This is a genomic window from Pseudomonas sp. TE12234 (assembly GCF_054061835.1).
Genome location: NZ_JBSSEP010000016.1, coordinates 56,537 through 168,708 on the forward strand (window position 1 = coordinate 56,537; position 112,172 = coordinate 168,708).

The 112,172-nt window shown below is 60.8% G+C and carries 107 protein-coding genes and 8 pseudogenes (1 of these 115 cut by a window edge); 58 read left to right on the forward strand and 57 right to left on the reverse strand.

Going from position 1 to position 112,172, the window contains the following annotated elements; all coding sequences use genetic code 11:
* Positions 1–563, forward strand: partial view of a LysR family transcriptional regulator gene (locus ACVWYU_RS22295; RefSeq protein ID WP_248916770.1) — the 3' portion only. It extends 292 nt beyond the left edge of the window; 563 of the gene's 855 nt are visible here — the last part of the coding sequence; its start codon lies beyond the left edge, outside the window; the stop codon is at positions 561–563.
* Positions 564–646: 83 nt separating this feature from the next.
* Here the strand turns inward: ACVWYU_RS22295 and ACVWYU_RS22300 are convergent, their stop codons facing one another.
* Positions 647–1,489, reverse strand: a complete 843-nt coding sequence (locus tag ACVWYU_RS22300) for a LysR family transcriptional regulator (RefSeq protein ID WP_090324659.1) — start codon at positions 1,487–1,489, stop codon at positions 647–649.
* Between the two features lie 111 nt (positions 1,490–1,600).
* Here ACVWYU_RS22300 and ACVWYU_RS22305 point away from each other — a divergent pair, with 111 nt between their 5' ends.
* Positions 1,601–2,326 carry an SDR family oxidoreductase gene (locus ACVWYU_RS22305; RefSeq protein WP_457373680.1) on the forward strand — a complete coding sequence of 242 codons (726 nt, stop codon included), beginning with the start codon at positions 1,601–1,603 and terminating at the stop codon, positions 2,324–2,326.
* An 880-nt stretch (positions 2,327–3,206) separates the two neighbouring features.
* Here ACVWYU_RS22305 and ACVWYU_RS22310 read toward each other — a convergent pair.
* The 3 genes from ACVWYU_RS22310 to ACVWYU_RS22320 form a co-directional block, all read right to left on the reverse strand.
* Entirely contained in the window at positions 3,207–4,439 is a 1,233-nt protein-coding gene (locus ACVWYU_RS22310) for an RNA polymerase sigma factor (protein WP_457373681.1), read from the reverse strand.
* 1 nt (position 4,440) lies between these two features.
* Positions 4,441–4,785: a YciI family protein gene (locus ACVWYU_RS22315; protein WP_247257772.1), complete on the reverse strand. Its 345-nt coding sequence runs from the start codon at positions 4,783–4,785 to the stop codon at positions 4,441–4,443.
* 78 nt (positions 4,786–4,863) lie between these two features.
* Positions 4,864–5,289: a YybH family protein gene (locus ACVWYU_RS22320; RefSeq protein WP_090324666.1), complete on the reverse strand. Its 426-nt coding sequence runs from the start codon at positions 5,287–5,289 to the stop codon at positions 4,864–4,866.
* A gap of 141 nt (positions 5,290–5,430) precedes the next feature.
* Between ACVWYU_RS22320 and ACVWYU_RS22325 the strand changes: the two genes are divergently transcribed.
* Positions 5,431–5,916 carry a GNAT family N-acetyltransferase gene (locus tag ACVWYU_RS22325; protein WP_090324668.1) on the forward strand — a complete coding sequence of 162 codons (486 nt, stop codon included), beginning with the start codon at positions 5,431–5,433 and terminating at the stop codon, positions 5,914–5,916.
* Positions 5,917–5,947: 31 nt separating this feature from the next.
* Here the strand turns inward: ACVWYU_RS22325 and ACVWYU_RS22330 are convergent, their stop codons facing one another.
* From ACVWYU_RS22330 to ACVWYU_RS22340, 3 genes are all read right to left on the reverse strand, one after another.
* On the reverse strand, positions 5,948–6,436 hold the full coding sequence (locus ACVWYU_RS22330; RefSeq protein ID WP_457373682.1) for a GNAT family N-acetyltransferase: 489 nt from the start codon (positions 6,434–6,436) through the stop codon (positions 5,948–5,950).
* A 98-nt stretch (positions 6,437–6,534) separates the two neighbouring features.
* The gene (locus ACVWYU_RS22335; RefSeq protein WP_247257775.1) at positions 6,535–7,020 is read right to left on the reverse strand and encodes a GyrI-like domain-containing protein; all 486 of its coding nucleotides are present in this window, start codon (positions 7,018–7,020) and stop codon (positions 6,535–6,537) included.
* A 66-nt stretch (positions 7,021–7,086) separates the two neighbouring features.
* Positions 7,087–7,749, reverse strand: a complete 663-nt coding sequence (locus ACVWYU_RS22340) for a LysE family translocator (protein ID WP_128605608.1) — start codon at positions 7,747–7,749, stop codon at positions 7,087–7,089.
* Positions 7,750–7,887: 138 nt separating this feature from the next.
* On the opposite strand from ACVWYU_RS22340, the gene alaC reads away from it, so the two are divergent.
* On the forward strand, positions 7,888–9,105 hold the full coding sequence (gene alaC / locus ACVWYU_RS22345; protein WP_047532424.1) for an alanine transaminase: 1,218 nt from the start codon (positions 7,888–7,890) through the stop codon (positions 9,103–9,105).
* A gap of 148 nt (positions 9,106–9,253) precedes the next feature.
* Here alaC and ACVWYU_RS22350 read toward each other — a convergent pair whose 3' ends face one another.
* Together ACVWYU_RS22350 and ACVWYU_RS22355 are read right to left on the reverse strand one after the other, a co-directional pair.
* Positions 9,254–10,606, reverse strand: coding sequence for a GntP family permease (locus ACVWYU_RS22350; protein WP_457373683.1), 1,353 nt, complete (start codon positions 10,604–10,606; stop codon positions 9,254–9,256).
* An 81-nt stretch (positions 10,607–10,687) separates the two neighbouring features.
* Positions 10,688–11,221, reverse strand: coding sequence for a gluconokinase (locus ACVWYU_RS22355; protein WP_090324675.1), 534 nt, complete (start codon positions 11,219–11,221; stop codon positions 10,688–10,690).
* 215 nt (positions 11,222–11,436) lie between these two features.
* Here ACVWYU_RS22355 and gntR point away from each other — a divergent pair, with 215 nt between their 5' ends.
* The 3 genes from gntR to ACVWYU_RS22370 all read left to right on the forward strand — a co-directional run bounded on the left by gntR (position 11,437) and on the right by ACVWYU_RS22370 (position 13,966).
* Positions 11,437–12,468: an HTH-type transcriptional regulator GntR gene (gntR, locus tag ACVWYU_RS22360; RefSeq protein ID WP_457373684.1), complete on the forward strand. Its 1,032-nt coding sequence runs from the start codon at positions 11,437–11,439 to the stop codon at positions 12,466–12,468.
* Between the two features lie 109 nt (positions 12,469–12,577).
* Positions 12,578–13,216 (forward strand): glutathione S-transferase family protein, encoded by a 639-nt coding sequence (locus ACVWYU_RS22365; RefSeq protein WP_090324678.1) that lies wholly within the window; start codon positions 12,578–12,580, stop codon positions 13,214–13,216.
* 177 nt (positions 13,217–13,393) lie between these two features.
* Positions 13,394–13,966, forward strand: a complete 573-nt coding sequence (locus tag ACVWYU_RS22370; protein WP_457373685.1) for a hypothetical protein — start codon at positions 13,394–13,396, stop codon at positions 13,964–13,966.
* A gap of 53 nt (positions 13,967–14,019) precedes the next feature.
* Here ACVWYU_RS22370 and ACVWYU_RS22375 read toward each other — a convergent pair whose 3' ends face one another.
* The 6 genes and pseudogenes from ACVWYU_RS22375 to ACVWYU_RS22400 form a co-directional block, all read right to left on the reverse strand.
* The gene (locus ACVWYU_RS22375) at positions 14,020–14,589 is read right to left on the reverse strand and encodes a methyl-accepting chemotaxis protein (RefSeq protein WP_425415229.1); all 570 of its coding nucleotides are present in this window, start codon (positions 14,587–14,589) and stop codon (positions 14,020–14,022) included.
* Positions 14,563–15,339, reverse strand: a pseudogene (locus ACVWYU_RS22380) (PAS domain-containing protein); the annotation flags it as partial. The gene ACVWYU_RS22375 and the pseudogene ACVWYU_RS22380, both read right to left, overlap by 27 nt.
* A 521-nt stretch (positions 15,340–15,860) precedes the next feature.
* Entirely contained in the window at positions 15,861–16,874 is a 1,014-nt protein-coding gene (locus ACVWYU_RS22385; protein WP_457373686.1) for an ABC transporter substrate-binding protein, read from the reverse strand.
* Complete coding sequence (locus ACVWYU_RS22390; RefSeq protein WP_248916779.1) at positions 16,871–17,419, reverse strand: sigma-70 family RNA polymerase sigma factor; 549 nt, start codon at positions 17,417–17,419, stop codon at positions 16,871–16,873. Before ACVWYU_RS22390 ends, ACVWYU_RS22385 begins: the two co-directional genes overlap by 4 nt.
* Before the next feature lie 218 nt (positions 17,420–17,637).
* A complete protein-coding gene (locus ACVWYU_RS22395) occupies positions 17,638–18,429 on the reverse strand; it encodes a phosphate/phosphite/phosphonate ABC transporter substrate-binding protein (RefSeq protein WP_457373687.1) in 792 nt (263 codons plus the stop codon).
* 44 nt (positions 18,430–18,473) lie between these two features.
* The gene (locus tag ACVWYU_RS22400) at positions 18,474–19,415 is read right to left on the reverse strand and encodes a fatty acid desaturase (RefSeq protein ID WP_247257784.1); all 942 of its coding nucleotides are present in this window, start codon (positions 19,413–19,415) and stop codon (positions 18,474–18,476) included.
* 331 nt (positions 19,416–19,746) lie between these two features.
* Here ACVWYU_RS22400 and ACVWYU_RS22405 point away from each other — a divergent pair, with 331 nt between their 5' ends.
* On the forward strand, positions 19,747–20,175 hold the full coding sequence (locus ACVWYU_RS22405) for a GNAT family N-acetyltransferase (protein ID WP_457373688.1): 429 nt from the start codon (positions 19,747–19,749) through the stop codon (positions 20,173–20,175).
* A 138-nt stretch (positions 20,176–20,313) separates the two neighbouring features.
* On the opposite strand, the gene def is transcribed toward ACVWYU_RS22405, so the two are convergent.
* The 3 genes from def to ACVWYU_RS22420 form a co-directional block, all read right to left on the reverse strand.
* Positions 20,314–20,853: a peptide deformylase gene (gene def / locus ACVWYU_RS22410; protein WP_390957114.1), complete on the reverse strand. Its 540-nt coding sequence runs from the start codon at positions 20,851–20,853 to the stop codon at positions 20,314–20,316.
* Between the two features lie 2 nt (positions 20,854–20,855).
* Complete coding sequence (locus tag ACVWYU_RS22415) at positions 20,856–21,812, reverse strand: YihY/virulence factor BrkB family protein (protein ID WP_247257787.1); 957 nt, start codon at positions 21,810–21,812, stop codon at positions 20,856–20,858.
* Positions 21,813–21,989: 177 nt separating this feature from the next.
* Positions 21,990–22,181 (reverse strand): CsbD family protein, encoded by a 192-nt coding sequence (locus ACVWYU_RS22420; RefSeq protein ID WP_090324694.1) that lies wholly within the window; start codon positions 22,179–22,181, stop codon positions 21,990–21,992.
* A 199-nt stretch (positions 22,182–22,380) separates the two neighbouring features.
* Between ACVWYU_RS22420 and ACVWYU_RS22425 the strand changes: the two genes are divergently transcribed.
* Entirely contained in the window at positions 22,381–22,758 is a 378-nt protein-coding gene (locus ACVWYU_RS22425; RefSeq protein ID WP_090324700.1) for a hypothetical protein, read from the forward strand.
* A gap of 266 nt (positions 22,759–23,024) precedes the next feature.
* Here the strand turns inward: ACVWYU_RS22425 and ACVWYU_RS22430 are convergent, their stop codons facing one another.
* Positions 23,025–23,216: a DUF2188 domain-containing protein gene (locus tag ACVWYU_RS22430; protein ID WP_457373689.1), complete on the reverse strand. Its 192-nt coding sequence runs from the start codon at positions 23,214–23,216 to the stop codon at positions 23,025–23,027.
* 218 nt (positions 23,217–23,434) lie between these two features.
* Here ACVWYU_RS22430 and ACVWYU_RS22435 point away from each other — a divergent pair, with 218 nt between their 5' ends.
* Positions 23,435–23,797, forward strand: a complete 363-nt coding sequence (locus tag ACVWYU_RS22435; protein WP_247254990.1) for an NUDIX hydrolase — start codon at positions 23,435–23,437, stop codon at positions 23,795–23,797.
* Positions 23,798–23,808: 11 nt separating this feature from the next.
* Here ACVWYU_RS22435 and ACVWYU_RS22440 read toward each other — a convergent pair whose 3' ends face one another.
* From ACVWYU_RS22440 to ACVWYU_RS22460, 5 genes are all read right to left on the reverse strand, one after another.
* Positions 23,809–24,582 carry a 1,6-dihydroxycyclohexa-2,4-diene-1-carboxylate dehydrogenase gene (locus ACVWYU_RS22440; protein WP_457373690.1) on the reverse strand — a complete coding sequence of 258 codons (774 nt, stop codon included), beginning with the start codon at positions 24,580–24,582 and terminating at the stop codon, positions 23,809–23,811.
* 184 nt (positions 24,583–24,766) lie between these two features.
* Positions 24,767–25,780, reverse strand: coding sequence for a benzoate 1,2-dioxygenase electron transfer component BenC (benC, locus tag ACVWYU_RS22445; RefSeq protein WP_457373691.1), 1,014 nt, complete (start codon positions 25,778–25,780; stop codon positions 24,767–24,769).
* A 10-nt stretch (positions 25,781–25,790) separates the two neighbouring features.
* Complete coding sequence (benB, locus tag ACVWYU_RS22450) at positions 25,791–26,279, reverse strand: benzoate 1,2-dioxygenase small subunit (protein WP_090323279.1); 489 nt, start codon at positions 26,277–26,279, stop codon at positions 25,791–25,793.
* Positions 26,276–27,640 carry a benzoate 1,2-dioxygenase large subunit gene (gene benA / locus ACVWYU_RS22455; protein ID WP_090323281.1) on the reverse strand — a complete coding sequence of 455 codons (1,365 nt, stop codon included), beginning with the start codon at positions 27,638–27,640 and terminating at the stop codon, positions 26,276–26,278. Before benA ends, benB begins: the two co-directional genes overlap by 4 nt.
* A gap of 201 nt (positions 27,641–27,841) precedes the next feature.
* The gene (locus ACVWYU_RS22460) at positions 27,842–29,248 is read right to left on the reverse strand and encodes a purine-cytosine permease family protein (protein ID WP_390955559.1); all 1,407 of its coding nucleotides are present in this window, start codon (positions 29,246–29,248) and stop codon (positions 27,842–27,844) included.
* Between the two features lie 323 nt (positions 29,249–29,571).
* On the opposite strand from ACVWYU_RS22460, the gene ACVWYU_RS22465 reads away from it, so the two are divergent.
* On the forward strand, positions 29,572–30,057 hold the full coding sequence (locus tag ACVWYU_RS22465; RefSeq protein ID WP_247254994.1) for a flavin reductase family protein: 486 nt from the start codon (positions 29,572–29,574) through the stop codon (positions 30,055–30,057).
* Positions 30,058–30,703: 646 nt separating this feature from the next.
* On the opposite strand, the gene ACVWYU_RS22470 is transcribed toward ACVWYU_RS22465, so the two are convergent.
* Positions 30,704–31,471 (reverse strand): methyl-accepting chemotaxis protein, encoded by a 768-nt coding sequence (locus ACVWYU_RS22470; protein ID WP_425415227.1) that lies wholly within the window; start codon positions 31,469–31,471, stop codon positions 30,704–30,706.
* Between the two features lie 138 nt (positions 31,472–31,609).
* Positions 31,610–32,806: pseudogene (locus ACVWYU_RS22475) on the reverse strand (cache domain-containing protein); the annotation flags it as partial.
* A gap of 57 nt (positions 32,807–32,863) precedes the next feature.
* Between ACVWYU_RS22475 and ACVWYU_RS22480 the strand changes: the two are divergent.
* From ACVWYU_RS22480 to ACVWYU_RS22515, 8 genes are all read left to right on the forward strand, one after another.
* On the forward strand, positions 32,864–33,907 hold the full coding sequence (locus ACVWYU_RS22480) for an LLM class flavin-dependent oxidoreductase (protein WP_457373692.1): 1,044 nt from the start codon (positions 32,864–32,866) through the stop codon (positions 33,905–33,907).
* Positions 33,908–34,037: 130 nt separating this feature from the next.
* Positions 34,038–34,190 (forward strand): hypothetical protein, encoded by a 153-nt coding sequence (locus ACVWYU_RS22485; protein WP_167361809.1) that lies wholly within the window; start codon positions 34,038–34,040, stop codon positions 34,188–34,190.
* A gap of 133 nt (positions 34,191–34,323) precedes the next feature.
* On the forward strand, positions 34,324–35,001 hold the full coding sequence (locus ACVWYU_RS22490; protein WP_248916413.1) for an isochorismatase family cysteine hydrolase: 678 nt from the start codon (positions 34,324–34,326) through the stop codon (positions 34,999–35,001).
* Between the two features lie 5 nt (positions 35,002–35,006).
* Positions 35,007–36,368, forward strand: a complete 1,362-nt coding sequence (locus ACVWYU_RS22495) for a purine-cytosine permease family protein (RefSeq protein ID WP_247254998.1) — start codon at positions 35,007–35,009, stop codon at positions 36,366–36,368.
* 145 nt (positions 36,369–36,513) lie between these two features.
* Complete coding sequence (locus tag ACVWYU_RS22500; RefSeq protein ID WP_457373693.1) at positions 36,514–36,966, forward strand: hypothetical protein; 453 nt, start codon at positions 36,514–36,516, stop codon at positions 36,964–36,966.
* A 172-nt stretch (positions 36,967–37,138) separates the two neighbouring features.
* Entirely contained in the window at positions 37,139–37,987 is an 849-nt protein-coding gene (locus ACVWYU_RS22505) for an AraC family transcriptional regulator (RefSeq protein ID WP_457373694.1), read from the forward strand.
* Between the two features lie 47 nt (positions 37,988–38,034).
* Positions 38,035–38,421 (forward strand): cupin domain-containing protein, encoded by a 387-nt coding sequence (locus ACVWYU_RS22510; RefSeq protein WP_457373695.1) that lies wholly within the window; start codon positions 38,035–38,037, stop codon positions 38,419–38,421.
* 150 nt (positions 38,422–38,571) lie between these two features.
* Positions 38,572–40,056 carry a CoA-acylating methylmalonate-semialdehyde dehydrogenase gene (locus ACVWYU_RS22515; protein WP_457373696.1) on the forward strand — a complete coding sequence of 495 codons (1,485 nt, stop codon included), beginning with the start codon at positions 38,572–38,574 and terminating at the stop codon, positions 40,054–40,056.
* A 119-nt stretch (positions 40,057–40,175) separates the two neighbouring features.
* Here the strand turns inward: ACVWYU_RS22515 and ACVWYU_RS22520 are convergent, their stop codons facing one another.
* A complete protein-coding gene (locus ACVWYU_RS22520) occupies positions 40,176–41,015 on the reverse strand; it encodes an enoyl-CoA hydratase/isomerase family protein (protein WP_457373697.1) in 840 nt (279 codons plus the stop codon).
* Positions 41,016–41,523: 508 nt separating this feature from the next.
* Between ACVWYU_RS22520 and ACVWYU_RS22525 the strand changes: the two genes are divergently transcribed.
* From ACVWYU_RS22525 to ACVWYU_RS22535, 3 genes are all read left to right on the forward strand, one after another.
* Positions 41,524–42,432: a LysR substrate-binding domain-containing protein gene (locus ACVWYU_RS22525; protein WP_457373698.1), complete on the forward strand. Its 909-nt coding sequence runs from the start codon at positions 41,524–41,526 to the stop codon at positions 42,430–42,432.
* Between the two features lie 106 nt (positions 42,433–42,538).
* Complete coding sequence (locus ACVWYU_RS22530; RefSeq protein ID WP_457373699.1) at positions 42,539–43,561, forward strand: LLM class oxidoreductase; 1,023 nt, start codon at positions 42,539–42,541, stop codon at positions 43,559–43,561.
* 29 nt (positions 43,562–43,590) lie between these two features.
* Positions 43,591–44,703 carry an alkene reductase gene (locus tag ACVWYU_RS22535; RefSeq protein ID WP_457373700.1) on the forward strand — a complete coding sequence of 371 codons (1,113 nt, stop codon included), beginning with the start codon at positions 43,591–43,593 and terminating at the stop codon, positions 44,701–44,703.
* Between the two features lie 329 nt (positions 44,704–45,032).
* On the opposite strand, the gene ACVWYU_RS22540 is transcribed toward ACVWYU_RS22535, so the two are convergent.
* Complete coding sequence (locus ACVWYU_RS22540) at positions 45,033–45,998, reverse strand: LysR family transcriptional regulator (protein WP_090327414.1); 966 nt, start codon at positions 45,996–45,998, stop codon at positions 45,033–45,035.
* A gap of 1 nt (position 45,999) precedes the next feature.
* Here ACVWYU_RS22540 and ACVWYU_RS22545 point away from each other — a divergent pair, with 1 nt between their 5' ends.
* Both ACVWYU_RS22545 and argH read left to right on the forward strand, forming a co-directional pair.
* On the forward strand, positions 46,000–46,215 hold the full coding sequence (locus ACVWYU_RS22545; protein ID WP_390955549.1) for a hypothetical protein: 216 nt from the start codon (positions 46,000–46,002) through the stop codon (positions 46,213–46,215).
* A gap of 91 nt (positions 46,216–46,306) precedes the next feature.
* On the forward strand, positions 46,307–47,734 hold the full coding sequence (gene argH / locus ACVWYU_RS22550) for an argininosuccinate lyase (RefSeq protein WP_457373701.1): 1,428 nt from the start codon (positions 46,307–46,309) through the stop codon (positions 47,732–47,734).
* Here the strand turns inward: argH and ACVWYU_RS22555 are convergent.
* Positions 47,733–47,828, reverse strand: a pseudogene (locus ACVWYU_RS22555) (outer membrane lipoprotein carrier protein LolA); the annotation flags it as partial. The gene argH and the pseudogene ACVWYU_RS22555 overlap by 2 nt on opposite strands.
* Positions 47,829–47,894: 66 nt before the next feature.
* Here ACVWYU_RS22555 and ACVWYU_RS22560 point away from each other — a divergent pair.
* The 17 genes from ACVWYU_RS22560 to ACVWYU_RS22640 all read left to right on the forward strand — a co-directional run bounded on the left by ACVWYU_RS22560 (position 47,895) and on the right by ACVWYU_RS22640 (position 68,962).
* Positions 47,895–48,773 carry an amino acid ABC transporter permease gene (locus ACVWYU_RS22560; RefSeq protein ID WP_090323305.1) on the forward strand — a complete coding sequence of 293 codons (879 nt, stop codon included), beginning with the start codon at positions 47,895–47,897 and terminating at the stop codon, positions 48,771–48,773.
* A gap of 10 nt (positions 48,774–48,783) precedes the next feature.
* Positions 48,784–49,548, forward strand: coding sequence for an amino acid ABC transporter ATP-binding protein (locus tag ACVWYU_RS22565; protein ID WP_090323307.1), 765 nt, complete (start codon positions 48,784–48,786; stop codon positions 49,546–49,548).
* A 39-nt stretch (positions 49,549–49,587) separates the two neighbouring features.
* Positions 49,588–50,412 (forward strand): ABC transporter substrate-binding protein, encoded by an 825-nt coding sequence (locus tag ACVWYU_RS22570; protein WP_457373702.1) that lies wholly within the window; start codon positions 49,588–49,590, stop codon positions 50,410–50,412.
* Between the two features lie 207 nt (positions 50,413–50,619).
* A complete protein-coding gene (locus tag ACVWYU_RS22575) occupies positions 50,620–51,468 on the forward strand; it encodes a polysaccharide deacetylase family protein (RefSeq protein WP_457373703.1) in 849 nt (282 codons plus the stop codon).
* On the forward strand, positions 51,461–52,348 hold the full coding sequence (locus ACVWYU_RS22580) for a polysaccharide deacetylase family protein (RefSeq protein ID WP_457373704.1): 888 nt from the start codon (positions 51,461–51,463) through the stop codon (positions 52,346–52,348). The genes ACVWYU_RS22575 and ACVWYU_RS22580 overlap by 8 nt, the downstream gene beginning before the upstream one ends.
* Positions 52,345–53,694 (forward strand): MmgE/PrpD family protein, encoded by a 1,350-nt coding sequence (locus ACVWYU_RS22585; protein ID WP_457373705.1) that lies wholly within the window; start codon positions 52,345–52,347, stop codon positions 53,692–53,694. Before ACVWYU_RS22580 ends, ACVWYU_RS22585 begins: the two co-directional genes overlap by 4 nt.
* 99 nt (positions 53,695–53,793) lie before the next feature.
* Positions 53,794–54,972 carry an MFS transporter gene (locus tag ACVWYU_RS22590; RefSeq protein ID WP_457373706.1) on the forward strand — a complete coding sequence of 393 codons (1,179 nt, stop codon included), beginning with the start codon at positions 53,794–53,796 and terminating at the stop codon, positions 54,970–54,972.
* Positions 54,973–55,609: 637 nt separating this feature from the next.
* A complete protein-coding gene (locus tag ACVWYU_RS22595) occupies positions 55,610–57,352 on the forward strand; it encodes an ABC transporter permease (protein WP_457373707.1) in 1,743 nt (580 codons plus the stop codon).
* A gap of 14 nt (positions 57,353–57,366) precedes the next feature.
* Positions 57,367–58,689, forward strand: a complete 1,323-nt coding sequence (locus ACVWYU_RS22600; protein WP_090323316.1) for an ABC transporter ATP-binding protein — start codon at positions 57,367–57,369, stop codon at positions 58,687–58,689.
* Between the two features lie 270 nt (positions 58,690–58,959).
* Positions 58,960–59,685, forward strand: coding sequence for an AraC family transcriptional regulator (locus ACVWYU_RS22605; protein ID WP_457373708.1), 726 nt, complete (start codon positions 58,960–58,962; stop codon positions 59,683–59,685).
* 79 nt (positions 59,686–59,764) lie between these two features.
* Positions 59,765–60,709, forward strand: coding sequence for a DMT family transporter (locus ACVWYU_RS22610; RefSeq protein ID WP_457373709.1), 945 nt, complete (start codon positions 59,765–59,767; stop codon positions 60,707–60,709).
* Positions 60,710–61,017: 308 nt separating this feature from the next.
* Positions 61,018–61,110, forward strand: a complete 93-nt coding sequence (gene kdpF / locus ACVWYU_RS22615) for a K(+)-transporting ATPase subunit F (RefSeq protein ID WP_090320031.1) — start codon at positions 61,018–61,020, stop codon at positions 61,108–61,110.
* Positions 61,107–62,879 carry a potassium-transporting ATPase subunit KdpA gene (gene kdpA, locus ACVWYU_RS22620; RefSeq protein WP_457373710.1) on the forward strand — a complete coding sequence of 591 codons (1,773 nt, stop codon included), beginning with the start codon at positions 61,107–61,109 and terminating at the stop codon, positions 62,877–62,879. Before kdpF ends, kdpA begins: the two co-directional genes overlap by 4 nt.
* 10 nt (positions 62,880–62,889) lie before the next feature.
* Positions 62,890–64,968 carry a potassium-transporting ATPase subunit KdpB gene (gene kdpB / locus ACVWYU_RS22625; protein ID WP_390955535.1) on the forward strand — a complete coding sequence of 693 codons (2,079 nt, stop codon included), beginning with the start codon at positions 62,890–62,892 and terminating at the stop codon, positions 64,966–64,968.
* A gap of 12 nt (positions 64,969–64,980) precedes the next feature.
* Positions 64,981–65,553 (forward strand): potassium-transporting ATPase subunit KdpC, encoded by a 573-nt coding sequence (kdpC, locus tag ACVWYU_RS22630; protein ID WP_457373711.1) that lies wholly within the window; start codon positions 64,981–64,983, stop codon positions 65,551–65,553.
* Between the two features lie 26 nt (positions 65,554–65,579).
* Positions 65,580–68,276 (forward strand): two-component system sensor histidine kinase KdpD, encoded by a 2,697-nt coding sequence (gene kdpD / locus ACVWYU_RS22635; RefSeq protein WP_457373712.1) that lies wholly within the window; start codon positions 65,580–65,582, stop codon positions 68,274–68,276.
* Positions 68,273–68,962, forward strand: coding sequence for a response regulator (locus tag ACVWYU_RS22640; protein WP_247255010.1), 690 nt, complete (start codon positions 68,273–68,275; stop codon positions 68,960–68,962). Before kdpD ends, ACVWYU_RS22640 begins: the two co-directional genes overlap by 4 nt.
* 87 nt (positions 68,963–69,049) lie before the next feature.
* On the opposite strand, the gene ACVWYU_RS22645 is transcribed toward ACVWYU_RS22640, so the two are convergent.
* Together ACVWYU_RS22645 and ACVWYU_RS22650 are read right to left on the reverse strand one after the other, a co-directional pair.
* A complete protein-coding gene (locus ACVWYU_RS22645) occupies positions 69,050–69,991 on the reverse strand; it encodes an AEC family transporter (protein ID WP_457373713.1) in 942 nt (313 codons plus the stop codon).
* Positions 69,992–70,101: 110 nt separating this feature from the next.
* Complete coding sequence (locus ACVWYU_RS22650; RefSeq protein WP_247255012.1) at positions 70,102–71,208, reverse strand: mandelate racemase/muconate lactonizing enzyme family protein; 1,107 nt, start codon at positions 71,206–71,208, stop codon at positions 70,102–70,104.
* Between the two features lie 263 nt (positions 71,209–71,471).
* Here ACVWYU_RS22650 and ACVWYU_RS22655 point away from each other — a divergent pair, with 263 nt between their 5' ends.
* Positions 71,472–72,206: a FadR/GntR family transcriptional regulator gene (locus tag ACVWYU_RS22655; RefSeq protein WP_090320005.1), complete on the forward strand. Its 735-nt coding sequence runs from the start codon at positions 71,472–71,474 to the stop codon at positions 72,204–72,206.
* Between the two features lie 154 nt (positions 72,207–72,360).
* Here ACVWYU_RS22655 and ACVWYU_RS22660 read toward each other — a convergent pair whose 3' ends face one another.
* A complete protein-coding gene (locus ACVWYU_RS22660; protein WP_457373714.1) occupies positions 72,361–73,119 on the reverse strand; it encodes a creatininase family protein in 759 nt (252 codons plus the stop codon).
* A 67-nt stretch (positions 73,120–73,186) separates the two neighbouring features.
* Complete coding sequence (locus ACVWYU_RS22665; protein ID WP_457373715.1) at positions 73,187–74,500, reverse strand: MFS transporter; 1,314 nt, start codon at positions 74,498–74,500, stop codon at positions 73,187–73,189.
* A 135-nt stretch (positions 74,501–74,635) separates the two neighbouring features.
* On the opposite strand from ACVWYU_RS22665, the gene ACVWYU_RS22670 reads away from it, so the two are divergent.
* From ACVWYU_RS22670 to pcaG, 4 genes are all read left to right on the forward strand, one after another.
* Complete coding sequence (locus tag ACVWYU_RS22670; protein WP_390955527.1) at positions 74,636–75,559, forward strand: LysR family transcriptional regulator; 924 nt, start codon at positions 74,636–74,638, stop codon at positions 75,557–75,559.
* A 188-nt stretch (positions 75,560–75,747) separates the two neighbouring features.
* Entirely contained in the window at positions 75,748–76,677 is a 930-nt protein-coding gene (gene pcaQ, locus ACVWYU_RS22675) for a pca operon transcription factor PcaQ (protein ID WP_248916400.1), read from the forward strand.
* A gap of 127 nt (positions 76,678–76,804) precedes the next feature.
* Positions 76,805–77,524, forward strand: coding sequence for a protocatechuate 3,4-dioxygenase subunit beta (gene pcaH / locus ACVWYU_RS22680; protein ID WP_247255023.1), 720 nt, complete (start codon positions 76,805–76,807; stop codon positions 77,522–77,524).
* A gap of 12 nt (positions 77,525–77,536) precedes the next feature.
* Positions 77,537–78,139 (forward strand): protocatechuate 3,4-dioxygenase subunit alpha, encoded by a 603-nt coding sequence (gene pcaG / locus ACVWYU_RS22685; RefSeq protein WP_090319973.1) that lies wholly within the window; start codon positions 77,537–77,539, stop codon positions 78,137–78,139.
* Between the two features lie 313 nt (positions 78,140–78,452).
* On the opposite strand, the pseudogene ACVWYU_RS22690 reads toward pcaG, so the two are convergent.
* Positions 78,453–78,962, reverse strand: a pseudogene (locus tag ACVWYU_RS22690) (MFS transporter); the annotation flags it as partial.
* 28 nt (positions 78,963–78,990) lie between these two features.
* Entirely contained in the window at positions 78,991–79,737 is a 747-nt protein-coding gene (locus ACVWYU_RS22695; protein ID WP_457373716.1) for a tetratricopeptide repeat protein, read from the reverse strand.
* A 909-nt stretch (positions 79,738–80,646) separates the two neighbouring features.
* On the opposite strand from ACVWYU_RS22695, the gene ACVWYU_RS22700 reads away from it, so the two are divergent.
* A complete protein-coding gene (locus tag ACVWYU_RS22700; RefSeq protein ID WP_247255025.1) occupies positions 80,647–80,937 on the forward strand; it encodes a hypothetical protein in 291 nt (96 codons plus the stop codon).
* 15 nt (positions 80,938–80,952) lie between these two features.
* On the opposite strand, the gene ACVWYU_RS22705 is transcribed toward ACVWYU_RS22700, so the two are convergent.
* The 18 genes and pseudogenes from ACVWYU_RS22705 to ACVWYU_RS22790 all read right to left on the reverse strand — a co-directional run bounded on the left by ACVWYU_RS22705 (position 80,953) and on the right by ACVWYU_RS22790 (position 95,904).
* The gene (locus ACVWYU_RS22705; protein WP_090319966.1) at positions 80,953–81,663 is read right to left on the reverse strand and encodes a GntR family transcriptional regulator; all 711 of its coding nucleotides are present in this window, start codon (positions 81,661–81,663) and stop codon (positions 80,953–80,955) included.
* Between the two features lie 71 nt (positions 81,664–81,734).
* Positions 81,735–82,757, reverse strand: a complete 1,023-nt coding sequence (locus ACVWYU_RS22710) for a proline racemase family protein (RefSeq protein ID WP_247255026.1) — start codon at positions 82,755–82,757, stop codon at positions 81,735–81,737.
* 11 nt (positions 82,758–82,768) lie between these two features.
* Positions 82,769–84,250 (reverse strand): aldehyde dehydrogenase family protein, encoded by a 1,482-nt coding sequence (locus ACVWYU_RS22715; RefSeq protein ID WP_457373717.1) that lies wholly within the window; start codon positions 84,248–84,250, stop codon positions 82,769–82,771.
* Positions 84,247–85,545 carry an NAD(P)/FAD-dependent oxidoreductase gene (locus ACVWYU_RS22720; RefSeq protein ID WP_457373718.1) on the reverse strand — a complete coding sequence of 433 codons (1,299 nt, stop codon included), beginning with the start codon at positions 85,543–85,545 and terminating at the stop codon, positions 84,247–84,249. The genes ACVWYU_RS22715 and ACVWYU_RS22720 overlap by 4 nt, the downstream gene beginning before the upstream one ends.
* Positions 85,542–86,585, reverse strand: coding sequence for a 4-hydroxyproline epimerase (locus ACVWYU_RS22725; protein ID WP_457373719.1), 1,044 nt, complete (start codon positions 86,583–86,585; stop codon positions 85,542–85,544). The genes ACVWYU_RS22720 and ACVWYU_RS22725 overlap by 4 nt, the downstream gene beginning before the upstream one ends.
* 58 nt (positions 86,586–86,643) lie before the next feature.
* Positions 86,644–87,525, reverse strand: coding sequence for a dihydrodipicolinate synthase family protein (locus ACVWYU_RS22730; RefSeq protein WP_248916384.1), 882 nt, complete (start codon positions 87,523–87,525; stop codon positions 86,644–86,646).
* A gap of 37 nt (positions 87,526–87,562) precedes the next feature.
* Positions 87,563–88,228 carry an amino acid ABC transporter permease gene (locus ACVWYU_RS22735; RefSeq protein ID WP_090319948.1) on the reverse strand — a complete coding sequence of 222 codons (666 nt, stop codon included), beginning with the start codon at positions 88,226–88,228 and terminating at the stop codon, positions 87,563–87,565.
* A gap of 10 nt (positions 88,229–88,238) precedes the next feature.
* Positions 88,239–88,910 carry an amino acid ABC transporter permease gene (locus tag ACVWYU_RS22740; protein ID WP_090319946.1) on the reverse strand — a complete coding sequence of 224 codons (672 nt, stop codon included), beginning with the start codon at positions 88,908–88,910 and terminating at the stop codon, positions 88,239–88,241.
* Between the two features lie 11 nt (positions 88,911–88,921).
* A complete protein-coding gene (locus tag ACVWYU_RS22745) occupies positions 88,922–89,743 on the reverse strand; it encodes an amino acid ABC transporter ATP-binding protein (RefSeq protein WP_047530349.1) in 822 nt (273 codons plus the stop codon).
* Between the two features lie 52 nt (positions 89,744–89,795).
* On the reverse strand, positions 89,796–90,638 hold the full coding sequence (locus ACVWYU_RS22750; protein WP_457373720.1) for a transporter substrate-binding domain-containing protein: 843 nt from the start codon (positions 90,636–90,638) through the stop codon (positions 89,796–89,798).
* 439 nt (positions 90,639–91,077) lie between these two features.
* Entirely contained in the window at positions 91,078–91,239 is a 162-nt protein-coding gene (locus ACVWYU_RS22755; protein ID WP_248916377.1) for a DUF2986 domain-containing protein, read from the reverse strand.
* Positions 91,240–91,348: 109 nt separating this feature from the next.
* Positions 91,349–91,771 carry an SgcJ/EcaC family oxidoreductase gene (locus tag ACVWYU_RS22760; protein ID WP_247255045.1) on the reverse strand — a complete coding sequence of 141 codons (423 nt, stop codon included), beginning with the start codon at positions 91,769–91,771 and terminating at the stop codon, positions 91,349–91,351.
* A gap of 196 nt (positions 91,772–91,967) precedes the next feature.
* Positions 91,968–92,732, reverse strand: a complete 765-nt coding sequence (locus tag ACVWYU_RS22765; protein ID WP_007936956.1) for an ABC transporter ATP-binding protein — start codon at positions 92,730–92,732, stop codon at positions 91,968–91,970.
* A gap of 16 nt (positions 92,733–92,748) precedes the next feature.
* Positions 92,749–93,459, reverse strand: coding sequence for an ABC transporter permease (locus ACVWYU_RS22770; protein ID WP_247255046.1), 711 nt, complete (start codon positions 93,457–93,459; stop codon positions 92,749–92,751).
* Positions 93,456–94,184, reverse strand: a complete 729-nt coding sequence (locus ACVWYU_RS22775) for an ABC transporter permease (protein ID WP_090319933.1) — start codon at positions 94,182–94,184, stop codon at positions 93,456–93,458. Before ACVWYU_RS22775 ends, ACVWYU_RS22770 begins: the two co-directional genes overlap by 4 nt.
* 82 nt (positions 94,185–94,266) lie before the next feature.
* Positions 94,267–94,359, reverse strand: a pseudogene (locus tag ACVWYU_RS22780) (ABC transporter substrate-binding protein); the annotation flags it as partial.
* Between the two features lie 322 nt (positions 94,360–94,681).
* Positions 94,682–95,086 (reverse strand): DUF488 domain-containing protein, encoded by a 405-nt coding sequence (locus ACVWYU_RS22785; RefSeq protein WP_457373721.1) that lies wholly within the window; start codon positions 95,084–95,086, stop codon positions 94,682–94,684.
* Between the two features lie 5 nt (positions 95,087–95,091).
* Positions 95,092–95,904 (reverse strand): AraC family transcriptional regulator, encoded by an 813-nt coding sequence (locus ACVWYU_RS22790; RefSeq protein WP_090319927.1) that lies wholly within the window; start codon positions 95,902–95,904, stop codon positions 95,092–95,094.
* Between the two features lie 134 nt (positions 95,905–96,038).
* Here ACVWYU_RS22790 and ACVWYU_RS22795 point away from each other — a divergent pair, with 134 nt between their 5' ends.
* The 3 genes from ACVWYU_RS22795 (at position 96,039) to ACVWYU_RS22805 (ending at position 99,446) form a co-directional block, all read left to right on the forward strand.
* Positions 96,039–96,557 (forward strand): carboxymuconolactone decarboxylase family protein, encoded by a 519-nt coding sequence (locus ACVWYU_RS22795; RefSeq protein WP_090319924.1) that lies wholly within the window; start codon positions 96,039–96,041, stop codon positions 96,555–96,557.
* A 26-nt stretch (positions 96,558–96,583) separates the two neighbouring features.
* Positions 96,584–96,835: a glutaredoxin 3 gene (gene grxC / locus ACVWYU_RS22800; protein ID WP_457373722.1), complete on the forward strand. Its 252-nt coding sequence runs from the start codon at positions 96,584–96,586 to the stop codon at positions 96,833–96,835.
* Between the two features lie 226 nt (positions 96,836–97,061).
* Positions 97,062–99,446 carry a DUF3772 domain-containing protein gene (locus ACVWYU_RS22805; RefSeq protein WP_457373723.1) on the forward strand — a complete coding sequence of 795 codons (2,385 nt, stop codon included), beginning with the start codon at positions 97,062–97,064 and terminating at the stop codon, positions 99,444–99,446.
* A gap of 30 nt (positions 99,447–99,476) precedes the next feature.
* Here the strand turns inward: ACVWYU_RS22805 and ACVWYU_RS22810 are convergent, their stop codons facing one another.
* Together ACVWYU_RS22810 and ACVWYU_RS22815 are read right to left on the reverse strand one after the other, a co-directional pair.
* Positions 99,477–100,967, reverse strand: coding sequence for an aldehyde dehydrogenase family protein (locus ACVWYU_RS22810; RefSeq protein WP_090319914.1), 1,491 nt, complete (start codon positions 100,965–100,967; stop codon positions 99,477–99,479).
* A 60-nt stretch (positions 100,968–101,027) separates the two neighbouring features.
* Positions 101,028–101,417: a c-type cytochrome gene (locus ACVWYU_RS22815; protein ID WP_248914253.1), complete on the reverse strand. Its 390-nt coding sequence runs from the start codon at positions 101,415–101,417 to the stop codon at positions 101,028–101,030.
* A gap of 359 nt (positions 101,418–101,776) precedes the next feature.
* Here ACVWYU_RS22815 and ACVWYU_RS22820 point away from each other — a divergent pair, with 359 nt between their 5' ends.
* The 6 genes and pseudogenes from ACVWYU_RS22820 (at position 101,777) to ACVWYU_RS22845 (ending at position 109,372) form a co-directional block, all read left to right on the forward strand.
* Complete coding sequence (locus tag ACVWYU_RS22820) at positions 101,777–103,099, forward strand: hypothetical protein (RefSeq protein ID WP_457373724.1); 1,323 nt, start codon at positions 101,777–101,779, stop codon at positions 103,097–103,099.
* Between the two features lie 390 nt (positions 103,100–103,489).
* Positions 103,490–104,539 (forward strand): annotated as a pseudogene (locus tag ACVWYU_RS22825) (HAMP domain-containing protein); the annotation flags it as partial.
* 261 nt (positions 104,540–104,800) lie between these two features.
* Positions 104,801–105,397: pseudogene (locus ACVWYU_RS22830) on the forward strand (methyl-accepting chemotaxis protein); the annotation flags it as partial.
* Positions 105,398–105,762: 365 nt separating this feature from the next.
* Positions 105,763–107,076 (forward strand): amino acid permease, encoded by a 1,314-nt coding sequence (locus tag ACVWYU_RS22835; RefSeq protein ID WP_247255054.1) that lies wholly within the window; start codon positions 105,763–105,765, stop codon positions 107,074–107,076.
* Positions 107,069–108,349 (forward strand): aspartate aminotransferase family protein, encoded by a 1,281-nt coding sequence (locus tag ACVWYU_RS22840; protein WP_390955503.1) that lies wholly within the window; start codon positions 107,069–107,071, stop codon positions 108,347–108,349. The genes ACVWYU_RS22835 and ACVWYU_RS22840 overlap by 8 nt, the downstream gene beginning before the upstream one ends.
* A gap of 9 nt (positions 108,350–108,358) precedes the next feature.
* Complete coding sequence (locus ACVWYU_RS22845) at positions 108,359–109,372, forward strand: phosphotransferase enzyme family protein (RefSeq protein WP_457373725.1); 1,014 nt, start codon at positions 108,359–108,361, stop codon at positions 109,370–109,372.
* A 173-nt stretch (positions 109,373–109,545) separates the two neighbouring features.
* Here the strand turns inward: ACVWYU_RS22845 and ACVWYU_RS22850 are convergent, their stop codons facing one another.
* Together ACVWYU_RS22850 and hpaC are read right to left on the reverse strand one after the other, a co-directional pair.
* Positions 109,546–109,887: a DUF6124 family protein gene (locus ACVWYU_RS22850; RefSeq protein ID WP_457373726.1), complete on the reverse strand. Its 342-nt coding sequence runs from the start codon at positions 109,885–109,887 to the stop codon at positions 109,546–109,548.
* Between the two features lie 431 nt (positions 109,888–110,318).
* The gene (hpaC, locus tag ACVWYU_RS22855; RefSeq protein ID WP_247255058.1) at positions 110,319–110,831 is read right to left on the reverse strand and encodes a 4-hydroxyphenylacetate 3-monooxygenase, reductase component; all 513 of its coding nucleotides are present in this window, start codon (positions 110,829–110,831) and stop codon (positions 110,319–110,321) included.
* Between the two features lie 262 nt (positions 110,832–111,093).
* Here hpaC and ACVWYU_RS22860 point away from each other — a divergent pair, with 262 nt between their 5' ends.
* Together ACVWYU_RS22860 and ACVWYU_RS22865 are read left to right on the forward strand one after the other, a co-directional pair.
* Positions 111,094–111,723: a response regulator transcription factor gene (locus ACVWYU_RS22860; RefSeq protein WP_090319885.1), complete on the forward strand. Its 630-nt coding sequence runs from the start codon at positions 111,094–111,096 to the stop codon at positions 111,721–111,723.
* Between the two features lie 239 nt (positions 111,724–111,962).
* Positions 111,963–112,172 (forward strand): annotated as a pseudogene (locus ACVWYU_RS22865) (hypothetical protein); the annotation flags it as partial.

Sequence of the window (112,172 nt, forward strand, 5' to 3'; positions counted from 1 at the left end):
TGTCCGACACCTACCAGTCCGATCGCTTCGAAGCGTCACTCAGTGCCTTCGAGCAGCGTTATCCCGACCTGGAACTCGAATGCCTGATCGCCGAATGCGATGACCTCATCGCCCTGGTACAGAGCGGTCGGGCGCAGGTGGCCTTCGCCGAAATGCAGGACAGTTACCCACCGGATCTGGTCAGCTCGACAGTGGATGAACGCACGGACATCGCGCTGTTCGCCTCCCCCGAACATCCGCTGGCAGCGCTGCCATACATTGATCAGGACGTGCTGCAGCAACACCGTGAATTGCGCCTGGCAACCATCGTCAATCCCTACGAAAGCCGGGCAAAGGGCCGCGTCTGGTCGGCGCCGAGTTATCTGATGCTGCTGGAAATGGCCCAGGGCGGATTCGGCTGGGCACCTTTGCCACGCTGGCTGGTGGCGCGCTTCGGTCCGGGTACCTTGCAGGAACTGCCGGTGCGCGGCTGGCCGAAAACCGTGTCGGTGGATGCCCTGTGGTCGCGACTGCACCCGCCAGGGCCGGCGGGCAGTTGGCTGCTGGCCAAGATGCTGGAATGAGGATCACAGGCCCAGGGCCGAACTGTGGGCGCGTGGCTTGCCTGCAATGGCGTCAATTAAGACACCCCATCACTTGAACCCGATCACGCCGCCCCAACCCGCATCGGCTGATTCATTTGAAAAAACTCATGCAACCCACGCAACGCCGGCAACTCCAGCGCCTGGGCGGCGTAGCACAAACCCACCCGGCGCGTCGGGGTCGGCAAGTGCATCGCACGGGTAGTCACACGCGCCTGCCCGCTCACCAATGACTGCGGCAACATCGCCACGCCAATGCCCGCGGCCACCATGTGCAGCGCCTGTTTCAACGAGCCAGCATGCCCCGCCACCGCGTCTGGCGAGCGTCCGTACAGCGCCATCAAGCGTTGATGGGACGGGTGCTGTGGACAGGTGATCCAGTCACTGATCGGCGTCCAGGCTTGTGCGCTTTGCGCCACGGCCATCGGATGTCCCACCGGCAGCGCCATCACATAGGATTCCTCCCACAGCGGCAGGAACAGTTCATCCTCGCAACACATCTCCTCCACCGCCAGGCGTCCGTCACCACGGCAACCTTCCTCCAGCGTCAGCAGCAGGCTGGGCAGTGCCTGTCGGGCCATGCGCACGAATGCTTCGATGTGACTGTCGGCGATATCGCCTTCGATGCCCAGGGTCAGCGGCGTGCGGTTTTCCTGGCCGAGGAACAACCGGCTCAAGGCTTGCGCATCCGCCACCATCCGCAGGGCCTGGGGATACAGGACCCGCGCCTCATCGCTGACATCAACACCACGGGGCTGACGTATGAACAGCCTGGCGCCCAACTCTTCCTCAAGCTGTTTGATGGTCACCGACAGGGTCGGCTGGCTGACGAACAGCCGCTGGGCCGCGAGGGTGATGTTGCGCTCCTCGAACACCGCGAGAAAGGCTTTGAGGTGGCGGATATCCATAGACAGTTCCGATGACAGACAGAGAAATAAGGCATTTTTCAGCCACTTCGGCGGTAAATATACTGCGCTCCACGTTTAGTTATTTGTTTTTCTGATTTCAGGAGCCCAGTCATGCACAAGCCATTGATCATCATCACCGGAGCCAGCTCAGGCATTGGCGAAGCCGCGGCGCGCTTGCTGAGCGCTGCCGGCCATCCGCTATTGCTACTGGCGCGGCGGGTCGAACGCCTGCAAGCACTCGATCTGCCCAATACCCTCAGCCGCCGCGTCGACATCACCGATCGCACGACCCTGCTCGCCGCCGTGGCCGAAGCCGAAGCACAGTTCGGCCCGGCCGATGCGCTGATCAACAATGCCGGGGTGATGCTGCTGGGCGAGATGAGCAAACAGGACCCGGCAGAGTGGGACCAGATGCTCGACGTCAACGTGAAAGGCCTGCTCAATGGCGTGCACGCGGTAGTGGCCGGGATGGTCGAACGCAAACATGGCACGATCATCAACGTCAGCTCGGTGGCCGGGCGCAAGACATTCCCCAACCACGTGGCCTACGTCGGGACCAAATTCGCGGTGCATGGCCTGTCGGAAAACCTGCGTGAAGAACTGTCACCGCATAACGTGCGGGTCATCACCATCGCACCAGGCGCGGTAGAAACCGAACTGCTCGGCCACACCACCGATGAAGCGATCAAGACGGGTTACCAAGCCTGGAAACAGGACATGGGCGGGACAGTATTGAGCGCCGAGGATGTGGCATCGGCCATCGCATTTGCGTACCAACAACCGCAGAGTGTCTGTATTCGCGAGATCGTGATGGCGGCGACACGGCAGCAAAGTTGAGGGTTCCGGGGCGGTCGCGAGTGAGTGCCCACCGTCGAAAGGGTACATCTGCCGGTGATTGGTCGGCTATGAGACCGCCTTCGCGCTAGATCGAAGCGCGGCAGGCCGGGCGGCAACGACGATACCGGCACCAGAGCCCCAAGGAACCTGCTCCGGGCGGCGTTCCGACGATGGGCGTCAACGATGACGCGGGCTGTCTGAATACCCGTGTTGCCCGGACGTTCATCGCGAGCAGGCTCGCTCCTACAGTAGATTGGGTGCACCTGCGGGTGATTGGTCGGCTATCAGGCCGCCTTCGTGCTATATCGAAACGCGGCAGGCCGGGCGGCAACGACGATACCGGCACCAGAGCCCCAAGGGGCCTGCTCCGGGCGGCGTTCCGACGATGGACGTCAACGATGACGCGGGCTGTCTGAATGCCCGTGTTGCCCGGTCATTCATCGCGAGCAGGCTCGCTCCCACAGAAAAGCAACGCGCGCCACCCCGCTCCTCACCACTCATCAGGCCGAGCGTTAGCTCGCCAGCAGCTCTTGATCTTGATCCACCCGCCCCTTCGGGAGGCTGAGTGGAGGTGTTCATCCGGGGAGTGGCGCGCAGCGCCGTTCGACGCAGTCGAACACGCTGCATGCAGGTTGAAGCGAAGCCAACCGGAGGGCAGTGTCCCCGGATGGATACCGCAACGAAGGGACGCCGAGTCTAAGCGAGGGGCCGGACGCCGGGGCGAGCCTTTTTGGGTACTTTTTGCTGGGCCGGCACTCCGGCGTTTGAAAAAAGTGCCTCGCCGTAAGGGCGAAACCGCCAGCCGCCATTACCGCAGCAATGGATATGTACGCAACCAACCCAAAACCCGGTCGGCCCAGAGGCCGCCGATACACCCGCATCAACTCAACCCCCTGAGCCGCCCCCGGATAAACCGCCGCTCCGGCTCCTGCCGAGTCAACTCCAGCGCCCGCTCATACGCCTGCCGAGCCTGCTCCACCCGCCCCAACTGCCGGCAAAACTCTGCCCGCGCCGAATGGGCCAAGTGGTAATCCAGCAGCTCACCGCGCTCCAGAATCGCCTCGACCAGCGCCAACCCCGCCAACGGCCCATCCCGCTTCGACAAGGCCGCGGCACGGTTCAACTCGATCACCGGCGAAGGTACTGCGCGCAGCAACACGTCATAGAGACCGACAATCTGCGTCCAGTCGGTTTGCTCCACCGACGGCGCTTCGGCATGCACCGCTGCAATCGCCGCTTGCAGGCAATAAGGACCGAATCGCCGCGTGCCCAGCGCCCGCTCCACCAACGCACTGCCTTCGGCGATCATCTGACTGTCCCACAACCTTCGATCCTGATCATCCAGCAGGATCAACTCGCCACTCGAGGAGGTGCGCGCCGGGCGCCGCGACTCATGCAACAGCATCAGCGCCAGCAGCCCCATCACCTCCGGCTCCGGCAACAACTCCATGAGCAAACGACCGAGCCGAATGGCCTCACGGGTCAAGTCTTCGCGGGTCACCTGCGCGCCGATGGACGCCGAATAACCTTCGTTGAACACCAGGTAAATCACCCGCAACACACTGTCGAGGCGTTCGGGCAGTTCTGCCAGGGTCGGCACCTGATAAGGGATTTTCGCGTCACGGATTTTCGCTTTGGCCCGCACGATGCGCTGGGCGATGGTGGCCGGTGCCGAGAGGAAGGCCCGGGCAATTTCTTCCGTGGTCAGGTCGCAAACTTCCCGCAGGGTCAGCGGCACCTGCGCGTCCGCCGCCAGTGCCGGGTGACAGCAGGTGAAAATCAGCCGCAGGCGGTCGTCTTCCACGTCCTCGTCACTCCAGTCGGCCTGCTCCAGCGCTTCCAACTGAGCGATCAACAGCGGACGAGACGCAGCGAAGCGCGCTCGCCGGCGCAACACATCGATGGCCTTGAAGCGCCCGGTGGACACCAGCCACGCCCGCGGATTGTCCGGCACACCGTCCCGTTGCCAGCGCTCGACCGCAATGAAAAACGCCTCATGCAAGGCTTCTTCGGCGAGGTCGAAATCGCCGAGCAAGCGGATCAGTGTCGCCAGAATCCGTCGCGACTCCTCACGATAAACCTGCTCGACTCGCTCCTTGACCGACACCGTCATCTCAAGGATTCAACTGGCGAACGGGGCGCACTTCGACACAACCGACCCGAGCCGCCGGGATGTCACCGGCGACCTGAATCGCTTCGTTGAGGTCCTTGGCATCGATGAGGTAGAAGCCGGCCAATTGCTCCTTGGTTTCGGCGAACGGGCCGTCGGTGATCGACAACTTGCCGTTGCGCATGCGCACGGTGGTGGCGGTCTGCACCGACTCCAGCGCCTCGGCGGCGACCATCCGGCCACTGCCCTGGACCGACTCGGCGTACGCCATACACTCCGCGTCCTTCGGGCTGTCCGGCAACGAATGCAGCAGGTGCTCGTCGCTGTAGACCAGGCATAAATATTTCATGAGCTTCTCCAGGATCGAAGATCAACTATGGCCTTGAACTGGCCGATTGGCGCGGATTGCCGATCAACAGCCCGACGTTCAGGGCTCCAGGTTGAACAGGGCCGTGCCACTCATCATGTCGAAGGGGGCCGACCAGTGTTCGTGGACAATGCGCCATTGTCCGGCCTCACGCCGGTAGCAGGCCGTCACGCGCATCCAGCACGCCTGGGTTTCACCCTTGTCATTGGTGCCGCCGCAGTGCGCCAGCCAATGGGCAAAGGCGATGTGCTCATCGGCCACGATGTTGGTGTGGTCGAAGTCGAAGGTATGCGGGCCCTGGCACATTTCCATGCATTCCAGCCAGTGTGCGCGGTAGGCGGCCTTGCCGCGAAACTGCAACGCCTTGACCGCGTCGTAGGAGACGATGTCGTCGGCGTACAGGGCCATGATTTTCTCGACGTCCTTGGCGATGACCGCCTGACGGTAAGTGTCGATCAGGGTCTGGATTTCGTGTGTGGCGTTCATGGTGGTTCTCCGTGGTTTTTGTTGTGAAGACACCCTTAGTCGTCTGGCGATCCATCCGATCGACAGCCGAAATAAAAATAATCCATGAACGCAAACTCGCTAGAATCCGAGGCTCATTTCCGTTGGAAAAAGGACACTCCAGTGACAGCCCGACTCGTGCCTTACGAAAGCCTGAATGCGCTGCAGCGCCAGCAAGTCGAGGCCATCGAAGTGCATCCGGAACAAATCAGGTTTTCTGGTGACATCCACGGTGCATTGCACACCCTGCTGTCCAGGCCCGGCCCCGGCGTCAAAGGATTTGCCCTGTTGGCCGACGCGATTCCCGTGGCCTTCCTGCTGCTCAAGCGCCCGCCGGTATTACCCGCCTGGGCCGACGAACACAGCGCCACCCTGCATGCCTTGCAGGTCGATCAGCGCGCCCAGGGCAAGGGCTATGGCAAGGCTTGCCTGCAGGACTTGCCCGGAGCGGCCCGCCAGGCCTGGCCGGAAATTCGCGGGCTGGAGCTGTCGGTGGATGCGGACAACGCAGCGGCCATTGCCCTGTATGTCAAATATGGTTTTGTCGACAGCGGCGAGGCGTACAAGGGACGGATCGGTTATGAGCGGCGGATGGGGTTGATGTTCTAGGCCCGCCACCCATCTGGGGGTCTGGTCGGGTTTAGAGAACGAGCACCATCTCATGCCACGCCATGCCGCCATGGTCCGACGCCGATGGCTTGACGTAGGCAAAGCCGAACCCGGCGTAAAGCGGGATATGCCGTTCCTTGCACATCAGGTTGATGCTGGTCTTGCCCATTGCGCGCATGCGCTCGATGAACTCGCCCATCAAACGCTTGGCCAGGCCCTGCCCCTGATAATCCGGATGCACCACCACCGACATGATCACCACGTGGGGCCCGGCCGGGTCGTGGCCGATCAGTTCCTTGAACGCTTCGTCCGACATCTCCACCTGAAACGCCGCACCGGAATTGATGAAACCGGCCACCACGCCGTCCACTTCGGCAACGATGAAACCTTCGGGCCACGTGGCGATGCGGGTGGCGATTTTTTCCCGCGTCGCGGCTTCGTCGCCTTCGTAGGCAAGGGTTTCGATGGCGTAGCAACGTTCCAGATCGGCGGGCAGGACGTTTCGGATGACGGTGTTCATGGCAACTCGGAATCAGCGATGGGAAAGCCCGGGATCATAAATCAGCCTCCCCGTGACATCGAGAGACGAATCGTCGATACATCTCTCGATGCGGCTGATCAGGCCTTGATCGGCAGCCAGATTTCCAGCTTTCCGGTGTTGAGCCTGGGGTTGAAGTCTTCGCTGTAGCGTTCGAATTCCGGGGCGTCCGCCGCTTGGTGCCCGGACTGAGGCAGCCAGGTATCGCAGATGTAGCGAAAGGTCTGCGGCAAGGCGTCCAGCGGCCCCTTGTGCTCGAACACGGCGTAATACTGCGGCTGAATTTCTACCCAACGGTATTGCTCGGGCAAATCATCGAGCTTGCTGATCTCAACCCCGGCGATGTAATCAAATCCACCCTTGCCATCGAAATTGCAGCAGACGCCGTAGGTGACTTCCCCCTTTTGACCCGGCACGTTGCCGATGTGGGGACCGAATTTTTCCCAGAGCGCGGGAATGCCTGCGGTGGTCTGCGGGGTGAAGGGGCCGCCAAGCCCTGCAATCAGCAGGAAGTGTCCGTGTTCGAAGCGGGGTTCCAGCAATTCGACGCTTTTTTGCTCATCCATGACTCGACTCCAGGAAGGAAAAAGGGGTTCGGCTGGGAGTATAGAAGCCAAACCCGTTTCGCCCACCTACAGCGCGTGCAACTGTTCGACGGCGGCCGCACCGACGAACTCGTTGTAGCCAGAAAGAATCACGTACACCGCGAAATAGCAGAAGATCGCCGCCGATGCCATGTAGGAGTAACGCAGCAGCTTGTCGCCGAGCAACTTGCCGCCATGGCTCGCGGCAAAGCACAGGCCGGCGGACCACAGCAAACCGGCGCAAAGAAAACCGCCGAGGAACAGCGCCGAACTGAGCGGGCCACCGCCGCCTGATCGCGCGATCAACGTGCCACCCACCGCGGCAAACCAGAGAATCGCGCTGGGCGAAGACATGGCCAGGAAGATCCCGCGGAAAAACTCCTTGCGGTGCGAGTTGTGACCTACCTCGGCGGTTTCGGCCAACAGCGCTTCATGATGGATCGCCGAATAAATCATCTTCGCCGCGAAATACACCAGCAACGCCGAACCGCCGATCCACAGTACCCAGCGCACGGTTTCGTATTGCAGCAAAACCGTCATGCCGGCCAGCGCCAGCACCGCGTAGATCAGGTCGCCGACGCAGGTGCCCAGGCCCAGTGCAAAGCCTTGAAAATAGCCGCGCTGCATGGCCAGGGTGATCATGGCGATATTGGCCACGCCAATGTCCAGGCACAGCGAAAGGCTCAGCAAGAAGCCACTGGTGAATTCCATCGTCCCAATTCCTTCGGAAAAATTTGTTTACATGGAGGCTGGACAGTCTGCCACAGCTGACCGTACATTCCGCACAGGTCACCGCAGTGACCAGCGTCGCTCGGACGGTTCCGGGCGCTTACGTTATCCGAGGCAACAATGGCCGAACAAGGTTCGCCGCGCCGCTTTGCGCGCATAGATCGACTCCCCCCTTACGTTTTCAACATCACCGCCGAGCTGAAGATGGCTGCCCGTCGTCGTGGCGAAGACATCATCGACTTGAGCATGGGCAATCCCGATGGCGCCACGCCGCCGCACATCGTCGAGAAACTGGTGACCGTCGCCCAGCGCGAAGACACCCATGGCTACTCGACGTCCAAGGGCATTCCGCGCCTGCGCCGGGCGATTTCCAACTGGTACAAGGATCGCTACGAGGTCGACATCGACCCGGAAACCGAAGCCATTGTCACCATCGGTTCCAAGGAAGGCCTGGCGCATCTGATGCTGGCGACCCTCGACCAGGGCGACACCGTGCTGGTGCCGAACCCGAGCTACCCGATTCACATCTACGGTGCCGTGATTGCCGGCGCCCAGGTGCGTTCGGTGCCGCTGGTGCCGGGCGTGGATTTCTTCGCCGAACTGGAGCGCGCGATTCGCGGCTCGATTCCGAAGCCGAAAATGATGATCCTCGGCTTCCCGTCCAACCCCACCGCGCAGTGCGTGGAGCTGGACTTCTTCGAGCGGGTGATTGCCCTCGCCAAGCAGTACGACGTGCTGGTGGTGCATGACCTGGCCTATGCCGACATCGTCTACGACGGCTGGAAAGCCCCGTCGATCATGCAGGTACCGGGCGCCAAGGACATTGCGGTGGAGTTTTTCACCCTGTCCAAGAGCTACAACATGGCGGGCTGGCGCATCGGTTTCATGGTCGGCAACCCGGAACTGGTCAACGCCCTGGCGCGGATCAAGAGTTACCACGACTACGGCACCTTCACCCCGCTGCAAGTCGCGGCGATTGCAGCGCTCGAAGGCGACCAGCAATGCGTGCTCGACATCGCCGAGCAATACCGCCAGCGCCGTAACGTGCTGGTCAAAGGCCTGCATGAGCTGGGCTGGATGGTCGAGAATCCAAAAGCGTCGATGTACGTCTGGGCCAAGATTCCCGAGGCGTATGCCCATCTGGGTTCGCTGGAGTTCGCCAAGAAACTGCTGGCCGAAGCCAAAGTCTGTGTCTCGCCAGGCGTGGGTTTTGGTGAGTACGGGGATGATCATGTGCGCTTCGCGCTGATCGAAAACCAGGACCGGATTCGTCAGGCCGTTCGCGGCATTCGCGGGATGTTCCGGGCCGATGGGTTGATCGCCAAATCCAGCGCCTGACAGAAAACCCTGTAGGAGCGAGCCTGCTCGCGATGGTGGGTCAGTTAACGTGTATGCAGCTGACACCCCTTCGCGAGCTCGCTCCTACAAATAAATCACCCACAAAAAAACCGCATCGCTGCGGTTTTTTTGTGTCTGGCGTTTAGCTTTAAACGAACAACGACAACAGCAGAATGAAGCCCAGGCCCACCACCGACAGGATGGTTTCCATCGCGGTCCAGGTCTTGAAGGTTTCCGCCACAGTCATGTTGAAGTACTGCTTCACCAGCCAGAAACCGGCGTCGTTGACGTGGGACAGGATCAACGAACCGGCACCGGTGGCCAGCACCAGCAGCTCACGGTTCACGCCCGGAATCATCCCCACCACCGGCACCACGATGCCTGCGCCAGTGATGGTCGCCACGGTTGCCGAACCGGTCGCGATGCGGATCACCGCCGCCACCAGCCACGCCAGCAGGATCGGCGAGATTTGCGCGTTCACCGCCATGTGGCCGATCACGTCACCCACACCACTGGTCACCAGCATCTGCTTGAAGCCACCACCGGCACCGATGATCAGGATGATCGCGGCGGTCGGCGCCAGGCTCGCGTCCAGCCATTTCATCATCTGGCTGGAACCGATGCCCTGCTTGTAGCCGAAGGTATACAGCGACAGCAGCAAGGCCAGCAGCAAGGCCGAGATCGGGTGACCGATCAGGTCCATGAAGGTGCGGAAGAAGTTGCCATCGGGCAGCACCACGTCGGCAAAGGTCTTGAGCAGCATCAGGAACACCGGCAGCAGCACGGTGACGAGGGTGATGCCGAAGCTCGGCAGATCGCCGGCTTCCGGCTCGCGAGCCAGTTGATCCACCAGTTCCTGATTAGGCGTGCCCGGGATGTATTTGGAAATGAAGGTGCCGTAGATCGGGCCGGCGATGATGGCCGTCGGCAGCGCAACGATCAGACCGTACAGAATGGTTTTGCCGATGTCGGCACCGAAAACGCCGATCGCCAGCAGCGGACCCGGGTGCGGCGGCACAAGGCCATGGACGGCGGACAGACCGGCCAGCAACGGGATGCCGATCTTGATGATCGACACACCGGTACGACGGGCGACGATGAACACCAGCGGAATCAGCAGCACGAAACCGATTTCGAAGAACAGCGGGATGCCCACCAGGAACGCGGCGAACATCATGGCCCACTGCACTTTATCTTTGCCGAAGGCGCGGATCAGGGTCTGGGCGATCTGGTCCGCCCCGCCCGACTCGGCCATCATTTTGCCGAGCATGGTGCCCAGCGCGAGGATGATCCCGACGAAACCGAGCACGCCACCGAAGCCGTCCTGGAACGCCTTGATCACGGTGCCGATCGGCATGCCGGAAGTCAGCCCGAGGAAGGCTGCGGCGATGATCAGGGCAAGAAAGGGGTGCAACTTGAACTTGGTGATCAGAACGATAAGCCCGATCACCGTGACCACTGCATCGAGCAGCAGGAACGTCTCGTGGGACATGCCAAACATTAGGGGTGTCTCCTGGTTGTTGTTGTTATTAAAGCGGGTAATTCGAAAGTCATAAGGACAGCGCTATCTCTGCGAGCAAAATCAACCGGCACGTTTCAAGCCATGGGCCAGCCACCAGTGGTGCGCCTGCACGGCCAGCTCATCGACGCTGTGGGTCGATGCATCGAGGGCCAGGGTCAGGGGCTCGCCGACGGGGGATTCGAGGGTGGCGAACTGGCTGTCGATCAGGGTCGACGGCATGAAGTGATCCGGCCGGTGGGAAACACGGTCGGCGGCGACTTCAGGGGTCAGTTCAAGAAACACGAAGCCCAGGCCCGGCAAGGCACTGCGCAGGCGTTCGCGGTAAATGTGTTTGAGCGCCGAGCACGTCAGCACCGGGCGCTGACCGAGGGCGTCCACGCGACGCAACTCATCGCACAGGCTGTCGAGCCAGCCGGCACGGTCTTCATCGTTCAGGGGGATGCCCGCGCTCATCTTTTCGATATTGGCGGCAGGGTGAAAAGTGTCGCCTTCAATGGCAGTGGCGCCGCTGAGCTGGCACAGGGCCTCGCTGACGCACGTCTTGCCGCAACCGGCAACGCCCATGATGACCAGGGCGGTGATGGGATGATTCATGTAACACCTCAGCGCGCAGACAGCGCTACCTTTGCCAGTTATGACACTAGACCAAAAGTAGAAGTTGCCGACGCCTTCTTGTCATTTTTGTGGGTTGCAGCATGTTCGTTCCCAACGCCAAAAAGCGAGGATCAGGCAAACCCTCGCTCACGCATTTGCAGCTGCATCGAGACAGCGCTACCTTAGTGCCTTGAATTTTGTTTGGCAAGCCGTCGATGATCTCAACCAAAAACGATAAAAACACACGAACCACTGGCCGCCCTACCCTGAACGAAGTAGCCCGACTGGCCGGCGTCAGCCCGATTACCGCTTCGCGCGCCCTGCGCGGCGTCAGCACCGTGGCCGCTGAACTGGTGGAAAAAGTCCAGAAAGCGGCGCTTGAACTCAACTACGTGGTCAACCCGGCTGCCCGCGCCCTGGCCTCGGCCCAGAGCCATTCGGTGGTGGTGTTGGTGCCGTCGCTGTCCAACCTGTTATTCATCGACACCCTGGAAGCCATTCATCAGGTGCTGCGCCCCAAGGGCTTCGAAGTGCTGATCGGCAACTTCCACTATTCCCGCGACGAAGAAGAAAACTTGCTGCGCAACTACATGGCCTATCAGCCGCGCGGCTTGCTGCTGACCGGTTTCGACCGCACGGAAAGTTCGCGGCGGATGATCGAAGCGAGCAACATTCCCTGCGTCTACATGATGGAGCTCGACAGCGCCGCCGGACTCAATTGCGTGGGTTTTTCGCAACTGGCTGCCGGCGAAACGGCGGCCGAACACCTGCTGTCCCGCGGGCGCAAGCGCCTGGCCTACATCGGCGCGCAACTCGACCAGCGCACGCTGCTGCGCGGCGAAGGTTTCCGCAAGGCCCTGCAAAAGGCCGGTTTGTATGCCCCGGACCTGGAAGTCCTGACCCCGCGCGCCTCCTCGGTCGGCCTGGGCGGCGAACTGTTCCTGCAACTGCTCGCCAGTCATCCCGATGTCGATGCGATTTTCTTCGGCAACGACGACCTGGCCCAGGGAGCATTGCTCGAAGCCATGCGCTGCGGAATCAAGATTCCCGGGCAGGTGGCGATTCTCGGCTTCAACGACCTGCCCATGTCGGAACACATGGTCCCGCGCCTGAGCAGCATCAACACCCCGCGCGAGGCGATTGGTCGTCGTGCGGCGGAGCAAATGTTGACGCTGATGGCCGGCAACACCGTGGCCAAACCGGTGCAGGACATGGGGTTCGAGTTGAAGGTGCGCGAGAGCACGTAAGGACGGACCATAGGATTTCAACTAACCTTTTCAGAACAACGAATGTCGCCAACCGGTCCGCACCCTGCCAGTCTCCCGTAGCGCGTCAATTCGCTAACGGAGTCGCAAAATGGAACATGCACTGAAAATTCTCGGTAAAGCCTCCTCGATCAACGTCCGCAAGGTCTTGTGGACGTGCGAGGAGCTGGACCTGTCCTACACGCGTGAGGATTGGGGCAGCGGTTTTGCCTCGACCCACAGCCCCGAGTTTCTGCGACTCAATCCCAATGCGCAGGTACCGGTGATCATCGATGAGAACGGGGTGCTGTGGGAGTCCAACACCATCTGCCGCTACCTGGCCGGCAAACACCACCATCACCATGCTGAACTGCTGCCCACCGATCCAGCCGCGCGCGCCCGGGTGGAACAGTGGATGGATTGGCAGGCCATCGAACTCAATGCGTCCTGGAGCTATGCGTTCATGGCGCTGGTGCGCAAGGATCCGGAGTTCCAGGACCCGCATCGTGTGGAGGTCAGCGTGCGTGGCTGGAATCAGAAAATGGGCATCCTCGAGCATCAGCTGGCAAGCACCAAGGCTTATGTTGCCGGGCCAAAATTCACTTTGGCCGATATCGTCGTCGGGCTGTCGGTCAATCGCTGGTTGATGACGCCGATCGAACGCCCCGATTTCCCGGCCATCGACGAGTATTTCAGGCGTTTGGCGCAGCACCCTGGATTTCTCAAGCATTGCTGCAATGGCCTGCCTTGAGGGTGCCAGTGAGCCCTTGCGGTCGAACTCTGCCGTTTGGCGGCAAGGCATGACCGAAAACGCTCGTTGCCCGCCTGGAAAAAATCACTCAAGATGCTGATATATAAGATATTTTTCTTATAGGCATGCTAATTGCTCAACGCACAGCACCGCCATTACCCACAAGGTCTACATATCATGTTGGTCAGTGCAAAATCGAACATGGTCATGCCACTCGCCAAACGGCTCGGTGAAGATCCGAACGCCGAAGCCGCTGCCGGACTTCAGGGCGGCCTTCAAGGCGCCATGATGCAAGCGCTGCAAAACAATGTGCAGTCGCAAACCGCGCAGGCCAGCGAGCAGGTGCAGGCATCCGCCACCCAAATCGCCACTCAGCAGGTCAGCCAGGCCAGCACGATCAGCGACAACCTGGATGAAGCCTTCGCCAAGACCCGCGTGAACCTGCAAGCGACGACTGCAAGCTCACCGGCCGACACCCAGGACAAGGTCGGCAGTGGCTCGGCCACCGACGAATTCAAGGACTACATGAGCAAATCGCCCGAACAGCGTTTGCGCGACGATATTCTGCAAGGGATGGGACTCACGGAAGACGATGTGAAAGCCATGCCTCCTGCGCAACAATTGGCGATCGGCAAAGAGATCGCCGAGCGCATGCAAGACAAGGTGAAACTGGCGCAGACCGAGAAAGACACCGGCAGCAGCGATAAAGGCAGCAGCCAGGTGGTCGACAAGTTCCTCGCTTCGCTTTGATGGCGCCGGAACCAAAAGGGGCCTCTTCCGGGGCCCCTTTCATCGGATCACAATTAATTCAACTGCAAGGTCGAATTGAACTGGCTGATGGCATCCACCACATGCCGCGACCCTTGTTGAATCTCCAGAATCACCTCCCCCGCCTCATTCGCCAGCTCTACCCCGAGCCCGGTTCGACTCAAGCTCGACTGCATGCTCGACACCGCGCTCAATGACAAATCGTGGTTCTTGCGCACCACTTCGACAATTTCCACCGTCGCCTGGCTGGTGCGTGCGGCCAGGCTGCGCACTTCGTCGGCCACCACCGCGAACCCGCGCCCATGCTCGCCGGCACGGGCTGCCTCGATCGCGGCGTTGAGGGCCAGCAGGTTGGTCTGATCGGCAATGCCGCGAATGGTCTGAACAATGGTGCCGATGATGTCGGACTGTTTGCTGACGGCATCGATGCTCACCGCCGCTTCGTTCAAGTCGCGGGAAATGTCCTGGATGATCTGCACCGTTTGCTGCACCACCTCCGACCCTTTGCGCGCGCAGGCGTCGTTTTGAACCGAGGTGCTGTGGGCCGATTCCGCGGCCGTTTGCAGGGTGGTGACCTGCTCGGTGATGTTGCTGGCGAACTTCACCACTTTGTACAGCCGGCCTTTGGTGTCGAACAACGGGTTGTAGGACGCCTCCAGATAAACCATGTGGCCGAACTTGTCCTTGCGTTCGAATCGGTGCGAGTGGTATTCGCCGCGATTGAGTGAGGCCCAGAACGCTCTGTAGTTGGGCGATTCACTTTCGCTGCGGTGGCAAAACATACTGTGATGCTGGCCGACGATTTCATTGAGCGAGTAGTGCATGGTTTTCAGGAAGTTTTCGTTGGCCGTGATCACCTTGCCGTCGGGGGTGAACTCGATCACCGCCATGGAACGCCCGATCGCCGCGAGCATGCTTTCGTTTTGATGTTCTTCGTAGACTCTGGCGGAGATGTCGGTGGCGATTTTAATCACACTGCGTACTTGCCGGTCTGGCCCGTACACCGGCATGTAGCTGGCCTCGAGCCAGATCTCCTTGCCGCCCTTGTTCAAGCGCAAAAAGGTGCCGCTGACGGGTTCGCCACGGGCCAGGTCGCGCCACAACTTGGCGTACTCTTCGCTGCGGTAAAACGCCTCTTCACAAAATATCCGGTGGTGCTTGCCGCGGACTTCTTCAACGCTGTAACCCATGGCGCTGCAAAAGTTTTCATTGGCATCGAGCACAATGCCGTCCGGGGTAAATTCAATCATCGCCATCGAACGGCTGATGGCGGCCAACTTGGCGTTGGCCTCGCCCAGCGCACAGCTGAAACGTTCGATTTCCTGCAGGTCAGCCTTGTGATGTAGGTTGAACATGTTCGTACCACCTTGAGCGCGGTCTTTTGATTAATGAAAGTTGCTGATCTTTCACATCCACCACTACGTTCCACAGAACAGGTACACGCGCCCCTCCACGGGAAGGACTTGTCAGGTGATAAATGATGTTTAATCGGAGGGTCCTTTTAACGACACTCTTATCAAGACATCCTTCTCTTGATAGCCCGGAATCGGGCCAGCCCTAACGTACTCAAAAGCAAACTCCCTTTACCCGATCGCTCCATTTTGCCCCGCCTCGGTGCCTTGGAATGCGCACTCTCAGGGTTAAACGCCGGTCACCCGAAGGCCACCGACATAGTTAGTTACAGATGAGCATAGACAGCCGTCATGGCTAAGCAAGGCCACTAGTCGGCCAGTATTGAGGACAAAATCGGTTCAGCGGAAAGGGCTGACAATGCGTGTCGTCGATGGACTGACACGACCGGCGCTGACCGCGCCATGGGAGGGATAAGGCTGCTGATCGCTTCGCGGGCAGGCCCGCGAAGTCTTCAGACCAATAACTACAAACTCGCGCTCACCTTGCTGGCCACTTCACCCGGCACCCAGCCCTTCCAGACCTGCGGTTGATCACGCAAAAAACCTTCGGCGACTTCTCGCGGCTTTTGTCGTTTTTCACTCATCTGGCCCAGGGTCTGGTTCAGCAGATCAATCGGCAGGTCGACTTTCTCGAAGAACGCCACCAGGTCCGGGTACTGCGCCTTGAACGGTGCCGACACGCCAATGGCGAGGCTGGCCGGCATCGAGCGGGTGCCTTTGGGGTGCAGGTTGCTGGCATCGGCCAGGGTTTTCCAGGCGTCGGCATCGAAGGCCGGCTCGTCGAGTTTGACCAGTTTGAAACGCCCCAGTAGCGGCGTCGGTGACCAGTAATAGAACAGCACCGGTTTACCCCGACGAATCGTCGAAGCCACTTCGGCATCCAGCGCCGCGCCAGAGCCGGTACGGAAGTTGACGTAGCTGGCCGTCAGGTCATAGGCCTTGAGTTTCTGACTGTTGACGATCTCCGAGGTCCAGCCGGTGGGGCTGTTGAGGAAGCGCCCACGGCTCGGGTCTTCGGGATCGCGGAACACGTCCTTGTAACGCGCCAGGTCGGCCACGGATTTCAGATCCGGTGCCAGGGGTTTGATGCCGCGCTGTGGATCGCCCTTGATCACATATTCCGGCACCCACCAGCCTTCGGTGGCCCCCTTGACCGTGTCGCCCAGGCCAAACACTTTGCCCTCCGCCGCGGCTTTGACCCACGCCGGACTGCGCCCGGCCCATTCTTCGCCGATCACTTGAATGTCATTTTTGGCCAGCGCCGCCTCAAGGCTGACGGTGCTGCCCGGCAAGGTGTCAGTCGGATAGCCGTAACCCTTTTCGACGATCAGGCGCAGGATTTCGGTAATCAGACTGCCGCTTTCCCATGTGATGTCGCCGAAGTGGATGGGCGCGGGGTTTTGCGCCGCCGGTGCCTGGCTGGCCATCAGGCTCAGGGCCAGCAGGGAACTGCCGAGCAGGGTTTTGATCGATTTCATGCGGACCTCTGGGTCAGGAGTAACGGGTTCAGGGATTGGTTAGCGATGAGCTTGGCGCACAGGGCTTGGGAGCGGGTCATATAGGTGCTGACCGAACGCTGGGAAATGCCCAGTTCGGCGGCAATTTGCGGGTAGGTCAAACCGTCGATCCGCGACAGCAGAAAGGTTGCCCGGACCTTGCCTGGAAGACGCGCCAAGGAGCGCTCGAGGCCATGCAAGGCCTGGGTCAGTTGCGCCAGTTCTTCAGGCGAAGGCGCCGATAGCCGTTCAACCTGTTGCAACTGATCGAGGTGGCGACGTTCCAGGTCGCGACGGCGCCAGCGCTGATAGATCAGGCGCCGCGCAATGGTGGTCAACAGCGCGCGAGGCTCACGGATGGAGAGGGCTGCGGGCGACTCGAGCAACTGCACAAAGGTGTCGGAGGCAATGTCTTCGACACTGGAAGCAGACCCCAGATACTGGCGCAATCGAGTGCAAAGCCAGGGGTAATGGGCGCGGAACAATCCGCCCACGTCGTTGCGATGGGAAAAGTCGGCGCCGGACATAGAGGCTCCAAAGGTCAGGGGTCGCTGAATGTCCGGTGGTCCGGTGCCGCGATCCTAGCAAGGAGCCTTATTCATTAATAATACTTAAATGTCATTTTTATATTCCATTATGGAATTTAACTGATCGCCGCCTGATCAATCCCATCGCGAGCAAGCCACGTTCCCACAGACGTGGCTCGCCCGCGAAAATATGGATCTGTCGACGCCCATCCAAAAGCTCAGCGCAGCCGCCCATACCCTAACGCCTCGGCTTCCATCTGATAGTCGAGAACCACCTGATAGTCGCTTTCACTGGCAGGCAACACCTCTCGCAAACCCAGTAACTCCGCTACATCCGGCAATTTCTGCAACGTCTGATTCATCACCCGTCGAAATTCTTCGACCTGCTCATCGTTAAGCGTGGCAGCGGTGATGTACGGCAAGGTCGGGCTGAAGGCGCTGCGAGCGACGACACGCAAACCCGCCACTTCTTCCTCGGCGTGGCGCGCCAGATAGGCGAAGGTCACGCTGTCGATGGCGGCCAGGTCGGCCAGGTCTTCGCGCAACCAGCGCAGGCTTTCGCGGTGGCTGCCGCTGATGCCGACCTGGGCAAAAAACCGCCCGTCGCGCTGCAAGGGCGCCAGCCGGTGACGCAGCAGATTCATGCCGCTGTTGGAGTCTTCGCCATTGATCACGCCACGGCTGTCGCGAAAATCCGCCAGGGCTCGCCGTGTATCGATGGCCCGGCTCACCAGCAGGCTGCAATGATGGCCGTCGGTGCTATCCGCCAGCTCATAGCGTGGCCGCCCCACCACCCGCACCTGGCCGCGCAATGCTGTCATCAGCGGGTAGCCGCAGGTTTGGGTCAACAGCAGTTGCGGGGATCGCCAGAGTTCCAGCAATGGCAGATCCTCGACATGACGACGCGTGACGCCCAGCCGCCCAACGATCTGCGCCAGCCAGCGTTCGTTAGCCTGGCGGATGGGCTCGGGAGCGACGTACATCAGTAATTCAGCAATGTCTTGAGTCATCAAAATCTTCCCTGCAACAAACGCCCCCTTAAAAGTGGGCAGTCTCAGTGAAACGGATGCCGTGGACTGTCGATGGCCTTCGCCCAGTGCTCGCGCCACAACTGACCATACCCCTGCACCAGAAACCCGCCACTGCGCGCCAGCCATTGCTCGCGTCGGGCGCGATAGGCCCGTGGCAGGTCGTACCAGGGCAAACCCGGCAAATCATGGTGCACCAGGTGCAGGTTGAGGTTGAGAAACAGCCAGCGCCAGGGCCACGCCGCTTCGTTGAGTACCGTGCGTTGCTGCGGTGCCGCGTGCGGGCGATGTTCATAGTAGGAGCGGATCATCGCAATCGACAGCGCCGGCACACTGATCAGCAACAGGTAATGCCACACCGGTATCAGGCTATAGCGCGCGATGAACAGCAACATGAGCAATGTCAGCGCAGTATGGCTGAGCCACATCAGCCAGACCTGGCGCTCGCCGCTTTTGAGCCGTTGCAGCGTCTCCCGGACCAACGCCAGCAAGGCCAGTGGCGCACCGATGACGAAGCGGCCGAGCACGGTTTTGTTCAGCCGATGCAGGCCCTGCTCGAACAACGAACTGCCCTGCCATTGCTCGGCACTCAGGTAGCGGCTTTCAGGATCGCGACCGGGGATGGTCAGGTCTTCATCACGGTGATGCTGCAAATGGCTGTCGCGATACAGGGTGTAGGGATACCAGACGGCGAATGGCGCGTAGCCGAGGACTTTGTTCAGCGCTGGCCAGCGCGTGGGATGACCGTGGAGCAATTCATGCTGCACCGACAGCCACAGCACCACCAGGGGAATCAGCAACAACGTGCTCCACCACAGGCCCAACTGCGGGCTGGCCAGGACAATGCCGAACCAGGCGCCATAAACGCCGATCAGCAACAGCCAGGTCGGCCACTCGGTGCGAGCCGTCAGGCGTTGGCGCAGGGTCTCGATTTCTTCTTGGTGGGCAGCATCGAAGTAATGGGGCATGGCGTTGCTCGGATCGGGATCAATTCCCTTCTGTGCAACGACGCCGGGTTTTCTTGCAGATTTTTTTACACTGGACGAACGGCGGGAGCCCGAGGACCGGGCTCCCTGATCACGGGATCAATGACCGAAAATATCGACCTTCTTGGCCTTCTTCTCCGCACGCTTCTCAATGGCGGTTTTTGCCGGTTTTTTCTTCGCTGCTTTCTTTGAATCCATACCTTTGGACATGATGCGTACTCCACTCACACGGGATGTGAGATCAGGTATACACCTATCCTTGGGGTCCCGTTCTTTTATAATCGCCCGCTTTGCACACCGACAGTCCGGTCCTATGCCCAACACTCAATACACCCGGCTCGATGAGCTGTTATGGCCGTTGATGAACAAGTTTTATCGCGCCCACCAATCCTCGATGAAAGCGGTCCGCGACGCGCAATTGTGGGTCGCCCGGCGCGACGAAATCGTCGGGGCGTTGTGCTTGCGTCCGGTGTCCGGCGGGCATTGGCTGACGGGGTTGTTTGTCGATCCGGCCTGTCGCGGGCAAGGCATCGCCGCTGCGTTGATCGCCGCCGCGGTGAAGGACGCCGAAAACCCCGTCTGGCTGTTCTGCCACCCGGACTTGCGCGGTTTTTATGAGCGTCGCGGCTTTGTCTTCGATCCACAGATGCCCTATGCCATGGCCGAGCGCCTGAGCCGTTATGCCCGCAGCAAACCGATGATCGCCATGGGCCTGGAACCATTGGTCAGGACCACAGGGTGATCGATAAGTCGAAGCGCATGACGCTACGGTTTGTAAAACCTGCAAAGTGACACCCGCCTGATGCCCGATTGTCGGCGCCAGGCGGTGATGGCTCCGTCGCTTTTGCTGACAGGCCAGCGCCTGCAGGGTTTTGCGTCGTTAATCGTCGGCGTTCGGATCAAGGTCCGGAAACATCACCTCGGTAAACCCGAACTTGCTGAAATCGTGGATGCGCGACGGGTACAACCGGCCGATCAGGTGGTCGCACTCATGCTGCACCACTCGCGCATGGAACCCGGTGGCGATGCGCACGATGGGCTCGCCCTTGGGATCGAAGCCCTCGTAGCGAATGTGTTGATAACGATCCACGGCGCCGCGCAAACCGGGCACCGACAGGCAACCTTCGAAGCCCTCTTCCAGGGTCGGACTCAGCGGGGTGATCAACGGATTGATCAGGATCGTCTGCGGCACCGCTTCGGCATCCGGATACCGCTCGCTGTGCTCGAAGCCGAAGATTACCAGTTGCAGATCGACACCGATCTGCGGCGCAGCCAGGCCGACACCGCCCACGCTTTCCATGGTCTGGAACATGTCGTCGATCAATTGCCACAGTTCCGGGCTGTCGAACATCTCGGCCGGCACCGGCGGGGCAATGCGCAGCAGGCGCTCATCGCCCATTTTCAGAATTTCACGGATCATGGTCAGGCTTCGTCAGTGGTCGGTTTGAGCGAGTGATCCCGGCCCAGTCCCGACACATGGTGTTTGGGTTCGATGCTCGGGCCGTGCTCGCCGGGGACTTTTTCACCCGGGTCCTTGCCTTCCTTGGACATGTGCTCGATCACCGCATTCATCTCGGCACCGAGCAGCAGCACCGCGGAAGAAATATAGAAGTACAGCAACAGCACGATGATCGCGCCGATACTGCCATACATGGCGTTGTAGTTGGCGAACTCCTTGACGTAGAAACCGAAGCCCAGGGACGCGATGATCCACACCACCACCGCCAATACCGAGCCCGGTGTAATGAAGCGGAACTCCTGTTTGACGTCGGGCATCACGTAGTAGATCAGTGCCACGGCCACCATCAAAAGAATCACGATCACCGGCCAGCGCGCGATGGTCCACAGCGTGACGATGAAGTATTCGAGGCCGACTTGCGACGCGATCCAGCTCATCACTTGTGGCCCCAGCACCATCAATGCGGCGGCAATCAACAGCATGCCGGCGACGCCGACGGTGTAGATGATCGACAGCGGAAAACGCTTCCACGCCGGCCGGCCTTCGACCACATCGTAGGCGGCGTTCATCGCGCTCATCATCAGCCGCACGCCAGCCGAGGCCGTCCACAGGGCGATCACGATACCCACTGAAAGCAGCCCACCCTTGGACTGCTGGAGCTGGTCGATCACCGGATTCACCTGCTCCAGGGCCTGGGGCGGCAGTACCAGTTCAGATTGAAGGCGCAGCCAGGAGAAGAAGTCCGGCAAGTGCAGGAAACCGATCAGGGCGATCAGGAACAGAATGAACGGAAACAGCGAAAACAGCATTTGATAGGCCAGCGCCGAGGCATAGGTCGACATCTCGTCGTCGATGAACTCGGTGACCGTGCGCACCATCACACGATGCAAGGGCAGACCTTTCATGTCCGGGAAAATCATTAGCGTCTCCATTCGCCGCAAACAAAATGGTGGGTCAAGTCGTGGCGACTCAAGGGCCGTTTTCTACATCAAAATACTCTAGCTGGCGACTTTGAAACAATTTCAGGGTTCAAGTTCAGGCTGACACAAAAACGGCCATCCGCGGATGGCCGTTTCTTGCCTTTATTAAAGGCTGAGTTACGCCTTATCGATGCCTTTCTTCAGGGCATCCTTGGCTTTACCAACGGCTTGTTGGGCTTCGCCTTTCTTTTCCTGCATCACGCCTTCGGCGCGCATTTTGTCGTTACCGGTGACTTTGCCCACGCCTTGCTTGACGTTACCGGCTGCTTCGTTGGCCATGCCTTTAACTTTATCGCCAGTGCTGCTCATGGTGTTTCTCCTGTGAACATCTCGATGAAAAAGGTCGTTACACAAGGTTGACCGGAGGCGTTTGCACGGAGTTTCATTTATTTTCACCTCGCCATTTCATCGTTCAACGCAGGTTGGGCTTTATGTTTGCCCGGCAACCCCCGAGAATGCGCAACGTATTCAGGCCATGGCGCTGAAGATCCAATCCCGTAGGAATGTTATGAAACTCGATAAAAAGCAGGCCATTGCCCGCAGAAACCAGGAACTCGGCGGTGCTGTGCTTGGCGTCAACAACTGCCATTTCACTGAATTGAACCGCAACCGCAACATTTGGTGGTTCGATATTCCGGTCGCGCGTCTGGCCATTGGTCAGTACGAGTGGATTCACCTGCTGATGCACACCCCGGAAACCGACGAGCTGTTGCACCTGAAAGTGCCAACGGTATTCCTGCGCGAGAAACTCGAAGGCCTGGTGGTGCGCAACCAGGGCAAGCGCAAAGCCGCATTGAGCCTGGAACTGAGCGCCGACAAGGACTCGTACCTGCAGGACATGCGCCCGGCGGGCACCAACGTCAATTTCGCGCCGTTCCGCCAATAACTCGATCTCTTGTGAGCTCCCTCGCCACAAAAGCCGTTCAGTCAAAGCATTGCGCAACAAAAAGCCCCGCTTCGGCGTAATGCTGTTCATTTAAGAGATAGAGCGAGCAATCAGTAACCTGTGGCGAGGGAGCTCGCTCCCGCTGGGGCGCGCAGCGGCCCAAAAAATGGGACTGCTGCGCAGTCCAGCGGGAGCAAGCTCCCTCGCCACAGGTACAGTGTTCGTCCTTAACTGAACAGTATTGCCGGCATGCCGGGGCTTTAACGTTACTGACTACGCGCCTGCCTGTTCGACCGCGCCTTGTAACCTGGAAGCGACGCTGCAAAGGCCAGTGCTTCTTCACGGCTGCCAAAGGAGGCCAGTCGATCGCCTTTGGTGCATACCCGCCAGGGGCCGTTGTTCACGCTCAGTACGTCGTAGCCGTTCATGTGCATTTTGTTCAACATCGGAACGCTCATGGTCGTCTCCTTTTCGGCAGTGATATCCAGGGTTGACGTGCCTACCTTACACCCACCTTTTATCCGAATGCCGACCAGACGTCGTATCGCCACACCCCCCTTCAATGGCACTTTCACGTATTTCTCACATCGAACTACCCAACCACCGGTAAAACGGTATGCGGCGCAAATATTGCATTTTTGTTACAGTTCAATGACATAAAGCGATCAGACAGCACATGAAAGTACGCGCAACCGTCATTTGCGAGCAGGACCGGCACATCCTCCTGGTGCGCAAGCTCAGGTGTCGCTGGGCGCTGCCCGGTGGGAAAGTCGAGCCCGGCGAAACCAGGGCCGATGCCGCCATACGCGAACTGCAGGAAGAAACCGGCCTTTATGCCGACGAGATGCTGTACCTGATGGAACTGGAATCCGGCGACACCCGGCACCACGTCTACGAAGCATCCGTGGTGAATCTGCATGAGGTCCGGGCGCAAAATGAAATTGTCGACTTCATCTGGTTCCCGCTGGATACCGTACAAAACCTGAGCACCAGCGACGCGACGCTGCGCATTATCAGAGCGTTTCAGCGTCGCCTGTAATTGCCGGTGCGTCAGCCCTGATCGCCACCGCCCACCGGCATGACCATGCCGGTGATATAGGAGGCTTCGTCGCTGGCCAGAAACAGAATAGCCCCGGCCTGCTCATCCAGCGTGCCGTAGCGCTTCATCAAACTGCTGTCGAGGGTTTGATCGACGATCTGCTGGTACCAGATTTTCTCCTGCGCGCTCTGCTCGGCGCTGTTGCGCGGGATGACTCGCGGCGGCGCTTCGGTGCCGCCCGGCGCGGTGGCATTGACCCGCACGCCGCGCCCGGCGGTTTCGAATGCCAGGCAAGCGGTCAGGGCATTCACGCCACCCTTTGCTGCGCCATAGGGCACGCGGTTGACACTGCGGGTGGCGATGGACGAGACGTTGACGATCGCCCCACTGCCCTGCTCCAGCATGAACGGCAAGGCGGCATGGCAGCACCACAGCGTCGGAAACAGTGAACGGCGGACTTCGGCTTCGATCTGCGAGACCTCGTAGTGCTCGAACGGCTTGGCCCAGATCGTGCCGCCCACGTTGTTGATCAGCACGTCGAGCCGATCAAAGCGTTCGACGGCGGTGTGCATCACCCGATTGCACTCATCGTATTGCTCAAGGTCGGCCGTCAGGGCCAGGACCTGACAGGTCGGCGCCAACGCCTTCTGCACCTCGAACACCAGGTCGGAGCGATCGACCAGGATCAGCTTCGCGCCTTCGGCGGCCATGCGTTCGGCCACCCGGCGCCCGATGCCCTGGGCCGCGCCGGTGATCAGCGCGACTTTATCGTGAAATCTGTTCATGTGTACCCCATGACTAAGGATGCAGGTCAATGAAGAAGTACCGGACAAAACACAGACCTGTGGGAGCGAGCCTGCTCGCGATAGCCGGCTCACAAGGCGACATCGATGTCGAATGTTCTGCCCTCATCGCGAGCAGGCTCGCTCCCACAGTGGTTCAGTGTCGTGCTCGGGATGTGCGCGCAACTCAGGCCGCGCTGGCGGCGAATTTTTCGTAGTAGAAGTTCGCCGGCTTGATGCCCTGCTCGCCGATGTACTTGCTGACCGCTTCCACCATCGGCGGCGGGCCGCACAGATAGACGTCGACGTCACCATCGTTCAAATGCTTCGGTTCGATGTGCTGGGTCACGTAGCCCTTGAGCGGGTGCCGGCTGTCAGGACTGGCCACACAGGCGCTGTAGCTGAAGTTCGGGATACGCGCGGCAAAGGCTTCCAGGCGATCGAGTTCCACCAGATCAAAATCGTGGGTCACGCCGTAGATCAAATGCAGCGGATGTTCACTGCCCTGCTCGGCGATTTTCTCCAGCATCGCGGTGAACGGCGCCAGGCCGGTGCCGCCGGCCAGCAACAACAACGGCCGACGGATGTCGCGCAGGTAAAAACTGCCCAGGGGACCGGCCAGGCTCATGCTGTCACCAGCCTTGGCCATGCCGGTGAGGAAGCTGCTCATCAAGCCGCCGGGCACGTTGCGAATCAGGAAACTGACTTCGCCGTCGCGCTGCAACGAGCTGAACGAGTAGGCGCGGGTCTGCCCGCTGCCAGGAATCCCCAGGTTCACGTATTGCCCCGGCAGGAACGCCAGTTTGTTCAAAGCCTCGCCCTTGATCGACAGCGCGATGGTGCTGTCGGACAACTGGCGCACAGCGCTGATGGTGGCGTCATAGCTGGCTTGCTGGGTGCGGCAGACCTCCGACGACACCGGCACCCGCACCACGCAATCGCTCTGGGCGCGCATCTGGCAGGTCAGTACAAAGCCCTGCTCGGCTTCATCGGCGCTGAGGGCGTCTTCGATGTACTCCTCGCCCAGGTCGTAGCGACCGGCCTCGGCAAAGCACTTGCAGGTGCCGCAGGCACCGTCACGGCAGTCCAGCGGAATGTTGATACCCTGACGGTACGCGGCATCGGCCACGGTTTCGCCGGCATTGGCGTCGATGAACCGGGTGACGCCGTCTTCGAAGTTGAACGCAATGGAATGGGTCATGACGGCCGCCTCACAGGTGATAGACATCGATGACCTGACGAACGTAGTCGTTCTTCAGGATCACTTTCTTGGCCTTGATCAGCGGGTTTTCACCGCGCACATCGAGGGTGTAGAAACTGCTGCCGAAATAGCTGTCGACGGTCTTGTAGCGAAAGCTCAGGGTGTGCCAGTTGAAGCGCACCTTGCACAGTCCGTCGGCCTGTTCGAGCAACTCGATGTTGCTGATATTGTGCGAAGTACGGGTGTCCGGAATGCTCGCACTGGAACGCTCGGTCTTGATCCGGAAGACGCGGTCTTCCAGGCCGGTGCGGTTGCCGTACCAGATCAGCGAGATTTCCCGCTGCGGGTCTTCGGTCAACTCATCGTTGTCGTCCCACGACGGCATCCAGAATGTGGCGTCCGGGGCGTACAACTCCAGCCACTCATCCCATTGCCGGTCATCGAGGTAACGCGCTTCGCGGTAGAGAAAATCGCGCACGCTGTCATAGGTGATGGTCATTGCACGGTCTCCACGGCAATCAGCCCGGACTGCTCGTCCGCCAGGGCCTTGAGCATGGTCTGCTGCCAATACTTGTGTTGCAGCACGAACAGGCCTTCGTCTTCGGTGCGCACGCCGCTGAGCAGCGGGTGCAGGTCGATCTCTTTGGCTGCTTCGTCGGCACCTTCGATCCAGTGCTCGGCACCGCGGGACATGTCATTCCAGGTGGTGACGCTGCCCTGGTAGCTGGTCTGGCAGGAGCGGAACTCCTCCAGGTCATCCGGGGTGGCCATGCCGCTGACGTTGAAGAAATCTTCGTACTGGCGAATCCGGCTCGAACGCGCAGCGTCGCTCTCGCCCTTGGGGGCGATGCAGTAGATGGTGATTTCCGTGCGGTTGACCGAGATCGGCCGGGCAATGCGGATCTGCGAGCTGAACTGATCCATCAGGTACACGTTCGGGTACAGGCACAGGTTGCGCGAGTTCTCGATCATCCAGTCGGCGCGGGCCTTGCCGAAGTCCTGGGCGAGTTCGTCGCGACGCTCGTACAACGGACGGTCCTCGGGGTTGGCCCAGCGGGTCCAGAGCAGCATGTGGCCCTTGTCGAAGGAATAGAAACCACCGCCCTGCTTGGCCCAGCTGCCCGCGCTCATGGTCGGGTTGGTATCACCGGCCTCGCGCTGTTTGCGCTGGTTCTGGGTCGCCGCGTAGTTCCAGTGCACGGAGCTGACGTGGTAACCGTCGGCACCGTTTTCGGCAGTGAGTTTCCAGTTGCCTTCATAGATGTAGCTGGAAGAGCCGCGCAGCACTTCCAGGCCATCGGGCGACTGATCGACGATCATGTCGATGATCTTCGCCGACTCGCCCAGGTGCTCCACCAGCGGCACCACATCGGCCTTGAGGCTGCCGAACAGGAAACCGCGATAGGACTCGAAACGCGCGACTTTGGTCAGGTCGTGGGAGCCTTCGCAGTTGAAGCTCGCCGGGTAGCCGGCATTGGCCGGGTCCTTGACCTTGAGCAGCTTGCCCGAGTTGTTGAACGTCCAGCCATGGAACGGGCAGGTATAGGAACTCTTGTTGCCGGACTTGTGCCGGCACAGGGTCGCGCCGCGATGACTGCAGGCGTTGAGGAAAGCGTTGAGCACACCGTCCTTGTTGCGCGCGATGAAGATCGACTGGCGCCCCATGGTCGTGGTGTAGAAATCATTGATATTGGGGATCTGGCTTTCATGGGCCAGGTACAGCCAGTTGCCTTCGAAGATGTGTTGCATCTCCAGATCGAACAGGCGCGGGTCGGTGAACATCTCGCGCTTGCAGCGATAGAGGCCTTGGGCAGGGTCGTCTTCAAGCAGGGAGTGAAGATATTCGGGTCGCAGGGTCATGGCCGCCGCCTCCGTTGTTATTGTTCAGGCAGGGTCATGCTAGGACGAGGGGGGATGACGGACTATCCGCGGGGTGCAGACCTTTATCCGTTTTGTGCAACAGATGAAGGGATTCTGGCGGCAACTTCCCCGAACAACACCAGAAAACAAAAATGCCCGGCCAAAGGCCGGGCATTCCAGACAAACACTGCCAATCAAAAATCAGTCAGTAAAACCAAACCGCGCCACCCCGCTCAACCGAGCCTGCCCACGGGTCGCCAGGCAGTAATACAGTGGACACGTCACCACCAACCCCACCAGCCACGACAGATCCGCCCCCTCAACCAGATTGGCGTAAGGCCCGACATACAGCGACGTATTGGCAAACGGCAATTGCACGATGATCCCGATGAAATACGCCACGATCGCGTGCAGATTGAAGCGCCCATAGATCCCGCCGTCGGCACGGAAGATCGAAGCAATGTCGTAGCAGCCACGCTTGATCACATAGAAATCAATCAGGTTGATCGAAGCCCACGGCACCAGCACCAACAACAGCGCCAGAATCAGCCCGATGAACTGCGAGATGAAATTCGCCGAAGCGCCGAGCGCCACCACGCAGCAACCCGCCAGCACCACGCTCGACAACACCACGCGCACCTTGATGCTCGGCGTCCACTGACTGGCGAAGGTCTGGATCGAAGTGATGATCGACAGCACCGCGCCGTACAGATTCAAGGCGTTGTGACTGATGATGTTGAGCAGGAACAGCACCATCAGAATCGGTCCCAGCCAACCGGTGGATTGCTTCACCGCAGCCATTGCTTCAGTGCCTTCCGGGGTCGCCAGGACCGCCACCGCGCCGAAGGTAAATGACAGGATCGTGCCCAGGGTCGCGCCCAGGTAAGTGGCGAAGAACGGACGAGTGATGCCGATATCCGCCGGCAGGTAGCGCGAGTAGTCCGACACGTAAGGCGAGAAGCTGATCTGCCAGATGATCCCCAGGGACACCGTGGCCAACCAGCCAGACAGGTTGAAACCGCCGCGGGTGAAGAAGTCCACTGGCAAGTCATGGGCGAAGATATAGAGGAAACCGGCGAGCAGCGCGCTGCCCATCACCCAGGTGCCAATGCGGTTGAGGGTGTGGATGAAGCGGTAACCGATCACCCCGATGGCGGTGGCGCTGAGGGCGCCGATCAGGATGCTGGCGGGCACCGGGACCGAAGGCACGATGCCGACGATCGACTTGCCGGCCAACACGATGTTGGAAATGAAGAAACCGACGTAGATCAGGGCGGCAAAGAACACGATCAGCAACGCGCCATAGCGGCCGAACTGACCCCGGCTCTGGACCATTTGCGGAATGCCCATGCGCGGGCCCTGGGCCGATGCCAGGGCAATCACCAGCCCGCCGACCATGTGCCCCAGGGCAATCGCCAGCAGCCCCCAGAACAAGTTGAGATGGAACACTTGAACCACCATGGCACCGGTGACGATGGGCAGGGGTGCAATGTTGGTACTGAACCATAGGGTGAAAAGATCGCGGGCCTTCCCGTGGCGCTCTGCGAGTGGAACGTAGTCGACCGTGTGATTCTCGATCAACGGGTCTTGCCGGGACATCTGGGACATATGCATGAACTCGAGTTTGTCTGTTCTTATCTTTGTATGAAGCCAAACCGGGGGGACTCTCTGGCCGCCCCTCAGATGCGCACCATATTATGGTATTCCAAACTTTTCACAAGACTGATCCGGTCTTTGCGAGCCCATCTGATGCGCAATCCTGCCGCAAAACCGCACGCTGTGCCTAGCTGAAAGCCGCGAATTTGCTGACTTCAAGACTAAAGGTGCACGTTTATCGGGCCGCAGAAAAAGCGCTTGCAAACGATGTATTACGGTATACCATCAGACCTACAAACTCATAAAAACCACGCTTCACACCCGAGGACAGTCCAATGATCGATGCCGCCATCTACAAACAAGTCATGGGCTCGTTCCCGTCCGGCGTAACCGTGATCACCACGCTCGACGACGACGGGCAAATCGTCGGCCTGACGGCCAGTGCGTTCAGCTCGCTGTCCATGGACCCGGCCCTGGTGCTGTTTTGCCCCAACTACAGCTCCGATTCCTACCCGGTACTGATCAAGAACAAACGCTTTGCCATCCACGTGCTGTCCGGTGGGCAGCAGAGCGAAGCCTATGCCTTCGCGCGCAAGGGCAAAGACAAGGCGCAAGGCATCGAGTGGACACTAAGCGAATTGGGCAACCCGATCCTGGCCAACGCCACGGCGGTCATCGAATGCGAACTGTGGCGCGAATATGAAGGGGGCGACCACGCGATCATGGTCGGCGCGGTGAAGAACCTGATCGTGCCCCGGCACAACGCCGGACCACTGGTGTATTGCCACGGCAAGATGGGCGCCCTGCCCGTTCCTGCCTGATTTCAAAAGATTCCGCCGTCGCTCCTACCGTTTTGATCGGGTTATCAGACCCGCAAGCCTCGCGCCCGCAGGCTCCACGCAAATCCCTGTGGGAGCGGGCCTGCTCGCGATGGACGTCAACGATAACGCTGGCTGTCTGAATGCCCGTGGTGTCCGGACGTTTTTCGCGAGCAGGCTCGCTCCTACCGTTTTGATCGGGCTATCAGGCCCGCAAGCCTCGCGCCCCCCGGCTCCACGCAAATCCCTGTGGGAGCGGGCTTGCCCGCGATGGACGTCAACGATAACGCTGGCTGTCTGAACTCCCGTGGTGTCCGGGCGTTTTTCGCGAGCAGGCTCGCTCCTACAGGTCAGCCCAAACGCGGGCTGGCTCGCTCCCGTAAGCGCCACGCAAATCCCTGTGGGAGCGGGCTTGCCCGCGATGGACGTCAACGATAACGCCGGCCGTCTGAATGCCCGCGTTGTCCGCGCGTTTTTCGCGAGCAGGCTCGCTCCTGCAGGTCAGCCCAAACGCGGGCTGGCTCGCTCCCACAAGCGCCACGAAAATCCCTGTGGGAGCGGGCCTGCCCGCGATGGACGTCAACGATAACGCCGGCCGTCTGAATGCCCGGGTGTCCGCGAGCAGGCTCGCTCCTGCAGGGGCCACGCCTTAGGTACGGAACCGATTGACCAGGCCATTCAACGTCTGCGACAGCTGCGTCAGGTTCTGCGCGTCCTGGCGCGTGGCATCGGCCAGGCTGGCGACCAGTTGCGCATCACCGTGGATCTGGCTGATGTGCCGGTTGATATCCTCAGCCACCTGATGCTGTTCTTCCGCCGCGGTGGCGATTTGCGTGTTCATGTCGCGGATCACGTCCACCGACTCGCGAATCAACCCGAAACTCTCCCGCGCTTCATTGATCGACAACACCGTCTCCTGGGACACCTCCAGGCTGGCATGCATCTGCTTGCCCATCTGATGGGTGCGCCGCGCCAGATTGCCGAGCAAGCCATCGATTTCACTGGTCGAGTCCGATGTGCGCTTGGCCAGCGCCCGCACTTCGTCGGCCACCACCGCAAAACCACGCCCCTGCTCGCCGGCACGCGCGGCTTCGATGGCGGCGTTCAACGCCAACAGGTTGGTCTGCTCGGCAATCGAGCGAATGGTGCCGAGGATCGACTGAATGTCATTGCTGTCCTGCTCCAGTTGCTGCATCGCCTCGGCGGAGTGGCTGATTTCCTCGCTCAGGCGCCCGACGTTGGTCACCGCCGCGTCGATCTGCTGTTGCCCGGTGCGCGCCTGGCGCTGGCCGTTATCCGCCGAGTCGGCGGCCTGGCTGCAAGAGCGCGCCACCTCATTGGAGGTGGCCACCATTTCATGGAATGCCGTAGAGACCATGTCCACGGCTTCGCGTTGGCGTGCAGCGACATCGGCCATTTCCGCCGAAACTTCGGTGGCGCTTCCCGAACTGCTGTGGATCTGCCCCGACGCCAGACCAATGCGCTGGATCAGGGTGCGGATGGCTTCGAGGAACTGATTGAACCAGCCGGCCAACTGCGCTGTTTCGTCCCGCCCACGCACGGTCAGGCGCGCGGTCAAATCGCCTTCGCCCTGGGCGATGCCTTCCAGGCCGCTGGCGACGCCGCGAATGGGCTTGACGATCAGACCGGCAAACCAGGCGCCGGCCATGGCGAAGAGTGCGGCGCTGACCAGCGCGATGAGGGCAATGACCCAAGTCAGGCGCGTGGCTGCGGCCATGACTTCACTTTCCCGGACCACGCCGACAAAACGCCAGCCCAACGATGCCGACGGCCAGACGAAAGCCATGTAGCGCTCCCCCGCCAGTTCGACCTCGACCAGGCCCTTGCCGGCCTCGCCCAACTGCCGATAACCATCGCCCAGATCAGCGAGCTTCTTGAAGTTGTGGCTCGGGTCATGGGGATCGACCAGCACCGTGTTGTTGCCTTCCATCAGCATCAGGTAACCGCTCTCGCCCAGCTTGATCTGCTTGATCAGGTCAGTCAGTTGCTTGAGCGACACATCGATGTTCACCACCCCGCCGTTGCCGCCCAGGCGATTGCTGAAGCTGCGCACGGTGCTGACCAGCACCACATCGTCGGCCGCCCAGTAATAGGCCTCGGTGCGCAGGGTCTTGCCGGGCTGGGCCATCGCCGTCTTGTACCAGGGACGGGTACGCGGGTCATAACCGGCAAGTTTCGGATCGCCCGGCCAGAACACATACCCGCCCTCCTGCGTGCCCAGGGACAGATAGGCGTACGCCGAGTGACTCCTGGCCAGCCCGGCGAACAGATCAAACAGCCGCTGATCCTGCTCGCCCATTGCCACTTGCGCCGCGTCGCTGGACAGATAGCGCTTGAGATGGGCGTCGATATTTTGCAGCTGTGGGTGTTCGGCGAGGTAGGCGACGTTCTGGCTGATGCCTTCGAAAAACAGCTGCATGGCGTTTTCCACCTGGCGGATCTCCCGCCCGCTGCTGTCGATGAAGGTCTCGCGCGCCTCATTGCGCACATTAAGGATGATCCACACCGCCACCAGCAGCACCGGCAGGCTGGCGATCAGCGCAAAAGCCATGATCAGTTTTTGTTTTATGTTCATCGAGCTCGCCTTCCTTGTGAGGTGAGAATGTGACCGTCGGAGAGAAATATTTTGCGGATATTCCATATTATGGTATACCAATAATCCATCAGCCGAACAGCCGTCCTCAGGAACGCGCTTTACTCTGGCGAGAACACCGGGGAGCCCCGCGCTCATTCCAGGCAACAGGCCCGCAGTCGACAGGCCGACAACAAAAGATCCGAGGTAAGCGTCATGAAATTTTCCCTGTTCGTACACATGGAACGTTGGGACGAAAGCATCAGCCACCGCCAGCTGTTCGAAGACTTGACCGAGCTGACCCTGATGGCCGAAGCCGGCGGTTTCAGCACCGTCTGGATCGGTGAACACCACGCCATGGAATACACCATCTCGCCGAGCCCGATGCCGCTGCTGGCCTACCTGGCCGCCAAGACCACCACCATCCACCTGGGCGCCGGCACCATCATCGCGCCGTTCTGGCACCCGATCCGGGTTGCTGGCGAATGCGCATTGCTGGACGTGATCAGCAACGGGCGCATGGAAGTGGGCCTGGCCCGTGGCGCTTATCAGGTTGAATTCGACCGCATGGCCGGTGGCATGCCCGCATCAAGCGGCGGCCAGGCATTGCGGGAAATGGTTCCGGTGGTCCGCGCGCTGTGGCAAGGCGACTACGCCCATGACGGCGACATCTGGAAATTCCCGACCTCCACCAGCGTGCCCAAGCCGATCCAGAAGCCGAACCCGCCGATGTGGATCGCCGCCCGTGACCCGGACTCGCACAATTTCGCCGTGGCCAATGGCTGCAACGTCATGGTGACGCCGTTGATGAAAGGCGACGAAGAAGTAGTGGACCTGAAGAACAAGTTCCAGACTGCCTTGGACAACAACCCGGACGTGCCGCGCCCGCAACTGATGGTGCTGCGTCACACCCATGTGCACTCGGTTGACGATCCTGAAGGCTGGAAAGTCGGGGCCAAGGCGATCGCCAAGTTCTATCGCACTTTCGATGCCTGGTTCGGCAACAAGGAAACCCCGGTCAACGGCTTCCTGGCGCCAAGCCCGGAAGAGAAATTCGCCGGCCGTCCGGAGTTCGAACTGGACAGCCTGCACAAGACCGCCATGATCGGCACCCCGGAAGAGATCATTCCGCGCATCAAGTACTATCAGGAACTGGGTGTCGACGAGTTCAGCTTCTGGTGCGACAACAGCCTGCCGCACGCCGAGAAGAAGAAATCCCTGGAGCTGTTTATCAAACACGTGGTCCCGGCGTTCCGCTGAGTCCTCTGCTTTGCTTTATGTAGGAGCGAGCTTGCTCGCGATGTTCGTCAACGATAACGCTGGGGGTCAGACACCCCGCGGTGTTCTCAGGTTTTTCGCGAGCAGGCTCGCTCCTACAGGGTTGATTCCCATGTTCAATGGTCGTCTCCAATCACTCGCCCTACCCTCCGGCGCCGCGCGGGCTTACCTGCGCGGTGAATGGACCGCTTCGCACCTGCATTTCAAGCGTCTGCGCGCCAGTGTTTCGGCCAAGCAGAACGGCTTCTGGCAAATAGTTCACTAAGCACTCCCCAACAGGAATCCACGTACCTCGGCGTCGGGCGGTAGCCTCGCGTTTGCGGTGCATTGTGCTTCGGCCCGGTGTTTATCGGGCTGGCTGGACGCAACAGTGTCCGGCCCATGATCAGGTTTGCTCTATGAACAATAAAAACGCACTGTTGATCATCGACATGCAACAGGAGGACGGTTTCGTCCTCGAACACTTCGATTCGGTGCTGGCCAACACCGCCACACTGCTCGAAAGCGCCCGCCAGCAGCGGGTCCCCGTTATCTATACCCGCCATATCAACCAGGCCGACGGCAGTGATCTGCCACGCGGCGAACCCCGCGCGGCCGACGGCGGCCCGAGCGGTTATCGCGCCGGCACACGGCAAGTGCAGATCATCCAGAGCCTCGCCCCGCGGCCGGGTGAAGCCATCGTCGACAAAGGCCGCTACAGCGCCTTCCACCGTACCGACCTCGATGCCCGGCTCAAGGCACTGGACGTCGACACGCTGATCATCGGCGGTGTGCTCACCGATGTCTGCGTGCTGACCACGGTGTTCGATGCCTTTGCCCTCGGCTATCACATTCGCCTGGTCAGCGATGCGTGCACCACGACCACCCAGGCCGGGCACTATTCGGCGCTGTTGATCATGGCCAACTGGGTCTACTCCCTCGAAATCCTCACCACCGGCGAATGCCGGCGTGCCCTGGAAAACCGTGACTACGTGAGCCTCAATCCCGAGCACCCGGACCAGTTCGCCCACCAGCCCCATGAACTGCAAAGCACTATCGCCCGACTGCAAACCCATCTCGTCCGGACTCAGGAGTGATCGCCATGCACGTTGAAAAAAGAAGCATCGATTTCATCCCCGAAGCCGAACGTCATGGCCAGCCGGGCTCACTGTTCTTCATCTGGTTCGGCGCCAACATGAACATCACCACCATCGCCTCGGGTGTGCTGCCGGTGGTGATGGGGCTCAACCTGTTCTGGAGCGCCCTGGCGATCATCATCGGCTCGTTGGTCGGGGCGATATTCATGGCCTCGCACTCCGCCCAGGGACCGAAACTGGGCATCCCGCAGATGATCCAGAGCCGGGCCCAGTTCGGCGTGCTCGGCGCGGTGCTGCCGCTGCTGTTCGTGATGCTGATCTATCTGGGGTTCTTCGTCAGCAACACCCTGCTCGCCGCCCAGGCGATGGAGTCGGTCAGCCCGTTGCCCGCCAATGGCAACATCTGCCTGATCGGCGCCTTGTGCTTCGTCGTCGCGCTCTATGGCTACCGTTTGATTCACCGCTTGCAGAAGCTGCTGTCGATCCTTTCGCTGCTGGTGTTCGTCGTCGCCACGCTGTTCGCCCTACAACTGTCGATTCCGGCCGAGCAATGGCTGCCGACCGGGTTCTCGCTGTCGAAGTTTTTGGTGGCTGTGAGCATTGCCGTTACCTGGCAGCTGTCGTATGCGCCGTATGTCGCCGACTACTCGCGTTACCTGCCCAGCCAAACGCCGACCGCCAAGGTGTTCTGGTACAGCTACGCCGGCACGGTCAGCGGCGGTGCGTGGATGATGATTCTCGGGGCGATCCTGAGTGTCGGCATCGGCGACTTCTCCAGTAACGTCGGCGGTCATGTCGCCGGGCTGTTCGGCAGTGGTGCCCTGCTGCTGTTCGCCTTCATCGTCTACGGCCAGGTGTCGATCAACGTCTTCAACCTGTATGGCGCCTTCATGTCGACCATCACCGTGATCGAACCCTTCGCCCGCCTGAAAGTGACGCCCCGGGTGCGCGGTCTGTTCATGCTGGTGATCAGCCTGGTGGCCACCGCCCTGTGCACCATCAGTCAGGACGACTTCATCACCTTCTTCCTCAACTTCATTTTCTTCATGAGCTACTTCCTGATCCCGTGGACGGCGATCAATCTGGTGGACTACTACTGCCTGCGCAAGGGTCAGTACCGGATTGATGACATCTTCGACCTCAACGGGATCTATGGCCGGGTCAACTGGATCGCCTGCGGCAGTTTTGTGCTGGCGATTGCCCTGGAAATCCCGTTCATGAACACCACGCTCTATGTCGGTCCGGTGGCCACGGCGCTCGACGGCGTCGACCTGGCCTGGATGGTGGGGCTGCTGGTGCCCGCGTTGAGCTACTTCTGGCTGATGAAGCTTGGCAAGCGTGCGCCCGTGCTCAAGCAAGCGTCGTAATCATTAATCTGTGGCGAGGGAGCCTGCTCCCTCGCCACATATCAGTGTTCGACCTTGAGTGGACAGCATTGCAGTCCCGGGACAGCGATTAATGAGCTATACCCCTTAATCACCCATTGCGGTTCTTCTGTGCAGGAGGTTGACAATGAAATTCAGACACTCACTTGCAGCGCTCGTGGCCACGGCCAGTCTGTTCGGCTGCACCACTTCATCCAACCAGAGTGCGTCCGTCACACTGGTGGCCACCCGGCAGAACACTGGCCAGATCGGCAATGTCGCCTTGTCCGACTGGGGCAAGCAGACCGGCCTCAGCTTCTTCATCAGTGGCGTTCCCAACGGAGCTTCGCTGCCCTTGCGCCTCTATTCCTTCATCAATAAGGGTAGTTGCGAAAAACCCGGGCCCGTCGCCTATGCCATGAACGACAAGGTCAACACCGAACGCCAGGCCGTACGCGGCTGGACGTTCTCCAGAAGCGCCCCGGTGCCGTTGTCTACCCTGCTTGCCGGCGATTACTCCATCGTCGTGCGGACGGCGGCGACCGATGGCAGCGTCGATATTTTCTGCGGGGATATCAAGCCGGCCGCGGCGGCGAAGTAGCCACCAGCCATTGGTCTTTCTGCGGTTTCGCCACGCAATTCATCCGGATACTGCCGCCAGGTCCGGGCATCCCGACGCCTGCACGCTGTTGGCCACACACCACGATTCAAGGGTATCGTTGTGCTGTCGGCTGACGTTCGCCGACGTGAGGCACACCTTTGCGGATACTCCCATGGATCGAGAGACACCACTCCCAGCGTCCGACTGGGTCCTGCGCAATACCCAACCCGGACGAGTGGAAAGAATCGAAGCCTGGTTCGGCGGTCATGGCTATGATCCGCATCGTCACGACACCTATTCCATCGGACGAACCCTCTCGGGCGTGCAGAGCTTCCATTACAGGAAGTCCCTGCGCCATGGCCTGCCGGGAAATACCCTCGTCCTGCATCCCGACGAACTGCATGACGGCATGGCCGGCACCGAAGCCGGCTTTCGCTATCGCATGGCCTATGTCGATCCAGCCCTGATTCAGCAAGTGCTCGGCGGAGAACCGTTGCCGTACATCGCCGGCGGGCTGTCGAACGATCCACGCCTGTATCAGGCCAGCGAAACGTTCGTACAGGCAATGGATCATCCGCTCGAAGCGCTGGAAGAACAGGACGCGCTGTTCGACCTGGCAATGGCCCTGAGGGCCGTCGCCGGCAAGCCCCGCGGGCGCAAGCGGCTGGATTACCGGGCCGCCGAACGCGCCAGGGATTTCATCCTGGCGCACCTGCACCAGGGCATCACCCTGGAAATGCTCGAACATGCCAGCGGGCGCGAGCGCTGGAGCCTGTCGCGGGATTTCAGGGTCCTGTACGGCACCAGCCCATATCGGTTCGTGACCCTGCGCCGCCTGGATCAATTGCGTGCGCTGATCCTGGATGGATTCACCCTGGTGGATGCCGCGCTGGCAGCCGGTTTCCATGACCAGGCCCACATGACCCGCCACTTCACCCGCTGTTACGGCGTACCGCCATCGCGCTGGCTCGAACGCCTGCGCACGCAAGGCCAACTTGCAGGATCGTACAAGCGTCGCTGACCCGCATTCCGCTAGCCTGAGGACTCTCATTTGATCGAGGATCCGACATGTCCAATCTGCCAATCGTTGCGCCTTTGCAAGCCATCAACCTGGCGCACAAGGCTGCGCTGATCGACCAACAATGGAGCCCACGGGTCGTCGCCGAAATGAACGACTACCAGTTCAAGGTCGTGCGTATCGAAGGCGAGTTCATCTGGCATTCCCACCCGGAAACCGACGAGGCCTTCCTGGTGCTAGAGGGCGTACTGCGCATCGACCTGCCCCATGGCAGCGTGTTCGTCGGCCCGGGCGAACTGTATGTCGTCCCTCGCGGCATGGAACACAGGACGGCCGCAGAGGGTGAAGCCAGGCTGATGATGATCGAGCCACGGGGCGTTCTGAATACCGGCCACGAAGGTGGCGAGCGCACCGCCACGAATGATGTGTGGATCTGAACAACAGGCCGAGAAAAGCGCTCCATCGTGCGACGGTTGGCGCGCCCACAACCTTGATAAACGCCGAGGCGAGCGCATAGTGTCGGGCGTGGAGTTATGGATCACAGCATGTTGCTGCCAGTACAGGACCCTGACGTTCAGGAGAACCGTATGAGCGAAGCAAATCAAGGCTCGGTGCGCCAATTGAGTCATTTCATCGACGGTCAACACGCTGCAGGCGCGAGTGGGCAGTTCGTTGACGTAATGGATCCAGCGCTAGGCCGGGTGACGGGCCACTTGCCGGTCGCAAACACAGATGAAGTCGACGCCGCCGTCGCCGCTGCGAAAGCCGCGTTCCCGGCCTGGAGCGAAAACGCACCGCTCAAGCGTGCGCGTTTGATGTTCAAGTTCAAGGAACTGCTCGAGGCGCATAGCGACGAACTCGCAGAACTCATCACCCGCGACCACGGCAAGCTGTTTGAGGATGCAAAGGGCGAGGTGATACGCGGGATCGAAATCGTCGAATTCGCGTGCGGCATTCCAAACCTGCTCAAGACCGATTTCACCGATCAGAGCGCTCCCGGCATCGACGCGTGGAATCTGCGTCAACCCGTCGGCGTGGCCGTCGGCGTCACGCCATTCAACTTCCCGATGGTGGTGCCGTGCTGGATGTTCGTGATGGCGGCAGCGACCGGCAACACGTTCATCCTCAAGCCCTCGGAGCGCACTCCGTCGGCATCGATCCGGCTTGCCGAGCTGTTCATCGAAGCGGGCTTTCCCAAAGGCGTATTCAATGTCCTGCACGGTAGCAAGGCCGTCGTCGATGCACTGATGCAACACCCCGATGTGGCTGCGGTATCTGCCGTCGCCTCGACGCAGGTTGCCGAATACATCTACAGGGAAAGCGCGAAGTACGGCAAGCGCGTGCAAGCGTTGGGCAGTGCGAAGAATCATCTCGTGGTCATGCCCGACGCCAATCTCAATAAAACGGTCGATGCGATCATCCACTCGGCATACGGCTCGGCCGGCGAACGTTGCATGGCGACGTCAGTCGTGGTGGCGGTTGGGAGTATCAGTGATGAGCTGATCGAACGTCTCGCGCAACGCGTGCGTTCGCTCAAGATAGGCGGTGGCATGGAGTCCGGCCTGGACATGGGGCCGCTTATCAGCGCCGCGCATCGCACCAAAGTGTTGGGCTATATCGATGCAGGTCTCAAGGCAGGTGCCAGGCTCGTCGTCGATGGTCGCGGCCAGACCGTGGCCGGCCGTGAAGAAGGCTTCTTTCTCGGCGGCTCGCTGTTTGACGAGGTAACGCCGCAGATGAGCATCTATCGAGAGGAGATTTTCGGGCCGGTCCTGTCGGTTGTCCGGGTGCCTGATCTTGCGAGCGCAATTGCACTCGTCAACGCCCACGAACTGGGGAACTGCGTATCGCTTTACACATCCGACGGCGGCGCGGCGCGCACATTCACCCGACAGATTCAGATCGGTATGGTCGGCATCAACATTCCGAGTCCAGTGCCGTCAGCGTGGCATTCGTTCGGGGGCTGGAAACGATCGATGTTCGGTGATCATCACGCATACGGCGAGGAAGCCGTGCGCTTTTACACACGCTACAAGAGCGTCATGGAGCACTGGCCCGATTGTCTGCAATAAATATAGCGCTCCAGTGGAGCGCTATACCTGTGACGGCGCAGTCGGTGAGATCTGCTGTGTACGGAACGTTTCCAGAGCAGTACTCGTGGCTGCGCCCTCTTTAGGCACCTAGGGGGTCATTATTTCGACTCCTCACCCAAGGTGCCGGTGTAGTGAGCCAGGCGTATCTCGACGTCGGCTTTTTCCTGCAGCCCAAGCTCCATCAGCTGTTTGATGCGGGCCTGCGCCGCTGGACGTTTCACCGAGCCGATGAAACCTTCCCATTCAGCCGCGATGGCCTCGTTGGGCGGAAGGCTGGCGGCGTCGACCAGGTGCTTGATGCCCGTAATCGACTGTTTGTCGAACCGGGCGATACGACGGGCCATGGTGTCGACGAATTTATCCAGCTCTGCGTCGGGCAGCGCTCGGTTGACATAGCCGTACAGCTCGGCAAGTTCGCCGTTGATGTCATTGCCGGTCAACAGCACCTCCAATGCCCGACCACGCCCCATGAGCCTTGGCAGTCGGGCCATGGGGCCACCACCGGGCACGAGTGCGGCGCCGATTTCCCATTGCGAGAGGATGGCTTTCTCGCGGCTGGCAAAGCGCATATCGCTGGCCAGGGCCAGTTCGCTGCCGACACCGGTGGCACGACCGCGAATCGAGACGATCGACACCACTGGTGCCTTGCTCAACCGCACCAGCATGTCGGGCAGCGGTGGCAGGCCGGTCGGGCCGTTGGGCAGGCTGGTGGTGTCAGTCAGCGGGGGGACGAAGTCATAGTGGGTGAGGAAGAAGTCCGGCACATCGCTGTCGAACACCACGACCACCAGCTTGGGATCGGACTCGATGGCGGTGACCACCTCGTTCAACTGCGGCATGGTTTCCGGACCATAGATGTTGTACGGCGGGTTGTGGAACGTGACCCGCCAGTATTCGGGCGTGATACGTGTGAGCTTGATTTGCTGTTGATGTCTCATGGCAGCTTCTCCAGAGAATGCCTGAGGACATGCGAATTCCCGTTTGAGCCGTCGTTGTGGCCTGCCAATGATTGATGAGGTCGTGAAAAATCACGCCCGTTGCTCCGTTCCTTCTCGGGTCAACACATGTGCATGGGTTTTGAGCGCAGACCGGAATGTGGCCTGGCACGGTCGGCAGCAGCGGCGGCTGAAAATGGAAGGTGGCGTGATGGGCCCAGGATCAGCGGGATCCGGGGAACGAAACATGTCGCCTTGCGCGGACAGCTCCGACCGATTAAGCGTAGCAGCGAAAGGTGGGCTCGCAAGTCAGGTAACCCGATGAGATGACCGACAGCCCCCCTCAATGGCCCCGTCAGCAGGAGCCAAAACTTGATTCGACAGCGGTTTTGACTTTGAGACACTGCCACGTTGGCTGGGTGATAATTTTGTGATCCCCGGCTGACAGAAAAACCAGTCGTTGGGACGTCATTTCCCGCTACCACGCGTAACTACTGGAGTAGAGCGACCCATGGAAGCCAACCGATTCGGTGACATCGCGGCGTTTGTCTCGGCTGTGAAGGCTGGAAGCTTTACCTCGGCAGCCGCTTCACTCGGTCTGACCCGATCGGCGGTAGGTAAAAGTATCGTTCGTCTTGAAGGTCGAATGGGAGCACGGCTTCTCAATCGCACGACGCGCAAGCTGAGCCTGACCGACGAGGGGCGGGTTGCCTATGAACGCTGGAAGCAAATTCTCGAGGATCTCGATGAGGTGGAAGCAACCATGGCCTTGCGCCGTGGGCGGCCGACCGGCACTTTCAAACTCACCGCCCCCCTTTCCTTCGGTCAGCGCCATATCCTGCCGATTCTGGATGCTTATCTGAAACAGTGGCCTGAACTTCGCGCGGACGTCTGGTTTACCGATCGTTTTGTCGACCTGGTCGAAGAAGGTGTCGACATCGCAATCCGCATTGGCGCGCCAAAAGATGATTCACAACTGTTAACCCGAACCGTGGCTTGGCAGCAGTTCGCAACCTGTGCCTCGCCGTCTTATCTGGCCCGTTGCGGCGTACCGCACACGCCTGCTGATCTTGTCGGGCATGACACCATAGCGTTCATCAGTGGCCAGGCCAGTGTCTGGCGTTACCAGACGCCCTCCGGACTTTATTTATACGAACAGCCAGGGCGGCTGAACATCGACAGTTCTGAAGCCATGCGCGAAGCGGCGTTGACTGGCATTGGCCTGATTCACTTGCCGACCTACATCACCGGTAACGACCTGCGCGACGGAACCCTGGTGGAAGTACTCAAGCCCTACCGTGCGTCGCCCGACCCTATCCGGATCGTCTACCCGAGCAAGCGTCAGTTGTCCCCGCGTGTCCGCGCCTTTATCGATCTGTTGATTGAGCGCTGGGCGTCAGGTGTGCCTTGGGAGACTTGAAATCATTAGGGACTCAGCGGACCAGGTAATGGTCTTTTACTGATGTTTATCCGAGCTGAGGATTCAATAAAGATGTCAGTCATCGCCACTCACCGAGACTGCCATCATGACTTTCGCCACCCAACCCTCGCCGCACGTGCAACCTGCCGCCCTGCCGACCGCTCATCCCTCGCTTGAGCGCCACCCTGGTTTTCAGCGTCTGTTCAAACCACAGGCACTGACGGTTGGCCTGATTTTGCCCCTCGAAACCCACGCCGGCCGAGCGGCACCGACCATGCGTGACCACGTGGAAATGGCGCAACGCGCCGAGGCGCTGGGTTTTGGCGCGCTGTGGATGCGGGACATTCCTTTCTACGACCCGGATTACAACGATGTGGCACACATCTTCGAACCCCTGGTTTACATCGGCTTCCTGGCCGCAGCCACACGCAGCATCGTCCTGGGAACCACCGGTATCGTGCTGCCTACCCACGAGCCCATGTATCTGGCCAAGCAAGCAACGTCCCTGGATCAGTTGAGCGAAGGGCGCTTGGTGTTGGGGCTGTCCTCTGGGGATCGATTCAGCGACTACCCGATGCTGGGTATCGATTATGAGACCCGTGGTGATCGTTACCGTGATGCCTTATCAGTGTTTCGTACCCTGATTGAGCAGGACTTTCCGCGTTTTCGCTCCGAGCGATTCGGTCATTCATTCGGAAACCTCGACCTGGTGCCGAAAGCGCCCTATGGCCGCGTCCCTTCAATCGCAGTCGGCCAGGCGCAGCAGAGCATTGAATGGTTGGCCGAACACCTCGATGGCTATCTGGCCGGCGTGCAAAGCCCCGAGCGATTGGCTTCGCTGGGCGAGAGCTGGCACGCCAAAGTACGTGAGATCGAAGGCCGAAATGCTTTCAAACCGTTAGGCCTGGGTGGCTATTTCGACCTCAGCGACAACCCGGACCAGCCATTCCAACGCATTCAGGGAGGCTTCCGGGCGGGGCGTAACGGCCTGCGCAATTACCTGGAGCAAGCGCAGGCTGCCGGTATTTCGCACATCGCGCTTAATCCCAAGGTCAGCCGCCAACCCTACGCAGAGATTCTCGACGAACTCAGCGAGCACATCTTGCCGCACTTCCCGTCGCACGTTTGAGGTCTGGCGCGTTTTTGGAGGATCAGCACATGTCATCTCTTTTCGACACTTACAATCTGGCCGGTCAGCAGTTGTCCAATCGCATCGTCATGGCACCGATGACCCGCGCCCGCGTCAAGGACACCGTGCCGTCTGCGGACATGGCGACCTATTACGCCCAACGCGCGGGAGCGGGTCTGATCATCACCGAAAGCGCTCAGGTGTCCGGGCAGGGGCGTGGCTATCTCTATACCCCGGGGATCCACACACCCGCGCAGATTGAAGGCTGGAAACGCGTGACTGACGCGGTTCATCAAGCCGGAGGGCGCATTGTCATCCAGCTGTGGCATGTAGGGCGGATCTCGCACTCATCCTTGCTGGAGGGACGAGCACCGGTCGCGCCGGTGGCCGTGCCCGCCGCGCAAACCTTGGTGCACGCTTATGACAGCGACGGCCAACCCGCGCAGGTACCCGTGAGCGCGCCTGTTGCTTTGGATGCCGAGGGTATTCGACAGGTCATCGCAGACTTTCGACAGGCCGCAAAAAATGCCATGACGGCGGGTTTTGACGGCGTTGAAATTCATGCGGGTAACGGCTACCTGTTTGAACAGTTCATCAACGGCGGCTTCAACACCCGTGAGGACCGTTACGGTGGCCCTTCGATTGCCAATCGCCTGCGTTTATTGCTTGAGACGGTCGATGCCGTGAGTGCGCAGATCGGTCGCACGAAGGTCGGAGTACGCGTGTCACCTTTTGCGAGACTGGCTGATCTGCACGCGTTCGATGAAGAAGAGGCGACGTGGCTCGCACTCGCCGGAGCCCTGTCCCAGCGCGAGATTGCCTACCTGCACGCCAGCCATTTGGGCACGCCAGACTTTCAAAGAGCCATCCGTGCGGCCTACTGCGGCACCCTGATCCTGTCGGGCGGTTACACCCATGAAACAGCGCAGCAGGCGATCGATGAAGGGGTGGCGGACCTGGCGGTTTTTGGCCGGCCGTTCATAGCCAACCCCGATCTGGTCGATCGCTTGCGGCATGGCTGGCCGCTGGCCGAAGCAGGACGTGAAGCGTTTTATGGCGGTGGCGCACAAGGCTATATCGATTATCCCGCCTACTCGTCGCAAGACTCGCAAAGGGCCTATACCTCTGTGCGATTTTCGTAACCCCCGGCGGCCCACGTGGCAGCATTGACGGGTTGCACCGTTGCCAGTTTTTGAAGGTTTACGACAAGCCTGTTTTTGCAAAAACTGGCGCTGTAATACCTTGAAGGCCGCGAAGTTCAGGGGCGTCGGGTAATCATTGTTGACGCTCCGTGACCAGGCGATTTTCACGCTCTTCACAGCACGGCATCGGGAACACTAAGACCGGTATTGAGCGTACGTTTCGAAAAAACGGCTTCGCGTTACTGTAAATGCTGAAAGCTTTAAGCCGGGTCCAATCGCCCCTGATGGCCGCCGTTGTTCGTTAGTTGATGTTCCATGCAAAAAACCAGTCAAACCGAGGCTTTTAAATCCACGCCCAGTGCCCGGGTAAATGCCTTCACCAACGGGCTGCGGACAGTGTTATGGCGCAGGATCAGACTGAACGGCGTGACGATATGGATCAGGTCCGGACACACCGCGCGAAACTCTCCCCGCTCCACCATCGGTGCGGCGTAATGTTGGGGCAGGAACCCCACAAAACGACCCGTCTTGATCAGCAGCGCAACAGCCTCCACCTGGGTGGCCGAGGCGGAAAAACTGTCGTAGCGGGCATAGTTGAGTTTGTCACGGTGGATCGCGTAGCGATGGTTGATGCACTCGTAATCCTTGAGCACATTTGCACCCATCTCAGCCTCTGCCATGGAGAACAGAGGGTGACCGACTGCGCAATAAACTTCCGAGCGTTCTTCGTATAGCGCGTAGTAATCGAACTCTTCGCGCTTTTGATAAACCGGAACAATTCCCGCCACTAATCGCCCCTCTACAACGCCCCTTTCCACTTCATCAAGTTGCGTCGCCTGAAGTTGAAATCGAACCTTGGGAGACTGTTCGTTTATTATTCTAATCGCTGAAACCAACGGTGAATTGGCATCAGAGATTGTATTGTCTATTACCCCCACACCAAGATCACCGACAAGTTCATTTTGAGCTGAACTAAGGCGATCGCGAAAGTTGTCGACCGAGGCAAATAAGTCTATTGACGCCTGATACACCAGACGCCCCTCTTCCGTCAGGTGAAAGCCCTCTCGCCCACGCGTGCAAAGGCGCATGCCGATGCGGATTTCCAGGTCGGAAATCTGTTTGCTGATGGCTGCCAGCCCCACGTTCAGCTCGTTTTGCGCGGCACTGAAGCCTCCGGCCTCGACCACGGCCTTGAACACTTTGAGCAGTTTGAAGTCCAGCCCACTGAGGGCCAACGGTGCCCGTTGCAGCGTTTTCGGTGGCGGGTTTCCGGAATTGGAAAGTGGGGTTTCCATCATGACTATTTACCTCTGGCGCCGTATTCAACAATCTGTGCCCAACAACAAAAACATAGCTGGCCTAATAATAATGAACACAGAAAACCAGACTTTGCAATCGCCAAAAAATCCCGAACGACAGTGCCAAACCACTGATCTCAAAACATTAAAAGCTGACACTTCGATCAGCTCTCGCCTTTTTGAAACTGCCCTCTTAAAAACTGCTCTGGCCTGATTCAGCCCGCTGTTAATGGCTCAATAGTGCAGCGGTGATCGCGGCCCGGCCGCTCCGATTTCAGTTCACGTTACCGACGAGGAAAACAACAATGTCTCAAACTACCGACCGTCTCTGGGGTGCTCGCTTCAAAAGCGGTCCGTCCGAAGCCTTGGCCGCTTTGTCCCGTTGCCCTGAACGCTACTTTCGCCTGACCCCGTACGACCTCGCCGGTTCCAAGGCCCACGCCCGGGAACTGCAGCGCGCCGGTCTTTTGAGCGAGCAAGAAACCCAAACCATGCTCGACGCCCTGGAGCGAATCGGTGCTGACTTCCGTGCCGGCAGCATTGCGCCAACGCTCGACGACGAAGACGTTCACACCTTCATCGAACGCCTGCTGACCGAGCGCCTTGGCGCGCTGGGCGGCAAGCTGCGTGCCGGTCGCTCACGGAATGACCAGACCGCCAATGACCTGCGGTTATTCCTGCGCGACCACGTCCGCACCCTGGCCGTTGAAGTGCTGGCCTTGCAGCAGGCGCTGGTCGATCAGGCCGAGCAACACATCGAGAGCATTTGCCCCGGCTTCACTCACTTGCAGCAAGCGCAGCCGATCGTGTTTGCCCATCATCTGCTGGCTCACTCGCAATCGATGCTGCGAGACGTGCAGCGCCTCGTGGATTGGGACGCGCGCACCTCGCTGTCGCCACTGGGCGCCGCCGCCATGGCCGGCTCTGCCATCGCTCGCCAGCCCCAGCAATCAGCCAAAGAAATGGGTTACAGCGGAGTGTGCGAAAACTCCATCGACGCCGTCGCCAGCCGCGATCACGTCGCCGAATTCCTGTTCATTGCCAGCATGCTCGGCATCAACATCTCGCGTCTCGCCGAAGAGTTTTGCCTGTGGTCTTCGCGGCAGTTCCGCTGGGTCGCGCTGGACGATGCCTACGCCACCGGCAGTTCGATCATGCCGCAGAAGAAAAACCCGGACATCGCCGAACTGGCGCGGGGCAAGGCCGGACGCCTGATCGGCAACCTGACGGGTTTGCTGTCCACCCTCAAATCCTTGCCACTGTCCTACAACCGCGATTTGAGCGAAGACAAGAACAGCGTGCTCGACAGCGTCGACACCCTGCTGCTGGTGCTGCCGGCCATGGCTGGAATGGTCGCGACCATGAAGGTCAACGTCGAAGAGCTGCGGCGCCAGGCACCGTTGGGCTTCACCCTCGCCACCGAAGTCGCCGACTGGCTGGCAGTACGCGGCGTGCCGTTCAAGGAAGCCCATGAAATCACCGGTGCGCTGGTGCAGGCCTGCGAGAAACACGACATCGAATTGTGGGAAGCCTCTGCGGCGCTGTTGGCCGAGGTGGACCCACGCCTGACCCCCGAGGTCCGCGACAGCCTGACCCTGGAAGCCGCCATCGCTGCTCGCAGCGGCTGGGGCGGCACCGCGCCGCAGCAGGTACGCGAACAGATCGGCCGCCTGAAAACCGCTCTGGCCACCCAGCAGGCGTGGACCGAGAACTATCAGGGCTTCCGCCTCTGAGCCAAACGCAAACCCTTGCAGGAGCGAGCTTGCTCGCGATGAACCCGAGAGCGCCACGGGGTGTCAGGTTGCCAGCGTTATCGTTGACCACCATCGCCAGCAGGCTTGCTCCCACAGTGGGTCTGTGTTTGAGCCGAAATAACGTGTACGGAGAACCAACATGAGTCAGACACAAGCAGAGCGACTCCAGGCGGAGCGCAAACTGGCGGAAAACCAGTTCGACATCACCCAGTACCAACATGTACCACGCCGCTACTACGGGCGCATTTTCTTCGCCACGGTGATTGTCATTGCAATCCTGGGTCTGGTGCGGGCCTTCGCGGAAGGCAAGATCGAATGGTCGTACATCGGCCAGTTCCTCACGTCCCAGGCGATCATGTGGGGCTTGCTCAACACCATCGTCATGGCGGTGCTGGCCATGGCGCTGGGCATCGTGTTCGGGGTGATCACCGCGATCATGCGCATGTCGGCCAACCCGATCCTGCGCTACGTGGCAGTCACCTACACCTGGCTGTTTCGCGGCACGCCGCTGATCCTGCAACTGCTGTTGTGGTTCAACCTGGCACTGATCTTCCCCACCATCGGCATCCCCGGCCTGTTCGAACTGGACACCGTGAGCCTGATGACGCCGTTCGTGGCCGCCCTGCTCGGCTTGAGCATCAACCAGGGTGCCTACACCGCCGAGGTGGTGCGCGCCGGTCTGCTGTCGGTGGACACCGGGCAGTACGAGGCCGCCAAGTCGATCGGCATGCCGCGCCTGCAAGCGTTGCGCCGGATCATCCTGCCCCAGGCCATGCGGATCATCATTCCGCCTGTGGGCAACGAGTTCATCGGCATGGTGAAAATGACCTCGCTGGCGAGCGTCATCCAGTACTCGGAGCTGCTCTACAACGCCCAGAACATCTACTACGCCAACGCCCGCGTGATGGAGCTGCTGATTGTCGCGGGTATCTGGTACCTGGCCACCGTCACCGTCCTGTCCTTTGGTCAAAGCCGTCTGGAGCGTCGTTTCGCCCGCGGCGCCGGCAAGCGCTCTTGAGGAACCCGACATGAGAAGCATCGTCAAGGCCGTGAGCCTGAACAAATATTACGACCAGTACCACGCGCTCAAGGACATCAACATCGAAGTCGAGCAAGGCGAAGTGCTGTGCATCATCGGCCCGTCCGGCTCCGGCAAAAGCACCTTGCTGCGTTGCGTCAACCAGCTGGAAAAGATCGACAAGGGCGGCCTCTGGGTCGACGGCGAACTGGTCGGCTACCGGGTCGTCGGCAACAAGCTGCATGAGCTCAACGAAACGCAGATCGCCCGTCAGCGCCTGTCGACCGGCATGGTGTTCCAGCGTTTCAACCTGTTCCCGCACATGACCGTGCTGCAAAACATCATCGAAGGGCCGTGCCAGGTGCTCAAGCGTTCGCCCAAGGAGGCGCACGAAGAAGCCGTGGAACTGCTCGCCCGTGTCGGCCTGGCCGACAAACGCAACAGCTACCCGATCGAACTTTCGGGTGGTCAGCAACAACGTGTCGCCATTGCTCGTGCCTTGGCCATGCGCCCCAAGCTGATGCTATTCGATGAACCCACTTCGGCACTCGACCCGGAACTGGTCGGTGAGGTGCTGTCGGTGATGCGCGATCTGGCGCAGACCGGCATGACCATGATCGTCGTCACCCATGAACTGGGCTTCGCTCGCGAAGTATCCAACCGCATGGTGTTCATGGACGGCGGACAGATCGTGGAGGCTGGAAGCCCCGAAGAAATACTAATAAGTCCGCAAAACCCTCGCACCCAAAGCTTCATTTCTGCCGTTCGAACCTAAGTGCCCCTTGGCGCTCACAACACTCATAAGAGAACGACCATGAAGAAATTCGTTATCCCGGCAGTACTCGCAAGCGTTATGGCCTCCGGCTTCACCTTCGCCGCCGAATTACCGGCCAGCATCAAGAACAAGGGCGAGATCGTCGTCGCGATCATGCCGAACTACCCGCCGATGGATTTCAAGGACCCGGCCACCAACACCCTCACCGGCCTCGACTACGACCTGGGCAATGCGCTGGCCGAACGTTTGGGGGTGAAGATCAAATGGCAGGAAACCGGTTTTGAGCAAATGATCAATGCACTGACCACCGACCGCGTGGACATGGTGTTGTCCGGCATGACCGACACCGCCGAACGTCAGGCCAGCGTGACCTTCGTCGACTACTTCACCAGCGGCCCGCAGTTCTACACCTTGCAGAAAAACGCAGCCACCAACGAAATCATCGACCTGTGCGGCAAGAAGGTCGGCACCAGCCGCCGTACGACCTTCCCGGCGGAAATCGCCGAGTGGAGCAAGGCCAACTGCGAAGCCGCCGGCAAACCGGCGATCAACGTGATCGGCACCGAAGGCTCGGCCGACGCCCGCGCTCAGTTGCGTCAGAGCCGCATTGACGCCGCCATGCAGGGCAGCGAAACCCTGCCGTACCTGAAAACCCAGGAAAAGGACATGTACAAGACCGTTGGCCTGCCGATTTCCAAGCAGTTCACCGGCCTGGGCGTGAGCAAGAAAAAGCCTGAGCTGAGCGAAGCGGTGAAAGTCGCATTGCAGAGCATGGTGGATGACGGCAGCTACCAGGCGATCCTGAAGAAGTGGGATCTGGAACTGGGTGCGATCCAGACCGTGACCATCAACGCCGGCAAATAAGGACCTGCCCTTTGTGGGGGCGAACTCGCTCCCACAAAGGTCTGGTTCGATCACAATTTTGTGGCCGACCGACATACCTGTGGGAGCGGGCTTGCCCGCGAGGGCGATTTGTCAGCTGATCGAGCGGTTGAATGTGTCGGCCTCATCGCAGGCAAGCCCGCTCCCACAGGGTCCGGTGTTTACTTATAAATAGTTGGAGCATCACCGATGTCCTCCTCACCCCCAGCGACCTGGCCCGCCCCGCACAAAGCCTGCCTCGCCCTGGCCTTCGATCTCGACGGCCCGACTGGCGATGCCATGCTCAACGGCTCGATCTGGCGCAAACCGGAATACTTCGGTTTCGGCGGTTATGGCCCCTACCGGGCATTGCCGCGATTGCTCGATCTGCTCGACGACTTCCGCATCCCGACGACGTTCTTTGTCCCGGCCTGGGTCGTGGAGAACTGGCCCAGACAGTGCCAGGCCATTGTCGAACGCGGGCATGAAGTGGCTTACCACGGCTACAAACACGAATCGTTTTACGCCCTGACGCCGCAGCAGCAAAAGGACGTCATGAAGTTGTCCCGTGAAGTGTTCTGGAAACACCTGAACATCCGCGCCGAAGGCTTCCGCACGCCTTCCGGCGATTGGCGCGCCGAAACCCCGGCGGTGCTGGTGGAGGCTGGCGTGACGTACTCCAGCAGCATGCGCGGCGATGACCGGCCGTACCTGGTCAACGTACCCGGCCACACCACGCCCCTGGTGGAGATCCCCGGTCGTTGGGAAATGGACGACTACGCCTCCCTCGCCTACACCCGTGCGCCGGACTTCCCTTCGGGGCTGGACCGTACCGCCAGCTATGAGCTGACCCTCGACAACTGGTGCCGCGAATACGACGGCGCAATGAATGAAGGGTTATGCCTGACGACCCTGTTCCACCCCAAGATCACCGGCAAACCGGGCCGCATCCTGTTGCTGGAAAAACTCTTCGAACACATGCGTCAGCGCGACGACGTCTGGTTCGCCACCTGCCGCGATGTCGCCCAGTGGTGGCTCAAGGAGCATCACCATGGTTGATTCCGCTGTCTGGCCCAATGGCTATCGCTGCGCCGTGGTACTGACCGTCGATTACAACGACATCCACGGCATCCTCACGCAAGCCCCGGAAGTCGCCGGGCGCGACAAGACATTGTCGGTCTGGCGCTACGGCACACAACGGGGCGTGGAGCGTTTGCTCGGCCTGTTCAAGGAACTCGGGGTGTCCAGCACCTGGTTTATCCCCGGTATCGTCGCCGAAGAAAACCCCGGCCACATTCGGGCGATCCAGGCCGACGGCCATGAGATCGCCTGCGCCGGCTATCGTCATCAGAACTACGACACCCTGGACCTGGCCGCGCAAAGCGACGACATCGCCAAGGGCTGTGAGACCTTGGCGGAGCTGACCGGCCAACGACCGGCCGGTTTTCGCATCCCGGCGGGCAATGGTGCGCCGGGGTTCATCGAGGCTTTGAAGGATCAGGGCATTCGCTGGTCCTCGTCGTGGCGCGGCGATGACTTGCCATTCGCTCACCCGACTGCACCTGAGGTCATTGAACTGCCTCTGCATTATGAACTGGAGGACGAGCCTTACTTCGCCTTCAACCTCAGCCCGGCAGTGCCTCCGGCGCAATCGCGGATCGCGTCCTACAGCCACACCCTGGGCAACCTGCAAATGGACTTCGCCGGATTTCACCGTTTTGGCCTTTGCTACGTGCTGCGCCTGCACCCGGAAATCATCGCCATGCCGGGACGCATCGGCGTATTGCGCGAATTGATCGAAGGCATTCAACAGCACGATGACGTGTGGATCGCCACGGGTGCCGAGGTCGCACAGTGGTGGGCAGACACCGCGGCGCCGGTCGCCGAGGATCACCCGGCGTCAGTTTATGAGCGGCATTATCGGGATTACGTGTCATGAGCGAACGCCTGCAACGTCTGGCGCAATTCTGTGTTGAATTGCAGTTTGAAGATCTACCGCCTGCGCTGGTGACACAGGCCAAGCGGCACATCCTCGATACCTTCGGTGCAACACTGGCCGGAGCCGCTGGCGGTGTCGCGGAACAGGCGCGCAAGGTGTTTGCCAGTGAAACCGGTGAGGTGCCGGTTTGGGGCACGGACCTGCAGGTTGGCCCGGCTCAGGCAGCGATGCTTAACGGTGTCGCCGCCCATGCTCTGGAGCTGGACGACACCGGCGGCTGCGACCACTCCGGTGCCGTCGTGCTGCCGGCGGTGATGGCGGCGGTTTCAATGCTGCCACAGCCGGTGAGTGGTCGTGAGTTCATCACTGCCGTAGTGATCGGCTACGAAGTCGGTCGCCGGGTGCTCGAAGCCTGCGGTGGCTATTCAGCCCACAACGGCGCCGGTTGGCATTCCACCGCGACCTGCGGGGTGTTCGGCGCAGCGGCGGCCAGTGCTCGCATCCTGGGCCTGGATGCGCGGCAAACCCTGGCGGCGCTGGGCATCGCCGGCAGCTTCAGCGGTGGCCTGTGGGCCTTCATCCACGATGGTTCGCAAAGCAAGAAACTGCACAGCGGGCGCGCCGCCGAAGGGGGACTGCTGGCGGCGCGGTTTGCGCAACAGGGCATCAGCGGGCCGACGCAGTTGTTCGAGGAAGTCTGGGGTGGTTTTCTGAAAACCCTCGCTCCAGCGACCGCGACGCCCGAAGCGCTGGATGCGGACCTCGGTGTGGTCTGGAAGCTCGCCCGCTGCTCGATCAAACCCTATGCCTCCTGTCGCGGCACCCATTCGGCCATCGACGCCCTTGGTTTGCTGCTGGATCAACTGAATGTGGGGGTCGACCAGGTCGAAGACGTGCAGGTTTCCCTGTGCGGGTTTCTTCAGGACATGTGTGGCGGTCAGGACGTCAGCAGCCTCGCAGCCGCACAGATGAGCCTGCCATATGCCTTGGCCGCGCGCCTGGTGCAGGGGCATTGCCGGTTGCAGGCCTATGACGACGACCAACGCAGCGCCCCGCGCATGACCCAATGGCTATCGCGCATCCATCTGGAAGTGGACCCGCAACGGCCAGAGGATGGCGAGCCCGTGGTGACGCTGCGGACCGTGGATGGTCGGCAGGCAAGCCTGTGCGTTGAAGTGCCATTGGGCGCGCCAGGCAATCCACTGAGTGACGTGGCGCTGGAGGAGAAGTTTTTCAGTTTGACGTTGCGGGTGCTACCGCAACAACAGGCTGAAGGCTTGCTCGGGCAGTTGTGGCGAATTGAAGAATTGGAATCGGTGCGCACGCTTGAGCGGTGGCTGATTTGAGTACTGCGTCGTGCGCCGGATCTCATCGCGAACCTGCTCGCGATGAGGTCCGGCGACTGGTCGAACACCCGAAACCTGAATAAGGACATTTGCACCACCGTGGCCACTTACTCGCTCGTTATTCGCCGCTTGATGATCGTTTCACTGACCATCGTGGTCAGTCGCGCCATTACCAGCCCCTTGCTCACGCTGTTCCTGAGCCACAAGCTGGGCCTCAACCAACAGGACGTCGGTTTGCTGCTCGGTATCGCGGTATTCATCGCAACCCTGCTCGCGCTCTATGGCGGTTATGTCATCGACCGCCTGGAAAAGCGCCGATTGCTGATCCTGGCGATGCTCTCGAGCGCCATCGGTTTCGTACTGCTGACCTTTGCCCAAAATCTCTACCTGACCACCATGAGCCTCGTGGTCACCGAAACCGCGTCAGCGCTGTTTCTCATCGGTTCAAAAGCGATCCTCAGCGAAAACCTGCCCATGGGCCAGCGTGCCAAGGCGTTTTCCCTGCGCTACACCCTGACCAACATCGGCTATGCCACCGGCCCCATGCTCGGCGTGGTGATCGCCGGGGTCTATCCGATTGCGCCGTTCCTGATCGCCGCCGGCATCGCGTTTTTCAGCATTTTCCTGATGGTAGGCTTCCCCAGTGATGCCGCGCAGACACCGGCCATTGGTAAACCGCAAAGCTTCCTCAAGACGCTGGTCACCCTGAAAAACGACCGCACCCTGATCATGTTCACCTGCGGCTGCCTGCTCAGCACGGTGGTGCACGGGCGCTATACCCTCTACTTGTCGCAATACCTGCTGGTGACCCACGACTCCAAACGCGCCCTGGAAATCATGGCCGCCCTGCTCGCCTGCAACGCCATCAGCGTGATCCTGTTGCAGTACCAGATCGGCCGGTTCCTCAATCGCGAGAAGCTGCGCTACTGGATTGCCGGAGGCACCAGCCTGTTCATCTTCGGCCTGATCGGCTTCAGCCTGGCTGACAACATGCTGAGTTGGTGCGTGGCGATGTTCGTTTTCACCCTGGGTGAAATGATCATTTACCCGGCCGAATTCCTCTTCGTCGACACCCTGGCCCCGGAAGAGCTGCGCGGCAGCTACTACGGTGCCCAAAACCTGGCGGCTTTCGGTGGTGCCCTGAGTCCGGTGATTTGTGGCTTCCTGCTGATGCACACTGCGGCGCCCACGATGTTCTATGCCTTAAGCGCACTGACTGCGATGGGTGGTTCCCTGTGCTTCATGAGCGGTCGGCGGATGGCCAGAGTGCAAAAATAATGCACTGAAACCCCATGGACCTGAGGCACACAGCGCGCCGTGCCTCCCCGGCTCACCTCACTGAGTAGGCTCTCGGCCCTTCGTTGATCCCGGCGTAGACTCGTCGGCACGGCTCCTGAAAACGTGTCGCGCGCCCCCCTGCATAAAAATATGAATTTTTTAATCTTCAAAAATTACGTTTTTTTCATCTCTTGTAACAATTTGATCCGTATACTTTTCTCTGGAAAGCGATGAGTTGACAGCCGGCCCCTGGCGACAGCCACTCACAAATCGACAGTTGGGCGGCGTTAGAGTCGAAGGACTATCATTTCGCTTATCCAGCCTGCCTATCCATTTCAACCCACCACAGGAGTATCCAACCATGGACCCTGCCCATTCTCGGTGGGTCATGTACACAGAAGCCAAGCTGAATCGAGCCGTGTGAAGGATTTATCCAGCAATTTTCCTTGCTGATGAAGCGTGCGGTTTCTGTTCCTGCCTTCAGCGTTTGTTTGCGTGACCTCTCTCAGCTGTTTTACCAACCTTCAAGCGTATGCTGTGCTTAGACTGCCTATGAGCAGATTCAGGCGCGTGTGCTCGAGAACGTGTTGGCTGATGGTCATGAACCTTACATACAACGCTGTTGGAATCACTGAATATGAACAAAGTATTCCGTCATTACATTCCGGCCACGGCCCTGCGACTGCTGCCCAACCGCTGGGATCTGGTCGCCCTGCCGCTGGTGATCGGTTTCTTGCTGTTTTTCTCGATAGCAGCACGGGAAACCTGGGCGCCGATGTCCACCTTGCAGGGTGACGTCATCTCACTCGACCCGACCAACCTTCCCGAATATGCAATGCGCACGACCTTGCGCATGCTCGCGGCGATGGCCGCGTCCCTGGTGTTCACCCTGCTGTACGGAACGCTGGCCGCCAAAAGCCGACGGGCCGAAAAACTGCTGGTGCCGGTGCTGGATATCCTGCAATCGGTGCCCGTACTGGGCTACATCTCGTTCACCGTGACGTTCTTCCTGCTGCTGTTTCCAGGGCGAGTGCTCGGCGCTGAATTCGCCGCCATTTTTGCCATCTTTACCAGTCAGGCATGGAACATGACGTTCAGCTTCTACCAGTCACTGCGCATGCTGCCGCGAGACCTGGAAGAAGTGTCCAGCAACCTTCAATTGTCCGGCTGGCAAAAGTTCTGGAAGCTCGACGTGCCTTTCGCCATTCCGGGGCTGGTCTGGAACATGATGATGAGCATGTCCGGTGGCTGGTTCTTCGTGGTGGCCTCTGAAGCCATCACCGTCGGCGACAAGACCGTCATGCTGCCTGGCGTGGGTTCATACCTGGCGGTCGCCATCCAGCAGCAAAACCTGCACGCCGTGGGCTACGTCATTCTGGCGATGATCGCGGTCATCCTGATTTACGACCAGTTTCTGTTCCGGCCACTGGTGGCCTGGGCGGATAAATTCCGCATGGAAAACACCGCGTCCCAGGCAGGTTCGCCGGAATCATGGGTGCTGAAGCTGATCCAGCGCACGCGCGTGGTCCAGCGCGTGCTGCGTCCCATCACCCGAACCATCGGCCGAATCGGCAATCGACGTTTCAGCCTGCCGCGCTCGAACCGCACCGCCGCGTCTTCGAGCCCGGCCACCTCACGCCTGATCGATTGGCTCTGGGGCGCGCTGATTGCCGCGTTGACCCTCTACACGCTGTACCACATCGCCCTCTACATGAGCAGCGAAGTGACACTCGGTGAAGTCGGGCATGTGCTCGGCATGGGGCTCATTACCCTGGTACGGGTGGCGTTGTTGATTGCCGTGGCCTCGCTGATTTGGGTGCCGCTGGGGGTGATGATCGGTTTGCGTCCGCACCTGGCGGAAAAAATCCAGCCACTGGCGCAGTTCCTCGCGGCCTTTCCTGCGAACCTGTTGTTCCCGGTGTTTGTCATCGTGATCCTGCGCTACCAGTTGAACCCGGACATCTGGCTGAGTCCGCTGATCGTGCTGGGCACGCAGTGGTACATCCTGTTCAACGTTATTGCCGGCGCCAGCGCATTCCCCAATGACTTCCGCGAAGCCGCAACCAACTTCCGCATTCGCGGCTGGTTGTGGTGGCGCAAAGTGATGCTGCCGGGCATCTTCCCGTATTACGTGACCGGAGCGATTACAGCCTCGGGCGGCGCGTGGAACGCCAGTATCGTGTCCGAATTCGTTTCATGGGGACAGGACAAGGTCGTGGCACATGGCCTGGGCGCCTACATTGCCGAGAACACGGCGGCCGGTGACTTCCCTAAAATCGCCTTGGGCGTGGTGGTGATGTCGCTCTTCGTCGTGGCCTTCAATCGCGCAGTATGGCGGCCGATGTACGCCATTGCTGAAAACAAACTCCGTCTCAACTAACGGGATTCGATGTCATGAATACCTTTACAGAACACACACAGGCATCCCCCGAAATCTATGCGCTGAACAACGTGAGCCGGGCGTTTGGCAAGGGCAAGGACGAGTTGCAAGTGCTCAGCGATGTCGACCTGACCCTGCGAGAAGGCGAGATCGTCGGCATGCTGGGCCGTTCCGGTTCGGGCAAATCCACCTTGCTGCGCATCATTGCCGGCCTGATAGCGCCGTCGTCGGGGGAAGTCCGCTACAACGGTGACTTGCTCACCGGGCCGGCCGAAGGTGTCGCGATGGTCTTTCAGACCTTTGCGCTGTTCCCTTGGCTGACGGTCCTCGAAAACGTGGAAGCCGGTCTTCAGGCGCTCCAGGTCGAACGCAAGGCTGCCCGCAAGCGCGCACTGGCGGCGATTGACCTGATCGGCCTCGACGGGTTCGAAAACGCCTACCCCCGGGAGTTGTCCGGTGGCATGCGCCAACGGGTCGGATTTGCCCGCGCCCTGGTGGTGAACCCGACCCTGCTGTTAATGGATGAGCCCTTTTCCGCACTGGACGTGCTGACCGCCGAGACCCTGCGCACTGACCTGCTGGACTTGTGGAGCGGCAAGCAACTGCCGATCAAATCCATCCTGATCGTGACCCACAACATCGAAGAAGCGGTTTTGATGTGCGACCGCATTCTGGTCCTGTCATCAAACCCAGGGCGAGTGGTCGCCGAAATCAAAGTGCCTTTCGAGCATCCGCGCAACCGCCTGGACCCGACCTTTCGGCAAATGGTCGACGACATCTATGCCTTGATGACAGACCGCCGCAGCGCCGATGCCAGCACCGGCAAAGCCGAACTGAAAATGGGCAGCCCGCTGCCGGAAGTTTCCACCAACCTCATCGCCGGCCTGATCGAAACGCTGGCGGCCGAGCCGTATAACGGTGAAGCAGGCCTGCCCGACGTCGCGGAACGGCGCTTGCTGGAGGTGGACGACCTGTTCCCGGTCGCGGAAATGCTGGAGCACCTGGGCTTTGCCGAACTCAAGGGCGCCGACATCACCCTCACCGAGGCCGGCAAGCTATTCGCTGACTACGGAACCCAGGAACGCAAAGCCCTGTTTGCCGAACACCTGGTCAAACACGTGCCACTGGCCGCACGCATTCGCCAGGTCTTGCAGGAACGAAACGGCCACCGCGCGCCGCGGGTGCGTTTTGAGCAGGAACTGGAGGATTCACTGACCGATGCGTTTGTGGAGAAAACATTGGAGAGCGTGATCACCTGGGGGCGTTACGCTGAAATCTTCTCCTATGATGACCACACCGAGACCTTCAGCCTGGACGATGTAGAAGGCAGCGTATAGCCCTTTCCACGCCATAGGGTCGGCCGTCCACACAGGGTGAATTCTCTCTGCCAGACGCCCTGGGACCGCCGATCCCTTCACCAGCGCCATAGGTAAAGCGCCCGGTTTTGGCTACTTGCGCAAGCGTCCAGCCACTAACCTGCGTGATTAACGGGTTGATCGGCAGGTGCTAGAATCCGCTGCCCCACGTCTGACGCTGAAAACAGTGCGGTGCACGGGCACGGTGGAACGCCAAACCTCGAATCGCCCGACAGCCGCAATGGTGCACCCATGTTTCCAAGCCTTGAAGTTCGACGCTACGAGGGGGAAAACCCTCACCACCACCATGACTTTGCACAATGGGTACTGCCGGTGTGTGGTCGGATGGAAATAGACGTGGACGGTCGCGGGGGCTGCATCGATCCGTCGCTGGCGGCGCTCGTGGCGCCTGGCTCAGTGCACTCGCAGCTCGCTCAGGCTGATAGCCGTTTTCTGGTGTTGGACTGTGCAGCGACGACGCTGGAAACGCTCCAGATGGAGCGTCTGGCCCGGCAAATATACGTGCCAATCCCCCCGGCGACCCGGCGGCTGATCGAATTCGCCGAGTTGATCGGTAAAGAGCAACTGTCCATCGGTGCCTCCCAACTGGCCCCCCTGCTGCTGTCATCGCTCGGCTCGGATACCGCCTTTTCGTCGCCCATGGAGCAGTTGATCGCCCGTCTGCGCGCAAACCCTGGCGCCAACTGGAGCAACGAGGCCATGGCTCAAGCAGCCAACATGAGCATGAGCCAGCTCCACCAGCGATTCCGGCAATTGTTCGCGATGAGCCCTCAAGCCTGGTTGACGCAGTTGCGCATTCACGAAGCTCAACGATGGTTGCGTGGCACCGCATTACCAATAGCGGACATCGCCTTGCGTGCCGGTTTTTCCGATCAGGCGGCGCTGACCCGTGCCATGCAGCGTGTGAGCGCTACAACCCCGGCGGTTTATCGCAAGGCTCAAAAACAGCCTGGGTAAAAAAGCCAGGAGTTATCGACAATATTTCCCGGATCAATCGCTCCAGACTGCAGGCTTTGCGGTGTAGGGCGTGGGTGAAATGTTTGCTGATCGATCACTGTTGAAGGGCGCCGGCTACGGGGTGTGCGCGGGCCTGTGTTGGGGGGTGATTTTCCTCGGTCCACAGCTGACGCCGGGGTTGAGTGGCTTGCAGTTCGCGGTCCTGAGATTCCTCTGCTACGGCGCCCTCTCGGTCGTCCTGCTCATGCCGCGCTGGAGGCGTGTCTGCGCCAGTCTCACCATCGCCGACTGGAAATCGCTCTTCTGGCTGAGCCTGATCGGCAACCTCGTTTACTACGCACTGGTGGGCACCGGTGTCCAGTTGGTGGGCATCGCTACCACGTCCCTGATCGTCGGGCTCATTCCGGTGCTCGTCACCCTGGCCGGGCGTCATGACGCCAACGCCGTTTCCTTGCGAAAGCTCTTCCCTTCGCTTTGCTGTGCTGTCGCGGGGGTCGTGTTGATCAGCTGGCACGCACTGATCAATGGCGACCGTCACGATACATCGACGAACATCGCCGGGATTTTATGCGCGTCAGGCGCATTGCTGACCTGGAGTTGGTTCGCGGTCAGCAATGCCCGGCGGTTAGTGCAAGTGGCCGGCGTCTCCTCCCCTGACTGGGCACTGCTGACCGGCGTAGTGACCGGTGCTCAATCACTGCTGTTGGCGGTACCGGTATTCGGTTTTCAGACAGATACACCGGGCACGTCGGAATGGCTGCATTGGCTCATGGTGGCCGGTGGCGTGGCACTTTTGTCGTCGGTGGTGGGTGGGGCATGCTGGAACCAGGCCAGCCGGCTCCTGCCATTGGCACTCAGTGGGCAAGTGCTCGTGATCGAAACGCTGGCGGCGCTCGTTTTTGGTTTTTTATGGGAGCAACGGCTACCCGACGGGTATGAGCTGGCCGCCATCGCACTGCTGGTGACAGGCGTCGTTTGGTGCCTGAATTGTCATCGCGCGCCCCAACCTTCCATGGCCACTTAGCGCGGATTTTCTGCGTCTCGATTGTTCGGCCACACGTGCGCTTGCTTGCGGTTTTCAACCGCGTCGAGGTGGTCAAACCTGTAGAAGCCGGCTTGCGGGCGATCATGGCGGATCAATCCGGTGCATCTTTACAAGATCTTTATTCTTCGCCTCCCGATCTTTCTGACAACTTACCAGGCATCGCTCTAGGCTTTCCTCATCGCGGGAGGAAAAGCCATGGACTTCATTTATCTGCTACTCGGTGCGGTGTTTTTCATCATTCTGGTCGGCCTGGCTTACGGCTGTGCGGCGCTCGACAGGAGACGGTCATGACAGGCTTCTATCTGTTCGGCGGCATCATTGCGGCCGGGTTGCTGGTGTACCTGATTGCGGCGCTGTTGTTTCCGGAGGACTTCCTATGACGACTCAAGCCTGGGTCCTGCTCACGGTCTTCCTGCTGGTGCTGACGCTGTTGGCCTGGCCGATCGGGCGTTGGTTGACCACTGTGATGGAGGGCCGGTTTGCCTTTGGCGTGCGCATAGAGTCACCGCTGTATCGACTGGCCGGGGTCACGCCTGAGACGCAGATGGGATGGCTGCAGTACGCGCTCGCCTTGATCCTGTTCAACACGTTGGGGTTCCTGGCCGTTTATGCCTTGCAACGGCTGCAAGGCATTCTGCCGTTCAACCCCCAGGGGTTTGCCGCCGTTACACCGGACTCTTCGTTCAACACCGCCGCCAGTTTCGTCACCAATACCAACTGGCAAGCCTATAGCGGCGAATCGACGATGAGCTACCTGACCCAGATGCTCGCGCTGACGGTGCAGAACTTCTTCTCGGCCGCCACCGGCATCGTGGTCGCCGTGGCCCTGATTCGCGGATTCGCCCGGCACAGCGCGGCCAGCATCGGCAACGCCTGGGCCGACCTCACCCGCATCACCCTGTGGGTACTGCTGCCACTGTCGTTGATCTTCGCACTGTTCCTTGTCAGCCAAGGGTCGATCCAGAATCTCGACCCGTACAAGGACGTCTCGATCCTGGAAGTCATGCAGTACCAGGCCCCGGTGCTCAATGACGCCGGTCAGCCCAAGCTTGATGCCCAGGGCAGCCCGGTCACCGTGGCCGCCAGCACCGACAAGCAAACCATCGCCATGGGCCCCGTTGCCTCGCAAGAGGCGATCAAGATGCTCGGCACCAACGGCGGCGGCTTCTTCAATGCCAACTCGGCGCACCCTTATGAAAACCCGACCGCACTGACGAACTTCTTCCAACTGATCGCGATCTTCCTGATCCCGACCGCACTGTGTTTCGTCTTCGGCCACATCGTCGGTGACATTCGCCAGGGCTGGGCGCTGTTGGCGGCAATGACGATCATCTTTGTGATCGCCGTGGTGGCCGTCACCCATTACGAACAACTGGGCAACCCGCAGTTCTCGACACTGGGCATCGACACGGCGGCGGGCAACATGGAGGGCAAGGAACTGCGCTTCGGCATCAGCGCCTCCAGCCTGTTCGCCGCGGTGACCACCGCTGCTTCCTGCGGTGCGGTCAACGCCATGCACGACTCGTTTACCCCGCTGGGCGGCGCGGTGCCTCTGGTGTTGATGCAACTGGGCGAAGTGGTGTTCGGCGGCACCGGCTCAGGCCTGTACGGCATGCTGATATTCGCCCTCCTCGCCGTGTTCATCGCCGGTCTGATGATCGGTCGGACACCCGAGTACCTGGGCAAGAAGATCGAAGCCTACGAGATGAAAATGGTCGCCATCGCGATTCTGGTCACGCCCTTGCTGGTGCTGTTCGGCACCGCCATCGCGGTCATGGCCGACGCCGGCAGGCTGGGCATCGCCAACCCCGGCGCCCACGGCTTCTCGGAAATCCTCTACGCCTTCACCTCGGTGGCCAACAACAACGGCAGCGCCTTCGCCGGGCTGTCCGCCAACACCCCGTTCTACAACATCATGCTGGCCATCGGCTGCTGGTTCGGACGCTTCGGCGTGATCGTCCCGGTGCTCGCTGTCGCCGGTAGCCTGGCCGCGAAAAAACGCTTGCCGGTCACCGGCGGCACGATGCCCACCCACGGGATGCTGTTCGTGGTGCTGCTGATCGGTACGGTGTTGCTGGTCGGGTTGCTGAACTACGTGCCGGCGCTCGCGCTGGGCCCCGTCGTCGAACACCTCATATTGATCAAGTGAGACCACGAACATGACACGCAAAGCGTTCACCTTGTTCGACCCGAAACTGATTGGCCCGGCCATGGTCGATTCCGTGCACAAACTCGATCCGAGGATCCAGTGGCGCAATCCGGTGATGTTTGTCGTCTACATCGGCGCGCTCATCACCAGCGCCCTGTGGGTCCAGGCCCTGCGTGGCCAGGGTGAGGCCAGCGCCGGGTTCATTCTCGCGATTGCCTTGTGGCTGTGGTTCACCGTGCTGTTCGCCAACTTTGCCGAAGCCCTGGCCGAGGGCCGCAGCAAGGCTCAGGCGGCCTCGCTGCGGGACCTGAAAAAGGAAACCTGGGCCAAGAAACTGCGTGAACCGCACTACGGTGCCGAGTGGCAATTGGCGCAATCGAGTGACCTGTGCAAAGGCGATGTGGTGGTGGTCGAGGCCGGCGACCTCGCGAACTCGCTGATCCCCGCCGATGGCGAAGTCATCGAAGGTGCTGCCTCGGTGGACGAATCGGCCATCACCGGTGAGTCGGCCCCGGTGATTCGGGAATGCGGGGGGGATTTCTCATCGGTAACAGGCGGGACTCGGGTCCTGTCGGACTGGATTGTCATTCGCGTCACCACCAACCCTGGCGAAACCTTCGTCGACCGCATGATCGCCATGGTGGAGAACGCCAAACGGCAAAAGACGCCGAATGAAATCGCCCTGTCGATCCTGTTGGTGGCGTTGACGATCGTGTTCCTGGGGGTGACGGTGACGCTGCTGCCCTTCTCGCTGTTCGGCGTGGCGGTGGCCCAGTCCGGCACACCGGTCTCGATCACCGTCCTGATCTCGTTGCTGGTGTGCCTGATCCCCACCACCATTGCCGGTTTGCTTTCGGCGGTCGGGGTGGCGGGCATGAGCCGCATGATGGAAGCCAACGTGATCGCGACGTCCGGCCGTGCGGTGGAAGCGGCCGGTGATGTGGATGTCTTGCTGCTCGACAAAACCGGGACCATCACCCTGGGCAACCGTCACGCCTCGGCATTCCTGCCGGCACCGGGGGTCAAGGAAGCGGAGTTGGTGGACGTGGCGCAACTCGCCTCCCTGTCCGACGAAACCCCCGAAGGCCGCAGCATCGTGGTACTGGCCAAACAACGCTTCAACCTGCGTGAACGCGACATTGCCGCGCTCGACGCGCACTTCGTGCACTTCTCCGCACAGACCCGCATGAGCGGTGTCGACATGGGCAGCCGGCAACTGCGCAAGGGCGCCGGCGAAGCGATCCTGCGGCACGTCCAGTCCCAGGGCGGGCATTTTCCGGACGCCGTGCAAACCATCATCGACGAGGTGGCCCGCCGGGGCAGCACGCCGCTGGTGGTGGCGGACGGAGCCAAAGTACTGGGCGTGATCGAACTCAAGGACATCGTCAAAGGCGGCATCAAGGAGCGTTTCCTCGAATTGCGGCGCATGGGGATCAAGACCGTCATGGTCACCGGCGACAACCGGGTCACCGCCGCCGCCATCGCCGCCGAGGCCGGCGTCGACGACTTCCTGGCCGAGGCCACGCCGGAGCAAAAACTCGAGCTGATCCGCCGCTACCAGGCCGAAGGTCGGCTGGTGGCCATGACCGGCGACGGCACCAACGACGCCCCGGCGCTGGCACAGGCCGATGTCGCGGTGGCCATGAACTCGGGCACCCAGGCGGCCAAGGAGGCCGGCAACATGGTCGATCTGGACAGCAACCCGACGAAGCTGATCGAGGTGGTGGAAACCGGCAAACAGATGCTGATGACCCGTGGCTCGCTGACCACCTTCTCGATTGCCAACGACATCGCCAAGTATTTCGCCATCGTGCCCGCGGCCTTCGTCACCACGTACCCGCAGCTCGCCGCGCTCAACATCATGGGCCTGACGAGCCCGAACTCCGCCGTGCTGTCGGCGGTGATTTTCAACGCGCTGATTATCATTTTCCTGATTCCCCTGGCGCTCAGAGGCGTGAAGTACCGCCCGGTCGGTGCGGCCCTGCTGTTGCGGCGCAACCTGTTGATCTACGGACTGGGTGGGGTGATCGTTCCATTCATTGGTATCAAAGTGATCGACATGGCATTGTCCGCTGTCGGTCTGACTTGAGGGAGTACGGCCATGTTATCTCTGCTCCGTCCCGCGATGATTCTGTTCATTGCCCTGTCACTGCTCACCGGACTGGCCTATCCACTGGTCACCACCGGGGTTGCCCGGCTGGTCTTTCCCCATCAGGCCGCCGGCAGCCTGGTCGAACGGGACGGCAAAACCGTGGGCTCGCTGTTGATCGGTCAGGGTTTCAGCGATCCGAAGTACTTCTGGAGCCGCCCTTCCGCCACCAGCCCCATGCCCTACAACCCGCTGGCCTCGGGCGGATCGAACCTGGGCCCGTTGAATCCGGCATTGATGGACGCGGTCAAGGGGCGGATTGCCGCCCTGCGCGCGGCGGATCCAGGCAATACCACCACGGTGCCCGCCGACCTGGTCTACAGTTCCGCCAGTGGTCTTGATCCACATATCAGTGTGGCGGCTGCGATGTACCAGGCCGGCCGGGTATCACGGGTGCGCAACCTGCCGCTTGAACAGGTACGCCAACTGATCGACAAGAATGCGCAAGGCACGCTGCTCGGGTTCCTCGGCGAACCGCGGGTCAACGTGCTGGCACTGAACCTGGCGCTTGACGCCACACACTGAGCGCAAGCTCATTCACGGTGAGCGTGATGGCCGAACAACGTCCCGACCCGGACCAGCTCCTGGCCCTGATTCGCCAAGAGGACGAGCAAGCCAAACGCGGTCGGCTGAAGATTTTCTTCGGCGCCAGCGCCGGGGTCGGCAAGACCTACGCCATGCTGTCGGCCGCCCACACGGCAAAACTGCAGGGCATCGATGTATTGATCGGCGTGGTCGAAACCCACGGCCGCGCCGAAACCGAAGCGCTGATCGACGGCCTGGAGTCGCTGCCCCTCAAACGCATCATCGACAAAAACCGTACCGTCACCGAATTCGACCTGGACGCCGCGCTCGCCCGTGCGCCCGGCTTGATCCTTATCGATGAACTGGCCCATTCCAATGTCGTCGGTTCGCGACACCCAAAGCGCTGGCAGGACGTGGAGGAACTGCTCAGCGCCGGTATCGACGTCTGGTCCACGATGAATGTCCAGCATCTTGAGAGCCTGAACGACATTGTGGGCGGCATCACCGGCATCCGGGTCTGGGAGACCGTACCCGACCATGTATTCGACACGGCCGACGAAGTGGTCATCGTCGACCTGCCTCCCGACGACCTGTTGCAGCGCCTGAAAGAAGGCAAGGTCTACCTGGCGCAACAGGCCGAGCGTGCGGTGCAGAATTTCTTTCGCAAGGGCAACCTGATTGCCCTGCGGGAACTGGCCCTGCGGCGCACCGCCGACCGGGTCGACAGTGACATGTTGCAGTACCGCCAGAACAGCTCGGTCAAACCGGTGTGGGGCACTCGCGATTCCCTGCTCGCCTGCGTCGGCCCCCACGACCAGGCGGAAAAGACCGTGCGTTCAACGGCTCGCCTGGCCGTCCAGCTGAATGTGCCGTGGCACGCCGTGTACGTCGAAACCCCGTCCCTGCAACGCCTGGCCGATGCCAAGCGGCGACGGGTGCTGGCAGCCTTGAAACTGGCTCAGGACATGGGCGCGCAGATCGCGACGCTGGCGGGTCAGGACATTGCCGAAACGCTGGTCAAATACGCCCGGCAACACAACCTGTCGAAAGTCGTTTTGGGCCGGGACACGCTGGCGCGGCGGCGATTCTGGCGCCAGGTGCTGGCGGACAAGATCGGCAAGCTGGGCGCTGATCTGGATGTGATTCAAATCTCGCTGCCGGCCAGCGCTCCACGCCCTGAGAACACGCCTGAAACTCGCGACAGCCCCATCCACTGGCCCGCCTATCTGTGGAGCGCCGTATTGTGCGCGGGCACGACGCTGGTTGCCCTGCCGCTGGCAGACATACTCGAGCAAGCCAACATCGTCATGCTCTTTTTGCTGGGGGTGGTTGCCGTCGCGGTGCGCTTCGGTCGCGGCCCGGCGGTGATGGCGTCTTTCGTGTCGGTCGGCGCCTTCGATTTTTTCTTTGTCTCGCCGCGCTATTCCTTCGCCTTTGCCGATATTCAATACCTGGTGACGTTCATGGTCATGCTGGTGGTGGCTCTGGTGATTGGCCAGATGACCGCCGGCCTCAAGTACCAGGCGCGGGTCTCGCAACGGCGCGAAGATCGCATGCGCGCGCTCTATGAGATGTCGCGCCTTTTATCCGCCACGCTGATGACCGAACAGGTGGCCACTATCAGTGCGCAGTTTCTGACGGCCGAATTTGGTGCCCGATCGGCCTTGCTGGTGGCCGATGACAACAACAAACTCCAGGCACCGCTGATCACGGGCGACGCACCGCAAGTCGACCTGGCCATTGCCCAGTGGGCATTCGACAAAGCCGAGCCGGCCGGCTACGGCACCGACACCCTGCCCTCGAGTTCCACGCTGTATTTGCCCTTGTCGGCACCGATGCGGGTGCGCGGGATACTGGCGGTGCAGCCGCGCGATACCACCCGGTTGGTGGTGCCGGAACAGCGGCGCCTGCTCGACACTTGCGCCTCGTTGCTGGCCATCTCCCTGGAGCGGATTCACTACATCAACGTGGCTCAGGACACGACGGTTCACATGGAATCCGAGCGCTTGCGCAACTTGCTGCTCTCGGCCATCTCCCACGACCTGCGAACCCCACTGTCGGTCATGGTCGGGCTCGCCGAAGCGCTGAAACTGACCAAGCCACCCTTGACCGGCGAAGCCGCCGAAATCGCCAGCGCCGTGGGCGAATCAGCATTGCGCATGAACACGCTGGTCAACAACTTGCTGGACATGGCGCGCCTGGAATCCGGCAAGGTGGAATTGAATCGTCAGTGGCAGCCGATCGAGGACGTGGTGGGTAGCGCCCTGCGAACCGTCCAGCCGATTCTGAACGGGCGTTCGGTTCGCGTCGCGCTGGATGACGACTTGCCACCGGTGCGTATCGATGCGGTGCTGATCGAGCGCATCCTCATCAACCTGATCGAAAACGCGATCAAATACACCCCACCCGACACCGCGATCAGCGTTGGCGCCAACGCCACGCCGGAGGCCCTCGAATTGTGGGTCGCCGACGAAGGGCATGGCCTGCCACCGGGACAGGAAGAGGCCATCTTCAACAAATTCATGCGTGGCAAAAAGGAAAGTTCAATCCCCGGCGTCGGCCTGGGCCTGGCCATCTGCCGGGCGATTGCCCGGGCGCATGACGGGACCATCGTCGGCGTCACGCGGCCCCAGGGTGGTGCTTGTTTCACCTTGCGCCTGCCCCGCGAAACCCCACCCGTGATCGAACCCTTAACCCAGCAAACGGACGAGGAGCCCTCATGAGCGAACCCGTGCCCCATGTCCTGATCGTTGAGGACGAAAAGGAAATACGCCGTTTCGTGCGCATGGCACTGCAAGCCGAAGGCCTGGAAGTGCATGAGGCCGATACGTTTCACCGAGGCATCATCGACGCCGGCACGCGCCGCCCCGACCTGATCGTGCTCGACCTTGGCCTGCCCGACGGCGACGGCATCGAGCTGATCCGCGATGTCCGCAGCTGGTCGCCCGTGCCCATCATCGTGTTATCGGCCCGGGGCGCCGAATCGGACAAAATCCTCGCCCTGGACAGCGGCGCCGATGACTATCTGGTCAAGCCTTTCGGCACCGGAGAGCTGCTCGCCCGGGTCCGCGCACTGCTGCGCCGACAGGCGAAGGACGCCGATAACAATTCAGTGCTGAGTTTTGGCGAGGTGCGCATCGATGTCGATCGTCGCGTGGTCGAGCGTGGTGGTGAACCCTTGCATCTGACGCCGCTGGAATATCGATTGCTGGTGCATCTTTGCTCGCACCCGAATCGGGTATTGACGCATCTGCAACTGTTGAAAGCAGTCTGGGGCCCCTCCCACACCACCGATACGCCGTACCTTCGGGTGTTCATGGGCGGGTTGAGGAAGAAGGTCGAGGTGGACCCTTCACAGCCACGGCACCTGGTGACCGAGACGGGTGTTGGCTATCGGTTCATTCCTTGAGGCCGTTGGTGGCGCCTACAACAGCGTGGCATGGCGCGCAGGCGTGGCAACTCGTCACGAGCGCCACGCCATCCGCCGAGTCCTCCATCAGGCTGCCGCCAGCCCTCCATCAATCAGGTAGATCGCCGCCGAGAACGTCACGATCGACAACACGGTGCTGACCAGAATGGAGGTCGCGGCTTCACTCTGATAGGCGCCGGTCTGGTTGGCGAACATCGCCGGGATGGTCGCCGACGGAAGCGCGCAAAGCAGGATCATCTGTTGTGCGTAAAGCCCGTGGGTGCCCAGTACGACAGTGGCAGCGAACATCAATGCCGGGTGAATGAACAGCTTGAGCCCGAGGTTGCCCCAGACTTCACCCGACATCTTCAGTTTCTCGGATGACATGATCAATCCCAGGCACAGCAGGGATACGCCAGGCGTCGCCTTGCCCAGAAGCGTGAGGGATTCCGCGGCAATCGGCGGCATCTTGACCTGCAGCAGCGAAATCAGAATGCCCAGGGCCGGCGCCCACATCAGCGGACGACGCACCGCTCCCGACAGGCTCGACACGAACGCCTGGGTACCACTGCCCTTTCCATCGGCGATGGTGAGCAACATGGTCGTCAGCGGGATCATCACCAGGCTCGCAATCAGGTTCAGCACGAGCACCGAATAAATGCTGCCGGCGCCGTACATCGTGGCGAGGATGGGAATACCCATGAAGGCCGCGTCCGGATAACCATTCACGAAGCCCTTGAGCGTCGCGACCTTGAGATTGCGCGTGGTGAACCAGCCGATCGCCAGCGCAATCGTGTACATGCCCATGATGCCGATAAACGTGGCCGCGACGAATTTGAAATCAAGGAGCTGTTCTCGCGGCGTGCTCGCCATCCCGACAAACAGCAGCGCCGGGAATATCCAGCCGAGTACCAGCCGGCTGATCAGCAGGCTGTCCGAATGGGTAAGCCGTCCGCGCTTGCCGGCGATATAGCCCAGCGCGATCACAAAGGCGACGGGCAAGATGGGCCCTACGATTCTGTCTAACATGTCCGCAATCCTCGTATTTATTTTTATCAAGAATGTCGCCATCGCCGATCGCGGCCGACGGTTGTTGCGTCGGCGGCAATCACCCGGCAAAGGCCGGGCGGCTTGGGCGGTCAGGGTTTGAAGCGGTAGTCGCGGATGACGTCCTGGTCCGGCTCGAGACCGAGTCCCGGCCCTTGCGGTACGTCGATGCGCCCATTACGCGGAATGATCGCGTCGCCATAGAGCTGCGCTTCGAGATCGAAGTAACGCCATTCGACCAGGGACTTCGCACCCCCCAGGGCGGCACTGCCATGCACGGCGGCCAGCAGGCCGGGGCCGTCATAAAAGGCGTGAACCATCACGGTGACGTTGTGGGCGTTGGCCAGTGCATAGACTTTTTGCAGCTCGGTGATGCCACCCATTTTTGCCGGACTGGGTTGAATGAAATCGACCGCACCGGCTTCAAGCAGGTGCTGGAAGTCCATCAAGGTCGAGGCGTTTTCGCCGGCCGCAACGGGAATGCCGCCCTGCTTGCGCACTGTCGCCAGCCCCGAATAGTTTTCCGGTGGCCATACCGGCTCTTCGATCCAGCGCAGGTTCAACGGGCGAAGTTTTTCGGTCATGTCCAGCGCTTCGCGCACCGTCCAGGGGGCATTGACGTCGAGGGTGATTTCCACGCCGGGGCCCGCGGCTTCGCACGCGGCGCGGATGACCTCGACGTCAACCTCGTGCAGCTTGAGGTGGCGGAAACCGCTGTTGACCGCGCGTTGCACGTTGACGCGGATGAGTTCGGGGTCGGCATAGCGGATCAGGCTTGCATAGGCCGCCAGCGAAGTGGCTTCACTGCCGCCAAGCAGTTGGTAGATCGGTCTGCCGGCCGCTTTGCCGGCGATATCCCACAGCGCGATATCAATCGCCGACAGGCCGAAGATGAACGCGCCGCTGCGACCGAAGACGTGAAACTTCTTCTGCAGATCGCCCTGCAATTTCTCGCGCCGCGTGACATCGCTACCGATCAATTCGGGCGCGAGGATCGTGTCGATCACCACTTTCACCGCCGGTATCGCGGTGAAGCCGAAGGTTTCGCCCCAGCCGACGATACCGTCATCCGTGGTGATCTTGACCACGAGGGAGTCGACCATCTGCAGGTCTTTCGGCCCCCATACCCCGCCGGCCGACCGCCCTCCTGTGGTGAAGGGAATCCGCAACGGAATGGTTTCAATACTGGCAATTTTCATAAGACGGCGCCTCAAGCAGGTTGCAACGGTGGCGCGGCGACTTTCGGATTTCGCCCGTGCCAGGTTGAGGACAACGTACAAGACATCCTGTTGTTCCTCAACTGAACAACTACTGACCCATGGCAGACTTTGATCTAAATCATCATTAAACTATTGTTTTTATTGACTTATTTTATTGATGTCGACAATGAAATTCAGTTATGACTGTCAGGAACAAGTCTTCTGATGTAGATTAAGTAGACAAGTGAGAGGGATGAATCCGCATGAGTGAAATGAATGTGCAACCCGTGGCGCGGCGACCTCATCTGGCCGAGCACATCGCCCGCTCGTTGAGCGATGAGATTGCCTCCGGACGACTGCGGCCGGGTGACCGCCTGCCGACCGAACAGTTTCTCTCGCAAAATTTCGGCGTCAGCCGGAACGTCGTTCGCGAAGGCATCGCGACGCTTCGGGCCCAGGGACTGATCCAGTCCCGCCAGGGTGTGGGCGTGTTCGTCGCTGCCGCGCCCCCCTCGCCGGAACCGTCCCCAGCGCGCGCGAGTGCGCCCTTGCTGGACGGCGACAATACGATCCGCAACATGTTCGAAGTGCGGGCCGTACTGGAAAGCCAGGCCGCTGCGCTGGCGGCGACGCACATGACGCCGCACAAACTCAAAGCCATTCAGGCAGCCGTCTTGCGAATGCAATACGAAGGCGAACCGACGCTGGAAACCGTCAACGCTGACCTCGACTTTCATCGCGCCGTGGCCGCCGCGTCGGGCAACGATTATCTCGAGACAATGATCCGCACGGTGCTCGAGCCGATGCGCGCACTGATCAGCATGACCTTCGCGCGGCGAGGCCCGGTGTTCAGCAATATTCCGCATGCGGCACGCGGGGAACATGAAGACCTGGTGCAGGCTTTCAGCGAAAGGAATGCGGCGGCGGCGCGGCAGATCATGGGGCAGCATATCGTCGCAGCCGCCTCGAGATTTGGTTACGAGATCAAGTTTTTCTGACCTCGTACGCTGGAGGCTGGTTGTATTGTTGTTCTACAAATGAATGAAGGTCGTGCCCTGCGACCTTGAAGGCGCCTCATTGGGGCGCCAGTTTTTCCCAAAGCTTTCAATCGGCCAGCCATTGACCCCAATGAGCTGGCCTCGATGACGTGTCTCAGCCGTTGCCGTGGGGTGTCGATTCCCGACTGAAGGCGTCCAGTTCCTGCACCAGGCCCTTGGCCGCCATCATCACCAATGCATGACCTTTTTCCGGCGTTGCCTGAGCCGGGTCCGAACCCATGCGGCCATCGGGATGACGCGCGCGGAAGTCTTGCGCTTCCCGGATGGGCCCCCACGCGGCGATCTGGGGCGAATACCCGGCCGACTTGATCGAGTCCGGGTACGCCCATTGGGTCACGGCAATTTCGGACGGGGTGGCATGCACACCATGGCCCGTTGGGAACTGCTCTCGCGCCAGCTCGCCAATGCCTTCGAGGTCCCACCAGTTGCACAGCTTCAGCGCAAACCCCGCCGGACGTCGGGCGAAGCTCGCCTCGGCGTAAAGCTCCGAGAACGCTGCTTCAATCGAGGCGACATTACCGCCGTGACCATTGAGGAACAGGATTTTCTCGAACCCGTGCGCAGCCAGCGACCGCACCCAGTCGCCAATGGCGGCGATGAAGGTTGAGGGACGTAGCGAAATGGTTCCCGGAAAACCCAGGTGGTGTTGGGCCATGCCAATGTTGAAAGTCGGAGCAATCAGGATGTCTGCTGATTTCTGGGCTTCGTGGGCAATGATTTCCGGGCACATCCAGTCGGTACCCAAAAGGCCCGTAGGACCGTGTTGTTCATTCGAACCGATCGGGACAACGATGGTCCGACTGCGCTGCAGGAATTCGCCGATTTCGGCCCAGGTCGACAGGTGTAAAAGCATCTAAGTTATCTCCATTGCAAGGTTCCTTGCGGAACACGACGATTCAATTGAAGTTGTCGGTATCTGATCAAACAGAGCTGTATTGAGGTGCAGCGTGTTCACCCGATAGCGATCGGCTGCGAGTGATGACCATTGCCGCGCAAAGTGATGCACAGCCAACGGCGACGATGCCCAGGTTCATGTTACCGGTGGCCGTTTTCGCCCACCCAATGACCGCAGGCCCCCAGAAGCCACCGCAAAGACCGATGGTATTGATGAAGGCGATACCGCCCGCCGCGGCTTCGCCCTTGATGTGTTCGGAGGGCATGGCCCAGAACACGGTGTAAGCCATGAAAATCGTGGTGGTGGCCCCGGTCAGCAGCCCCAGCGATACCCACCAGTGCCCTTCTGCAAACGGAAACGCCAGCAGCAGAACCGCCCCGATGCCCGCGGGCACTGCACAGTGGTAGCGCCTTTCACCGACGCGGTCGGATCGGCGCCCTATCAGGTACATGCCGATTGCGGCCCCGACATACGGAATAGAGGAATACCAACCCAATTGCAGCGTGTCATCAACACCCTGAGCCCTGAGGATGGCCGGCAACCAGAAGCTCATGGCGTAGATCGAGAAAATGATGCAGAAGTAAGCCGAGGCCAGGACGTAGGTTTTCGGGTCGCGCAAAACGGCCCTGAACGAATGGGTTTGTCCCGCTGATGTACCCACCTCTGCCTCCAGCAATTGCTTTTCTTCAGCACTCAGCCAATGGGCGTCCGAGGGCCGATTGGACAGGACAAAGAAGGTCAGGATACCGAGGAACACGCAGGGAAGACCTTCAATCAGAAACATCCACTGCCACCCGGCCAAACCGCCGATGCCGGAAAGCGTGGTCATCAGCCAGGCGGAAAGCGGACCACCGACTATGCCGCCAATGGGCCCGGCGATGAACACGATGGCAATGGCGCGGGCCATGCGTGTCGGACCGTACCAGCAAGACAGGTAATAGATCATCCCCGGCGCGAAACCGGCTTCGAATACACCCAGCAGAAAACGCATCAGGTAGAACGTCGGCACGTCGCGGACAAAGAGCATGCAGGCGGAGGTTATGCCCCACAACACCAGAATGCGACTGAACGTCTTGCGCGCCCCCACCCGGGGAAGCATCAGGTTGCTGGGCAGTTCAAACAACACGTACCCCAGAAAAAAGATACCGGCCCCTGCGCCATAAGCCGCGTCGGAAAGCCCGAGATCACTTTGCATCTGCAGTTTGGCAAAACCGACGTTGATGCGGTCCAGATAGGCGAAGACATAGCAAATGAACAGCAGCGGCAGCAGCCGCCCATTGAGCTTGCGGTAAAGGGCAGACAGGGCGCCACTTCGTGCCGTCGGTACAAAGGCTGACATAGGGGTCTCCGTTTTATTCTTGTTGGCCGGTGGGGGGGTCCAAAGGATGGTGCCCCGACGACAAAAACCCAGCAAGAGCAACTAAGTTCGCGTACCGTTGCTCTATAGGCAACGCAACTTTCAAGGATGCCCGACATGCGCGAGATCAACCAGCAACGGCTTCGGTATTTTCATGAGGTGCTCGTCCACGGCTCGATTCGAGGCGCCGCAGACAGCATCAACACCTCCCCCTCGGTGATCACCCGGCAGATCAAGTTGCTGGAAGAGGAGTTAGGGGCGAGGCTTTTCGAACGGCAGGCGCGCGGTGTCCAGCCGACCGAGGCCGCCGCGCATTTGCTGGAGTTCTGGCGCGGGTACCGGTCTCACCAGGAAAAGCTCGAAGACCAGTTACAAGCGATCAAGGGCCTGCAGCAAGGTCATGTGCGTGTGGTGATCAGTGAGGGCTATGTCGATGCCCTGGTCGACAACGTGCTCGCGCCGTTCTGCAAGCAGTACCCAAAACTGGATGTCACCCTGGACATCCTTCCCGTCGATGACGTGATGAACGAAGTGGCAGAAAACCGTGCGCATATCGGCCTTGCCTATAATCCGCCGCTGCACGCGCAGATCGACTTTCGTGCAACCTCATCGCAGCCCGTCATGCTGCTGGTGCGCCCGGATCATCCACTGGCCTTGAACGGTCGTGCGGCCACCGTCGAAGACCTGCTCGCCTGCCAACTGGTCTTGACGCCCACCACCTTCGGCATCGGCCATGCGATAAAAATGCTCGAGTATGCGGAGAAAATCGAGATCCGCCCGGCGCTGGTCAGCAACTCCCTGGCAGCCCTCAAGCGCCTGATCGCTGCCGGGGATTTCGCTTCGTTGCTGGGAGAATTCGCGGCCTATCGGGAAATCGCCCAGGGCAGCCTGGCGGCCGTCCCCATCGACCACCCGATCTTCCTCGGCGTCGAGGCGAAACTGCTGGTCAAGTCCGGCCGTCCCCTGGCCGCCCCCGCCCAAGAGCTGCTCAACTGGATGCTGCAGCGCTTGCCGATGTTTGAGCCGGGTGAGGAGGCGTGACGCGGCCGGTCATGACACACGCTTGATTGACGTACCCTTGGTTTAAGCGATTCATTTTGAAATAAGCTTTGTCTGATCGCGGCTCGAGCCGCGCTCCTGGTCGGCCACGTCGGCCGATAACCGCCTATCATCATCAGCAGCAGGCACCCGCAAGAGTGCTTGCCACACCACCAAGGCAGAACACCTGATTGAACATCGATACCCGAATCAAATTCCGTCATCTGGTGTGCTTTCTCGAAGTGGCGCGCCAGGGCAGCCTGGCACGTGCCGCCGACAAGTTGGCGATCAGCCAGCCGGCGCTTTCCAAGACCCTCAAGGAACTGGAAACCCTGCTGGAGGCCACCCTGTTTGAACGGGGCAAAAAGGGTTCGACGCTGACCGAGGCCGGTGCCGCCTTCCTGCGCTACGCCGGGCCGAGCGTGCAATCGCTGCGCGAAGGGGTCAACAGTCTGCGCTCCGGTGTGCATGAACCGGTTACCGTGCAACTTGGTGTGCTGTCCACCGTCGAAAGTCTGCTGGTTCCTGAAGTGGTTCGCCGCCTGCACGATCGACATCCCGCTTTGGTGGTCAGTGTCATGACCGGGCCCAGCGCTTATCTGTTGTCGCAACTGCGGGTCGGCGAACTGGACCTGGTGGTCGGTCGGATGACCGATAGCCCGTTGATCTCCGGCCTGACGTTCGAGCACCTCTACAGCGAGTCGATGACCCTGGTGGTGCGCGCCGGCCACCCGGCCCTCAGCGATCCGCAGGGGCATAAAAACCTCGAGGACTATCCGCTGGTCTTGCCGTCGGCGGGGACGACGATCCGCAAGTTCGCCGACAGCCTGTTTGTGCAGCACGGGATCACGCCATCACGCCAACGCCTGGAAACCCTGTCGATCGCCCTGAGTCGGCGCTATGTGCAATGCAGTCAGGCCATCTGGGTGGCGCCCTATGACGCTGTCAGGCAGGACTTGAGGCAAGGTGAGTTGGTGGAGCTGGACCTGGGGATGCGCGAACCCGGCGGTTCGGTGGGGGTGTGCAGCAATCCTGCATTGCCGGTGACGCCAGCGGCGCAGTGGTGCGTGGAAGCCCTGCGCGAGATCGGGCAGGAATATCGCGAAGGACAATATCCATAACCATCTGGATATGGATAGGGTCGTTTTTTTCAATTTTGCATCCGGTCGCACAGGAGGAAACTGGGGTCACGTGTCGCTGCCAACGCAGTGCCCGCCTCCGTCCAACCATAACAACAGGAAAAACGACATGTCTGATGCGCACGACAGCCGCTTCGTCATTCGTGACCGTAACTGGCATCCAAAAGCCCTGACCCCCGACTACAAGACGTCGATCCTGCGCTCCCCGCGCCAGGCACTGGTGAGCATTCCCCAATCCCTGTCCGAAACCAGCGGCCCGGACTTTTCCCACCTGAAGATGGGTCAGCACGATAACGATCTGCTATTGAACTTCAATCACGGTGGCCTGCCGATCGGCGAACGCATCATTGTCGCCGGTCGCGTGTGTGATCAGCACGGCAAGCCGATTCCCCATACCCTGGTGGAGATGTGGCAAGCCAACGCCGGTGGCCGTTACCGGCACAAGAAGGACAGCTACCTGGCCCCGCTCGACCCGAATTTCGGCGGTGTCGGCCGCGCACTGACCGACCGCGATGGCAACTACAGCTTCCGTACGGTCAAGCCCGGCCCCTACCCTTGGCGCAACGGCCCCAACGATTGGCGCCCGGCCCATATCCATGTCTCCATCAGTGGCCCGTCCATTGCGACACGCTTGATTACCCAGCTGTATTTCGAAGGTGATCCGCTGATCCCCATGTGCCCGATCGTCAAGTCGATCTCGAACCAGGACGCGGTGCAAAGCCTGATCGCCAGACTGGATATGAGCATGGCCAATCCGATGGATTGCCTGGCTTATCGTTTTGACATCGTCCTGCGCGGCCAGCGCAAGACCCACTTCGAAAACTGCTGAGGAGGCCTGCGCATGCCCGTTCAACTTCTGCCTGAAACCCCGTCGCAAACGGCCGGCCCCTATGTGCATATCGGCCTGGCACTGGAAGCTGCCGGCAATCCGCCGCGCGAACAGGAAATCTGGAACCAGATGGCCAAGCCTGGCGCGCCTGGTGAGCACATTGTGTTGCTGGGCCACGTGTATGACGGCAACGGCCACTTGATTCGCGACGCGTTTCTGGAGTTCTGGCAAGCCAATCACGATGGCGTCTATGACAGCGGCTACGACCTGGAAAAACCGTTCAACTGTTTTGGCCGCACCGCCACGACTGATGTCGGTGAATGGACGATCAACACCGTGAAGCCGGGCGTGGTGAAAAACGCCGCGGGCGTTGCCATGGCCGCGCATGTCAACGTGTCGCTGTTTGCCCGGGGCATCAACATCCACTTGCAGACGCGACTGTATTTCGACGACGAACCCCAGGCGAATGCCGTGGATCCCGTGCTGAATCTGATCGAACAACCCCATCGACGCGAATCCCTGATCGCCAGGCGCTGCACGGTTGACGGGAAATTGGCCTACCGGTTCGACATTCACGTTCAAGGTGAAGCGGAAACCGTGTTCTTCGACTTCTGACGTCGCAGGCACCGTATCGAGACGGCCTCCCCTTTGCCGGGAGGCCATCTGCGCCTGGAGAGGCCCTCCCCCGCCAGGCTCGCTGCAACACGGACTCGCCGGCCTTCGGTGGCAATCTCAGGTTGTCCAGCAACGCAATCGCCGCAATCACGGCCACGCACAGAAACGTCAGCTGAAAGTCCACCGTCTGCGCCTGTTCGGCATGGCCATGAATGCTCATGGACAGCCGTAGCAGCAACGCCCCCGTTGCCACCCCCATCGCCATGCTCAGTTGGAAAAACATGCTGAACAAGGACGATGCATCGCTCATCTGTGCCTTGGGCACATCGGCAAAACCCAAGGTGTTGAACGCGGTGAACTGCATGGATCGTGACAGGCCACCGACGAACAGAATGAACAGCACCAGCGCCCGACTCATGCGCTCATTCAGCAACGCACAGGCCGCTATCGCCAGAACGCCGAGTAAGCCGTTGATCAGCAGTATGGGGCGAAATCCCCATCGTTCCATCACCCGCGTGGTGAACGGTTTCATGCCCAGGTTGCCGGCGAAGACAGCCAATACCAGCAGCCCCGAATCCAGCGCGGAAAGACCGAAGGCCAGTTGAAACATCAGCGGCAGCAGAAACGGCAAGGTGCTGATGGCGATCCGAAAAATCGACCCGCCACACAGGCAGACGCTGAATGTACGGATGGCCAAAACGTCCAGCGCCAGTAACGGTTGCTCCCTGCGCCGCATGTGTCGCCAGGCCAACACCGCGAGCATCAACCCGGCACCACAGAGTGCCAGTGCCTGTACCCCATGGTCCCGACTCTGCCCCAGCATCTCGACGCCAAACAGGGCACTCAGAAATTCAACCGTGCAACAGGTAAGCCCCTGCGGGAACCCGATGCCGCAGCTTCTTGCATTTACCGGGTCGAGGCTGATGTCCCGGCGGACGATCGGGAAACCAAATTCGGCATTTGCCCGGGGGCGGCATATGGCCTCGGGGAATCTCAACGTCGGCGTCAGCACGCTCTGGCTCGACATTAGCCATTTGCAATGTTCCAGCCGTCGGTGCATCCGAAAACCGAACCGCCTCTGCACCAGCGACGTTGGCAGCATCGCGCCCCGTGTCAGGAGTGGATTGCTCAATCATCGCCATTTCGGCTTCGCGGCGCCTTTGGACCTCCCCTTCAAGCCCCTTCTGTATGGCGACCTGGTTCTCTTTGGCATTGGGTGGGGGACTTGAAGATTGGGCCTGCTGCGCCGCCTGGATCAATTGGAAGTTGCGGTTGCGCAACTCAATGTTGCGACCAACCCGCATGTTCGAGCGCGCCGCCAGGGTTTCAGCCTGCTGGTACTGCCCCTGCTGAAGGCGTAACACACCGAGGTAATGCAGCGTCGCGGGATTGTTCGGCTGGATATGCAGGGCACGCTCCAGCGTCGCGGCGGCCTGGTCCAGCTGGCCATTTCCATACTGCCGCGAGGCTGTTTCGATCAGGGTGGTTGAGGCGCTGTTGCTTTGCGCGGGCACTCTTCGCTCGGCAGCCACAGAACAAAACGACGCGACGGCGCAGAACACCAGAATGAAGCCCGGCAGAAAACTCTTGGTTGGCATCAGGGGGCGGACTCGACTGAACTCGGACGGCACTGCCGTAAAAAGACCAAAGCGCTGCCGGGCATTTCCGGTACAGGGCCGCTATTGACCAGGCCAATGCCCTGAAGTTCCTGCTGCAACAGCCGTCGCAACCAGTCCCCTTTTTTAACCCCCCACAGTTGAAACTGTTGGCTATTTAGCAACGGGTCTCTAGAACTTTTCCCTGTTTATCGGTCTATGTGGATAGGCACATTCGCTCGGCAAGCACGCCCCCTCGCAGGCTTCCCGCGGTCAGATGGCCACGCGTCCCATTGCCAATCAGAGGTTGTCTTCGCTCATGAAATTCCATGTCCCACGGAGGGTGCTCTTCGGCCTGTTCGCGTTCGCGGCAGTGAGCTCGGCATCCGCCACACAGATCAAGACCTCTACCCCTGTTTTCGCACCTGAAGTCGCCGCCGTTCAGGCACCTGTCCAGGTCGCCGGCAACCCTTGGCCGACCTTGGCCAGTATGGCCGGCAACCCGCCGGGGCCATTGCTTGCCCATGACGACGACCGATACTGGCATGACGGCCGTTGGTACGATCATAGAGATGATTGGCGCCGAGACGAATGGCGCAGAGAGAATTGGCGCAGAGAGCAAGCCCGTCGGGAAGCTGAACGCCGTCGTGAGTGGGAGCGACAGGAGGACCGGGCCATGCGGCACCGTTACGAGGAGGATCACCGCTACTATCGTCGCTAGGGCGACGGCACCGAACAATCTGCGTGCAATCCGACCGTCTGCAATGGCTCAAAACTGGCCGATGGTCGTCGTATTTCGCTCGTATCCGGCGTTTGGCTAAGCTGTATACATCAGGACGAACTCAATCTTGAGTGACAGCGGCTACGAGCGGATCTGGATTGGCGTCAACGCAGTAGCCCCGGGAGACCACTATGTATGCGGTGATAAGAACCTACCTGGGTACGGGAGCAAAGCAGCTTTTCGAGCTTTTGGAAGCGCGCAGTGCCGACGTCGAAGCGGCCCTGCGGACAGTGCCGGGCCTCGTCAGCTACACATTGCTCAATACCGGTGATGGCGGTACCGCGGTGACCGTTTGCACGGACAAGGCCAGCACCGATGCAAGCCTGAAAGTCGCGCGTGACTGGATTCAGAAAAACGCCTCGAATATCCGGGCGAACCCGCCGATCGTGACAGAAGGGCCGGTCATTGTGCAGATCAAATAGCCCTTCCCGTTGATCTCAACCCACCGACATCTTCTCGGTCAGGTTCTGTTGCAGGTACGCCAGGAAGCGTCGTCGGAACAGCATCGTATGTTCGTGCGCGGCCTTCTCTGCTTCGTCAGGATCACGCGCCTCTATGGCGTCGACGATTTCATCGTGGTCGCGGCCGAGAGAGGTTGAGCTGGTGGCCGTGCTGACGATGTAGTCGAAGTGCAGGTGCAGCAGGCGCTGACCTTCGCCCAACAGCTTCTCGTAGTAACTGATGAAGTACGGATTCTTTCCGGCCTCGGCAATCGCCATGTGCAATGCCTTGTTGGTTTCGGACATTGCCTGGAAATCCCCGGCACTGACGGCGTCCAGATAGGCCGCGTCGGCGGCACGGATACGCACCAGGTCTTCATCGGTTCGGTGCTGCGCCGCGAGGCGGGTCACCGCGCGCTGGATCAGGTCCAGGGCGGAAATGTAGTTGGGGAATTCTTCGATTTCGAAGGGGGTCACCAACAGCGTGCGGTTCGGCAGGATGGTGACCAGGCCTTCGCTGATCAGACGGGCAAGCGCATCACGCACTGGCGAGCGGGACAGACCGAACTGGGCGGCCAGGGACACTTCGTCCAGCGGCACGCCCGGCTTGAGCTTCAGCGTCAGGATCTGCTTGCGCAATTCTTCGTAGATGTAGCGACCGCCATGGCGTTTGGCACCACTGGTCGCTTCAGTCGTTTCTTTGCTCATAGGGTCATGCTCTCGACAATGCAGGCCAGTCATCCGGCCAGCCCGCCACTTTAACATTTGCCAGGGGAGAGTTAGAAACCCTCACCCCAGGTATCACTCAGCATAAAACCGGCCGCCAACGGGTCGTCCGGATCGACGCCGATCTGGTGCAGCCCATAGATCCACGCCCGCCCGGTGACTCTGGGCAACACCGCCGGTTTTCCGCCCACGTTCGTCAGCCCCAGCAGCTCGACCTGAAATTCGCCGCCAATGGTCGAACGCGAAGTGAGTGTATCCCCCACTTCGACCAGGTTGCGGGCGCTCAGGGTCGCCAGGTTCGCCGAACTGCCCGTGCCGCAGGGCGAGCGGTCGACCCGCCCCGGCGGCAGCGTGGTACAGGTCTGGTAGGTATGCGAGTCCACGCGATGGCGGAACATCACATAAGCCACGTCGTCGAGTGCCTTGAACAACGGGTGGCGCACCTTGACCTGCTGATTGATCAGGCCTTTGAGACGCACGCCTTGAGTAGCCAGTTCACGGGCGTTCTCGGGGGCAATCGTGAGGCCGATCTGGTCAACGTCCACCAGCGCGTAATAGACACCACCGAAGGCAATGTCGGCCTTGATCACACCAAAATCCGCGGTCTCGATCGGCACATCCAGTTGCTCGACAAAGGACGGCACCATGTCCAGCGAAACGCTCTGACAGCGCCCGTCCGCGCAGCGGGCACGGGCGGTCACCAGGCCCGCCGGGGTGTCCAGCACCACCGTGGTCACGGGCTCGACCATCTCCAGCATCCCCAATTCCAGCAAGGCGGTGACCACACAAATACAGTTGCTGCCGGACATGGGGTGAGCCTTGTCCGCCTGCAGCACGATGAACCCGGCCTGGGCTTCGGGCCGGGTCGGCGGCAACAGCAGGTTCACCGACATCTGCAGGCAACCGCGCGGCTCCAGCATCACCAGGCGCCGCAGGCTGTCGTCGACGTCGTTGATGTAGTTCATCTTGTCGAGCAGGGTCTTGCCGGGGATATCGATGACTCCGCCGGTGATGACCTTGCCGATCTCGCCTTCACAATGCACATCAGCCATTTGCAGCGTCTTTTTCCAGCGCATGTCCGGGTCCTTTACTTGATGTACCAGCCCCAGGGCTGCTCGCTGTCATAACGGGTGATCTGCTTGGTTTCCAGGTAATTATTAAGGCCCCACTCACCCAGCTCACGCCCGATACCACTTTGCTTGTAGCCGCCCCAAGGGGCCTCGGTGAAGGTCGGTTGGGAGCAATTGACCCAGACGATGCCCGCGCGCAGCCGGCGGGCGACGCGTTCGGCACGGGCACTGTCCCGGGACATCACGGCAGCCGCGAGGCCGAAGCGCGAGTCGTTGGCGCTGCGCACGGCATCGGCTTCGTCATCGAAGGGGCGTACACACACCACCGGGCCGAAGATTTCTTCTTTCCAGATCCAGCTGTCCTGCGGCACGTCGGCAAAAATCGCCGGTGTCAGGAAGTAGCCTTTCTCGCAATGGGCCGGACGCGTGCCGCCGGTGAGCAGCGTCGCGCCCTCCTCCCGCCCACGGGCGATGGCCGCCAGGACCTTGTCGTACTGGCCACGACTGACCAACGGGCCAAGCAGCACACCGTCATCCATACCGTTGCCGATGCTCACGCGCCGGGTCTGCTCCACCAGACGCTTGAGCAGCGGTTCGTAAAGTTCGCGCTGGACCAGCACCCTTGAAGTCGCCGAACACACCTGCCCCTGGTTCCAGAAAATGCCGAACATGATCCATTCGACTGCGGCTTCGATATCGCTGTCGTCGAAGATGATGAACGGCGACTTGCCCCCCAGTTCCAGGCTGATGTTTTTGATGTCGCGGGCGGCGGCCTGCATGATCCGCGTTCCGGTTGGCACGCTGCCGGTAAAGGCCAGTTTGTCGATACCGGGATGCTCGCTCAGGGGGGCGCCGGCATCCGGGCCGAGGCCGGTGACCACGTTGAGTACACCGGCAGGCAAACCGGCCTGATGGGCGATGTCCGCCAGAACCAGGGCGGTCAGCGGCGTGAGTTCCGACGGCTTGAGCACCATGCAGCAGCCAGCGGCCAGTGCCGGTGCAACTTTCCAGGCGGCCATCAGCATCGGGAAGTTCCAGGGAATGATCGCCCCGGCAACGCCCACCGGCTCCTTGCGCGCAATGGAAGTGAAGCGCTCATCGGCCAGCGCAATGTGCTGCTCACGACGACCGTCCAGGCCTTCGGCCAGATCAGCATAAAAGTCAAAGCAGCCCGCGGTATCGGCAATGTCCCACTGGGCTTCGGGCAACGGCTTGCCGTTGTCGCGCACCTCAAGCCCGGCCAGTTCGTCCTGGCGCTGGCGAATGCCGTTGGCGATGGCCCGCAAAATCGTCGCGCGCTCGGTCCCGGTCATTTGTGGCCAGGGACCGTCATCAAATGCCCGGCGTGCGGCGCTGACAGCCAGGTCGATGTCTTCTGCGGTGGCTGCCGCGACTTGAGTGATCACCGACTCATCGCTCGGATCGATCGTGTCCAAGGTGCCGCCATTTTTGGGGCGAACCCACTGGCCGTCGATATAGAGCTGGTCAAAGGATTTCATGCATGGCCTCCAACAAGGGCAAAGCGCTGGGCGCTGAAAGGGGTCAGGTCCTGGGCGGGTTTTCGCCCGACAACCAGGTCAGTGATGAGTCGTCCGGTGGTTGCACCCAGCGTCAGGCCGAGCTGGCCGTGGCCGAACGCGAGGAACACGTTCGACAGCCGGCTGCTGCGATCGATGACCGGCTTGGTGTCGGGCAGAAACGGGCGATAGCCGACGCCGTACTCGACCTGGTCCAGTTGCAACCGGGGAAGAATTTTTCGGGCTTTCTCGAGAATGATGTCGGCGCGCTTGAAATTCGGCTCGGCGTTCGGGCCGGCGAATTCGATGGTGCCGCCAATCTGCAAACCACGGGACATCGGGCTGAAGCAGAACCCGCCATCGGCATAAATCACCGAATGGCGAATCTCCACGCCGGGGCTGGGCAACAACACTTGATAGCCGGCGATGCCGGCCAGCGGCACCTGCGCACCGATCTGCTCGAAAAACTGTCGCGAGCCCGTGCCAGCGGCGATCACCACCTGATCGGCCGCATAGCGTTGGCCATCGGCGAGGGTGACGCCACTGGCACGGTCGGCCACTTCATCGATGCGCTTGACCTGGCCACGCACGCGGACGCCGCCCTGATCGAGAAAGCTCTGCGTCAATGCGGCAATAAAGCCCTTGGTATCGCTGACCGCGCGCCAGTCTGAAAACAGCAGGCCATGGCTGAACCTGCCGGCCAACGACGGTTCGAGATCCGAGATGGCCGCCGCGTCCAGCACTTCGGATTTGAAACCCAGTGCCTGGCGCAACGCCAGATGCTCACGCTCATGTTCCAGGCCTGCCGGTGTATCGAACACCTCGATGATCGGCCGTTGCCCCATCAGGGTCTTGTCCGGGCATGCCGCCAGCAAAGGCGCATAGTCCTCGTAGACCTGATGCGTCAGGGTCGCCATGTCTTCGGCGATCTCGACAATCTTCGAATGCCGGGCACAGGCCAGAAAGCGCAGGAACCACGGCAGGATGCCGGGCAAGGCGCCGGGCCTGAGCGCCAGCGGTCCCTTCTGGTCGAGCAGCCAGCCGGGGATTTTTTTCAGGATGCCGGGCTTGGACAGCGGAATCACTTCGCTGACCGCCATTTGCCCGCAACTCCATTTGGCGGTGCTGTCGCCCGCCGCGGCCGGGTCGATCAGGGTCACGGCATAGCCTTCGCGTTGCAGGTAAAGGGCACAACAGACGCCGACGATGCCACCGCCGACCACCACAGCTTTCTCTGCGGGAAAGGGTGCTTGTGCAACGGGCTGTGCAGGTGTCATAGGGAAGTCCCTTGAGCAAAGGCTGGAGCGGCATAATCTTCCAGACTGAAGCCGTCCCACCAGGGTTGGGTGTCGTCGACAATAAACTCGGCACGCCCGGTGATCCATGCCCTTCCTTCAATGCTGGGGCGAATCGCGGCAGTGCCGTCTTCCAATTGCAGGGCCTGGGCCACGCGGCCGACGAAAAAACTGCCGATCAGGCTTTCATGACGATAGGCACCCTCTTCAGCCAGCCAGCCACGGGCAAAACGCTGGGCGACCCGGGCCGAACTGCCGGTGCCGCAGGGCGAACGATCGATCAGGCTCGCCCCGGCAATCACCACGGCCCGGCCCTGGGATTGTGCGGACAACGGCGCGCCGGTCCACATGCAGTGCTTGACGCCCCTGATGGCCGGGTTTTCCGGATGAACCACGTCAATTGTCCGGTTGACCAGATCCTGCATCTCCCTGCCCCATTCCAGCAGTTGCTGTGGGCTGAAATGTTCGCAGCCCGGAAAGTTGGGTTGCACCTCGATAATCGGGTAGAAGTTACCGCCATAGGCAATGTCGACCTTCAGCAACCCCAGGGGCGGGAAGTCGAGAAGCAGATCACGGTGCAGCAAGAACGATGGAACGTTGGTGAAACGCACCGCACTGACCTTGTCGCCGTCGCGTACATAAGTCGCATGGATCTGCCCCGCCGGTACATCCACCACCACCGTGCCCGGGACTTTCGGTTCGATCAGACCGGCCTCCAGGGCAAAGGTAATCGAGCCCAGCGTGGCGTGACCGCACATGGGCAAACAGCCGGACGTCTCGATGAACAACAGGCTGAAGTCGCTGTCGGCACGCAGCGGCGGGTAGAAAATCGTGCCCGACATGTGCGAGTGACCGCGCGGTTCAAGCATCAGGCTACGGCGAATCCAGTCGAAATCGGCCATGAAGTGTTCCCGTCGCTCGCTCATGGTCCTGCCTTTGAGGGCCGGCGCTCCGGCGATCACCATGCGTACGGGCATGCCTTCGGTATGGCCTTCGATACTGTTGAAAACGTGTCGGCTCATCTCATTCACTCCGTCGTGCCGCATCGGCCGGACGTGGCGACCGATGCGGCCAGTGCCATTAACCCTGGGCCATTTCGAAAGCCTTGCGGAAGCTGGCCTTCTCGTCGCTGGTCAGCGGTTGCAGCGGCATGCGCGCGGCGCCGGCATCGAAACCTGCCAGCTCACAGCCGTACTTGACCTTCTGGATGAACTTGCCCGACTCCATGTCCGCCAGTACCGGAAATAGCGAACGCACGATGTCTTGGGCGCCGGTCAGGTCGCCACTGGTGTATTTGCTGTAAAAATCACAGACCTGCTGCGTCAGGCAGTTGGCCGGGCCACAGATCCAGCTGCTGGCGCCCCACAGGAAGAAGTCCAGCGCCTGGTCGTCGGAACCGCACGACAGTTGATAGTTGTCCTTGTAGGTGTTGCCGATCTCAATCGCACGCAGCAGGTTGCCGCTGCTTTCCTTGATCGCGATCACGCGATCGTTGTCCTTGAAAGCGTCCAGCACGGTAAAGCCGACTTCGACGTTGGTCCGCACCGGGTAGTTGTACAGCACCACATTGATGTCCGGTGCAGCGTCGAGAATGGCCTGGTAGTGACCGATCAACTCGTCCTGGGACGGCAGTGCGTAGTAAGGCGGCGCGATCAGCAGGTTGGTGTAGCCGGCGTCGCGGGTCTGCTTCACCTGCTCGATCACCTCGCGGGTGCAGGCGCCGTTGGCACCGGCAATCAACACCCCACGGTCCCCCACCACTTCGCGCACGGTGGCCAGAATCTGCCGCCGCTCCTGATTGGTCAGTGCGTAGTACTCACCGGTGGAACCCAGCGGCACGAAACCGGTGACGCCCGCCTTGAGTTGAAACTCGATGATGTTGCCCAGCATGTCGTAATTGACGTTGCCAGCCTTGTCGAACGGTGTGACCAGAGCAGGCAGGATGCCTTTGAGTTGAGTCATTGCAGACACTCCACGGATTTGAGTACGAGGGTTGGGGTTAGTACGCATAACGACGCAGCATCCGCGTCTCGACCACGCCGACCAGCCGGGTCAACGGGAACGCTACGAGGAAATAGATGACCGCCACCGCCGAGAGGAACTCGACTGGCCGGGCCGTGCTGTTGGAGATGTTCTGGCCGACGAACATCAGGTCGGCGATGCCCACCGAGGAAATCAGCGCGCTTTCCTTGAACAGTGAAACCACGTTGGAAAGCAGCGGCGGAATGCCTCGCAGCAACGCCTGGGGGAACACCACGAACACCGTCTTGTTCCATGAGGCCAGGCCCAGTGCGACGCAGGCGTCATGCTGTTCGCCGGGTATCGATTTGAGTGCGCCCCGGAAGGTCTCGCTGGTGATCGCGGTCATGTACAGGGTCAGTGCCAGCAACACCGACACGTAGGGCGCGATGTCGATCCCGAACACCACCGGAAAACAGAAAAACACCCAGAACAGCTGGATCAGCAGTGGCGTGCCGCGGAACAACTCCACGTACAAGCCGGCCGGAACACTCAACCAGCGACGGCGCGAGGCCCGCAACAGGCTCAGCAGAAACCCGCACAGGCTGCCCATGATTGCGCACCCGACGGTGAACACCAGGGTCAGCGCGAGCCCTTGCAGCAAGGCCTGCCAATACGAAAACACCACAGTGAAATCAAGATTCATGACGACCTCCTCAGCGCGCGAGCGCGGTGTCCTGACGGCGTTCCAGCCATTGCACGAACTGAGCGATGGGCAACGACAGCGCGAAGTAGATGAGCGCGATCAGCGAATAGGTTTCCAGCGGGCGGTAGGCTTCGGTGGCGATGCTTTTGCCGACGTACATCAGGTCGCCCACCGCGACGATCGCCACCAGTGCACTTTGCTGAAGAATCGAGATGCCATTGGTCATCAACACCGGAATGGCCGTGCGCAGCGCCTGCGGGAGAATCACGTAGAGCGTGCGTTGCCAGGGGCGCAGGCCCAGGGCCACGCTGGCATCGAGGTGTTCATGGGGCACCGCCTGCACGCCGGCCCGATAGGCTTCGGCGTTGAATGCGGTGAGGTTCAGCCCCAGGGCGAGCACGCCCATGGTGATGGGGTCGATGAACACGTTGAACAGCATCGGCACGCAATAGAAAAACCAGACGATCTGCAACAGCACCGGCGTGCAACGGAAGAACTCGATGAACATCTGCGCCGGCCAGCGCAGGAAAAACCAGCGACTCAAGGTCAGCAGACACAGGCCGAAACCGAGCACCAGGCCGACGATGTTCGACACCAGCGCCAGTTGCAGGGTGACTTTGAGCCCGTCCCACAGCAGGCCGACATTGCCCTGGAGAAAGTTGAAATCGAATTGATAATTCATGATCAGGCTCCTCAATCCAGGTGCAGCACTTTTTCCAGGAACTCGCGGGTGCGCGGTTCCCTGGGCTGAGTGAACAACTGGTCGGGATGGCCTTGCTCGACCACCTTGCCGTTGGCGCAAAACACCACGCGGGTGGCGATATGGCGGGCGAAGTGCATGTCGTGGGTGACGATGATCATCGCCATCTTCTGTTCGGCCAGTTGCAGCATGACGTTCTGCACTTCGATGACCATTTCGGGGTCAAGCGCCGAGGTGACTTCGTCGAACAGCATCAGCTTGGGTTCCAGCATCAGCGCCCGGGCGATCGCCACGCGCTGCTTCTGGCCGCCGGACAACTGGCTGGGATAGACGTTGAGCTTGCTTTCCAGGCCGAGCCGCGCCAGCAACGCCCGGGCCTTTTCGGTGGCCTGGGTCCGGGACAGGCCATGCACCTTCATCGGCGCCAGAATCAGATTGCCCAACACCGACAGGTGCGGAAACAGCGTGTAGTGCTGGAACACCATGCCCACCTGGGTTTGCAGCGAGCAGTCCATCGGCTTGCCTTTGCCTCGGGCATTGCCGTCGATATAAGGCTTGCCCTGAAAGCGGATGGTCCCGCCCTGAATGCTTTCAAGCCCCATCATGACGCGCAGCAACGAGCTTTTGCCGCTGCCGCTTGGACCAATGATCACCAGACGATCGTCGGCCCGCATATCCAGGTCCAGGTGATCCATGACCACCAGGTTTTCGCCGTAGGACTTGTAGACATCGCGCAGCTGGATGAACTCGCTGCTCTTCGTTTCGCAGGCGTGCAGAGGCCGTGACGGCACCGCCGCCAGATTGGAAGCTTTCATCGGACGTTCTCCGGGAACGCGCAGCCCGCTGCGCGCTCGCCATCGGCGGGATTTACTGAGGGGTTTTGTCGGCGTTGGCCAGTTGCGAAGCCTTGTCGACCAAGGCGTCGATTTCACCGGTCTCGCGGCGCTGGGCCAGGTAGATGTTCAGCGTCTGCAAATCGGCAGCGCTCACATCCCGGCGCACACCAAACGCCACGCCTTGTTTGGCCAGTGCCGGTTTGGGCAGCACTTCCTTGGTCCAGCCAGGGTTGGCCACGGCGAAGAGGTGGTTGGTGTCGCTGGCATCGACCAGCACGTCGGCACGCTTGGACATCACGGCCATGCGCACTTCATCCATCCCCGGCAGGCGCATGATCTTGCCCAGCTTGATCACCGCCGAAATGGCCTTGTCCTGAGCGGTGCCGGACATCACGGCGAAGGTCACATCAGGTTTGTCGAAGTCGCCGATGGTGTTGCCGGCACTGGCCAGCTTCGGGTTGTCCTTGTTGATCAGCAGCGAGACCTGATAGTCCGTGGCCGGCACTGAAAAACTCACCGCCAGTGCGCGCTCAGGCGTCTGGTTGAGCGCCATGGCCATGTCCCACTTGCCCCCTTGCAACCCCGCCACGAGGTTGTCCCAGTTGGTGTCGACGAACTCGACTTTGACCTTCAGCACCCTCTCGCCAAAGTCACGGCACAGGTCCACGAAGTAGCCGCTGTATTCGCCGGAACGCGCATCGCGCATCACGTAAGGCGCGGCAACCGCGGCCCCGCAGCGCAGGACACCGGCTTTCTGTATGTCTTTCCACAGTGAAACGTCAGCCGCCTGGGCCGGGACCTGGGTGAGCAGCGCGCCGATAGCGGATGCACAAACGAGCATGTTGCGGATGGTGCGAGGAAGGAACCGAGCCATTTTGACCTCTCCGATATTTCGTTCTTGTAGGCAGGAAGGTACAAATCTACATCGATGTGCGCCACTATGTGTGCAGCGCTGTATGCAGATTAGAATCGAACGAATTGAGCTGTCAACACGAGACGGAAAAAATTATCGGGAAGGTGCCAACGCAGCCGGTGGTGGCTGTTGGCGCACGGGTTGGAGAAAGTGATCGGAAATGGGCGAAGCGGTGGGCACAGAGAGGAGCAGGTCAAAGACCTGCAAGGCACAACCCGTTGATTGGCCGATCTGCAGGCGCCGTTGCGGCTAATGCCTGCTCAGTTGCAGAAACGCGAGCCGGAACCGCAAAGCAGTTTCGGCGTGAATGAATGGTCAGGCCGCGTCCTCGCGGCACTTGCCATTGAACTGCATAGCCCGATCAAACCCGGAATTTCCGGTGGGCCTCAAGCGATAGGGATCAGCTTTCAGAGGAAGTGCCTGAGTCGACACTGGCTTCGGCAGCCAGCTTCAAGCGGTCGGCTTTACTGATGTATTTGTTCTTTTTTACCGGTGCCAGTTTGGCGCTCGCCTTTTTGGCCTTGGCCTTGAATAACTGCTTTAGTTTCTTTTGACGATTCATGATTTCTACTCGGTTTACAGTTGCCGAATGATATCAGCTAAAGACCCTCAGCCAGCTCGTTGTGTCACCCACCAGCACAGGCGCCCGACCGGGTGCCACCCCCGCTACGCTAATCACGCAGGATCGCCTCACCGGTCCGCGGGTTGGTGAGGGTCACGTTCTCAAGCGCTCTGATGCGCCAGGTTTCGCCCTGCTTCGTCAGCACCGCGAGAATCAACGTATCGACCAAATGTGGTCCGGCCGGATGGGCGGCGCCAGCGGCCAGGCGACTCCAGAAATGTACGACGGCCACCCCGTCGGCGATCGGCGTGACATCGATCAACTCGTTCTGGAGCGTAGAGTCGCGATAGATCGTTTCGTGAATGGGAACGTGCAGCGCCACAATCGCTTCGATGCCCCGCACATAGTGTCCGAAACGATTGACGAACGTCGCGTCTGGATCAAACAGGCCGCCGAGAGCAACCATGTCGTGGCCGTTCCAGGCCGCCTGAAAGGCACCGGGTAGATCTTCTGGTTTTGTCATCTTGGTCATGGGGTTGGGCCGTATATGTGCTGGATTCCCAGGCGCCTCAAGTTGAAGTCAGGCGGTGGCGGTATGAGTGTTGAACGGCGTCGAGAATGATGGAACACAAAGGATGTGTCGACTTTGGTGACAGGTTGAGCGAGGGCGTTTTGAGGGTTGAACCAGCGCCTTCGAGCGACCCTGCCATCGCTCGAAGGCGCTCCGGTTACTTCAGGTTGCCGCTGAGGAACTGCTGGAGGCGCTCACTTTTGGGGTTACCCAATACATCCTCAGGCGCACCCTGTTCTTCGACCCGCCCCTGGTGCAGGAACAGCACCTGGTTCGATACCTTTCGCGCAAAGCTCATTTCGTGGGTCACCATGATCATGGTGCGGCCTTCTTCGGCCAGCCCCTGGATCACCTTGAGGACTTCGCCCACCAGCTCCGGGTCGAGGGCCGAAGTCGGCTCGTCGAACAGCATGATCTCCGGTTCCATGCTCAGGGCCCGGGCGATGGCGACCCGTTGCTGCTGACCACCCGAGAGAAACGCCGGGTATTGATCGGCAACCCGCGCCGGCAAACCGACCTTGTCCAGGTAGCGCCGGGCGCGATCCTCTGCGTCCTTCTTGCTGACGCCCAACACCCGACGTGGAGCCATGGTGATGTTTTCCAGCACGGTCATGTGGCTCCACAGGTTGAAGTGCTGGAACACCATCGCCAGGCGAGTGCGGATGCGTTGCAGTTCATTGGCGTCGGCCACGCGCATGCCGTGGCGATCATGGACCATTTGAATCGGCTGGTTGTCCAGGCTCATGGCGCCGTCATTGGGCGTTTCCAGGAAGTTGATGCAACGCAGAAAAGTGCTCTTGCCCGAACCACTGGCGCCAATCAGGCTGATCACATCGCCGGTCCTGGCATTGAGCGAAACGCCCTTGAGGACTTCATGGTTGCCATAACTTTTGTGCAGGTTTTCAACGGTCAGTTTGTACATGAACAAGCATCCTGAATTAGTGAGCCGGGCCGAGGAAAGACAACCAACGGCGTTCAGCCAGGCGGAACAGGCCGACCAGGGAGAAGGTGACTGCCAGGTAGATCAACGCGGCGATGCCGAACGACTGGAAGGTCAGGAAGGTCGCCGAGTTGGCGTCCCGAGCGACTTTCAGAATGTCCGGGATGGTTGCGGTGAACGCCACGGTGGTCGAGTGCAGCATCAGAATCACTTCGTTGCTGTAGTACGGCAACGAGCGACGCAGGGCCGACGGCATGATCACGTAGGCATACAGCTTCCAGCCGGTCAGGCCGTAGGCCTTGGCCGCTTCGACTTCACCGTGGTTCATGCTGCGAATGGCCCCGGCAAAGATCTCCGTGGTGTAGGCGCAGGTGTTCAGGGCGAAGGCCAGGATGGTGCAGTTCATCGCATCGCGAAAGAACGCATCCAGGACTGGTTGAGCGCGCACGGCGGCCAGGCTGTAGATCCCGGTGTAGCAAATCAGCAACTGGATATACAGCGGCGTACCGCGAAACAGGTAGGTGTAGAACTGCACCGGCCAGCGCACCCAGACGTTGGTCGAGACCCGGGCAATCGATAACGGAATCGACATCACGAAGCCGAAGAAGATCGAGGCACTGAGCAGCCAGAGCGTCATGGCCAGCCCGGTGATTTGACTGCCGTCCTGGAAAAGGAAGGGTCGCCAGTATTCCTGCAGTAGCTCGATCATCGCACGGCCTCCCGGGCACCTGCCGCGTAGAAGATTTCCATCCGGCGCAAGACGTAGTTCGAAACGGTGGTGATCACCAGATAGATCAAGGCAGCCAGGATCAGGAAGAAGAACAGCTGATAGGAGCTCTTGCCCGCGTCCTGGGCTACCTTGACCAGATCAGCCAGGCCAATGATCGACACCAGCGCGGTGGCCTTGAGAATCACCATCCAGTTATTACTGATGCCCGGCAGGGCAAAACGCATCATTTGCGGGAACACCACGAAGCGGAAGCGCTGGGCGCGGGTCAGGCCGTAGGCGGTAGCGGCTTCCATCTGCCCTCGCGGTACGGCAAGGATTGCGCCACGGAAGGTTTCGGTGAAATACGCCCCGTAGATGAAGCCCAGGGTAATGACCCCGGCGCTAAAGGGGTTGATTTCGATATAGTCCCAGCCCAGTGCTTCGGTCAGGCTGGTCAGCCAGGTTTGCAGGCTGTAGAAAATCAACAGCATCAGTACCAGGTCCGGCACGCCGCGAATCAGCGTCGTGTAGAGCTGGGCCGGAACCCGCAGCAGTTTGACGTTTGACAGTTTGGCGCTGGCGCCGATCAGGCCCAGGCCAACGCTGACCAGCAAGGACAGAAAGGACAATTTGACCGTCATCCAGGAGCCTTCCAGCAACAGTGGGCCGAAGCCCTTGAGGCTGAAGCCTGACAGTCCGAGATTCTGCAATAGGATTTCTAGCATTGAGCAGCCCTACATCAATCAAAAAAGTGCCCATCCGCAGATGGGCGCAGGGTCATTATTTGCCGCTGTAGAGATTCAGATCGCCAAAACGCAACGCCTTGTACTCCTTGGCCGGCGCGGAACCGGCAGCCCTACACAAAGCCAATGCAGAAACGGTGAGAAATGCTTTTTTCATTGTTTTATTCCCAAGGACCATCGAAAGAACGTGCCCCGCAAGAGCGCGAGTACTGCGCGGGCGAAGTGTCTTATGCACACGCAAGTACTTGTACAGACAAGCATATGCAATCACCCGGCCAATTCTCGGATTGGCCGCTTGAGAAAGCGCGTACAGCGCTCTGGGATGGGCTTGGCAGGCAAGTGAGCGCAGGGGTGAAGCCACCTGGGAGATTGTTACCAACGCAGGTTTTCACACCCGGCTGGGGTATGCGGTAACAAAGTGTGAAATCAAGGGCGCCGACTTTTCAGATCGAAACACCAGAGGGCAAACATATAACCGCTCAATAATCCGGAAACTCATCCCGCCAGCACACGGGCGAACTGGAGCCCGCATACCGATCAAGTTCCTCCTCCAGCCATTGCGCGAGGACGAGCGCATGATTTTGCAGCGGGTCCTGGGCGGCGCAAACCAGGGTCAGCGTGCCTGTCTCGGCCAGCGGCAGCAGCGCCCACCAATGCGTCGGATGAGCCGCCAGTGCCTGTCGATACGCCGTCGCGAATTGCTCAAAATCCAGCTCGCCGGCCGTGAACCGCTCATGCAGATCAATCGAGGGAGCAAGGTCGGGCAGCCAGGCATGCAGCGACGCCGGGGCCTTGGGCCAATGGCGTGGCCACAGGCGATCGACCAGGACACGTCGCCCATCGTCGGCGGCAACAGGCTCATCGGCATGCTTGCACTGGATCATCAGCGCTACCCTCTCCACTCCCGTGGACTCACCCCGGTTTTACGCCGAAACGCCCGGGCCAGTGCCGAGGGGCTTTCGTAACCGACCTCTTCGGCGATCAGGGCAATGGGCTTGCCCTCGCGCAAGCGTTTCTGCGCCAGGCTGATGCGCCAGCTCACCAGATAATCCACCGGAGTCTGCCCGACCACCCGCCGGAAATGCTCGGCGAAACTGGCCCGCGACATGTTGGCCGCCACCGACAGTTCCGCCACGCTCCAGGCTTTGCCGGGCGCTTCGTGCATGAGGTTCAGGGGACGTGCCAGCCGTGAGTCGGCGAGACCGGCCATCATCCCCGGCTGTTGATTGCGGCTGCTCAGCATGTGCCGCAGCAACAGAATCACCAGCAGTTCGAACAGGCGGTCCATGACCGCTTCCCGGCCGCAGGTGCCGTCGAAAGCCTCCTTGAACAGCCACTCCAGGGTGCTGGCCAGGGCCGGGATCTCATCGAGTTTCAGCACCATGTAATCCGGCAACGCGGCGGCCAGCGCATTACCCGAGCCGCCGTCGAAGTTCAGCGAGGCGCAGACCAACTGGGTGGCCGAGGCTTGCGTCGCGGACAAGCGGTGACGATAGGGCCGTGGAAAGAAGATGAGCGTCGGCTCGGTGATGTCCAGCGCTCGCTCATCCGCCAGTTTCAGGGAAACCTCGCCGGCCTGCAGCAGGTGCAGATGACCGCACGACTGGCTGCCATCGAACGCCGAGGTGCCGCAAAACGTGCCGCTGTGAAAGGTGCCGGCATTGACGCCGAAATGCGTGAGCAACGTGGACAAGCGATCCATGGGGAGGCTCCCGAGAACAGTTCTGGACGATCTGTCGCATATCGTCGACGATTTGCACCCAATAGACCAGTCCAGATCACTAGCATGAACTCCGTACCCAGCGCCTGTCGCGCTTGAATCCTCGGAGAATCATCATGACCCGCATTGCCCCTCTCAGCCTTGAGCTTGCCACCGACGCCACCCGCCCGCTGCTGGAAGGCGTGCAAAAGAAAATCGGCTTCTTGCCCAATGTGTTCAAAGTCCTGGCCCACGCCCCCGCCGTCCTCGCCTCCTACCTGCAAAACTCGGCGGCACTGGGCAAGACCTCCCTGAGCGCGAAGGAAAAGGAAGCGATCTTCCTCGCCACGTCGCAGGTCAACGGCTGCGACTACTGCCTGGCGGCCCACACGTTGTTTGCCGGCAAGGCCGGGCTCTCCAGCCAGGACATCCGCAGTGCCCGTGAAGGCAAGCTCGATGCCTATGCCCTGCTGGCACAGCAGATCACTGAAAGTCGCGGCCATTTGAGCGCCGGGCAGATTGCAGCGGCGCGCGCCGCCGGTATCGACGACGGCAAGATCGTCGAAGTGGTCGCCCATGTCGCTTCGCAAACCTTGACCAACTACCTGAACAACGTCGCGCTGACCGATATCGACTTCCCGGCCATCGATGCCTGAGCCACTTCAAGAACGGAGAACCGACCATGAACACCGTGACCCTGTACACCACCGACACCTGCCCTTACTGCCGCAGCGCCAAGTCCCTGTTGGCGAGCAAAGGCATCAACATGCAGGAAATCAACATTCAGACCCAGCCGGGCAAACTCGAAGAAATGCTCAGCCGCAGCGGACGGCGCAGCGTGCCGCAGATTTTCATCAGCGACACGCATATCGGCGGCTTCGACGACCTGGCCAAGCTCGATCGCCAGGGCGGCTTGATGTCGATGCTGGCCTGAGCCCGGACTGTCCAGACCCAACACCAACCTGTGGCGAGGGCGTTTGTCGGAACGCCGCAGCAGCCCCAAAAAGGGGACTGCGATGCAACCCGGCGCAAGCAAGCGCCCTCACCACACCCTCGGGATACCGGCCATCGCCCGGCGCATCCGACCAAACAACGCTCTAACATGCGCGTCATGACCTAACCTCAAAGGCTAAATGACTCACCACCGGTCGAGCACGCCTATGCGCAATGCCTTGCAGTTCGTGATGTTCATCGCCTTCGTGCTACTGGCGCCGGGCAGCGCAATGCTGGCGGCGCCCATGCCCGATGTCCCGCCCCCCGGTGCGAGCAGCGCCGTCGTCAGGGTTACCGACAGTGATCTGGAGACACTGCAAGGGCAACTCAACAGCCTCAAACAGCAGGTCTCCCAAGTCAGTAACTACAACCAACTGGAAACCCCGCAGGATTTGGTTCAGGTGCTGATCAAGGAGGCCGATCGCCTGTCGGCACTGTTGTTGCCCGAACAGGCGCAATTGCAGTCTCAACTGGGGGTGCTGAGCCCTGCGCCGCTGGCCGAGGCCGATCTGGAGAAGTCCGACATCGCCAGCCAGAGGGCGGCGCTCAGTGAGCAAAAGAACAAGGTCGATTACAAGCTGAAAACCCTGGCGGCGATCAAAGCCAGTGCCGCCGAGCTGCTCACCCAGATTGCCGCCATTCGACGCAGTCTGCTGGAAACCGAAGTGACCCAACGCACCCGGAGCATCCTCAATCCCTGGTTCTGGACGCCGCTGTTCGATCCGCCCGCCGACGACCGGCAACGGCTGGTCGACTTCATGCAGCAGGCGGGCGACACCTTGCATTCGGTCTGGCAACCGGGCAAGCGCTTCCTGACCTGCGTGCTCGTGATATTCGCCGCGCTCCTGTGGGGCCTCGGCCGCCGGCTCGCCGAACGAGGACTGACCTGGCTGTGCATTCACCGGATGCCCGAGGGGCGATTGCGCCGCAGCACCCTTGCGCTCGCGTCGGTCATCGCCACGGTGCTGACCGCCGGTATCGCCCTGCATATCCTGTTCTTTGCCCTCACCCGCGAACTGCCGTTGACTCCGCAACTGGTGGGGTTTTCCGAGGATTTCGAAAAGATCGTATACACCTGCGTGATGATTACCGGTTTAAGCCGCGCGCTATTGTCCACGCAACATCCTTCATGGCGACTGCCGGACATTGCCGACGAGGTGGCATTGGCGCTCAAACCCTTTCCGCGGCGCTTGGCCGCCGCCCTGCTGGTGATGGTGTCACTGGCGCAATTGACCAACGCCACCGGCATGAGCACGGAGGTCGTGATCTCGGTCCGGGGACTGGTGGCGCTGGTGATCTCCACCTTGATCGGCACGATCCTGTTGCGAGTCAGCAGAACCCGCCGGGCCATGGTGGTGGCCGGCGCCGCGCCAGAGGGCGGCCGGACGCTGGCCGGCGTGGTGTATGCCTTCGCCAGTATCGCGACGGTGGTCTCGCTGCTCGCCCTGTTTGTCGGCTATGTGTCGTTATCGCGCTTCATCACTTACGAACTGGTCTGGCTGTTCATCATTTTTTTTGGGTTTTATTTGCTGATACAGCTGCTGAAGGACGGCTGCGAGTATCTGTTTTCACCTCGGCAACCCACCGGCAAGACGCTCAAACAGTTGCTGGGCATTGGCGATACGCGCCTGGACCAGATCTCGGTCATTTTGTCCGGCGTCGGTCGCGCCGCCCTGTTACTGATCGCTTTCATCTCGCTGCTGGTCGGCGGGGTGGGCTCGACACTCGGGCAACTGGCCAACAACATACTGGCGATGCTCGGCGGCGACGGCCTGCGCAAACTGAACATTGTCCCGGCCAACCTGCTGCACGGCGTGCTGGCGCTGCTGATCGGCGTCTATCTGGTGCGTACCCTGAGCCGCTGGCTGGACAATGAATTGCTGCCGAAAACGGAAATGGACCCCGGCATGTGCGCTTCGCTCAGCACGCTGTTTTCCAACATCGGCTATGCCCTGGTGATCCTGCTGATGTTGTCGTCCCTGGGGGTCAAGTGGACCAACCTGGCGTGGATCGTCAGCGCCTTGTCCGTGGGGATCGGCTTCGGCCTTCAAGAGATCGTCAAGAACTTCGTCTCTGGCCTGATTCTGCTCACCGAACGCCCGGTCAAGGTCGGCGACCTGATCAGCATCAGCGGGGTTGAAGGCGACATCCGCCGGATCAATGTGCGGGCCACCGAAATACAACTGGCCGACCGCTCGATCGTCATCGTGCCGAACTCGCAACTGATTTCGCAGAACCTGCGCAACGTCACCCTCGGCGGCAGCGCCCAAGGCGTGGCGATACTTGAACTGACCTTCCCGCTGGACATCGACCCCGAACAGGTGCGCAACCTGCTGTACGACACCTTCTGCGAGCACGAATCCATCCTGGAAAAACCGATGCCGTTCGTGCGCTTCAGCCAGCTCAAACCGGAAGGCATCACGTTGACGATCACCGGTTACGTCGCCAGCCCGCGCACGGTCGGCTCGATCAAGAGCGAACTGCTGTTTGAAATACTCAAGCGACTGGGCGCCGCCGGGATTGAACTGGCGAAGCCGCCACCGGCGGCGTGATACCCGATCACGCCGCCAGCGCCCCTTGCATCAATGCGCGATACACACCGATTTGAGCTCGGTGTAGGCCTCGATCACCGCACGACCAAACTCGCGACCCATGCCCGATTGCTTGACGCCGCCGAACGGCATCGCCGGGTCGAGCAGCACATGAGCGTTGACCCAGACCGTACCGGCTTCGATGCGTGGCACCAGGTTCATGGCTTTGCTCAGGTCGTTGGTCCACAGGCTGGCGGCCAGGCCGTAGCGGTTGTCGTTGGCCAGTTCGATCACGGCCTCTTCATCGTCGAACGGCATCACGCCCAGCACCGGTCCGAAGACTTCTTCGCGGGCCACGGCCATGCTGTGGTCGATGTCGGCGAGGATCGTCGGCTGGACGAAGAAGCCGTCGCCTTCGACCAATTCGCCACCCGAGACCACACGCGCGCCTTCCCGTCGGGCCAGTTCGATGTGCTTGAGCACGCTTTGCTGTTGTTTGCGCGAGACCAGCGGATTGATCGCCGCGTCACCGTTCATGCCCGCGCCCATCGGCATCGCCGACACCGCCGCCGCCAGGGCTTCGACGAATGGGTCGTGGATCGAGCGATGCACGTAGAAACGCGAAGCCGCGGCACACACCTGGCCATTGTTCAGCAGACCGCCGAGGATCGCCCCTTGCACGGCTTTCTCGATGTCGGCGTCGGCGAGCACGATCATCGGGTTCTTGCCGCCCAGCTCCAGGGAGAAACGCGTCATGTTGGCCATGCACGCCACGCCGACGCTTTTGCCCACAGCGGTAGAGCCGGTGAACGAGACCTTGCTCACCAGCGGATGCTGGGTCAACACGCCACCGACCGAGGCACCACCACCGGTCACGACGTTGAACACACCTGCCGGAATGCCGGCTTCGAGTGCCAGTTCCGCCAGACGCATCGCGGTCAACGGAGTTTCCATGGCCGGCTTGATGATCACCGTGCAACCGGTGGCCAGCGCCGGCATCAGTTTCCAGGCGGCGATCAGCAGCGGGAAGTTCCACGGCACGATGCCGACCACTACACCTACCGGCTCACGCTTGGTGAAGGCGGTGAACTTGGCACCCGGTGGCAGCGGGATCGACACGTCGAACGTCTGCCCTTCGATCTTGGTCGCCCAGCCGGACATGTAGCGCATGAATTCCACGGTGGCGTTCAGGTCCAGGGCGCGGGCCATGTTGATCGACTTGCCCTGGCTCAGGGTTTCCAGTTGCGCCAGTTCCTCGGCGTGCTCTTCCACCAGGCGAGTGAAGTTGAGCAGGATGCGCTCGCGATCTGCCGGGCGCAGTGCCGACCAGACCCCGGACTTGAATGCCTTGTGCGATGACTGCACGGCTTGCTCGATGATCTCCAGGGGCGCATCGAGGGTTTCGCAGAGGGTCTGCCCGGTGGCCGGGTTGACCACGGCAATGCGCTCGCCTTCGGCAAACACCCACTGACCGTCAATGAAGCAGCCATGGCGGCGTTCGATAAATGCAGCCACCTGCGGCAGGATTTCAACGTTGCTCATAATTCACCTTTCAATAAAACCGTTCGGTGTGAAGGTAGGGTCAGCCAGGAAACCGGCCGCTTAGTGTTGTTCTTTGAGGAAGCACACGACCGCCTGGCGATCGTCCGCAGAAGCCAGGCCCATGTAAGGCATGTAGGTGCCAGGCACGTAGGCCTGGGGCTGAGTGATCAACTGCGCGATGTTCTCGGCTTGCCAGTCGATGTTTTTATTGCGCATCGCCTGGGAGTAGTTGAAGCCTTCCAGCGAACCGGACTTGCGCCCGACCACACCCGCCAGGTTCGGCCCCATCATGCCGGTCGCGCCTTTGGTCACCGAGTGGCAAACCCCGCATTCATTGGCAAACACCTCGGCGCCGTGGCGTTGATCGGGGGTGCAATCGGCCGCCAGCGCCGCCTGGGCCACAGTGAATGACAGCAAACCGATAAGGGGCAAACGCAGGGAGGTAAACATGGGAAACGACCTTGAAAATCCGCGCATTCGCCAGCAGGCGAACGCCAACTCTGAAAGTGCCGGGGCAACGGTGCTCCGGCAGGGTTGATCAGGATTGTCGGTGGTCGGTGATTCGCAGGTTTTGTCCTGCGTGCCAGTTGTGTTGGCGGTTCTGCCAGATCGCTCGAATGTACCTTCGCTTTTCCCTGTTGTGCGAGCTTGCTCCCACAGGGAAACAAAGCAGCAAAAATTCCCTGCCATGCAATCTGGCAAGCACAACCAACTAATTGGCAAACAGGAAAAAGGGCGAAAGGAATCCGGACCTTAGTATCTAAAAAGACCGCAAACCTGCGCTCAAGAACAAGAACGGATGTCACGCCATGCTCAAGTCCCCCTTGCTTCGACTCTCTACCCTCGCGCTGATGATCAGCGCAGGTCAGGCCGGAGCCTATGAACTCTACGCCGATAGCGACAGTCACCTGAACGCCACCCTGGAAGCGGTTTTCGGCATTTTCCACAGCCAGGAAAACTACGCCCTGTCGGGCCGTCTCGATGAAGGTTCGTCGTCGTGGCGTGAGGGTTACATCAAGTACGGCCTGAGTTTCGACAAAGCGCTGGCCGGTGCCGGCACTGCTTACGGCGCGGGCAACCTGCTCAGCTCCGGCACCTGGGGTGACGGCGATGCCGCCGGTTTCAGCGACGGTTCGGAACGCACCACCAAATTCGAAGACGCCTACCTCGGCTGGCGCTCGAGCGATCTTTTTCCGGTCCTGGGTGCAGACGGTATCGACCTGTCGTTCGGTCGCCAGAACATCGTGGTCGGCGACGGTTTCCTGATCGATGGCGACGCGCTGAACATGGGCAAGGGTCTGGCCGACGGTGAGTTCAATCGCGGCGGCGCCTACTGGCTGGCCGCGCGCAAGGCGTTCGACGAAACCGCCGTGCTGCGTATCGGTGGCAAGGAAGGCTGGCGCGGCGACCTGATGTGGCTCAAATCCGACAACCGCGCCCAGGCCAAGACCGAAATGTATGTCGGCACCCTGGAACACGTGGCCGAAGCCGGCACCGTCGGCCTGACCTACATCGACACCACCCATGTCGACGAACAGTACGCCTCCCCGGCGCAACTGGAGCGCGATGGCATGAAGACCTACAGCCTGCGCGCAACGGGCAATGCCGGGGTCAAGGACCTGTTCCTTTCCGGCGAATACGCCAAGCAGGACAAACCCCACGCCGCCAACGAAGACGCCTGGTACCTGGAAGCCGGCTGGACGTTTTCCGCCGTGCCATGGACGCCCTATGCCAGCTACCGCTACAGCCGTTTCTCGGAAGGCTACGACACCCTGTTCTACGGTTTCAGTCGCGGCTTCGGCACCTGGTTCCAGGGTGAAGTGGCGGGCAACTACGCCGGCCCGTTCAACACCAACTCGCGCATCCAGCAACTCAAGTTCACCGTCTCGCCGCTGGCGAACCTGAACCTCGGCGCGATGTACTTCAACTACGACACCATCGACCGCAACCTGGGCAACACCGATGGCCACGAAACGGACCTGTACGCCGAGTGGCACGTCAACGACCACCTCACGGTGATGCCGCTGATCGGCCTGTTCCAGCCGGACAAGAGCGCCGATCAGGGCGGTACGCAGTTGGGCAACAACGACAAGAACGTCTATAGCCAGGTGATTTTCGCCACGACGTTCTGATTCGGCCTGCCCCCCTGTAGGAGCGAGCCTGCTCGCGAAAAATATTTGGACAACGCGTTCATTCAGATTGTGCGCGTCATCGTTGACGTCCATCGTCGGAGCGCCGCCCGGAGCAGGCTCGCTCCTACAGGGATCGCGTTAGCGTTGTACCCACGGAAAAAGGCATTTCCCATGCAGAAAAAATTCCTCACGATCCAGAGCAAAATCACCCTGCTCGCCGGCCTCTGCCTGCTGTTGGTGGTGGGTTTGCTGATGGGGCTGTCGCTGTACCAGACTCACCAGAGCAGCCAGCAAGTGGCCGAGGCCAGCGGCAAAATGCTCGCCGATGCGGCCAGGGAACACATGCAGGCCCTGGGCAAGGTACAGGCCATGCAGGTGCAACGCACCTTCATGCAGACCCACGAATTTGGCCAGGGGTTGTCGCGGTATTTGCTTTATCTGAGGCAACTCCAGCATCAGGGGACCCTCACCCGCCCACAACTGCGCCAGGCGCTGAGCACCCAGCTTCACCAAGCCCTGATCGACAAGCCCGACCTGCTCGGGCTTTACGTCATTTTCGAGCCGGACGCCCTGGACGGTGCCGACGCCGGTTTCGCCAATCAGGCGGACCTGGGCAGCAACGAAACCGGACGCTTCTCGCTCTACTGGGTGCAAAGCAAACCGGGCGAGTTGCAAGCGGTGATCGGTGACGAAGGCCTGCTCGCCAACACCGAGCCAGGCCCTAGCGGCGCACCGTACAACGCCTTCTACACCTGCGCCCGCGATACCCGCCAGGCGTGCGTTCTGGAGCCCTACTTCGACGAAGCATCCGGCAGCCGCAAACTGGTAACCAGCGTCGCCTTCCCGCTGCTGGAGAACGGCAACGTCATCGCCGTCGTCGGCCTCGACATTAACCTCGCCGCGCTGCAAAAGGACAGTCAAACCAGTGCGCTGCAATTGTTCGACGGCCACGGCCAGATCAGCATCGTCAGCCCTCGCGGGGTGATCTCCGCCAACAGTCAGGACGTCACCCGACTGGGTCAGCCGATGGACAATGCCGAGGTCATGGACGCCTTGCGCCAAGGCCAGGCGAAGGTGTTTGTCGACCCGCAGCAGATCAAGGTCCTGGAGCCACTGCCACCGATTGCCGGGGCCGCGCCCTGGGGTGTGCTGGTGGGTGTACCGCAGGAGGTGTTGCTGGCACCGGTGAACGCCCTGCAGCAGCAACTCGATGCCCAAGGCGTGAAAAGCACCGCACTGGAACTGCTGCTGGGCGGCGGCTCGGCCCTGCTCGGCCTGCTGTTGATCGGGTACACCGCGCAACGCATCACCCGCCCGCTGCAAGCGCTGACGCGGGTCATGGAGGACATCTCCCTCGGCGAAGGCGACCTGACCCGTCGCCTGGCCGTGCAATCGCGGGATGAGATCGGCCAGTTGGCCACCGCATTCAACCGCTTCGTCGAACGCATTCACCACTCGATTCGCGAGGTGTCGTCGGCAGCCCTTGGCGTCAACGAGGGGGCGCGGCGGGTGCTGGAGGCATCCCATTCATCCCTGAGCAATTTCGACGATCAGTCCACCCGCACCAACAGCGTGGCCGCCGCGATCAATCAGCTGGGCGCCGCCGCCCAGGAAATCGCGCATAACGCCTCCGACGCCTCGCAGCAAGCCTCCGCCGCACGGCAACAGGCCGAGGACGGTCGCCAAGTGGTGGAGCGCACCATTGAAGTGATGAACGCGCTGTCCGGCAAGATCAGTGCGTCGTGCGCCAACATTGAGGTGCTCAACGACAAGACCGTGAACATCGGGCAGATCCTCGAAGTGATCAAGGGCATCTCGCAACAGACCAACCTGTTGGCACTCAATGCCGCGATCGAAGCGGCGCGCGCCGGTGAAGCGGGCCGTGGATTTGCGGTAGTCGCCGACGAAGTGCGCGGCCTGGCCGGGCGCACCCAGACCTCGGCGCTGGAGATCCAGCAGATGATCGAAGCGCTGCAAGTGGGCGCACGGGATTCGGTGATCACCATGACCGAGAGCCAGCAGCACAGCGAAGAAAGCGTCACCATCGCCAACCTGGCCGGCACTCGTCTGGGTAGCGTGACCCAACGCATCGGCGAGATCGACAACGTCAACCAATCCGTCGCCGCCGCCACCGAGGAACAGACCGCCGTGGTCGAGGCTTTGAATGTCGACATCACGCAGATCAACACCCTGAATCAGCGAGGGGTGGAGAATTTGCAGTCGACATTGCGGGCCTGTACCGAGCTGGAGCAACAGGCTGCGCGGTTGAATCAGTTGGTGGGGAGTTTCCGGATCTGAGATAGAGGTCGCCTGTCAGTCCGCCATCGCTGGCAAGCCAGCTCCCACAGGGTTCTCTGGTAGACACAACATCTGTGTCGCGCCGAATTCCAGAGTGGGAGCGAGCTCGCGCCGGGCGGCGTTCCGTCGATCAGGCCATCACCTCCACCCGCAATGGCAACGCTTCTACGCAACACATTCTGGCACCCACAACCAAGCACATGGCATGGGCACGAACAGGCCGCGCTGTGTCCCGCGCGTAGTATCGAAACCGACTCACGGCAGAACCCGCGACCTTGCCGGGTGCCGTTGGGCGAAGAGCAACGCTGAACCCCCTCCATTTTCACTAAAACAATAAATCGGCCTTCGGGTCGCGGGAGACTTGTGTGCTTAAGAAAAGTGCTTTGGGCTGGCCCAAGATTGCCGGCCTTGGAATTGCGTTGGTGGTGGCCGGGCAGTTTTCCGGCTGGAACTTCGGACTGATGGCCGGCGGCTGGCTGAACATGCTGATCGCCACCTTGTTGATGGCACTGCTGTGCGGTGGACTGGCGCTGTGCGTGGCGGAATTGTCCACCGCGCTGCCCAGCGCCGGCGGCGTATTCGTCTATGCGCAAAGTGCCTTCGGGCCGTTCGTGGGTTACCTGGTCGGCGTGGCGTGCGCGCTGGCGTTGACCATCGGCACCGGTGCGGCAGCCACCTTCATTTGTGCCTACACCGAGTCGATCTTCGGCCTCGGTGGCTGGCCGGTGAAGATCGCCTTGTTCGCGGTGATCATCGGTTTCCACCTGCGGGGCGTCGGCGAGGCCATGGGCCTGACCTTCATTGCCGGTGTCATCGCGGTCGTTGCCTTGCTGACCTTCGGCGTGGCCATGGCACCCCATGTCGAACTGGCCAACCTGCTGAAGATGCCAGTCAATGCCGGACCGGCGATTAGCCTGGGCGGCATTTTCGCCTGTGTGCCCTTCGCCATCTGGTTGTTCATCACCGTTGAACAAACCGGCTCGGCGGCTGAAGAAGCCAACGATCCGGGGCGCAGCATGCCCCGCGGCATCCTCGCAGCGGTAGGCACTTTGTTGGTGACGGCATTGGTGGTGTTGGTCTGCGCCCCCGGTGCCGGTGGCGTTGAAACGGTGGGCAGCGCGGGCGATCCGCTGTACGCGGCGATGTCCAGCAGCAATGCCTTCGGTGACGGCTCGTGGCTGGCCAAGGTGATTGGCTGCGGCGCGGTGTTCGGCCTGATCGCCACGTTTTTCTCGTTGATCTACGCCGCCTCCCGGCAACTGTTTGCCATGGCCCGCGATGGGTTGTTCCCGCAGTGGCTGGGCAAGACCGGCAAACGCGGCACGCCCTACCCGGCGCTGCTGCTGATCGGCGCCATCGGCCTGCCGTTGTCCGCTATCGACCCGGCCACGGTGATGCTCGCAGTGGTGTTGCTGCTCAACGTTTGCTACCTGTTCATTTTTGCCGCCTACCTGCGCATCAAACGCAGCCAGCCTGACCTGCCCCGTCCGTTCACCCTCGCCGGCGGCACCGTGGTCGCCTGGCTGGGCCTGGCCCTGACCCTGGTGGTGATCGCCGCCTGCTTCCAACTCGACACAATGATGCTGATCGCCCTCGCGGCGACCTTCACCCTGTGCCTGCTCAACTTCCTGCTGCGCACCCGCCGCACCCACGCCATCGAGGTTCCGGACCATGCCTGAAGACACCCTGCTGCAACGCCGCCATCGCGTCCTCGGCAGCGCCTCACCGCTGTTCTACGACAAGCCCTTGCACCTGGTACGCGGTGAAGGCGTCTGGCTGTTCGACGTCGACGGTCGACGCTATCTCGACGTGTACAACAATGTGCCGTGCGTGGGTCACTGCAACCCCCGTGTGGTCGAGGCCATGCACCGGCAGGCCAGCACGTTGAACATCCACACCCGTTACCTGGATGAGCACGTGGTGCGCTACGCCGAGCGCCTGACCGCGACCTTCGCCGAGCCGCTGGACACCGCGATGTTCACCTGCACCGGCAGCGAAGCCAATGAACTGGCGCTGCGCCTGGCGCGTTTCGCCAGCGGCGGCACCGGCCTCATCGTCAGTGACTACAACTACCACGGCAACTCCGCGTCACTGGCCGAAGTGACCACCGCCCTGCCCTCGCCGGAACCCTTCGCCAGCCATGCGCGGGCGGTGCCGATTCCGTGCCTGTACCACGCGCCGGCCGGCACCACCGAATCGCAACTGGCCGAGCAATACGCGGCCAATATCGCCGCCGCCATTGCCTCGATGCAGGCCCGGGGCATTCGTCCCGCCGCGCTGTTGATCGACACCCTGTTCGCCAACGAGGGCCTGCCACGGGTGCCGGCCAGCTTCGTCAACAAGGCAGCGGCGTTGATCCGCGCCGCTGGCGGATTGTTCATCGCCGATGAAGTGCAGTCCGGCTTCGGTCGCACCGGCGATCATCTGTGGGGGCATCAGGCCCACGGCGTAGTGCCGGACATCGTCACCCTGGGCAAACCGATGGGTAACGGCTACCCGCTGGCGGGGCTGATCACCCGCAAGGCGCTGGTGGAGTCGTTCGGGCGCAGCGCGATGTACTTCAACACTTTCGGCGGTTCCCCGGTGGCGGCGGCGGTCGGCATGGCGGTGCTGGACGAGATTGAACACCTGCAACTGCTGCACAACGCGCAAAGCGTCGGCGCTTACGTGCAGCAACGCTTGCACGCGCTGGCGGCCAGGCACTCGATCATTGGCGATGTGCGCGGCAAGGGCCTGTTCTTCGCCATGGAGCTGGTGCGCGACCACGCCAGCAAGGAACCCGCCGGGCTCGAAGCGCGCAAGGTGGTCAACGACATGCGCGACAACGGTGTGCTGATCAGCAAGATCGGCGCCGGCGACAACATCCTCAAGCTACGCCCGCCGTTGGTGTTCAACCGCGAACACGCCGACCTCTTCGTCGACACCCTGGACCACGCCCTGAGCGCGATTTGAGGCCCTGCCATGACTGATTTCCATGCTCTGAACCATGACCAGCAAGTCGCCCGGCTGCACGACCTGGCGCGCCATGCCCTGCAGCACTGGGACGGCCAGTTCGCCGACATTGAACTGGTCAAATTCCGCGAGAACGCGGTGTTCTCCGCGCGCCGCCACGACGGCCAGCGAGTGGCCTTGCGCATCCACCGCAATGGCTATCACGGCGAAGCGGCGCTGCGCTCCGAACTGCAATGGATGGAAGCACTGGCCAGTGCCGGCATCACCGTGCCGCAGATCATCCGCACGCAGAATGAAAGCCACCTGATCGAAGTCACTCACCAGGAGCTCGGCGACCGCCACGTCGACATGCTCGCCTGGTTGCCAGGCACCACCGCGGGCACTTCGGAGGCCGGGGTGCAGGCCGATACCGAAATCGATTTTCTGTTCAATGAGGCGGGTGCGCTGGCCGCGCGCATTCATCTGCATGCGGCCCAGTGGCAGCAGCCGGACGAGTTCGTGCGGCATGCCTGGGATGAGGAAGGCTTGATCGGTGCGAACCCGTTCTGGGGGCGCTTCTGGGAGCTGGAACAGCTGAGCGAGGCCCAGCGCGACTTATTGCTACAGGCCCGGCGCACGGCGCGCACGGACTTGCGCCGCTATGGTCGGCACCTGGGCAACTTCGGCATGATCCACGCCGACCTGGTGCCCGAGAATCTGCTGATCGAAGGCCCGCGTCTGCGCTTGATCGACTTCGACGATGCCGGATTCGGCTGGCACATGTTCGAACTGGCCACGGCTTTGTACTTCTGCCTGGACGATCCGCGTTTTGAGCAGATCAAAGCGGCACTGCTGGCCGGCTACCACGCGGTCAAGCCGCTGACCGAGGCGGATCGCCAGACCCTGGCGCTGTTTCTGATGCTGCGTGGCACCACCTACCTGGGCTGGATTCATACCCGCCAGGGCACACCGACGGCGATTGAAATGGCGCCGATGCTGATCGAACGGGCTTGTCGATTGGCTCGGGAATATTTGCAGGCCTGATACCCCGCCATCGCGGGCAGGCTCACTCCCACATTTGATTTCAGCAGCGCACACATTTTGCGTTCACTGAAGATCATTGTGGGAGTGAGCCTGCTCGCGATGAGACCGTCATATTCAACATCACCGGCGACTGACCGTCCGCCATCGCGGGCAAGCCCGCTCCCACACAGGGGTCAGCTGTGGGGCGCAGGTTCCGGCGGGTCGAGCTGATCCAGTGCCCGATTCACCACCAATTCCCCCAGGTTGATGACTTGCGCAATGCCCAGCAGGGTGTTGCGGTTCCTGCCTTCCGTCCGGTCCGCCAGATCCATGGTCATGACATTGGCCGACGCCAGCGACTCACAGGCGTGGGCCAGCAAGGTTTCCAGATCGAGTTCCGGGTTGACGATGAATGTCGTGCAGAGTTTGCGCGGGGTGGCGCGGATGTCGGCGGCTGAGGGGATGCGGTCGGTGGGGTCGTGAGGGTTCGGTGATGTCGGATCGGTATCCGGGGGATTGGGTGTGACCTTGAACATAGTGCAGCTCCAGTACTTGCTAAATGGGAGCCATCACTCTCGCTACCAAACGAAGGTGGTGGCCATACACAGGTTGGTAGACCGGAGTACTGGAACCGGCGCCCCCAAGGAGGCCCTGCGCATGACCACCATAGATTTCAGCGACCTGAACCAGCGTCTGCCTGCTTTGGCGTTGCGCGCCGTACTAAGGGCTACCAAACCCGATCACTGTTTTATTCAGTGACCGGAAAACGATAGAGCCCAGGCCCAAAGCGCACAAGCCGGCGGATTCTGGCGTACCTGTAGGCAATGCCGCAAGCCGCTGTAGCTTTCACCAAGTAACACCTACAGCCGTTAAACACACCTCTCAAGCAGACGCATTTGTGGCGAGGGAACTCGTCGGAACGCCGCACCGTCCCGCAGGGCTGCGAAGCGGCCCCCCATCCGGTCGATCAACAATGCGCCCCGGCATGCTCCACGCGATGAAACAGGCGGTTGAAATACACCAGGCTGTCGCGTGGTTCCCGCACGCCCACCTTGGTCAGCTCAACGAACATCACCGAATGCGAGCCCACTTCCTTGCACTCGCTGATTCGCCCTTCCAGCTGCACCAGGGCATCGCGCAGCACCGGCACATCGGCGGCGCCGTCGTCCCACAGGTCCCAGGCAAAACGCTCGGCCATGGGCACTTTGGTCATGCCGGCGAAGTGGCGGGCCAGCTCTTCCTGTTCACCGCACAGCACGTTGATGCACAAGTGGCCGTTGGTGCGGAACACATCGTGGGTGGCGCTGTTGCGGTTGACGCACACCAGCACGGTGGGTGGCGAATCCGTCACCGAGCACACGGCACTGGCGGTGATGCCGCAACGACCGCCGGGGCCATTGGTGGTGATGATGTTCACCGCCGCAGGCAGCTGCGCCATGGCGTTGCGAAACTCGATTTGCTGCTGGCTCAGGTCGGCCATGTCGATGCCCCTTCCTTCAGGAGGACCGCCATTGCGCGGCCCGTAGGTGATGGAACAAGACTAAGGCCCGGCACGCGGCGCAACCATTCTGACGATCCCCATGCCGAGGTTGGCTTTCCGCTAGTCGACTAGGTGGTTTCTTTATCGTCATGGCCGGTGACAGTGGGTATTCTGCACACTGGCTCCAAAAAAGATGAGCCGATGTGCGCCGCGCGTGCTCGCGTGCGAAAACAATAATTAGAAATTCTCGTGGCAGCCCCTGATGGAAACCCGCAAACCGATTGTTTACATCGTTGACGACGACAAAGACCTGCGCACTTCGCTGGCCTGGTTGCTGGAGTCGGTCAGCGTGCAGGCGCAGTGCTTTGCCGGCGCCGACGAGTTCCTCAACCAGTACGATCCCAAGCAGCCGGCCTGCCTGGTGCTGGATGTGCGCATGCCGGAAACCAGCGGTTTTCAGCTGCAGGAAATCCTCAACCAGCGCGGCAGCACCCTGCCGACCATCTTCGTCTCGGCCCATGGCGACATTCCGATGTCGGTGACGGCGATGAAGAACGGTGCGCTGGACTTCGTCGAGAAGCCCTACAACCCGCAGCAGATGATCGACCGCATCCAGGCAGCGTTGAAGACCGCCGTGCATGCCCAGGCCGATCAGGAGCAGCGCCGGAACCTGCAAGGCAAGCTGGCGCTGCTGACCAGTCGCGAGCGTGAAGTGTTGATGCTGGTGATCGATGGCAAGGCCAGCAAGGTGATTGCCCGGGAGCTGAACATCAGCGTGAAAACCGTCGATGTGCACCGCACCAAGATCAAGGAAAAGATGGGCGTGACCAGCATCGCCATGCTGGTGCGCGAAGTGCTGCATTTGCCGGTGGATGAGCCGGTTCGGCACTGAGGTACAACTGCCAGGCCGCCATCGCTGCGATGCGGCGACCCGACAGGCCAGCTCCCACAGGGGATACACGGGATTTGTGAACGCCAAAAACTGTGGGAGCGTGGCTTGCCCGCGATGGGGCCGGCAGATCCAACTTTGATGTTGCCTGACACACCGCCATCGCTGGCAAGCCAGCTCCCACAGGGCATTTGTGACCACAAAGAAAATGTGAGCGAGCCTGCTCGCGATGAGGTCGGACCATGCAACATCAATGGCGCCTGACACACCGCCATCGCTGGCAAGCCAGCTCCCACAGGGCATTTTTGACCACAAAGAAAATGGGAGCGAGCCTGCTCGCGATGGGGTCGGACCATCCAACATCAATGGCGCCTGACACACCGCCATCGCTGGCAAGCCAGCTCCCACAGGGCATTTTTGACCACAAAGAAAATGGGAGCGAGCCTGCTCGC

Coding starts and splice junctions, on each gene's coding strand:
- ACVWYU_RS22300 (WP_090324659.1), bottom strand. CDS start 1,489: ATGGATATCCGCCACCTCAAAGCCTTTCTCGCGGTGTTCGAGGAGCGC.
- ACVWYU_RS22305 (WP_457373680.1), top strand. CDS start 1,601: ATGCACAAGCCATTGATCATCATCACCGGAGCCAGCTCAGGCATTGGC.
- ACVWYU_RS22310 (WP_457373681.1), bottom strand. CDS start 4,439: ATGACGGTGTCGGTCAAGGAGCGAGTCGAGCAGGTTTATCGTGAGGAG.
- ACVWYU_RS22315 (WP_247257772.1), bottom strand. CDS start 4,785: ATGAAATATTTATGCCTGGTCTACAGCGACGAGCACCTGCTGCATTCG.
- ACVWYU_RS22320 (WP_090324666.1), bottom strand. CDS start 5,289: ATGAACGCCACACACGAAATCCAGACCCTGATCGACACTTACCGTCAG.
- ACVWYU_RS22330 (WP_457373682.1), bottom strand. CDS start 6,436: ATGAACACCGTCATCCGAAACGTCCTGCCCGCCGATCTGGAACGTTGC.
- ACVWYU_RS22335 (WP_247257775.1), bottom strand. CDS start 7,020: ATGGATGAGCAAAAAAGCGTCGAATTGCTGGAACCCCGCTTCGAACAC.
- ACVWYU_RS22340 (WP_128605608.1), bottom strand. CDS start 7,749: ATGGAATTCACCAGTGGCTTCTTGCTGAGCCTTTCGCTGTGCCTGGAC.
- alaC (WP_047532424.1), top strand. CDS start 7,888: ATGGCCGAACAAGGTTCGCCGCGCCGCTTTGCGCGCATAGATCGACTC.
- ACVWYU_RS22350 (WP_457373683.1), bottom strand. CDS start 10,606: ATGTTTGGCATGTCCCACGAGACGTTCCTGCTGCTCGATGCAGTGGTC.
- ACVWYU_RS22355 (WP_090324675.1), bottom strand. CDS start 11,221: ATGAATCATCCCATCACCGCCCTGGTCATCATGGGCGTTGCCGGTTGC.
- gntR (WP_457373684.1), top strand. CDS start 11,437: ATGATCTCAACCAAAAACGATAAAAACACACGAACCACTGGCCGCCCT.
- ACVWYU_RS22365 (WP_090324678.1), top strand. CDS start 12,578: ATGGAACATGCACTGAAAATTCTCGGTAAAGCCTCCTCGATCAACGTC.
- ACVWYU_RS22370 (WP_457373685.1), top strand. CDS start 13,394: ATGTTGGTCAGTGCAAAATCGAACATGGTCATGCCACTCGCCAAACGG.
- ACVWYU_RS22385 (WP_457373686.1), bottom strand. CDS start 16,874: ATGAAATCGATCAAAACCCTGCTCGGCAGTTCCCTGCTGGCCCTGAGC.
- ACVWYU_RS22390 (WP_248916779.1), bottom strand. CDS start 17,419: ATGTCCGGCGCCGACTTTTCCCATCGCAACGACGTGGGCGGATTGTTC.
- ACVWYU_RS22395 (WP_457373687.1), bottom strand. CDS start 18,429: ATGACTCAAGACATTGCTGAATTACTGATGTACGTCGCTCCCGAGCCC.
- ACVWYU_RS22400 (WP_247257784.1), bottom strand. CDS start 19,415: ATGCCCCATTACTTCGATGCTGCCCACCAAGAAGAAATCGAGACCCTG.
- ACVWYU_RS22405 (WP_457373688.1), top strand. CDS start 19,747: ATGCCCAACACTCAATACACCCGGCTCGATGAGCTGTTATGGCCGTTG.
- def (WP_390957114.1), bottom strand. CDS start 20,853: ATGATCCGTGAAATTCTGAAAATGGGCGATGAGCGCCTGCTGCGCATT.
- ACVWYU_RS22415 (WP_247257787.1), bottom strand. CDS start 21,812: ATGATTTTCCCGGACATGAAAGGTCTGCCCTTGCATCGTGTGATGGTG.
- ACVWYU_RS22420 (WP_090324694.1), bottom strand. CDS start 22,181: ATGAGCAGCACTGGCGATAAAGTTAAAGGCATGGCCAACGAAGCAGCC.
- ACVWYU_RS22425 (WP_090324700.1), top strand. CDS start 22,381: ATGAAACTCGATAAAAAGCAGGCCATTGCCCGCAGAAACCAGGAACTC.
- ACVWYU_RS22430 (WP_457373689.1), bottom strand. CDS start 23,216: ATGAGCGTTCCGATGTTGAACAAAATGCACATGAACGGCTACGACGTA.
- ACVWYU_RS22435 (WP_247254990.1), top strand. CDS start 23,435: ATGAAAGTACGCGCAACCGTCATTTGCGAGCAGGACCGGCACATCCTC.
- ACVWYU_RS22440 (WP_457373690.1), bottom strand. CDS start 24,582: ATGAACAGATTTCACGATAAAGTCGCGCTGATCACCGGCGCGGCCCAG.
- benC (WP_457373691.1), bottom strand. CDS start 25,780: ATGACCCATTCCATTGCGTTCAACTTCGAAGACGGCGTCACCCGGTTC.
- benB (WP_090323279.1), bottom strand. CDS start 26,279: ATGACCATCACCTATGACAGCGTGCGCGATTTTCTCTACCGCGAAGCG.
- benA (WP_090323281.1), bottom strand. CDS start 27,640: ATGACCCTGCGACCCGAATATCTTCACTCCCTGCTTGAAGACGACCCT.
- ACVWYU_RS22460 (WP_390955559.1), bottom strand. CDS start 29,248: ATGTCCCAGATGTCCCGGCAAGACCCGTTGATCGAGAATCACACGGTC.
- ACVWYU_RS22465 (WP_247254994.1), top strand. CDS start 29,572: ATGATCGATGCCGCCATCTACAAACAAGTCATGGGCTCGTTCCCGTCC.
- ACVWYU_RS22470 (WP_425415227.1), bottom strand. CDS start 31,471: ATGGCCGATGTCGCTGCACGCCAACGCGAAGCCGTGGACATGGTCTCT.
- ACVWYU_RS22480 (WP_457373692.1), top strand. CDS start 32,864: ATGAAATTTTCCCTGTTCGTACACATGGAACGTTGGGACGAAAGCATC.
- ACVWYU_RS22485 (WP_167361809.1), top strand. CDS start 34,038: ATGTTCAATGGTCGTCTCCAATCACTCGCCCTACCCTCCGGCGCCGCG.
- ACVWYU_RS22490 (WP_248916413.1), top strand. CDS start 34,324: ATGAACAATAAAAACGCACTGTTGATCATCGACATGCAACAGGAGGAC.
- ACVWYU_RS22495 (WP_247254998.1), top strand. CDS start 35,007: ATGCACGTTGAAAAAAGAAGCATCGATTTCATCCCCGAAGCCGAACGT.
- ACVWYU_RS22500 (WP_457373693.1), top strand. CDS start 36,514: ATGAAATTCAGACACTCACTTGCAGCGCTCGTGGCCACGGCCAGTCTG.
- ACVWYU_RS22505 (WP_457373694.1), top strand. CDS start 37,139: ATGGATCGAGAGACACCACTCCCAGCGTCCGACTGGGTCCTGCGCAAT.
- ACVWYU_RS22510 (WP_457373695.1), top strand. CDS start 38,035: ATGTCCAATCTGCCAATCGTTGCGCCTTTGCAAGCCATCAACCTGGCG.
- ACVWYU_RS22515 (WP_457373696.1), top strand. CDS start 38,572: ATGAGCGAAGCAAATCAAGGCTCGGTGCGCCAATTGAGTCATTTCATC.
- ACVWYU_RS22520 (WP_457373697.1), bottom strand. CDS start 41,015: ATGAGACATCAACAGCAAATCAAGCTCACACGTATCACGCCCGAATAC.
- ACVWYU_RS22525 (WP_457373698.1), top strand. CDS start 41,524: ATGGAAGCCAACCGATTCGGTGACATCGCGGCGTTTGTCTCGGCTGTG.
- ACVWYU_RS22530 (WP_457373699.1), top strand. CDS start 42,539: ATGACTTTCGCCACCCAACCCTCGCCGCACGTGCAACCTGCCGCCCTG.
- ACVWYU_RS22535 (WP_457373700.1), top strand. CDS start 43,591: ATGTCATCTCTTTTCGACACTTACAATCTGGCCGGTCAGCAGTTGTCC.
- ACVWYU_RS22540 (WP_090327414.1), bottom strand. CDS start 45,998: ATGGAAACCCCACTTTCCAATTCCGGAAACCCGCCACCGAAAACGCTG.
- ACVWYU_RS22545 (WP_390955549.1), top strand. CDS start 46,000: ATGACTATTTACCTCTGGCGCCGTATTCAACAATCTGTGCCCAACAAC.
- argH (WP_457373701.1), top strand. CDS start 46,307: ATGTCTCAAACTACCGACCGTCTCTGGGGTGCTCGCTTCAAAAGCGGT.
- ACVWYU_RS22560 (WP_090323305.1), top strand. CDS start 47,895: ATGAGTCAGACACAAGCAGAGCGACTCCAGGCGGAGCGCAAACTGGCG.
- ACVWYU_RS22565 (WP_090323307.1), top strand. CDS start 48,784: ATGAGAAGCATCGTCAAGGCCGTGAGCCTGAACAAATATTACGACCAG.
- ACVWYU_RS22570 (WP_457373702.1), top strand. CDS start 49,588: ATGAAGAAATTCGTTATCCCGGCAGTACTCGCAAGCGTTATGGCCTCC.
- ACVWYU_RS22575 (WP_457373703.1), top strand. CDS start 50,620: ATGTCCTCCTCACCCCCAGCGACCTGGCCCGCCCCGCACAAAGCCTGC.
- ACVWYU_RS22580 (WP_457373704.1), top strand. CDS start 51,461: ATGGTTGATTCCGCTGTCTGGCCCAATGGCTATCGCTGCGCCGTGGTA.
- ACVWYU_RS22585 (WP_457373705.1), top strand. CDS start 52,345: ATGAGCGAACGCCTGCAACGTCTGGCGCAATTCTGTGTTGAATTGCAG.
- ACVWYU_RS22595 (WP_457373707.1), top strand. CDS start 55,610: ATGAACAAAGTATTCCGTCATTACATTCCGGCCACGGCCCTGCGACTG.
- ACVWYU_RS22600 (WP_090323316.1), top strand. CDS start 57,367: ATGAATACCTTTACAGAACACACACAGGCATCCCCCGAAATCTATGCG.
- ACVWYU_RS22605 (WP_457373708.1), top strand. CDS start 58,960: ATGTTTCCAAGCCTTGAAGTTCGACGCTACGAGGGGGAAAACCCTCAC.
- ACVWYU_RS22610 (WP_457373709.1), top strand. CDS start 59,765: ATGTTTGCTGATCGATCACTGTTGAAGGGCGCCGGCTACGGGGTGTGC.
- kdpF (WP_090320031.1), top strand. CDS start 61,018: ATGACAGGCTTCTATCTGTTCGGCGGCATCATTGCGGCCGGGTTGCTG.
- kdpA (WP_457373710.1), top strand. CDS start 61,107: ATGACGACTCAAGCCTGGGTCCTGCTCACGGTCTTCCTGCTGGTGCTG.
- kdpB (WP_390955535.1), top strand. CDS start 62,890: ATGACACGCAAAGCGTTCACCTTGTTCGACCCGAAACTGATTGGCCCG.
- kdpC (WP_457373711.1), top strand. CDS start 64,981: ATGTTATCTCTGCTCCGTCCCGCGATGATTCTGTTCATTGCCCTGTCA.
- kdpD (WP_457373712.1), top strand. CDS start 65,580: ATGGCCGAACAACGTCCCGACCCGGACCAGCTCCTGGCCCTGATTCGC.
- ACVWYU_RS22640 (WP_247255010.1), top strand. CDS start 68,273: ATGAGCGAACCCGTGCCCCATGTCCTGATCGTTGAGGACGAAAAGGAA.
- ACVWYU_RS22645 (WP_457373713.1), bottom strand. CDS start 69,991: ATGTTAGACAGAATCGTAGGGCCCATCTTGCCCGTCGCCTTTGTGATC.
- ACVWYU_RS22650 (WP_247255012.1), bottom strand. CDS start 71,208: ATGAAAATTGCCAGTATTGAAACCATTCCGTTGCGGATTCCCTTCACC.
- ACVWYU_RS22655 (WP_090320005.1), top strand. CDS start 71,472: ATGAGTGAAATGAATGTGCAACCCGTGGCGCGGCGACCTCATCTGGCC.
- ACVWYU_RS22660 (WP_457373714.1), bottom strand. CDS start 73,119: ATGCTTTTACACCTGTCGACCTGGGCCGAAATCGGCGAATTCCTGCAG.
- ACVWYU_RS22665 (WP_457373715.1), bottom strand. CDS start 74,500: ATGTCAGCCTTTGTACCGACGGCACGAAGTGGCGCCCTGTCTGCCCTT.
- ACVWYU_RS22670 (WP_390955527.1), top strand. CDS start 74,636: ATGCGCGAGATCAACCAGCAACGGCTTCGGTATTTTCATGAGGTGCTC.
- pcaH (WP_247255023.1), top strand. CDS start 76,805: ATGTCTGATGCGCACGACAGCCGCTTCGTCATTCGTGACCGTAACTGG.
- pcaG (WP_090319973.1), top strand. CDS start 77,537: ATGCCCGTTCAACTTCTGCCTGAAACCCCGTCGCAAACGGCCGGCCCC.
- ACVWYU_RS22695 (WP_457373716.1), bottom strand. CDS start 79,737: ATGCCAACCAAGAGTTTTCTGCCGGGCTTCATTCTGGTGTTCTGCGCC.
- ACVWYU_RS22700 (WP_247255025.1), top strand. CDS start 80,647: ATGTATGCGGTGATAAGAACCTACCTGGGTACGGGAGCAAAGCAGCTT.
- ACVWYU_RS22705 (WP_090319966.1), bottom strand. CDS start 81,663: ATGAGCAAAGAAACGACTGAAGCGACCAGTGGTGCCAAACGCCATGGC.
- ACVWYU_RS22710 (WP_247255026.1), bottom strand. CDS start 82,757: ATGCGCTGGAAAAAGACGCTGCAAATGGCTGATGTGCATTGTGAAGGC.
- ACVWYU_RS22715 (WP_457373717.1), bottom strand. CDS start 84,250: ATGAAATCCTTTGACCAGCTCTATATCGACGGCCAGTGGGTTCGCCCC.
- ACVWYU_RS22720 (WP_457373718.1), bottom strand. CDS start 85,545: ATGACACCTGCACAGCCCGTTGCACAAGCACCCTTTCCCGCAGAGAAA.
- ACVWYU_RS22725 (WP_457373719.1), bottom strand. CDS start 86,585: ATGAGCCGACACGTTTTCAACAGTATCGAAGGCCATACCGAAGGCATG.
- ACVWYU_RS22730 (WP_248916384.1), bottom strand. CDS start 87,525: ATGACTCAACTCAAAGGCATCCTGCCTGCTCTGGTCACACCGTTCGAC.
- ACVWYU_RS22735 (WP_090319948.1), bottom strand. CDS start 88,228: ATGAATCTTGATTTCACTGTGGTGTTTTCGTATTGGCAGGCCTTGCTG.
- ACVWYU_RS22740 (WP_090319946.1), bottom strand. CDS start 88,910: ATGAATTATCAATTCGATTTCAACTTTCTCCAGGGCAATGTCGGCCTG.
- ACVWYU_RS22745 (WP_047530349.1), bottom strand. CDS start 89,743: ATGAAAGCTTCCAATCTGGCGGCGGTGCCGTCACGGCCTCTGCACGCC.
- ACVWYU_RS22750 (WP_457373720.1), bottom strand. CDS start 90,638: ATGGCTCGGTTCCTTCCTCGCACCATCCGCAACATGCTCGTTTGTGCA.
- ACVWYU_RS22755 (WP_248916377.1), bottom strand. CDS start 91,239: ATGAATCGTCAAAAGAAACTAAAGCAGTTATTCAAGGCCAAGGCCAAA.
- ACVWYU_RS22760 (WP_247255045.1), bottom strand. CDS start 91,771: ATGACCAAGATGACAAAACCAGAAGATCTACCCGGTGCCTTTCAGGCG.
- ACVWYU_RS22765 (WP_007936956.1), bottom strand. CDS start 92,732: ATGTACAAACTGACCGTTGAAAACCTGCACAAAAGTTATGGCAACCAT.
- ACVWYU_RS22770 (WP_247255046.1), bottom strand. CDS start 93,459: ATGATCGAGCTACTGCAGGAATACTGGCGACCCTTCCTTTTCCAGGAC.
- ACVWYU_RS22775 (WP_090319933.1), bottom strand. CDS start 94,184: ATGCTAGAAATCCTATTGCAGAATCTCGGACTGTCAGGCTTCAGCCTC.
- ACVWYU_RS22785 (WP_457373721.1), bottom strand. CDS start 95,086: ATGATCCAGTGCAAGCATGCCGATGAGCCTGTTGCCGCCGACGATGGG.
- ACVWYU_RS22790 (WP_090319927.1), bottom strand. CDS start 95,904: ATGGATCGCTTGTCCACGTTGCTCACGCATTTCGGCGTCAATGCCGGC.
- ACVWYU_RS22795 (WP_090319924.1), top strand. CDS start 96,039: ATGACCCGCATTGCCCCTCTCAGCCTTGAGCTTGCCACCGACGCCACC.
- grxC (WP_457373722.1), top strand. CDS start 96,584: ATGAACACCGTGACCCTGTACACCACCGACACCTGCCCTTACTGCCGC.
- ACVWYU_RS22805 (WP_457373723.1), top strand. CDS start 97,062: ATGCGCAATGCCTTGCAGTTCGTGATGTTCATCGCCTTCGTGCTACTG.
- ACVWYU_RS22810 (WP_090319914.1), bottom strand. CDS start 100,967: ATGAGCAACGTTGAAATCCTGCCGCAGGTGGCTGCATTTATCGAACGC.
- ACVWYU_RS22815 (WP_248914253.1), bottom strand. CDS start 101,417: ATGTTTACCTCCCTGCGTTTGCCCCTTATCGGTTTGCTGTCATTCACT.
- ACVWYU_RS22820 (WP_457373724.1), top strand. CDS start 101,777: ATGCTCAAGTCCCCCTTGCTTCGACTCTCTACCCTCGCGCTGATGATC.
- ACVWYU_RS22840 (WP_390955503.1), top strand. CDS start 107,069: ATGCCTGAAGACACCCTGCTGCAACGCCGCCATCGCGTCCTCGGCAGC.
- ACVWYU_RS22845 (WP_457373725.1), top strand. CDS start 108,359: ATGACTGATTTCCATGCTCTGAACCATGACCAGCAAGTCGCCCGGCTG.
- ACVWYU_RS22850 (WP_457373726.1), bottom strand. CDS start 109,887: ATGTTCAAGGTCACACCCAATCCCCCGGATACCGATCCGACATCACCG.
- hpaC (WP_247255058.1), bottom strand. CDS start 110,831: ATGGCCGACCTGAGCCAGCAGCAAATCGAGTTTCGCAACGCCATGGCG.
- ACVWYU_RS22860 (WP_090319885.1), top strand. CDS start 111,094: ATGGAAACCCGCAAACCGATTGTTTACATCGTTGACGACGACAAAGAC.